This window comes from Burkholderia sp. BCC1985, from assembly GCF_905339915.1.
GTDB lineage: Bacteria > Pseudomonadota > Gammaproteobacteria > Burkholderiales > Burkholderiaceae > Burkholderia.
In genome coordinates this window covers 1-83,747 of the sequence record NZ_CAJPGY010000029.1, presented here as the reverse complement: position 1 = coordinate 83,747, position 83,747 = coordinate 1, and the positions used below count along the sequence as shown (strand labels likewise).

71 protein-coding genes and 1 riboswitch are annotated in these 83,747 nt (G+C 68.7%); of the genes, 43 read left to right on the top strand and 28 right to left on the bottom strand.

Features of this window, described 5'->3' with window-relative positions; all coding sequences use genetic code 11:
• The coding region (gene ccsA / locus U4Z31_RS25980) for a cytochrome c biogenesis protein CcsA (protein ID WP_321811766.1) at window positions 1-298 on the top strand (298 nt) is incomplete at its 5' end.
• A gap of 135 nt (window positions 299-433) precedes the next feature.
• A complete protein-coding gene (locus tag U4Z31_RS25975) occupies window positions 434-943 on the top strand; it encodes a DUF1269 domain-containing protein (RefSeq protein ID WP_257776040.1) in 510 nt (169 codons plus the stop codon).
• Between the two features lie 155 nt (window positions 944-1,098).
• On the opposite strand, the gene U4Z31_RS25970 is transcribed toward U4Z31_RS25975, so the two are convergent.
• Entirely contained in the window at window positions 1,099-1,737 is a 639-nt protein-coding gene (locus U4Z31_RS25970; protein ID WP_321811765.1) for a lytic transglycosylase domain-containing protein, read from the bottom strand.
• Window positions 1,738-2,270: 533 nt separating this feature from the next.
• Between U4Z31_RS25970 and U4Z31_RS25965 the strand changes: the two genes are divergently transcribed.
• Window positions 2,271-3,050 (top strand): response regulator, encoded by a 780-nt coding sequence (locus tag U4Z31_RS25965; protein WP_044849151.1) that lies wholly within the window; start codon window positions 2,271-2,273, stop codon window positions 3,048-3,050.
• 13 nt (window positions 3,051-3,063) lie between these two features.
• On the opposite strand, the gene U4Z31_RS25960 is transcribed toward U4Z31_RS25965, so the two are convergent.
• Window positions 3,064-4,182, bottom strand: a complete 1,119-nt coding sequence (locus U4Z31_RS25960; RefSeq protein ID WP_321811764.1) for an ATP-binding protein — start codon at window positions 4,180-4,182, stop codon at window positions 3,064-3,066.
• A 721-nt stretch (window positions 4,183-4,903) separates the two neighbouring features.
• Here U4Z31_RS25960 and U4Z31_RS25955 point away from each other — a divergent pair.
• The 13 genes from U4Z31_RS25955 to U4Z31_RS25895 all read left to right on the top strand — a co-directional run bounded on the left by U4Z31_RS25955 (window position 4,904) and on the right by U4Z31_RS25895 (window position 16,399).
• Window positions 4,904-5,554, top strand: coding sequence for an SCO family protein (locus tag U4Z31_RS25955; protein ID WP_409364478.1), 651 nt, complete (start codon window positions 4,904-4,906; stop codon window positions 5,552-5,554).
• A 29-nt stretch (window positions 5,555-5,583) separates the two neighbouring features.
• A complete protein-coding gene (locus U4Z31_RS25950; protein WP_321811763.1) occupies window positions 5,584-6,258 on the top strand; it encodes a response regulator transcription factor in 675 nt (224 codons plus the stop codon).
• A 216-nt stretch (window positions 6,259-6,474) separates the two neighbouring features.
• Complete coding sequence (gspG, locus tag U4Z31_RS25945) at window positions 6,475-6,891, top strand: type II secretion system major pseudopilin GspG (protein WP_257776050.1); 417 nt, start codon at window positions 6,475-6,477, stop codon at window positions 6,889-6,891.
• A gap of 56 nt (window positions 6,892-6,947) precedes the next feature.
• A complete protein-coding gene (locus tag U4Z31_RS25940) occupies window positions 6,948-8,150 on the top strand; it encodes a type II secretion system F family protein (protein WP_124487507.1) in 1,203 nt (400 codons plus the stop codon).
• 17 nt (window positions 8,151-8,167) lie between these two features.
• Complete coding sequence (locus tag U4Z31_RS25935; RefSeq protein WP_124894398.1) at window positions 8,168-9,886, top strand: GspE/PulE family protein; 1,719 nt, start codon at window positions 8,168-8,170, stop codon at window positions 9,884-9,886.
• Window positions 9,867-10,742: a hypothetical protein gene (locus tag U4Z31_RS25930; RefSeq protein WP_321811762.1), complete on the top strand. Its 876-nt coding sequence runs from the start codon at window positions 9,867-9,869 to the stop codon at window positions 10,740-10,742. Before U4Z31_RS25935 ends, U4Z31_RS25930 begins: the two co-directional genes overlap by 20 nt.
• Complete coding sequence (locus U4Z31_RS25925; RefSeq protein WP_044849141.1) at window positions 10,739-11,269, top strand: membrane protein; 531 nt, start codon at window positions 10,739-10,741, stop codon at window positions 11,267-11,269. The genes U4Z31_RS25930 and U4Z31_RS25925 overlap by 4 nt, the downstream gene beginning before the upstream one ends.
• Window positions 11,266-11,832, top strand: a complete 567-nt coding sequence (locus tag U4Z31_RS25920; RefSeq protein WP_124487511.1) for a hypothetical protein — start codon at window positions 11,266-11,268, stop codon at window positions 11,830-11,832. Before U4Z31_RS25925 ends, U4Z31_RS25920 begins: the two co-directional genes overlap by 4 nt.
• Window positions 11,829-12,464 carry a hypothetical protein gene (locus U4Z31_RS25915; protein WP_124894395.1) on the top strand — a complete coding sequence of 212 codons (636 nt, stop codon included), beginning with the start codon at window positions 11,829-11,831 and terminating at the stop codon, window positions 12,462-12,464. The genes U4Z31_RS25920 and U4Z31_RS25915 overlap by 4 nt, the downstream gene beginning before the upstream one ends.
• On the top strand, window positions 12,465-14,807 hold the full coding sequence (locus tag U4Z31_RS25910) for a type IV pilus secretin PilQ (RefSeq protein ID WP_321811761.1): 2,343 nt from the start codon (window positions 12,465-12,467) through the stop codon (window positions 14,805-14,807).
• A 3-nt stretch (window positions 14,808-14,810) separates the two neighbouring features.
• The gene (locus U4Z31_RS25905; RefSeq protein WP_044848032.1) at window positions 14,811-15,344 is read left to right on the top strand and encodes a type II secretion system protein; all 534 of its coding nucleotides are present in this window, start codon (window positions 14,811-14,813) and stop codon (window positions 15,342-15,344) included.
• A 9-nt stretch (window positions 15,345-15,353) separates the two neighbouring features.
• A complete protein-coding gene (locus U4Z31_RS25900; RefSeq protein WP_321811760.1) occupies window positions 15,354-15,788 on the top strand; it encodes a type II secretion system protein in 435 nt (144 codons plus the stop codon).
• Window positions 15,785-16,399 carry a type II secretion system protein gene (locus U4Z31_RS25895; RefSeq protein ID WP_321811759.1) on the top strand — a complete coding sequence of 205 codons (615 nt, stop codon included), beginning with the start codon at window positions 15,785-15,787 and terminating at the stop codon, window positions 16,397-16,399. Before U4Z31_RS25900 ends, U4Z31_RS25895 begins: the two co-directional genes overlap by 4 nt.
• 159 nt (window positions 16,400-16,558) lie before the next feature.
• On the opposite strand, the gene U4Z31_RS25890 is transcribed toward U4Z31_RS25895, so the two are convergent.
• Window positions 16,559-18,517, bottom strand: coding sequence for a PhoX family protein (locus tag U4Z31_RS25890; protein WP_321811758.1), 1,959 nt, complete (start codon window positions 18,515-18,517; stop codon window positions 16,559-16,561).
• 191 nt (window positions 18,518-18,708) lie between these two features.
• Entirely contained in the window at window positions 18,709-19,902 is a 1,194-nt protein-coding gene (locus U4Z31_RS25885) for an ammonium transporter (protein WP_321811757.1), read from the bottom strand.
• A 782-nt stretch (window positions 19,903-20,684) separates the two neighbouring features.
• Here U4Z31_RS25885 and U4Z31_RS25880 point away from each other — a divergent pair.
• From U4Z31_RS25880 to U4Z31_RS25865, 4 genes are all read left to right on the top strand, one after another.
• On the top strand, window positions 20,685-21,113 hold the full coding sequence (locus tag U4Z31_RS25880; protein ID WP_321811756.1) for a hypothetical protein: 429 nt from the start codon (window positions 20,685-20,687) through the stop codon (window positions 21,111-21,113).
• A 90-nt stretch (window positions 21,114-21,203) separates the two neighbouring features.
• Window positions 21,204-21,659, top strand: a complete 456-nt coding sequence (locus tag U4Z31_RS25875) for an Rrf2 family transcriptional regulator (RefSeq protein WP_044848026.1) — start codon at window positions 21,204-21,206, stop codon at window positions 21,657-21,659.
• A gap of 139 nt (window positions 21,660-21,798) precedes the next feature.
• A complete protein-coding gene (locus tag U4Z31_RS25870) occupies window positions 21,799-22,440 on the top strand; it encodes an NAD(P)-dependent oxidoreductase (RefSeq protein WP_321811755.1) in 642 nt (213 codons plus the stop codon).
• 289 nt (window positions 22,441-22,729) lie between these two features.
• A complete protein-coding gene (locus tag U4Z31_RS25865) occupies window positions 22,730-23,200 on the top strand; it encodes an Lrp/AsnC family transcriptional regulator (RefSeq protein WP_321811754.1) in 471 nt (156 codons plus the stop codon).
• An 88-nt stretch (window positions 23,201-23,288) separates the two neighbouring features.
• Here the strand turns inward: U4Z31_RS25865 and U4Z31_RS25860 are convergent, their stop codons facing one another.
• Genes U4Z31_RS25860 through U4Z31_RS25850 form a run of 3 tightly spaced genes read right to left on the bottom strand, consistent with a single transcriptional unit; the run spans window position 23,289 to window position 26,773 of the window.
• Window positions 23,289-24,062: an ABC transporter ATP-binding protein gene (locus U4Z31_RS25860; protein ID WP_321811753.1), complete on the bottom strand. Its 774-nt coding sequence runs from the start codon at window positions 24,060-24,062 to the stop codon at window positions 23,289-23,291.
• Window positions 24,063-24,066: 4 nt separating this feature from the next.
• Complete coding sequence (locus U4Z31_RS25855; RefSeq protein ID WP_321811752.1) at window positions 24,067-25,743, bottom strand: iron ABC transporter permease; 1,677 nt, start codon at window positions 25,741-25,743, stop codon at window positions 24,067-24,069.
• On the bottom strand, window positions 25,733-26,773 hold the full coding sequence (locus U4Z31_RS25850) for a Fe(3+) ABC transporter substrate-binding protein (RefSeq protein WP_321801323.1): 1,041 nt from the start codon (window positions 26,771-26,773) through the stop codon (window positions 25,733-25,735). Before U4Z31_RS25850 ends, U4Z31_RS25855 begins: the two co-directional genes overlap by 11 nt.
• A 243-nt stretch (window positions 26,774-27,016) precedes the next feature.
• Here U4Z31_RS25850 and U4Z31_RS25845 point away from each other — a divergent pair, with 243 nt between their 5' ends.
• Complete coding sequence (locus tag U4Z31_RS25845) at window positions 27,017-27,178, top strand: hypothetical protein (RefSeq protein ID WP_124487525.1); 162 nt, start codon at window positions 27,017-27,019, stop codon at window positions 27,176-27,178.
• A gap of 242 nt (window positions 27,179-27,420) precedes the next feature.
• On the opposite strand, the gene U4Z31_RS25840 is transcribed toward U4Z31_RS25845, so the two are convergent.
• On the bottom strand, window positions 27,421-28,788 hold the full coding sequence (locus U4Z31_RS25840; RefSeq protein WP_321811751.1) for an amino acid permease: 1,368 nt from the start codon (window positions 28,786-28,788) through the stop codon (window positions 27,421-27,423).
• A 308-nt stretch (window positions 28,789-29,096) separates the two neighbouring features.
• Window positions 29,097-31,388: an FUSC family protein gene (locus U4Z31_RS25835; protein WP_321811750.1), complete on the bottom strand. Its 2,292-nt coding sequence runs from the start codon at window positions 31,386-31,388 to the stop codon at window positions 29,097-29,099.
• A 181-nt stretch (window positions 31,389-31,569) separates the two neighbouring features.
• Between U4Z31_RS25835 and recC the strand changes: the two genes are divergently transcribed.
• From recC to arfB, 4 genes are read left to right on the top strand one after another with little or no spacing between them, the layout of a single operon-like run.
• Window positions 31,570-34,908: an exodeoxyribonuclease V subunit gamma gene (recC, locus tag U4Z31_RS25830; RefSeq protein WP_321811749.1), complete on the top strand. Its 3,339-nt coding sequence runs from the start codon at window positions 31,570-31,572 to the stop codon at window positions 34,906-34,908.
• Window positions 34,905-38,609, top strand: coding sequence for an exodeoxyribonuclease V subunit beta (gene recB, locus U4Z31_RS25825; protein ID WP_321811748.1), 3,705 nt, complete (start codon window positions 34,905-34,907; stop codon window positions 38,607-38,609). Before recC ends, recB begins: the two co-directional genes overlap by 4 nt.
• A complete protein-coding gene (locus tag U4Z31_RS25820) occupies window positions 38,606-40,912 on the top strand; it encodes an AAA family ATPase (protein ID WP_321811747.1) in 2,307 nt (768 codons plus the stop codon). The genes recB and U4Z31_RS25820 overlap by 4 nt, the downstream gene beginning before the upstream one ends.
• Window positions 40,909-41,313, top strand: coding sequence for an alternative ribosome rescue aminoacyl-tRNA hydrolase ArfB (arfB, locus tag U4Z31_RS25815; protein ID WP_044848015.1), 405 nt, complete (start codon window positions 40,909-40,911; stop codon window positions 41,311-41,313). Before U4Z31_RS25820 ends, arfB begins: the two co-directional genes overlap by 4 nt.
• Before the next feature lie 42 nt (window positions 41,314-41,355).
• On the opposite strand, the gene U4Z31_RS25810 is transcribed toward arfB, so the two are convergent.
• The 5 genes from U4Z31_RS25810 to thiC all read right to left on the bottom strand — a co-directional run bounded on the left by U4Z31_RS25810 (window position 41,356) and on the right by thiC (window position 47,052).
• Window positions 41,356-42,636: an EAL domain-containing protein gene (locus U4Z31_RS25810; RefSeq protein ID WP_044848014.1), complete on the bottom strand. Its 1,281-nt coding sequence runs from the start codon at window positions 42,634-42,636 to the stop codon at window positions 41,356-41,358.
• A gap of 458 nt (window positions 42,637-43,094) precedes the next feature.
• Window positions 43,095-44,021, bottom strand: a complete 927-nt coding sequence (locus U4Z31_RS25805; protein WP_321811746.1) for a DMT family transporter — start codon at window positions 44,019-44,021, stop codon at window positions 43,095-43,097.
• A gap of 160 nt (window positions 44,022-44,181) precedes the next feature.
• Window positions 44,182-44,442: a hypothetical protein gene (locus U4Z31_RS25800; protein WP_044848012.1), complete on the bottom strand. Its 261-nt coding sequence runs from the start codon at window positions 44,440-44,442 to the stop codon at window positions 44,182-44,184.
• 209 nt (window positions 44,443-44,651) lie between these two features.
• Complete coding sequence (locus tag U4Z31_RS25795) at window positions 44,652-44,867, bottom strand: glycine zipper 2TM domain-containing protein (protein WP_044848011.1); 216 nt, start codon at window positions 44,865-44,867, stop codon at window positions 44,652-44,654.
• A gap of 253 nt (window positions 44,868-45,120) precedes the next feature.
• Window positions 45,121-47,052 carry a phosphomethylpyrimidine synthase ThiC gene (gene thiC, locus U4Z31_RS25790; RefSeq protein ID WP_321811745.1) on the bottom strand — a complete coding sequence of 644 codons (1,932 nt, stop codon included), beginning with the start codon at window positions 47,050-47,052 and terminating at the stop codon, window positions 45,121-45,123.
• Window positions 47,053-47,176: 124 nt separating this feature from the next.
• Window positions 47,177-47,293: riboswitch (TPP riboswitch) on the bottom strand.
• Between the two features lie 270 nt (window positions 47,294-47,563).
• Here thiC and U4Z31_RS25785 point away from each other — a divergent pair.
• From U4Z31_RS25785 to U4Z31_RS25775, 3 genes are all read left to right on the top strand, one after another.
• Window positions 47,564-47,830 (top strand): pentapeptide MXKDX repeat protein, encoded by a 267-nt coding sequence (locus tag U4Z31_RS25785; RefSeq protein ID WP_044848009.1) that lies wholly within the window; start codon window positions 47,564-47,566, stop codon window positions 47,828-47,830.
• Window positions 47,831-47,939: 109 nt separating this feature from the next.
• Entirely contained in the window at window positions 47,940-48,572 is a 633-nt protein-coding gene (locus tag U4Z31_RS25780; RefSeq protein WP_321801342.1) for a cytochrome b/b6 domain-containing protein, read from the top strand.
• Between the two features lie 29 nt (window positions 48,573-48,601).
• The gene (locus U4Z31_RS25775) at window positions 48,602-49,390 is read left to right on the top strand and encodes a molybdopterin-dependent oxidoreductase (RefSeq protein ID WP_124487535.1); all 789 of its coding nucleotides are present in this window, start codon (window positions 48,602-48,604) and stop codon (window positions 49,388-49,390) included.
• Window positions 49,391-49,432: 42 nt separating this feature from the next.
• Here U4Z31_RS25775 and U4Z31_RS25770 read toward each other — a convergent pair whose 3' ends face one another.
• Together U4Z31_RS25770 and U4Z31_RS25765 are read right to left on the bottom strand one after the other, a co-directional pair.
• The gene (locus U4Z31_RS25770; protein WP_124487536.1) at window positions 49,433-49,714 is read right to left on the bottom strand and encodes a helix-turn-helix domain-containing protein; all 282 of its coding nucleotides are present in this window, start codon (window positions 49,712-49,714) and stop codon (window positions 49,433-49,435) included.
• Entirely contained in the window at window positions 49,711-50,064 is a 354-nt protein-coding gene (locus U4Z31_RS25765) for a type II toxin-antitoxin system RelE/ParE family toxin (protein WP_321811744.1), read from the bottom strand. Before U4Z31_RS25765 ends, U4Z31_RS25770 begins: the two co-directional genes overlap by 4 nt.
• 503 nt (window positions 50,065-50,567) lie before the next feature.
• Here U4Z31_RS25765 and U4Z31_RS25760 point away from each other — a divergent pair.
• Entirely contained in the window at window positions 50,568-51,767 is a 1,200-nt protein-coding gene (locus U4Z31_RS25760) for an EamA family transporter (protein ID WP_044848005.1), read from the top strand.
• Window positions 51,768-51,788: 21 nt separating this feature from the next.
• Here the strand turns inward: U4Z31_RS25760 and U4Z31_RS25755 are convergent, their stop codons facing one another.
• The 7 genes from U4Z31_RS25755 to U4Z31_RS25725 form a co-directional block, all read right to left on the bottom strand.
• Window positions 51,789-52,988: an MFS transporter gene (locus tag U4Z31_RS25755; protein WP_321811743.1), complete on the bottom strand. Its 1,200-nt coding sequence runs from the start codon at window positions 52,986-52,988 to the stop codon at window positions 51,789-51,791.
• A 361-nt stretch (window positions 52,989-53,349) separates the two neighbouring features.
• Window positions 53,350-54,174, bottom strand: a complete 825-nt coding sequence (locus U4Z31_RS25750; protein WP_321811742.1) for a phosphodiesterase — start codon at window positions 54,172-54,174, stop codon at window positions 53,350-53,352.
• Between the two features lie 47 nt (window positions 54,175-54,221).
• Complete coding sequence (locus U4Z31_RS25745) at window positions 54,222-55,253, bottom strand: ABC transporter ATP-binding protein (RefSeq protein WP_124487540.1); 1,032 nt, start codon at window positions 55,251-55,253, stop codon at window positions 54,222-54,224.
• A 24-nt stretch (window positions 55,254-55,277) separates the two neighbouring features.
• On the bottom strand, window positions 55,278-56,174 hold the full coding sequence (locus U4Z31_RS25740) for an ABC transporter permease (protein ID WP_321801349.1): 897 nt from the start codon (window positions 56,172-56,174) through the stop codon (window positions 55,278-55,280).
• A gap of 10 nt (window positions 56,175-56,184) precedes the next feature.
• Window positions 56,185-57,009 carry an ABC transporter permease gene (locus U4Z31_RS25735; RefSeq protein ID WP_321811741.1) on the bottom strand — a complete coding sequence of 275 codons (825 nt, stop codon included), beginning with the start codon at window positions 57,007-57,009 and terminating at the stop codon, window positions 56,185-56,187.
• A 15-nt stretch (window positions 57,010-57,024) separates the two neighbouring features.
• Window positions 57,025-58,053, bottom strand: coding sequence for an ABC transporter substrate-binding protein (locus U4Z31_RS25730; protein WP_321811740.1), 1,029 nt, complete (start codon window positions 58,051-58,053; stop codon window positions 57,025-57,027).
• A 65-nt stretch (window positions 58,054-58,118) separates the two neighbouring features.
• Window positions 58,119-59,144, bottom strand: a complete 1,026-nt coding sequence (locus U4Z31_RS25725; protein WP_044844945.1) for a substrate-binding domain-containing protein — start codon at window positions 59,142-59,144, stop codon at window positions 58,119-58,121.
• Between the two features lie 1,070 nt (window positions 59,145-60,214).
• Here U4Z31_RS25725 and U4Z31_RS25720 point away from each other — a divergent pair.
• From U4Z31_RS25720 to U4Z31_RS25680, 9 genes are all read left to right on the top strand, one after another.
• Window positions 60,215-61,363: a porin gene (locus U4Z31_RS25720; RefSeq protein ID WP_321811739.1), complete on the top strand. Its 1,149-nt coding sequence runs from the start codon at window positions 60,215-60,217 to the stop codon at window positions 61,361-61,363.
• A gap of 227 nt (window positions 61,364-61,590) precedes the next feature.
• Window positions 61,591-62,217: a flavin reductase family protein gene (locus U4Z31_RS25715; RefSeq protein ID WP_321811738.1), complete on the top strand. Its 627-nt coding sequence runs from the start codon at window positions 61,591-61,593 to the stop codon at window positions 62,215-62,217.
• 435 nt (window positions 62,218-62,652) lie between these two features.
• A complete protein-coding gene (locus U4Z31_RS25710) occupies window positions 62,653-63,885 on the top strand; it encodes a 3-methyl-2-oxobutanoate dehydrogenase (2-methylpropanoyl-transferring) subunit alpha (protein WP_257775381.1) in 1,233 nt (410 codons plus the stop codon).
• 2 nt (window positions 63,886-63,887) lie between these two features.
• Window positions 63,888-64,931 (top strand): alpha-ketoacid dehydrogenase subunit beta, encoded by a 1,044-nt coding sequence (locus tag U4Z31_RS25705; protein ID WP_321811737.1) that lies wholly within the window; start codon window positions 63,888-63,890, stop codon window positions 64,929-64,931.
• Window position 64,932: 1 nt separating this feature from the next.
• Window positions 64,933-66,270: a dihydrolipoamide acetyltransferase family protein gene (locus U4Z31_RS25700; protein WP_321811736.1), complete on the top strand. Its 1,338-nt coding sequence runs from the start codon at window positions 64,933-64,935 to the stop codon at window positions 66,268-66,270.
• 5 nt (window positions 66,271-66,275) lie between these two features.
• Entirely contained in the window at window positions 66,276-67,667 is a 1,392-nt protein-coding gene (lpdA, locus tag U4Z31_RS25695; RefSeq protein ID WP_321811735.1) for a dihydrolipoyl dehydrogenase, read from the top strand.
• A 404-nt stretch (window positions 67,668-68,071) separates the two neighbouring features.
• Complete coding sequence (locus U4Z31_RS25690) at window positions 68,072-68,749, top strand: SOS response-associated peptidase family protein (RefSeq protein WP_321811768.1); 678 nt, start codon at window positions 68,072-68,074, stop codon at window positions 68,747-68,749.
• A gap of 316 nt (window positions 68,750-69,065) precedes the next feature.
• A complete protein-coding gene (locus U4Z31_RS25685; RefSeq protein WP_044844935.1) occupies window positions 69,066-70,496 on the top strand; it encodes a purine-cytosine permease family protein in 1,431 nt (476 codons plus the stop codon).
• A 177-nt stretch (window positions 70,497-70,673) separates the two neighbouring features.
• Window positions 70,674-71,732 carry a porin gene (locus tag U4Z31_RS25680; RefSeq protein WP_321811734.1) on the top strand — a complete coding sequence of 353 codons (1,059 nt, stop codon included), beginning with the start codon at window positions 70,674-70,676 and terminating at the stop codon, window positions 71,730-71,732.
• A 111-nt stretch (window positions 71,733-71,843) separates the two neighbouring features.
• Here the strand turns inward: U4Z31_RS25680 and U4Z31_RS25675 are convergent, their stop codons facing one another.
• On the bottom strand, window positions 71,844-72,800 hold the full coding sequence (locus tag U4Z31_RS25675) for a LysR family transcriptional regulator (protein ID WP_124487628.1): 957 nt from the start codon (window positions 72,798-72,800) through the stop codon (window positions 71,844-71,846).
• A gap of 166 nt (window positions 72,801-72,966) precedes the next feature.
• Between U4Z31_RS25675 and U4Z31_RS25670 the strand changes: the two genes are divergently transcribed.
• From U4Z31_RS25670 to U4Z31_RS25660, 3 genes are read left to right on the top strand one after another with little or no spacing between them, the layout of a single operon-like run.
• Window positions 72,967-74,277 carry an MFS transporter gene (locus tag U4Z31_RS25670; protein WP_321811733.1) on the top strand — a complete coding sequence of 437 codons (1,311 nt, stop codon included), beginning with the start codon at window positions 72,967-72,969 and terminating at the stop codon, window positions 74,275-74,277.
• A gap of 30 nt (window positions 74,278-74,307) precedes the next feature.
• Window positions 74,308-75,573, top strand: a complete 1,266-nt coding sequence (locus U4Z31_RS25665) for a Zn-dependent hydrolase (protein WP_321811732.1) — start codon at window positions 74,308-74,310, stop codon at window positions 75,571-75,573.
• A gap of 25 nt (window positions 75,574-75,598) precedes the next feature.
• Window positions 75,599-76,621, top strand: coding sequence for a histone deacetylase family protein (locus U4Z31_RS25660; protein WP_044844930.1), 1,023 nt, complete (start codon window positions 75,599-75,601; stop codon window positions 76,619-76,621).
• Between the two features lie 209 nt (window positions 76,622-76,830).
• Here the strand turns inward: U4Z31_RS25660 and U4Z31_RS25655 are convergent, their stop codons facing one another.
• Together U4Z31_RS25655 and U4Z31_RS25650 are read right to left on the bottom strand one after the other, a co-directional pair.
• On the bottom strand, window positions 76,831-78,036 hold the full coding sequence (locus tag U4Z31_RS25655; protein ID WP_321811731.1) for an MFS transporter: 1,206 nt from the start codon (window positions 78,034-78,036) through the stop codon (window positions 76,831-76,833).
• Between the two features lie 803 nt (window positions 78,037-78,839).
• Window positions 78,840-79,751 (bottom strand): LysR family transcriptional regulator, encoded by a 912-nt coding sequence (locus tag U4Z31_RS25650; protein ID WP_321811730.1) that lies wholly within the window; start codon window positions 79,749-79,751, stop codon window positions 78,840-78,842.
• A 177-nt stretch (window positions 79,752-79,928) separates the two neighbouring features.
• On the opposite strand from U4Z31_RS25650, the gene U4Z31_RS25645 reads away from it, so the two are divergent.
• On the top strand, window positions 79,929-80,849 hold the full coding sequence (locus U4Z31_RS25645) for a pyridoxal-phosphate dependent enzyme (protein WP_321811767.1): 921 nt from the start codon (window positions 79,929-79,931) through the stop codon (window positions 80,847-80,849).
• Window positions 80,850-81,130: 281 nt separating this feature from the next.
• On the opposite strand, the gene U4Z31_RS25640 is transcribed toward U4Z31_RS25645, so the two are convergent.
• Both U4Z31_RS25640 and U4Z31_RS25635 read right to left on the bottom strand, forming a co-directional pair.
• Window positions 81,131-82,345: a DUF2242 domain-containing protein gene (locus U4Z31_RS25640; RefSeq protein ID WP_321811729.1), complete on the bottom strand. Its 1,215-nt coding sequence runs from the start codon at window positions 82,343-82,345 to the stop codon at window positions 81,131-81,133.
• A 138-nt stretch (window positions 82,346-82,483) separates the two neighbouring features.
• On the bottom strand, window positions 82,484-83,377 hold the full coding sequence (locus U4Z31_RS25635; protein ID WP_321811728.1) for a LysR family transcriptional regulator: 894 nt from the start codon (window positions 83,375-83,377) through the stop codon (window positions 82,484-82,486).
• Between the two features lie 108 nt (window positions 83,378-83,485).
• On the opposite strand from U4Z31_RS25635, the gene U4Z31_RS25630 reads away from it, so the two are divergent.
• A partial coding sequence (locus U4Z31_RS25630) for a TerC family protein (RefSeq protein WP_415750301.1) occupies window positions 83,486-83,747 on the top strand: 262 nt, incomplete at its 3' end.

Below are 83,747 nucleotides of genomic sequence, written 5' to 3'. Positions count from 1 at the left end.
CGACGACGTGATGTACAAGTCGATCGCTGTCGGCTTCGCGTTCTTCACGATCGCGACGATTCTCGGTGCGCTGTGGGCCGCCGAAGCATGGGGAGGCTACTGGAGCTGGGACCCGAAGGAAACCTGGGCGCTGATCGTGTGGCTCAACTACGCGGCCTGGCTGCACATGCGCCTGATGAAGGGCCTGCGCGGCGCGGTTGCCGCCTGGTGGGCGCTCACCGGCCTGCTCGTGACGACGTTCGCGTTCCTCGGCGTCAACATGTTCCTGTCGGGGCTGCACAGCTACGGGCAACTCTGAAGCATGCTGGGCGTTTCCTACCATGTTCTACCCATGCACTTCGGCGAGCATTACCCCTACCCGCCGCCGGCGTGCCGGACCAGAATGTCCGAACGAGCATCGCCGCATTCCGGATGCGACGCAGGAGGAACTGCCATGAGACGCGTCTATTTTCTGTTGCCGACGGCGCAATGCGCGCGGTCGATCGTCGGCGAGCTGCTGTCGCTGCGAATCGAGTGGCGACATATCCATTGCCTCGCGAATCACGATGTCTGGCGCGACGACTTGCCGGAAGCCACGCTGGTGCAACGCAGCGACCTGCTGCCGTCGCTCGCGCGCGGCACCGCGGTCGGCTCCGCGACCGGCATGCTGATGGGGCTGATCCTGCTGCTGGTCCAGCCCGCGGGTTTGCCGATCGGCGGCGGGATCGTCGTGGCGATCACGCTGTTCGGCGCGGCCTTCGGCGCATGGGTGGCGACGATGATCGGCATCGACATGCCGAGCACGCGCCTGAAGCGTTTCGAGGAGGGCATCGAGCATGGCGAGCTGCTGATGATGATCGACGTGCCGACCGACCGTGTTCACGAGATCGAAGACGCGATCAGGCTTCACCATACGGATGCGCATCTGCAGGGAGAGGATCCGACTGTCCCGGCATTTCCATGAGCGACGGGGCCGGCCGAACGCCGGCCGCGACAGCGCTACACGTTGCCGGGAGCCATCGCTTCATGGCGCCGGGCAACGTGCCGTGCGCGCGATGCCGGCAGCGTTGCCGCGCAGGCTGCCGCGGGTCGCGCGTGTTGCGCGTTTTTCAGCGTTTTTCAATTCGCGGCGAGCAGCCGCTTGTAGCGCGCGAGCACGCGCGGCACGTACTCGCGCGTCTGCGGCATCGCCGGGATGCGATACCCGGCCCGAATCACGGCATTCTCTCCGGCGTTGTACGCAGCGAGCGTGAGTTCGACGTTTTCCTTGAACAGGTCGAGCAGGAAGCGCAGATACCGTGCGCCGGTCAGCACGTTGGCGCGCGGATCGAACATGTCGCCGCCCGAGAAGCGCCGGGCCGTTTCCGGCATCAGTTGCATGAGCCCGAGCGCGCCTTTGTCCGATACCGCCTTCGGGTTGTATCCCGATTCGACGTCGATCACGGCGCGAAGGAGTTCGGGCGGAACATTGAACGACCGGCTCGCCTCGGCGATCACGTCCTCGAACGACGACGCGACGACGTGTTTCGGCGCGACACGCTTCGTCGTGGATGCGGCCGGCCTGGCGGCCGGCCTCGCGGCCGCGACGATCACTTTCAGATTGACCGTGGTGGGCACGTTGGTCAGGACGATGACCCCGTTCTTCGCCACCATGCCGAATATCTGCGCGTGAGCGGCGCACGACCATGCCGAGCCGATTCCCGCGCATGCGGCGACGATGATGGTCTTTCGTAATCCGGACGAAGGTTGGCTGTGCATCTTTCAGGCCTCCTGCATCTGCATTTTCGTGGTCGGTTGATCGCATCGACAATGGGGCATCCTCCTACAATTCGATGCCGGCGGAGACGCTGCCGAGGTGGCGGTGCAAAACTGTTACACAAGGAATCGCCGGTAAGATTCGGTAATCCGGCGAAGTTGACGATCCTTACGCGCAACAGTTGTTTTCTGCTCGATGCAACCGTGGTTGCAGAAGAAATCATTTCTCGCGCGGCGAAAGCGATCGGATAGTCCCGCCATCCGTAGTCTTACTGATGCGACGCACCACCCCGAAACGATTCACGCCTGAAACATTCCCGTCGTCGCACGACGTTTCCGCAGATGCATGCCCGGCGCGGGCGCTCGCGCGCGGCGCGGTGGCGCGATCCTTGCTCGGACGAGGAGCGTGGCCAATCGCTCGCGAGGCGGGCCACCAGACCGGACCGAGGAAATCATCAGAAAGGGCGTCCGGCACCGTGCAACCGAGGCATCGATGTCCAACGGGGGTGTAAGCGCGGGAACACTTGGGGGAAGTCGTGAATACTAAATATCGCGTGATAATTGCAGAAGATCACGATCTGCTGAGAAACGGGCTCCGGTCGATGCTTTGCGCACAAGGCGATTACGAAGTCGTCGGCGAAGCGCGGGACGGCAAGGAGGCATGCCATCAGGCAATGACGCTCGCGCCGGACCTGATCCTGATGGATCTGTCGATGCGCGGGATGAACGGCATCGATGCGAGCGCGACGATCAAGCGCCGAACGCCGTCCGTCCGGATCGTCGCGCTCACGGTGCACCAGAGCGAAGAGTATGTGCGCGAGGCGCTGCGCGCGGGTGTCGACGGCTACGTGCTCAAGGACGTTTCGTTTGACGAATTGCTGCTCGCGATGCGCATGGTCATGCAGGGGAAGAAGCACCTGAGTGCCGACGTGTACGGCTACATGGTCGACTCGTTCGTCAGCGGTCGCGAAATGCCCGCGCCGAAAAAGGCGTGGGACATCCTGACCGCACGCGAACGCAGCGTGCTGAAACTGATCGCGGAAGGACGCACCAACCGGCAGGTCGGTCAGTACCTGAACCTGAGCCCGAAGACGATCGAGAAGTACCGGGCGAGCATGATGCACAAGCTCCATCTCGCGAATCTGACGGAGCTGGTGCTCGTCGCGATGAACATGGGTCTGTTGACGACACTCGCGGCGAAATGCGCGGAGCCGAACGTGGACGAGGTGTCGACGCACGCAGTCGCCGACGGCGTGCAGGCGGCAGGCGCCGTCGCGCGGCTGGACGACTATCCGGCGGGCGGCGTGAAGGGCTGAGCGCGGCTGCGCGTCAGAGCGGCCAGGTTGCCGACACGCGCGTACCCGTCGCGGCGGACGACTGGATCGCAAACGTGCCGCCGTGCGCCTCGATGCGGTGCTGCATGCCGATCAGGCCGAGCCCGGCCGTGCGCGCGTCGTCCGTCGAAAGCGGGCGACGTTCGTAGCCGACGCCGTCGTCGTCGATCGTCAGCATCAGGCTGCCGGCATCGTGTTGCAGGCTGAGCACGATCTCGGTGGCCTGTGCATGCTTGACGATGTTGTGGAGTGCCTCCTGCGCGACTCTGAACGCGTCGGCCTTCAGATGATCCGGTATGTCGTCGTCGTCGACGTCGCAATTGAACTCCACCGACAGCGGGTCCGCGTCGCGCTCGATGCGCCGGCACAGCGAAGCGAGCGCGGCCGGCAGTCCGAGCTTGTCGAGTATCGGCGGCCTCAGTTCGCCGCAGATCTGGCGGACTTCGCCGATCGTCTCGCGAATGCGCAGCACGGCGTCGTCGAGCAGCGTCGTCGCGTCGGCGATCTCGCCGCGGCGAATGCGCATGAGCGCGTCCTCGTTCATCAGCTTGATGAGCGTCAGCGCCTGGCCGAGCCCGTCGTGCAATTCCGCGGCAAGCCGATGCCGTTCCTTCTGCTGGCCCATCAGGAGATAGGTGTTGCAGGCGTGCACGCCCGCATCGTTCGCCGCGGCGCCGCGCCGTTCGGGCTCGGGCGTCGACGGTTCCTCGAACAGCGTCAGCGACAGGTGCGTGTCGGGAAGGGCCTGCTGATGTACGACGAATCGCGCGGGATGGCCGCTTCGCCCGCTGAGCATCGCAGTGAACGAATGATGCTGAAGGGCGACGCTCGTGGACAGCTCGCTCGCCAGCTCGGCGTGGGCGTCGTCGGGCGCCAGGTCGGACAGATGCCGGCCGACGAGTTCGGCGGCCGTGTAGCCGAACAGCGCCGCGGCACTGCGATTGACCGATACGAAGGTGCCGTCGTCGGCGAGAATGGCGAGCGCCGCTCCACGCGCATCGGTGACGACAGCACTGCGGCGATCATCGGGACGCACCGCGCTGCGCAGCTTGCGCATCGCATCGATCAGATCGAGCAGCCTGATTCGTGGTCCTTCCGGCTGGCGTTCAGTCATGGTATCTCCCGAAGCGCAGTTTTCAGGAAACCGTAAGGTTTCGGTCATTCTAGGACGTGACCGACTCGGCCCGCAACATGGGGATTTCGCGCGTACGTCTTGGGGAAATACCTTCCGTATGCAACGGGAAATCCCGCCAAGCGGGCATGTCCTACCGGCCTTTGGGGGGCGTCATCCCATGACGCTCGCGACCGGATTCATGACACTTCAGTGGCGGGGCACGGAATTGTCCGCTGCCTGGGCGCGTCTCAGGGAGGCTGGTATGAACAGGATCGGAAGATCGACGATGGGCGCACTCGTGGTCGCGGGCGTCGCGCTTGCCGCGACGCCCGCGTGGTGTGCGCCCGATGGCAGCGCGATCGAGAACGCCGGCAGTGCGGCCGCGGAAAACGCCGCCGCGAGCACGAGCGTCACGGAGAATGGTGCGCCGGATGCCGTCGAGAGCATGACGGGAATGACCATGCAGAACGGTGGCGAAGATCCTGCCGGAAACGCCGCCGACAGCGCGGCGACGCACGCCGCGGAGCACGCGATGGAGCCCGCTGCGGAACACGCGATGGAACCCGCCACCGAGCCCGCGATGCAGCCCGCTGCGGAGCACGCGATGGAGCCCGCCACCGAACCCGCAATGCAGCCCGCCGCAGGGCACGCGATGGAGCCCGCAACCGAACCCGCGATGCAGCCCGCCGCGGAGCAGGCGACGGAGCCCGCTACCGAGCCCATGACGCAGCCCGCCGCGGCGCCCGCCAACGATAGCCCCGCGGCGCCCGCGCCGGCCGCACCCGCCGCAAAACCGGCGGACAAGGCCGCCTCGCAGATGACCGACGGCGCGACCGAAGCCGCCGGCATGCACATGCATCATCACGCCGTGATGCCGGGCACCGTGCACACGATGGTCCAGTATGCCGAGCCGTCGGTCCAGCTCGTGCGCGACGACGGCCGGACCGTCTCGCTGGTCAAGGAACTGGACGACGGCCGGCCGGTGATCCTGACATTCATCTACACCAGTTGCACGACCATCTGCCCGATGATCAGCCAGACGCTCGAGCAGCTGCAGGGCGAACTCGGCGCCGATCGCGACAAGGTGCACATCATGTCGATCTCGATCGATCCCGAGGCGGACACGCCCGAGCGGCTCAGGACCTACGCGGCACGCTTCGAAGCCGGCCCCGAATGGCAGCACTACACCGGTACCGTCGATGCGAGCGTCGCCGCGCAACGCGCGTTCAACGTGTATCGCGGCGACAAGATGAACCACACGCCGGTGACGTTCGTGCGGGCCGCGCCGGGCCAGCCGTGGCTGCGTATCGACGGCTTCGCGACGCCGACCGAGCTGCTCGCGGCCTATCGCGATGTCGTTGCGTCCAACTAGGTATCGCGTCTCTGAAAGGAGCGTCGAAATTGGACAACAAGCACCGTGTGCTGATCGTCGAGGATCAGCATCTGTTGCGGGTCGGCCTGAGTCACCTGGTTTCCGAGCTGGCCGACTACTGCATCGTCGGCGCGGCGAGCGGCGGGGTCGAGGCCTGCCGTCTCGCCGAGAAGACGCGGCCCGACCTGATCCTGATGGATCTGTCCATGCCGGGCGGCAGCGGCTTCGAGGCGATCGCGACGATCAAGCGCGACGTGCCGCATGCGCGGATCATCGTCCTCACGGTTCATCGCAGCGAAGACAACGTCAGGGAAGCGTTTGCCGCCGGCGCGGACGGCTACGTGGTCAAGGATTCGCCGTTCGCCGACCTGGTGCGCGAGATGCGCTTCGTGATGCAGGGCAAGTGCGTGGTCAGCCTCGACGCCTATCGCGCCCGCGCCGGCCTGCACGGGCTGCGCGACGCGAACGCGCACCGGGCGCGATTGTGGAATGCGCTGACGAATCGCGAGCGCACGGTGTTGCGTCTCGTCGTCGAGGGGCACACGAGCCGGCAGGTCGGCGAGTGCCTGAAGGTCAGCCCGAAAACGGTGGACAAGCACCGCGCCAATCTCATGCGCAAGCTCGGCGTCGTGAACCTGACCGGCCTCGTTCACTTCGCGATCGACGTCGGTGTGCTCGCGCTGAACGACGACGACCGTGTGTAAATCCCCTCCATTCGGGCAGGGCCCAACAGGGGGGGATTTACCCATGGGGATGGACGGCACTCCCTACTTCTGACCCGTACCGGCGTGAACAAGAATGCAATCAACGGCATCGGCGGCGCCGGTGCCGCGGGTCGATACAGGGAGGCAGCCGTGAGCCACGAATCGTTCTCGATCCCGGCCGGCGGGCCGGGCCGGCGGCAGCGTGACGAACGACGCGTGTGCCGCGCGTGTGCGAGTCGCGGCTTCACGCTGCTCGAGCTGCTCGTCGTGATGGTCATCATCGGGTTGCTGGCAGGGCTCGTGGCGCCACGGTATTTCGAACAGGTCGGCAAGTCCAACGTCAAGATCGCGCGTGCGCAGATCGTGTCGCTCGGCCAGGCGCTGGATCAATACCGGCTCGACGTCGGTACCTATCCGACGACCGAGGAGGGGCTGGATGCGCTCGTGAACAAGCCGCAAAGCGCATCGCGGTGGAGCGGTCCCTATCTGCAGAAGGCCGTCCCGGTGGATCCGTGGGACCGGCCCTATCAGTATCGTTCACCGGGCGAGCACGGCGACTACGACCTGTTCTCGCTCGGCAAGGACGGACGCGGCGGCGGTACCGGCGAGAACGTGACGATCTCGTCGTGGTAGGGGCGCATGGCCGCGGTCGCGGCGCGCGTCGTGAGCAGCTCGCAAGGAGGCTCGACGTGAAATTCGTGCTGCATGTATTCGATACGAGCGGCTCGGTGCAGACGCTTCGCATCGACAGCGATTCGCCGGCGAACGCGGCCTCGCTCGCGCGTGCGCGCGGCCTTCGCGTCGTATCGGTCAGCACGGACGCCGGGCGGCAGCGGCGCGGCGCGAACCGGCTCGGCATGCCGCGTGCGCGGTTCGACGTCGACATGTTCGCGCGCGAGCTGGCGGCGCTGCTCGATGCGGGTGTCGGCCTCGTCGACGCGCTGCGCACGCTCGGCGGCAACGCGCGGCGCGAAGCGTCCGCACAGGTGTGCCGCGACCTGCTGCGGCAGCTCGAGGAAGGGCAGTCGCTGTCGGCGGCGCTCGAGCATGCGAGCCCGATCTTTCCGCCGGTGCTGGTGGCGTGCGTGAAGGCGAGCGAGCAGACCGGCGGCCTGGCCGACAGCCTGACGCGCTATTCGCACAACAGCGCGACGCTGCGCGAGTTGCGCGCGCGGGTCGTGTCGGCGGCGATCTACCCGACGGTGCTGCTGTTCGTCGGTGCGGCCGTCGTGCTGTTCCTGCTCGGCTTCGTGGTGCCGCGCTTCGCGACGCTGCTCGAACACAGCGGCCGCGAGCTGCCGCTGATGTCGCGGCTGCTGATGGCGTGGGGCGGCATGGTGCACGCGCACGGCACCGAGCTGGCCGGCGGTCTCGCGGTGCTGGCGGTGGCCGCCGGTGTCGCGCTGCGGCGGCCGGCGCTGCGCATCTGGCTCGCGGATCGGCTGCTGGCGCTGCCCGGCATCGGGCAACACTTCCGCGTGTTTCGCCAGTCGCAGTTCTATCGCACGACGGCGATGCTGGTCGACGGCGGCATTCCCGCCATTCGCGCGTTCGATCTCGCACGCGGCCTCGTCGGCCGCGCGGACCAGGCCGCGCTGGCGCGCGCGCTGCAGCAGGTCCGCAACGGCGCGAAGATGTCCGACGCGTTCCAGCAGGCCGGTCTCGCGAATGCGATCGGCTACCGCCTGCTGACGGTGGCCGAGAAGACCGGCGGGCTCGGGCCCGTCCTCGACCGGATCGCCGCGTTTCAGGAAGCGCAGGTGTCGCGCACGATCGACCTGATTTCGCGGCTGATCGAACCCATGATGATGATCGTGATCGGCGTGGTGATCGGCGGCATCGTCGTGTTGATGTACATGCCGATCTTCGAGATCGCGTCGAGCATTCAGTAGCCACCCCGGAGACGCGCGTGGACACCCTCACATCCTCCCCCGACAACCCGCCCGACGCGGACGCCGAACTGCGCGACCTGCTGCGCACGCTCGGCGAACGGCACGGTTCGGGCCTGCGCGCGCTCGAGGCATTGACGGCGCAGACGGCGCTGGGTGCGGACGAGATGCGCGAGCGGCTCGCGTCGCAATTCCGGATGAAGCCGATCGGCATGCGCGAACTGAATCGCCTGGAGCCGGATTTCGAGCTGGTGCCGTTCGTCGAGGCAACGGCGCGCCTTTGCGTGTGCCTGCGCGATCCCGACTGCGGCGCGCTGCTGTTCGCGATCGCCGATCCGCTCGATGCCCGCACGCGCGGCTGGATCGAGCACCGGATGCGTGCGCACCCGGCGCTGCCGTACGGATGGGCGCTCGCGAGCGCGGGCGACCTGGGCGCCTATCTCGCCGTGCGGGAGAAGGACATCCGCGCGATGGATTCGCTCGCGTTCGACGATCCGATCCAGAGTGCGCCCGATCCGGCGTCGCTCGCGTTGACGCTGCAGGGCATCAGCAGCGACGACAGCCCGGTGGTGCGTCTGCTCAATTCGACGATCTACGACGCGCTCAAGATGCTGGCGAGCGACATCCACCTCGAATGCCGGGCGAACGGCTTGATGATCAAGTGCCGGGTCGATGGCGTGCTGACGGTGGTGGGGCGCGTCGAGGGCCGCGACGTCGCGGACCAGGTGCTGTCGCGCGTGAAGGTGATCTCCGAGCTCGATATCGCGGAGCGCCGCATTCCGCAGGACGGGCGCTTCAAGGCGATGTACGCCGGACGCGAGATCGATTTTCGCGTATCGATCATGCCGAACCAGTTCGGCGAGGACGCGGTGTTGCGGATTCTCGACCGCTACCAGCTGTCCCAGGCGTCGGGCGGCCTGACGCTCGAGGCGCTGGGGTTCCAGCCCGCCGACACGCGCTTCATGCGGTCGGTCGCGTCGATGCCGTACGGGATGCTGCTCGTCACGGGCCCCACCGGCAGCGGCAAGACCACGACGCTTTATGCAATCCTCACCGAAATCAACAACGGGCTCGAGAAGATCGTGACGATCGAGGATCCGGTCGAATACCAGCTCGGCGAGATCCTGCAGATACCGGTCAACGAGGCGAAGGGCCTGACGTTCGCGCGCGGCTTGCGGTCGATCCTGCGGCACGATCCGGACAAGATCATGGTCGGCGAAATCCGCGATCCGGAAACCGCGCAGATCGCCGTGCAGGCCGCGCTGACCGGCCACCAGGTGTTCACCACCGTGCATGCGAACAACGTGTTCGACGTGATCGGCCGTTTCACGAACATGGAGGTCGATCCGTACAGCTTCGTATCGGCGCTGAACGGCGTGATCGCGCAGCGGCTGCTGCGCCAGTGCTGTCCGGACTGCCTGGACGAGGACACGGTCGACGCGGATGCGCTCGCCCGCTCGGGCATCGACCCGGACACGGCCGGCAGCTACCTGTTTCGCCGCGGTACCGGGTGCGCGATGTGCCGCGGCAGCGGCTATCGCGGCCGCCGCGCGATCGCGGAAGCGCTGCGCATGAACGACGAACTGCGGCAACTGCTGTCGGAGCGCGCGCCGCTCGGGCACATCAAGGCGGCGGCGCTGCGCTACGGCATGACGACGTTGCGCGCATCGGCGATCGACCTGGTGAGGCGCGGCGAAACGACGCTCGAGGAGATCAATCGTGTCACCATGGTCGAATGATCGGCTCGCGATCGGCGTCGGCACGCGCGAGATCGTCGTCGGCATCCGCCCGCGCGCACTGTGGCGGCCGGGCCGGCGCGGGTTCGCCGCCGATCCGCTCAGCGTCGTCATCCCCGACGAACGGTTCGGGAGCGAGACGGGGGTGCTCGACGCGCTGGCTGCCGCGCTGGCCGCGACGGCCACGACAGCCGGCAGCGACGGCAACGCGAAGCGGCCGCCCGTGCGCGGCGCGCACATCGTGCTCGACGATTTCTGGTGTTGCCATGCGATCCTGCGCGGCGACTTCCGCGCGCTGCATGCGCGCGAGCTCGAGGACATCGCGCTCGCGCATTTCTCCGACACCTACGGGGTCGCCGCCGAGTCGCTGGTCACGCGCTTCGACGTGCGGCGCGGCGGCCGTGTGCTCTTTGCCAGCGCGCTGCCGCGCACGCTGTACGACGGCATCCTCGGGACGGGCGCCGCCGGCGACGTCCGCATCCGCTGCCTGCGCGCGGGGCTTCCGGAGACGCTCGATCGGGTCGCGGTGAAGCCGGACGGCGACGCGATGCTGCTCGTCGTCGGCGAGGCGTTGCTGCAGGCGGTCATGATCGAGCGCGGCGAGTGGACCGCGTACGACGCGCAGCGCCTCTTTCCGGGCGAGTCCGGCGATGCGGCGAGGCTTGCCGAACTCGCCGAGCAGCTGTTCGAGCGCTCGGCGACGCGCACGGGCCTGACGCGCGACGACTGCAAGGTCTATCTGTCCGGCGTCGACACGGATGCCGCGCCGTTCGAGGCGCGTTTTGCCGCGGCCGTGCTGCCGGGCCGCGCGGCGCTCGACGGTTCGCCTGCGCGCCGGTTGCTGGAGTACGCATCATGAGCCGCACGCTCGACATCGATTTTTGCCGGCGCCGCGCCCGTATCGGCGTGAGCGGCGCGATCCTGCTCGGCGTCGCCGCGCTGCTGTGGGGCGCGTGCGCCGTCCGGCTCTGGCACGCGTATGCGGAGAACGATCGCATCCGGGACGCGCTGGCGCTCGTTCAGCATCGCACGTTCGCGCAGCAGCACGTCGTGAAGCCGCCGCCGACCGCGGCCGCCCGGCTCGCGGAAAAGCAGAGCCAGGCCGTGCTGCGCGAACTGACCGTGCCGTGGCAGACGCTCTTCTCGATCGTCGAAGACTATCCGGGCCATGACGTCGCACTGATCGGCATCGACCAGAACCCGGCACAGGGCCAGATTCGCATCACGGCCGAAGCGAAGGACCCGGACGCGATGATCGCGTACCTGAAGTACTTGCAGACGAGCGACGTGCTGCGCGAGGCGACGCTCAACGGCCACCTCGTCGAGGAGAACGTGGCGGGAAAGCCGGTGCGTTTCCAGATCACGGCCGTCTGGAGGAAATCATGAAAGCCGATCGTTTCGCGGACCGCCTGCTCACGCTTCGGTTCGCGTGGCGGCGTGCATTCGGCCTGCCGGGGCTCGCCGGGATCCTGATGCTCGGTGCCGCGGGCATCACGTATGCGGCGCTCGCCGGCGTGGAGGCCGACACGCGCGCGATGCAGGCGCCGGCGGGCGTCGTGCGCGCCGCACGCGGCCATCGTCCGGCCGACGTGCGCGGCACGGCGGCGGACGCGACGACGCTCGACACGTTGCCGGCGCTCTTTCCGCGCTTTTCGCAAAGCGCGGACGACATCGCGTCGATCTTCGAGCAGGCGCGCGACAGCCATCTGGCGCTCGGCTCCGCCGAGTACCAGATGACGACCGAGTCGGGGGCGCGCTTCACGCGCTACCAGGTGCTGCTGCCCGTGAAGGATCAGTACGGCGCGATCCGGCATTTTCTCGCGTCGGTGCTGAACCACGTGCCGAACGCGGCGCTGCAGGAAATCCACGTCGAGCGTCCGGCGGTGGGCAGCAGCATTCTCGACGCGCGGGTTCGTTTCGAACTCGTCTATCGGAGTGCCCAGCCATGATCTCCGCCGTCATGAAACCCGCGTCGCGCAATCGACTCGTGCTCGTACTGGGCTGCCTCGTCGTCGCCGGTACCGGATATCGCGTGTTGGTGGCGGCGATGCAGCAGCCGGCACCGGCCGCTGCAAGCGGCATCGTCCATCGCGACGGTGCGCGCGTGGCGCCCGCGCCGGCACGCGCACGCGCAGGCCTTGCGGCGGCCTCGCATGCCGCGGCGCCTGCGCCCGCGTCGTTGCCCGCGGCGCATGACGTACCCGCGCCGCATGACGCGGCGGCGACCGCGCGGGAACAGCTCGCCGCATTGCGTGCGCCCGTGTCCGTCGAAGCTGCGCACGATCCCTTCACGGCGTCGTCATGGCTGCCGCCGCCGCCCGTCGAGCCGCCGCCGCCCGAAACGCGTCCGGCGCCGCCGACCGCGCCGCCGGTGCCGTTCATCTATCTCGGCCAGCAGGATGCCAAGTCGGCGAAGCCGCAAGTGTTTCTCGGCAACGGAGACCAGTTGCTGATCGTTTCGCCGGGCGATGTGATCGACAGCCAGTATCGCGTCGAGTCGGTGTCCGAGTCGAACGTGGTGCTCACCTATCTGCCGCTGAACCAGATCCAGATGGTGCCCATTTCAGTGGAAGGAAAGTAAATGGAAACCGTACTGACACGGGATGTGCGCCGCAACGGGGACGGCGGCCCGTCGACACGCCTTTGCTCCGTCACCCCGGCCGGTGCGCGACCCGCACCGGCGCCCCGCTGCGCGACGCAACGCGCGCTGGCGATCGCCGTGGCGCTGCTCGCGTGCGGCGGTTGCGCGCATGTGCCGAACCTCCAGGACGATCCGACCAATGCGCAGGTGAAGATCGACGCCTTGCACGAGCGCAACGACGCGGTCGGCCAGCTGCTCGACAACGCGGACGCGTTTCGTCAGCAGAACGAATTCGACGACGCGGCGCGCTCCGTCTACATGGCGAAGCAGCTCGATCCGACCAGCGAGCGCGCGCGCCGGATCGGCGCGATGATCGACCAGGACCGCAAGCATCTCGCGATCCTGCAGGAAGCGGACCGCATGATGAAGCGCGGTTCGTACACGCAGGCCGCCGAACGCGTGCATCGCGTGCTGGTCGAGGATCCGGCCAATGCGATGGCGATGCGGATGCAGGCGGAACTCGACGAAAAGCGCCGCCAGCAACACGCGGACCGCGACGACAAGCTCGCGGCGTCGTCGATCATGCGCACGCCGGTGTCGCTGCAGTTCCGCGACGCGAACGTGCGGATGGTGTTCGAGGCCTTGTCGCGGACGTCCGGGCTGAACGTCATTTTCGATCGCGACGTGCGCGCCGACCTGAAGACGACGATCTTCGTGCAGAACGCGTCGCTGCAGGACACGGTCGACATGATCCTGTTGCAGAACCAGCTCGACAAGAAGCAGATGAATGCGAACACGCTGTTCATCTACCCGGCGACGCCGGCCAAGGAGCTCGAATACCAGGAGCTCAAGGTGCGCACGTTCCAGCTGTCGAACGTCGATGCGAAGCAGATCCAGTCGCTGCTGAAGAGCCTGCTGAAGGTGAAGGAGGCCGTGATCGACGAGCGCGCGAACTCGGTGACGATCCGCGGCACGCCGGACACGATCAAGGTCGCCGAGGAAATGATCACCGCCCAGGACTTGCCGGAGCCGGAGGTGATGCTCGAGGTCGAGGTGCTGGAGGTATCGCACGACCGGATATCGCAACTCGGCATCAACTGGCCGAACTCGTTTACGGTGTCGACGCCGAGCTCGGCCGATACCTGGGGCGTGCTGCATCATCTGCCGATCAATGCGCTGAACGTGAGCGGCCTGTCGGCCACCGCGGACTTCAAGCTGACCGACACCGACGCGAACCTGCTCGCGAGCCCGCGCATCCGCGCGCGCAACAAGGAGAAGGCGCGCATCATGATCGGCGACAAGGTGCCGGTGATTTCGAGCTCGAGCACGCCGAGCACCAGCGGCCCGTCGTTTACGCAGATGATCCAGTACCTCGACGTGGGCATCAAGCTCGAGGTCGAGCCGCAGGTTTATCGCGACGGCGACGTCGGCATCAAGCTGAATCTCGAAGTCAGCAACATCACCAACACGATCTCGAGCGGCAACTCGCAGGGGCTGAGTTCGCTCGCGTATCAGATCGGCACGCGCAGTGCGTCCACCAGCCTGCGGCTTCGGGACGGCGAAACGCAGATCATGGGCGGCCTGATTTCGGACGAGGACCGCCGCAACGCGAACAAGGTGCCGGGTCTCGGCCAGTTGCCGGTGCTCGGCCGCCTGTTCTCGGATCACGGCGGCGATCACAAGAAGACCGAGATCGTGCTGCAGATCACGCCGCATATCGTCCGTCCGCAGGTTGCGGCGGATGCGGACACGCAGGAAGTGTGGTCGGGCACCGACGTCAACGTGCATGCCGACCAGTTGCGACTCGACCCGGTGGCGCTGAATGCGGAGGCGCCCGCGGCGACGGACGCGAAGGCGCCGGCGGCGCCAGAGGCGAAGGCACCCGCGGCGCCGGAGGCGAAGGTCGTTCCGGGCAGCGTGGGCGGCGGCACGTCGGGCGGCGCGGCGCCGTCGCCGCTGGAGGCCGCGGCGAACCGTGCGCAGCCATCGCCGCAGAGCGGCGCGTTCGGGCAGCTGCCGGCCGCACCGCGCACGACGCCGCCGCCCGACCCGTACGGCGGGCGGTTTTCGAGGTCTCAGCCGGGATTGCCCGCGCCGGCCCCCGGGGCCGCCGCGGCGGAGCAGCCGGCTGGCGGCGCGGCGCAGGCGGCCGCGCCGGCGGGCAATGAAGCGGCGCCCGCGCCGGGCACCACCGTGACGCCGGTTGCGTCGCCGGCACCGGCCGAGCAGGCGGCCGCGGCGGCCAATGCGCCGGCCGCCGCGCCGGCGTCGCCCGCTCCGACGCTGCAGATGCCGGCGGGCGATATCCCGAACGAAAACCCGCTTCGCCCGATCGGGAAGTGAGCCGTGAACGCCCGCCGCGCAGCGCCTCGCATTGGCCGCGTCGGCCGGCGCGGCTTCACGTTGATCGAGATGGTCATCACGCTCGCGCTCGTGTCGATTCTCGCGCTCGCGATCATGCCGTTCTCCGAACTGATCGTGCAGCGTCAGAAGGAGCAGGAACTGAGTGCCGCGTTGCGCGAGATTCGCACGGCGCTCGATGCGTACAAGGATGCGAGCGATGCGGGGCAGATCGAAAAGGAGGCGGAAGCGTCCGGCTATCCGCCGTCGCTGGCCGTGCTCGTGACGGGCGTGAAGAACGTCCGCGACCCGAAGGGCGGCATGATGACGTTCCTGCGCCGCGTGCCGCGCGATCCGTTCTTCGCCGGCGATCCCGATACGCCGGCCGAGGACACCTGGGATGTGCGCGCGTACGGCACGCCGCCGGACCCGTCGGCCGACGCGGCTCCTGCCGGCATGGAGCCCGGCAAGGACGTGTTCGACGTGACCTCGAAATCCGCTCGTGTCGGCATCAACGGCATTCCGTACAAACAATGGTGACGGTTCATCATGAAACCCGCTCGCATGCGCAGGATCCGCGGCTTTACGCTGATCGAAATCGTGGTCGTGATGGCCATCATCGGGCTGCTTCTGACCTTGGCCGTGCCGCGCTACATGCACAGCATCGAGCGCGGGAAGGAACAGGTGCGGCGGCAGAACCTCGCGGTGATGCGCAATGCGATCGACCAGTATTACGGTGACAACGGGCAATACCCCGACACGCTCGACGAACTGGTCGCGAAGCACTACTTGCGCGCGGTTCCGGTCGATCCGGTGAACGGCGACGACAAATGGGCGACGATCGCATCGCCGGACGACACCAAGCCGGGCGTCTACGATGTGGGGCCCGCGAGCGGTGTGCAAGGCGCGCCGCCGGGCGTGGCGGGAACGGCGGCAACGGCGGGAACGGCGGGAACGGCGGGCGTGGCCGGGGCGGTGAAATGAGCCGGTCCGGCCGGGCCGCGCGCGCGCGTGCGATGCATGCGCGCCTGCGCAGCGGGCGGCAGCGCGGGCTCGTGCTGCTCGCGCTGCTGATCGCGCTGATGCTGATGTCGATCGCGCTGGCCGGCGCGCTGGATGTCTGGTCGCTGCAGCGGCGCCGCGAACAGGAGCGGCAACTGCTGTTCGTCGGCGATCAGTACCGCAGGGCCATCGTCGCGTACTACCGTGTCGGGCGCGTATATCCGCAAACGGTCGACGACCTGCTGGACGATACGCGCTTTGCCACGCCCATGCATCATCTGCGCCGCGCATATCCGGATCCGGTCAGCGGCAAGAACGACTGGTCGTTCCTGTGGCGGGCCGACCGGTTCTACGGCGTATCCAGCAGCTCGGATGGCGCGCCGATCAAGCGCGCGGGATTTCCGGATCGATACAGGGACTTCGAGGGCCTCGAAACCTATCGGCAATGGAAGTTTCTTTACCTCGCACCGGGTATGGCCGCATCGGCTGACGAAGCGTCGCCGGCGGCGCCGGCGCGGCCGGCCAGTGCGCCGAGCCTGTCCGGTTTTCCGGGCGGCTCGCTGCCCGGACAGGTGCCGACGGGCTTGCGTTGACGCGGATTCGGTACCACTCGATACAGGCCGCACGCAAAAAAGCGCGACGCCCGCAACGGGCATCGCGCGTAAAACGGCGTGGAGCGCCGACGAATGAAACGTGATGAAGAAAGGGGCGCCCGGCTAGGGGCGCCCGGTTAAGGACGCCCGGCCAGAGGCTCAGGCCTTCGCGAGCTTGATGCTGGTCGGCTCGGCTGTCAGGTAGCCGACGCTCGCGCCGAAGCGGTCCTTGTAGTTCGCGCGCACCAGCGGGTCGAGCGTCGCCTTGACCTTGTCGTGCAGCGGCGTCTCCCAGTCGCCCACGTGCTGGAAGTTGCTCATCACGTAGGTCCAGCCGTTGATCTCGTCGACCGCGTGCAGGCCCGTCGATTCGGCGCCGGCCGGGCACGACAGCACGCGCGCGAGCGATTTCGTGTCGACGTTGTACGCCCACAGGAAGTTGTTCACGTGCATGCCCGAGTCTTCGCCGATGAACAGCGTGCGCAGCTTTTCGGAGAACTTCAGGTTGTCGGGGTTCGCGATCTTGTCCGGGTTCGCGAGGTTGCCGAGCGCATCGGCCGCGGCGAGGTCCTCGCCGACGAGCGCGGCCGGCGCGCTCATGTCGACCGGCACCCACTCGCTGTCGATCGCGCTGCCCGACTTGTCGCGCTGGCCGGCCTTCAGGTTCAGCGCATAGACGGCGCCCGCGGCGATCTTCTTGTCCACCGCGACGTCGCGCGACACCGCATTGCCCCGGACCATCGACGTCTCGATCCGCGACATCGCCGTGTAGACGATCTTGTCCTTCGCGTTGACCGTCGTGCCTTCGAGCTTCGTGAACGCCATGCTGCCGCCGATCAGCGCCGCGTAGCGGTGCGTCTCGAGGAACGCGGCCGCCTTTTCCATCCCGGGCTTCACGCGCATCCAGTTGAACTTGCCGCCGAAGTGGATCTTCGTGTAGCTCGCGTCGTTCGGGTCGGTCGTCGTCAGGTCCATGATGTCCGACGCCTTCAGCGTGTTCGCGAGCGTCTCGATCTCGCTGCTCGTCGCGTGGCCGATTTTGATCCACGTGAGCGTCGCGCTGCCCGCGCCGGCGGACGACGTCTGCGTCCACTTCGCGACGTACAGCGTGCCGGCCGACAGGTCGGCCGCCTTGTCGGCGACGAACATGAACAGGCCGCCGTTGGTGGCGTCGTCACCCATCATCACGGTGCGCTGGTCCGGCATCACCTGGATCAGCTCGTGCGAGATGCGGCCGAGACAGTAGTGCTTCTTCACCGTGCCGGTGCCGTCCGGATTCACCGTGATCTCGGGCAGGTGGCCGTAGTGGTAGGGGTTCGCCTTCGTCTCGTCGCCGAACGTGTTGCGGCTGAATGCCTTGAACTGGGCGTCGGTCGCGGCCTTCGTCGCATCCGGCTCGTATTCCTCGCTCGACAGGTGCGTGCCCCACGGCGACAGGCTCGCGCCGCACGTGATCCACAGGCCGTGCGCCTTCGACGTGTCGACGTTGTGATACTTGACGACCTTCAGCGCGCCGCTGGACGGATCCTGGTCGAGCGTGATCACCGCGATCGGCGACGGCAGCTGGCCGTACTGTGACGCGCTTGCCTGGTCGCGCGTCGTGTATTCGAACTGCACGACCGCGAACACCGTGTTGCCCTTCACGCCGGCAACGCTCGCGTTCTTCAGCGTCAGCAGCGAGCTGCCGTCCGGGCAGTCCGAGTAGAACTGGCGCTCCTTGCCCGCCACCGAGCGGTCGATGATCGGCTGGTTGTTGATGTCGTAATAGCCGCCCGCGAGGGTCGTGCCGCCCTTGCCGTCCGGCACCATGTCGCCGGTCACGAAGAACGGCCGGTACGCGAGCTTGAAGTTGCGCGACGAGCCGTCCGAGAACGACACCGACAGCGTCGAGCCGACCGTCGTCGTGGCCATTGCGGCCGCGTTGTCGAGCGTGGGCGCGGCCATCGCCGAGAACGTCGCCGACGTGTACGCGGCGGCCGGCGTCGCCGCCACCGGATTGTCGTCGCCGCCGCAGCCGGTCAGCAGGGCCGGCAGCGCGAGGCCGGAGAGGGGCAGCATGGGCGCGCCGGCGAGGATCTTCAGGGCCTGACGACGGGAAGCATTGGGCAACGCGGGCATGTGGAGTCCAGTTTCAGATATTGGAAGAATGGCCTTCTGCGAAGCAGGCGATCAGCAAGCAAGGCGAAGGCAAGTTGAAAACTGGACCGAAGTGTAGGGACGCTAGATGAAAGTTTTTTGAATAGAAAACGTAATGATGTGTCGGGCGTCCGTCAGGCGGGCTGCCGGACGCCGGTCGCAAGCGTTTGCGCTCAGTCGCGCTCGGGCGTCGCCGAGATGCGGTGGATCGACAGGTCGGCACCGTCGAATTCGGCTTCGCGATCGAGGCGCAGCCCGACGGTCGCCTTCAGCGCGCCGTACACGAGCGTGCCGCCCGCGCTGGCGATCGCGATGCCGCCGAGCGTGCCGATCAGCTGCGACACGAACGACACGCCGCCGAGGCCGCCGAACGCGGGTTGCCCGAACACGCCGGCCGCGAGGCCGCCGAGCGCGCCGCACATCCCGTGCAGCGGCCACACGCCGAGCACGTCGTCGATGCGCCACTTGTTCTGCACGCAGGTGAACATCGCGACGAACAGTGCGCCGGCCGCGGCACCCGTGACGAGCGCGCCGATCGGGTGCATCACGTCGGAGCCCGCGCAGACGGCGACGAGGCCCGCGAGCGGGCCGTTGTACGTGAAGCCCGGATCGTTGCGGCCGGCCATCCACGCGGCGAGCGTGCCGCCGACCATCGCCATCAGCGAGTTCACGGCGACGAGGCCGCTGATCTTGTCGAGCGTCTGCGCGCTCATCACGTTGAAGCCGAACCAGCCGACCGCGAGCACCCACGCGCCGAGCGCGAGGAACGGGATGTTCGACGGCGGATGCGCGGCGATCCGGCCGTCCTTCGCATAGCGGCCGTGGCGGGCGCCGAGCAGCAGCACGGCCGGCAGCGCGACCCAGCCGCCGAACGCGTGCACGACGACCGAGCCCGCGAAATCGTGGAATGGTGCGCCGAATGCGTGCGTGAGCCAGGCTTGCACGCCGAAGCGCTCGTTCCATGCGATCCCTTCGAAGAACGGATAGATGAAGCCGACGATGATCAGCGTCGCGACGAGCTGCGGATTGAATTTCGCGCGCTCCGCGATGCCGCCGGACACGATCGCGGGGATCGCCGCCGCGAACGTCAGCAGGAAGAAGAAGCGCACGAGCGCGTAGCCGTTGTGCTGCGACAGCGTGCCGATGTCGTCGAAGAACTCGACGCCGTACGCGATCGTATAGCCGATGAGGAAGTACGCGAGCGTCGACACCGAGAAGTCGACCAGGATCTTCACGAGCGCGTTGACCTGGTTCTTCTTGCGGACCGTGCCGAGCTCGAGAAATGCGAAGCCCGCGTGCATCGCGAGCACCATGACGGCGCCGATCAACAGGAACAGTGTATCGACGCCGGATTTCAGACCATCCATGCCGTGGCTTCCTTGCGCAAAAAACGGGCGAGGAATGCAAGTATCGGGCCAACTTGGTGAACGGCTGCGTGCAATTGGTGCAGAGGGCCGTTTGGTGCGGCATTCCGGTGATGCCTGCACGATGGCGGGGCAGGCCGCATGCGCCGCGGCTGCCATAACGAATGCACGTGCGTGGTGCGATGCGTGCGCAACTGGTGCGTTCGATGCGCGCCGCGGTGCGGCGTGGTGCGCCGCGATGCACCGGTGTGGCGCGTCAGCGGCGCATGAACAGCGCGCGCGGGCGCCGCAGCGCCACGCGCTGGCGCACCAGTAGACGGCGACGCTCGAGAGCCCGAGCGCCGCGAACGACAGCGCGGCGAGGCCCGCGCGCGACGGGTCGTCGCCGTCGGCGCCGAGGATGCCTTGCTGGACGATCAGCGCGGCCGTCCAGAAGCCGATCACCGCCTGCGCGAGCAGCCGGGCGCACGCGACGCGGCGCCTGTGCCCGGCATCACGCAGGCGTGTCGCGGAGGGGGCGCGAAGACACAGGAACAGGGTGGCGGCGAGCACGGCGGCCAGCGTGATGAACCAGTCGATGAGGAAAGCCATGAAGGAAGCGGAAAGCGCGTAGAGCGGATTGGAGCCTGCCCAATTCAGTGTCGGCGCGCGTGCGATTGAATCAGACAATTCCGAAATTGAAAGGCATTCTTAATCGGGAGTCGGCGTTGGCCCCGTTGCGGAGGCGGTATCATCGACACCGGTCCAACCCTGCAGGCCGTGCGGCGCACGGCCGGAGATTGCTGATGAAGATGAAGACTTCGCGGGCGCGTCGCACGCCCGGGTCCCTGCTGGCGGCCGCGGCCGTCGGCGCGCTGTTGTTGCTCGCAGGCTGCGAGAAGTCCGGCACGCCGGCCACGCAACCCGATACGGCCGCGAGCGCGGCCGCCGACGCCGCGAACAACGCGGCCAAGGCGCTCGACCAGGTGGCGAGCACCGTCAACCAGCAGATCAATGCCGCGAAGGCCGGCATCGCGAGCGCGGCATCGGCGGTGCCGCCGCTGTCGGCGAGCGGCCTCGCGTCCGCCGCGCAGGCGCAGATCGATGCGGCCGCTTCCGCGGTCGTCGCGCACGCGGCATCGGAAGCCGGCGCGAAGATCGCGGAGGCCGGCAAGAAGCTCCAGCAGTGGAGCCAGCAGAACGCATCGGGTGCGAAGCCGGCCAGCGGCGAGTAGCGGGCCTTGCGCAATCCGAGAAATGTAATTATAGTGGTTACACATTGTCGCCGGCTGCGGTTCGGGCCGGCGTCGCCGAGTGAGTGAGGAATGAATACCAGCAGCCGGTTCGCGTTTGCCGTTCACGTGCTCGCCTTGCTGTCGATGCAGGAAGGCGCGCCGCTGTCGTCCGACATCATCGCGGGCAGCGTGAACACGAATCCGGCGCTGATTCGCCGTCTGTTGTCGATGCTGGCGGCCGCGGGGCTGACCACGTCGCAGCTCGGCGCGGGCGGCGGGGCGCTGCTGGCGCGCGAGCCGGGCGAGATCACGCTGCTCGACGTGTATCGCGCGGTCGACGACGCGCAGCTGTTCGCGCTGCACCGCGAGGCGCCGAATCCCGCGTGTCTCGTCGGGCGGCACATCCAGGGCGTGCTGATCGACTATATCGGCGACGCGCAGCGCGCGATGGAAGCATCGCTTGCCACGCGCACGCTGGCGGACGTCACGGCCGACGTGCTCGCATCGGAGCAGCGCGGCCGGCCGGCGGGGAGCGCGAGCGGCTGAGCGCAGGCAGCGGATGAGGCAGGGCAGGAGGCCGGATGGCGCGCATTGCGCGGCGCCCGGCGCGACGGAGTGCGGCTCCGTTTTTTTTCGGTCTTATATGTAATTGCTGTAGTTACTTATTTATTTCTGGAGAATCGACATGACGCAACGTTCCTTGAACATCGCACTGTTTGGCGCCACCGGGATGATCGGTTCGCGCATTGCCGCGGAAGCCGCGCGCCGCGGCCATCGCGTGACCGCGCTGTCGCGCCATCCGGGGGCGGCGGCCGACGGCATCACCGCGAAGGCGGCCGACCTGTTCGATGCGGCCAGCATCGTGGCCGCGCTGCCGGGCCACGACGTCGTCGCCAGCGCGTACAGCCCGAAACAGGACGATCCCGCCAAGGTCGTCGCCGCGGCGAAGGCGCTGGTGGAAAGCACGCGCCAGGCGGGCCTGAAGCGGCTCGTGGTGGTGGGTGGCGCCGGGTCGCTCGAGGTCGCGCCGGGCAAGCAGCTGGTCGACACCGAAGGTTTCCCGGACGCGTACAAGGCGGTCGCGCTCGCGCACCGCGATGCGCTCGACTATCTGAAGACGGTCGGCGATCTCGACTGGACGTTCTTCGCGCCGGCCGCGCTGATCGCACCGGGCGAGCGCACGGGCACGTTCCGCACGGGCGTCGGCAAGCTGATCGTGGACGCGCAGGGCAACAGCAAGATCTCGGCGGAAGACTATGCGGTCGCGTTCGTCGATGCGCTCGAGCAAGACAGCTTCGTGCGCGAGATCGCGACCGTCGCGTATTGAGCGGCATCGTGGCGAGGCGGCACGCAAGTGCCGCATTCGCCGTGAGCGGCGCGCGGCGGGCAGCGCAGTCGCAGTGACCACGGGCGATTCCATCTCGACGGGTGGAATCGCCCGTTTTCGTATGGGCGCCGATGATTCATGGACCGACGTGCACGCGATCCGTGCGCGACGCGGATCCTTCCCCGCCTGATTGGTATTTATCCCGGTCGACGCCGCGCAGCGGTTTCCATATTGTTCCCCGTCATGCGGGATGTATAGAAAAAATTTCTATCTACGAGGGACTGGGTAAATGGATGCCATCGATCGCAAGCTGCTGGAGCTGTTGCAGGCAGATGCCACATTGCCGATCGCGGAACTCGCGCAGCGCGTGAACCTGTCGCAGACGCCCTGCTGGAAGCGCGTGCAGCGGCTCAAGGAAGCCGGCGCGATCCGCGCGCAGGTCGCGCTGTGCGATCCGCGCAAGCTCGGGGTCGGCACGACCGTGTTCGTCGCGATCCGCACGAACCAGCACACCGAGGAGTGGGCGCAGCGTTTCACGCAGGTCGTGTGCGACATGCCGGAAGTCGTCGAGGTCTACCGGATGAGCGGCGAGACCGACTATCTGCTGCGGGTGGTGGTGGCCGGCATCGACGATTTCGATCGCGTGTACAAGCAACTGATCCGCGCGGTGCCGCTGTTCGACGTGAGCTCGTCGTTCGCGATGGAGCAGATCAAGTATTCGACCGCGCTGCCGGTGCGCGATCTGGCCGAGCCGGCGTAGCGCGCGGAACGGCAATGCATCGCGTCGGTACGGGAGGGTGGATTGCGTGTTCTTGCCGCCGAGGCTCGCCGTCGTCGTAATGGCCCGCTCAGCGGCCGCGCGACATGGCGCGTGCACGTTCGTCCGCCAGCGCGTCGCGGCGCACGAACTCCGCGACGAACGGGCTGGCCGGATGGTGATGCAGCGCGTACGGCGTGTCCCATTGCGTGAGCCGGCCGTCGTTCATCACGCCGATCCGGTCGGCGATCGCGAACGCTTCAGCCTGGTTGTGCGTGACGAGGATTGCGGTGTGACCCGTGCGCTTGAGGATGTCGCGGAGCTCGAATGCGAGCCGCTCGCGCGTATCGACGTCGAGATTCGAGAACGGCTCGTCGAGCAGCAGCAGCTCAGGCGACGGCGCGAGCGCGCGGGCGAGGGCGACGCGCTGCTGCTGGCCGCCCGACAGTTCGTGCGGATACGCGCTGCCTGACGCGGCGAGGCCGACGAGTTCGAGCAGGTCCGCGACGCGGGCGCGCCGCTCGGCCTTCGGCATGCGCCGCAGGCCGAACGCGACGTTGTCGGCCGCGCTCAGGTGCGGGAACAGCGCATAGTCCTGGAACATCATGCCGATGCGCCGCCGCTCGGGCGGCACGTCGAGCGACGGTGCGGAGACGAGCGTGCCGTCCAGCACGATGCGCCCCATGCGCACGGGCTCGAAGCCCGCGATCGCGCGCAGCACGGTGGTCTTGCCGCAGCCCGATGCACCGAGCAGGCAGCCGATGTCGCCGCGCGGCAGCGCGAGGCTCAGCCCGTCGACCACCGAGCGGCGGCCGTGCGGCGTATCGTAGGCGACGCAGAGGTCGTCGAGTTCGAGCAGGTTCACGGTGTCAGGCTCCGATCTTGTGACGGGTGCGCGCGAGCAGGATCACGGGCACGAGCCCGGCCAGCACGATCGCGAGCGCGGCGACCGCGCCTTCCTCGTAGGTGCCGCGCGCGGCTTCCGCATACAGCCAGGTCGCGAGCGTGTCGAAATTCAGCGGACGCAGCAGCAGCGTCGCCGGCAGCTCCTTCATCGCATCGACGAAGACGAGCAGCGCGCTCGTCGTGAGCGCGGGCCGCAGCAGCGGCAGGTGCACGCGGCGCAGCGTGCCGCCGGCCGTCTCGCCGAGCGAGCGCGCGGCCTGTTCGAGCGACGGCGGAATGCGCGCGAGGCCGGCTTCGATGCTGCCGGCCGAGATCGCGAGAAAGCGCACGGTGTACGCGATCACGAGCGCGGCCGCCGACCCCGTCAGCAGCAGCCCGTCGCGGCCGAGCGCGGCACCCAGCAGCCGGTCGGCGGCCGCGAACGGGATCAGCAGGCCGATCGCGAGCACGGTGCCCGGCACCGCGTAGCCGAGGCTCGCGATTCGCGCGCACACGCGGGCCGGGCCCGCGCGCGCGCTGTCGCGCTGCGCGCGCGCCGCCCACGCGACGACCAGCCCGCATGCGAGCGTCGTGACTGTTGCGGCGGCGGCGATCGTCAGCGTATTCGCAAGCCCGGTCAGCAACTGCGCGGATACGCCGCCGACGAGATGCAGCCGCTTGCCGGTCTCGACCGCGAGGTACGCGGCCGGCGCGCCGAAGCCGAGCAGCACCGGCAGCCAGCCGAGCGCGGCGGCGCTCCACGCGGCCGCGCCCGTCAGCTTGCGCGGTGCGAGCGGACGCATGCGGCGGCCGTGCGCGTAGCGCTGGCGGCGGCGTCCGTGGCGTTCGAGCACGATCATGCCGACCACGATCGCGAGCATCGCGAGCGCCACCTGCGCGGCGCCCGCGAGATCGGAGCGCGTGATCCACGTGGTGTAGACCGATACGGTCAGCGTCTGCACGCCGAGGAATTCCGATGCGCCGATGTCGTTCAGCGTTTCGAGCAGTGCGAGGCTCACGCCGACCGCGATCGCGGGCCGCGCGAGCGGGACGACGACGCGCCAGAACGTCGCGATGCGTCCGGCGCCGAGCGTGCGCGCGGCTTCGAGCAGGCTCGCGGACTGCGTGACGAACATCGCGCGCGTGCTCAGGTACACATACGGATACAGCACGAAGCCGAGCACGAAGATCGCGCCGGGTAGCGAGCGCAGGTCGGGCAGGCGGAACTGGCGCGGGCTGTCGAAGCCGAGCAGCCAGCGGATCGCGCCCTGCACGGGGCCGATCGGGTGGAGCAGGTCGAGATACGCGAACGCGACGATGTAGGTGGGCACCGCGAGCGGCAGCAGCAGCGCCCAGGTCAGCATCCGGCGGCCCGGAAAATCGTACGCGGTGACGAGCCACGCGCAGCCGGTGCCGACTATCGTGACAATCGCGCCGACGCCCGCGAGCAGCAGCAGCGTATTGGCGAGCGCCTGCGGCAGCACGAATTCGGCGAGGTGCTGCCAGTGCGCGAGATCGGCGCCGAGCGCGGCGGCGACCAGCACCGCGAGCGGCGCGGCGACCACCGCGGCGATCGCGACGGCCGCGCCCAGCCAGAGGCTCCCCGCGCGCGAACCGAGCGGCCGGCGGCGCGCGCGCACGAACGCTGCATCAGTTGTCAAAGCCGACCTTGTCGACGAGCTGGCTGGCCGCCTTGCGGTGCTTCGCGATGTCGGCCAGCGGCAGCGGGTCGACCTTCAGCGTGCCGAAGCTCGCGATCACCGGGTCGAGCTTCACGTTCGCGCGCACCGGGTATTCGTAGTTCGCCTGCGCATACAGCGCCTGCGCTTCCGGCGACACGAGGTACTCGAGCAGCTTCACCGCGTTGGCCTTGTGCGGCGCGTGCTTCGCGACCGTCGCGCCGCTGATGTTGACGTGCGTGCCGCCGCTCTTCGCGTTCGCGAACGTCGGCCGCACGACCTTGATCGCGTCGCCCCACTTGCGCGCGTCGCTGCCGGCTTCTGCGTTCTTCATGTGACCGACGTAGTACGCGTTCGCGAGGCCGACGTCGCAGATGCCGCCGAGAATGTCGCGCGCGACGTCGCGGTCGCCGCCCGTCGCCTTGCGCGCGAGGTTCGCCTTCACGCCGCGCAGCCACTTTTCGGTCGCGGCTTCGCCGTCGTGCGCGATCATCGCCGCGACGAGTGCCGTGTTGTACGGATGCTGCCCCGAGCGGATGCAGACCTTGCCCTTCCATTTCGGATCGGCGAGATCCTCGTAGCGGAACGCGTCGACCTTCAGGTCCTTCTCCACGTACAGCACGCGATCGCGCAGCGACAGCGCGTACCAGTCGCCCTGCGCGCCGCGCAGGTTCGCGGGGATCGCGTCGTCGAGCACCTTCGAGCGCACCGGCTGCGCGAGCCCGCCGTCGACGAGATCGAGCAGGTTGCCGATGTCGACCGTCATCAGCACGTCCGCCGGCGACTGCGCGCCTTCCGCCTTCACGCGCTCGAGCAGGCCGTCCTTCACGAACACCGTATTGACCTTGACGCCGCTCTGTTTCGTGAACGCGTCGATCAGCGGCTGGATCAGCTTCGGTTCGCGGGTGGTGTACAGGCTCACTTCCTCGGCCGCGTGGGCCAGCGGCGCGAACGCGGCGGCAAGGGCGAGGGCGCCGGCGAGCGGCAGCAGGCGGGTGCGCGGATTCGACATGGAGACTCCGATGAGGCAGGCGGACGAGGAAGCGTTCCGGGGCGTGCCTGCCGCCCGAGCGACCCGAAACATTACAAAGCGAAAGATTTCGGATTCTAGATCGAAATGGGAATGATTATCAAATGAAAGGTGGTGGAAAGTGATGCGGAAGGAACGGGGAGGGACACGGAGACGGGGCGTCGCGGCACGGGCGCAAGCGCGTAGAATGCCCGCTTCAACGAATTCGACGGAGCCGCACCGACCATGAACGATCAGCGCAAGAAGAACCCTGTCCGCAACGTGAGCATCCTGATCGTCGTGGTCGTGCTGTTCGTGATCGGGACGATCCTGTACAACGCGATCTCGCAGAAGCGTGCGTACGACGAGGCCCATCCGGCCGAGGCCGCGAGCGCAGCGTCGCACTGACGCTGATGCTGGCGCTGGCGCTGGCGCTGGCGCTGACGCCGACGCGGATGCGGATGCGGATGCCGACGCGGATGCCGACGCGGATGCGCATGACCGCTGCGTGGCCCGGTCGGGCAGCCGGCGATGCGCGGAAACGGCGGGAAGGGTAGAAGCAGCGGCGGCCGATGCGCGAGGCGCCGCGCCGCGCCGGGAGAGACGCGGGCGCCGAAGCCGGCGCGCCGCATGCAAGGATCAGGCGTGCGTCATCGTGACGCAGGCGCAAACTTCGGGCGGATCCGTGCGTAGAACACGGCCGCGAGCAGCGCGAGCCAGGCCGCGCCGACGTAGAGCGCGACACGCGTATCCTCGAACCAGCCGAGCATCACGATCACGAAGCCCATGAACGCGATCGTCAGCGCGGGCGCGACGGGCCACAGCGGCACCTTGAACTTCAGCGCCGCGACTTCCGCGCTCGACAGGCGACGGCGCATCGCGACCTGCGACAGCAGGATCATCAGCCACACCCACACGGTCGCGAACGTCGCGATCGCCGCGACCACCAGGAACACGTCCTTCGGCATCAGGTAGTTGAGCAGCACGCCGATGAGCAGCGCGCCGGCCATCACGAGCACCGTGACCCACGGCACGCCGTGCCGCGACGTCGTCATCAGCACGCGCGGCGCCTGGCCCTGCCGCGCCATCCCGAACATCATCCGGCCCGCGCCGAAGATGTCGCTGTTGATCGCCGAGATCGCCGCGCTGATCACCACGAGGTTGAGGATCGTCGCGGCCGACTTCACGCCGAGCGCCGAGAAGATCTGCACGAACGGGCTGCCGTCGCCGCCGACGCCGGTCCACGGGCTGATCGACATCAGCACGACCATCGTCAGCACGTAGAACAGCAGGATGCGCGCGGGCACCGCGTTGATCGCGCGCGGAATCACGCGCTCCGGGTCCTTCGCCTCGCCGGCGCTCATCCCGATCACCTCGATGCCGCCGTACGCGAAGATCACGACCGACAGCGACGCGACCAACCCGCCGATCCCGTTCGGGAAGAAGCCGCCATGGTTCCACAGGTTCGCGAACGTCGGCACGTCGGCCGAATGGCCGAAATGCATGCCGCTCAGCAGGATCGCGACGCCGCCGCCGATCATCGCGACGATCGCGCCGACCTTGATGATCGACAGCCAGAATTCGAGCTCGCCGAACACCTTCACGTGGCACAGGTTCAGCCCGCAGATGACCGCGACGACGCCGAGCACCCAGATCCATTGCGGGACGTCCGGAAACCAGAAGCCCATGTAGATGCCGAACGCGGTGATGTCGGCGATCGCGACGATCACCATTTCGAGCGTGTAGGTCCAGCCGGTGACGAAGCCCGCGAACGGCCCGAGGTTTTCCGTCGCGTAGTGGCCGAACGAGCCCGCGACGGGCTCGCGCACGGCCATCTCGCCGAGCGCGCGCATCACCATGTAGACGGCCGCGCCGCCCAGGATATAGGCCAGGATCACCGCCGGGCCCGCGAGCTGGATCGCGGACGCCGAGCCGTAGAACAGGCCGGTGCCGATCGCCGAGCCCAGCGCGAGAAAGCGGATGTGCCGCGCGCTCAGGTGGCGCTGCAAGTTTTTCATCGAGTCTCCGATATCGTTTTATGCGACGGACCGGGCAAGCGGGGCCGGTCCCGATGGCTCAAGTTGTCTATACAACTTAAATGTGAACGAATGATAACAAGCCGGGCCATGTGACCGGAATCGGGTATTCCCTGACTGGCGCAGCCGGCGGAATCGGGCGTGGGGCCATCGCGCGGCGGGCGCGCGGGCCCTGTGGGGCGTGCGGGGCGGGCGGGGCATGCGTCGGAAGGGGATTGCGGGAGCGGGGCGCGCCGCCGGCCGGCCCGCTTGCATGCGCGGGCGGCCGGCGGCGGGACAACTTCATGCCGTCATGCGGGCAGGCGAATGACGCTTGCGTCCTTGCGGATCAGCAGCGACGACGCGAGCATCTGCTTGCACTGGTGCGCGAGCACCTTCAGGTCGTGCGTGAGCTCGGCGCCCACCGCGTCGGATTTTTCCGCGGACACGACCATCGCGTCGAGCTCGCGCGTGATCTGCTTCGTCGCGTCGAGCTGGTCGGCCGGCGGCGGCTCGCCGGCTTCCGCCTTCTCGAGATTCTCGAGCACGGCGGACAGGCCGCGGCGCAGCGCATCGTCGTGGACGAGGTGCGCGTCGGCCGCGCATGCGCTTCGGATCAGCGGTGCGGCGGCGGTGATCTGCGCGCCGAGCACGTGCGTCTGCACGAGCAGGTCGTTCAGTTCGGGCACGAAGCGCTGGTGCGCCTTCGGCTCGATCATCATCCGCTGGAACGCCTGGCCGAGGTTCGCGAACGCGATGTGCACGTCCTTGCGCGCGAGGCGGTAGCGGTAGTCGTCGTCGAGGGTGGCGGCCGGCGTCTCGATCGCCGCGGCGACGACCGGCACGACCGCCGCGCCGTCGGCGGCCGGCACCGGCGGCGGCGATGCGCCGCGCCCGGCGCGCCAGACGGCCTCGAAATACTTGCGGGTCGACGTCAGCATGTCGGTGACGAGCTTGCCCATCAGCCGGTATTCCCAGTACGGGAACAGGCGGCTCGCGGCGATCGCGATCATGCAGCCGACCACCGTGTCGATCGCGCGCTCGCCGATGATCCGCATGCTGCCCGGCGCGAGCAGGTGGAACATCAGCAGTACATAAGACGACGTGAACACGACGCTCGCCGCGTAGTTGAACAGCAGCAGGCTGTAGCTCATCACCATCGACCCGAACATGATCGCGATCAGCAGGTGCGGCTCCTTCACCGTGTAGATCAGCGCGATGCTCGCCGCGCAGCCGATCAGCGTGCCGACGATACGCTGCGCGTTGCGCTGCTTGGTGAGCGAGTAGCCGGGCTTCAGGATGATGATGGTCGTCATCACGATCCAGTATGCGTTCGTGAGCGGCAGCAGCCGGCCGAGCCAGAAGCCGACCGCGACCGCGATCGTCACGCGCAGCGCGTGGCGGAAGCTCGGCGAGCGCATGTTCAGGTTCGAGAAGATCAGCAGCGGCGACATCCGGCGCCGCTGCAGGAAGCGCGTGAGCGCCTTGTCGATCTTCAGTTCGGTCTGCTGCGGGTCGGCATGGCCCGACAGGTTGCGGCGCATCCGGTCGATCAGGCGCGTCGCGCTCCAGATGCGCCGGAACGTCGCGAGCACGGCCGCGTAGGCTTCCGCGTTGGTGGCCGGGAAGCTCTTCTTGCGCATCAGCTCGATCTCGTACTCGATCGCGCGCAGTTCGGCCTTCACGCTGATGCGCGAATGCGGCGCGCGGTTCTCGAGCACCGCGAGACCGATCTCCTCGAGATCGGCGGCCGCCTTGCAGATCAGGTCGCGATAGAAAATGATCAGGTCGGAGCCGCCGAACGTGTTGCGTATGAGCGGGTAGTCGGTGTGTGCGCCAACGAACAGTTCGTGCAGGTCGACGCTGTTGATGAACAGGTTGTACATCGTCGCGCGGCCGGGATCGAGCTTGCCGCGGCGCAGCTTCGGCAGGTTGCGCAACACGATGTCGCGCGCGGTTTCCTGCGTTTCGACCGCGGTGATCTGCTTCGCGACGAGATTGCGGTAGCACTCGTCGAGATCGGCGTCGAGATCGTAGAACCGCGCGCGCGCGAGCAGGTAGTCGGCGCACGCGAACAGGCTTTCGGCGAGCGCCTGCTGCTCGATCCGGCGCGCCTGCCATTGCGACACGAGCGTCGCCCAGTACGTGTACCAGAGGCCGCCCGCGAGAATCCAGCCGGCATTGATGAACGCCTGCAGCGGCGTGAACTTCTCCTCGAGCGTCATCACCATCATGAACAGCGTCGCGAAGCTGATCTGCGGCCAGCGGTTGCCGTAGACGACGATCAGCGACAGCACGAACGTGAGCGGCACGATCGTCAGCCACAGCGCGAAGATGTTCGGCGTGGCGAGGCCGGTCGCGAGCGCGGCCAGGAAGCCGATCACGCTGCACGCGAGCATTTCGTTGTGCTTGTACTTCAGCGGGCCCGGCATGTCGACGACGCACGCGCCGAGCGCGCCGGTCGAGATCGTGAAGCCGAGCTCCCGGTTGTGAAACACGATCAGGCACAGCACGGCCGGCAGCGATACGCCGACCGCGATCCGCAAGCCGCCGAAAAAGTACTGGCTGTAGAAAAACTTTCTGATTTCGACCGAATAGCGCATCGATGGGCTGAATGACAGACGAAGACGCCCGGGGCGGCGTATTGACTGGCGACGAGTCTATCGTATTTCGCGGTCCGCAAAACCTGGCCGTTCGGACGACGTTCATCGCAACGGCCCTTTTGCTATCCTTGGTGCTCCCGTTCGCCCGGCCCGTCCGGCGCGAGGCTCCGACACCCGCTTCATGCTCCATCTCTTCTATTCGAACCGTCACGAGACGCTGGCCGACGCGCTGCTCGACGACCTGGCCGCGTTCCCGGCCCGCAACGGCCCGTGGGCGCCGCAGCAGGTCATCGTGCCGAGCGCGGCGCTGCGCCGCCGTCTGGAACTCGACATCGCCGCGCGCCACGGCGTGTGCGCGAACGTCGAGTTCACGTATCTCGCGCAATGGCTGTGGGCGCAGATCGGCCGCGTGCTGACGGTGCCGGCACGCTCGCCGTTCGCACCCGATCGCCTCGTGTGGCGCTGCTACCGGCTGTTCGCGCAGGGCGCGGGCGGCGCGCCGTGGCTCGCGTCGCCGCGGCTGGCCGCGTATCTGTCCGCGTCCGACGATGCAATGCGCTACGAGCTCGCGCAGCGCGTCGCGGCCGTGCTCGATCATTACCTGACTTACCGGCCCGAATGGCTGGCCGCATGGCAGGCCGGCGAATCGGTGCTCGCGGGCGACGCCGCGCCGCGCGGGATCAGCGACGCCGCACGCGACGACGAGCGCTGGCAGGCCGCACTGTGGCGCGCGCTGCTCGCGGAGCTGAGCGACAGCGGCACGCCGCCCGCGCATCGCTTCCTCGTGGAGGCGCGCAACCTCGATCCGGAAACCGTCCCGCGTGCCGACTGGCCTGAATCGGTCAGCGTGTTCGCGCTGCCGACGATGCCGCCGCTGCACGTCGCGCTGCTGCGCGAGCTGTCGCGCTGGATCGACGTGCGCGTCTATGCGCTCAACCCGTGCCGCGAATTCTGGTTCGACATCGTCACCGCCGCGCATGCCGAGGCGCTCGACGCGGCCGGCCGGCTCGACTACCAGGAAGTCGGCCATCCGCTGCTCGCCGAGTGGGGCCGGCAGACGCAGGCGCAGCTGCACATGTTGCACGAACTGACTGAAAGCGCCGCGTCGGGCGATGCGTCGCGTTTCGTCGGGAATCCCGCGCCGACCTGGCTTGCGCGCGTACAGAACGCGATCCTCGACCTGCAGCCGGAGGCCGCGCTCGGCGAAGCGCCGGTCGAGCGCGGGATCGAGGTGCACGTGTGCCACAGCCTCGCGCGCCAGCTCGAGGTGCTGCACGACCGCCTGCTCGCGTGGTTCGATGCGGACGCGACGCTGCAGCCGTCCGATGTGCTGGTGGCGGTCGCCGATCTAGCCGCGGCCGGGCCGCTGATCGATGCCGTGTTCGGCACGGCGGGCGCCGGCGGCGCGCGCGTGCCTTACCGGATCACCGGCCTGCCGCCATCGCAGGCGAACCCGGTCGCGCGCGTGCTGCTCGAATGGCTCGCGTTGCCGGAACGGCAGGTCGGCGCGCCGGAGCTGGTCGAATGGCTGCGCGTCGACGCGGTGGCGGCCCGTTACGGCATCGACGCGGCCGCGCTCGAGACGGTGCAGACCTGGCTCGCGGCCGCCGGCGCGCGGCGCGGGCTGTCGCCGACGGCGAGCGACGATGCGGCGGTGCCTGCGCCGCGCCATACGTTTTCCGATGCGCTCGCGCGGCTGTTCCTCGGCTATGCGATGCCCGAAGGCGCGGCACCGGTCGGCGCGTGGCTGCCGATCGAGGCGGCCACCGGCAGCGAGGCCGAACTGCTCGGCCGGCTCGCGCGCTTCACGGACGATCTCGACGGCTTCTCGCGACGGCTTGCCGACGCACACACGCCGCGCGCATGGAGCGAACTGTTCGCCGACACGCTCGCACGGTTCTTCGACTCAGGCGCCGCGTATGCCGATGCGCTCTCGGGCGTGCGCGACGCGCTCGACGCGATGCTCGCCGCGATGACGGAAGGCGCGCCCGACGAGGCGTTGCCCGCGGCCGTCGTGCGCGCGGGGCTGGCCGCCGCGCTCGACGATCCGGCGCGCGGCGGGGTGCCGTGGGGCGGCGTCACGTTCTCGTCGCTGACGAGCTTGCGCGGGCTGCCGTACCGCGTCGTGTGCCTGCTCGGGATGGACGACGGCGTGCTGCCGAGCCTCGCCCGCGCGGACGAGTTCGACCTGATGGCCGTGTTGCCGAAGCTCGGCGACCGGCAGCGCCGCGACGACGAGCGCAACCTGTTCCTCGACCTGCTGCTCGCCGCGCGCGACCGGCTGCTGATTGCCTATACGGGGCGCAGCATTCGCGACAACGCGCCGTTGCCGCCCGCGGCGCTCGTCGATGAACTGCTCGACCATCTCGCGCTCGTCACGGCCGGCGAGGACGCCGCGCCGGACGCGGTCGATGCCGCGCGGCGCGCGTTCATCGTCGAACATCCGCTGCAACCGTTCGCGGCCGAGTATTTCCGGCCCGGCAGCGAACTGGCTTCGTACGACGCCGAGCGCGCGACACTCGCGTCGCTGCTGGCAGCCGAAGCCGCGCGCGACGCGACGCGCGAGCAGCCGTTTTTCGCGCAGCCGCTGCCGGCCGAGCCGGTCGAGCCCGTCGCGTTCAGCGAATTCGAACGTTTCTGGCGGCATCCGGCCCGCGCGCTGCTGCGTGCGCGGCTCGGCATCGTGCTGTCCGACGCGCAGGCCGAACTGCTCGATACCGAACCGTTCGCGCTCGACTTCGCGGGCAGCGACGCGCTCGCCGAGCGCGTGCTGCCGCTTTTGATCGAATCGGACGAAGGCGGCGTGCACGATCATGCGCTGCGCATCGCGGACGCCAGCCCGGAACTGCCGGGCGGCGCGACGGGCGCGGTGTGGCGCGACCAGGCGCTCGGCTCGATGACGCAGCTCGCGTCGAACGTGCGGCGTGCGCTGGCCGACGGCATGGAACGGCGGCCGTTCACGCTCGCGATCGCGCCCGCGTGGCCCGACACCGACCACGCGCTGTTCGGCGCCGACGACGCGATGCTGTCGCGCGATGCGGTGAGTGCGCCGCTCGAGCTGCACGGCACGCTGAACCGGCTGACGCCGGCCGGCCAGATCATCTATCGCTATGCACGGCCGAGCGCGCGCGACTACCTGTCCGCGTGGCTCGCGCATCTCGTCTATTGCGCGGTGGAGCCCGGCGGTCCGCGCCGCACGCTGTGGTTCGGCAGCGGCGGCGCCTTCGAGCTGACGCCGGTCGCGGCGCCGCTCGAGCGCCTCGCGCCGCTGGCCGCGCTGTTTCGCGCGGGGCGGCGCATGCCGCTGCGCTTCTTCCCGCGCAGCGCATGGGCGTGCGTGTCCGACGGCGAGGCGAAGGCCGCGAGCGTATGGATCAACGAGCGCGTGGTGAGCGAAGCCGACGATCCGGCCATCGCGATCGCATGGCGCGGCGCGCATCCGTCGCTCGACGAGCCGTTCGGCACGCTCGCGCGGCTCGTGTTCGAGCCGATGCTGGAACACCTGAAGGAGGTCGCATGAGCGCCGCATCCCAGCCGCAGGCGGCGCTCGAACTCGACGTGTTCGCGTGCCCGCTCGACGGCGTCAACCAGATCGAGGCGTCGGCCGGTACCGGCAAGACCTGGAACATTTGCGCGCTTTACGTGCGCCTGTTGCTGGAGAAGGATCTCGGCGCGGACGAAATCCTCGTCGTGACCTTCACGAAGGCGGCGACGGCCGAATTGCACGAACGGATCCGCGGCCGGCTGGCGCAGCTCGCCCATGCGCTCGATACCGGGGACGACGGCGGCGATCCGTTCGTCGCGCGCCTGCTCGAGACGACGCTCGGCGCAGCCGGCGCGCTCGACCCCGAGACTGCCGCGAAGCGGATCCGGCGTGCGCTGCGCGCATTCGACCAGGCGGCGATCCACACGATCCACGCGTTTTGCCAGCGTGCGCTGCAGGAAGCGCCGTTCGCGGCCGCGATGCCGTTCGCGTTCGACATGCAGGCCGACGATGCGGCGCTGCGCTTCGAGCTTGCGGCCGACTTCTGGCGCACGCGCGTCGAACCGCTGGCCGCACGCTGGCCGGGCTTCGCGACGTGGCTCGTCGATTCGGGCGCGGGGCCTGCCGCGCTCGACGCGCAACTGGCGCGCCGGCTGAAGAAGCCGCTCGCCGCGCTGCGCTGGGACGGCGTCGTCGAACCGGACGAATCGGCCGAGGCCGCTGCCGCCGAGTGCTTTGCGGAGGCCGCACGGATGTGGGCCGCCGAGCGCGATGCGATCGATGCGTTGCTGCGCACCGCGCAGCCCGCGCTCAACCAGCGTTCGCACAAGCCCGACGCGCTCGCCGATGCGCTCGCAGCATGGTCTGCGCATTTCGCGCAGGGCAATGCCGCGGCCGCGCTGCCGAAGGCGGCGCTCAAGCTCACGCGCACCGCGCTCGTGAAAGCGACGAAAAAGGGCGGCGCAACGCCCGAGCATGCGTTCTTCGATGTCGCCGATGCGCTCGAAGCGGCGGTGGCCGCGGCCGAGGCCGCGCAGCGCGCGCGCTGGCTCGCGCTGATCGCCGACTGGCTCGACACTGCACCGGGCGCGCTGGCCGAACGCAAGCGCACGCGCCGCGTCGTGTCGTTCGACGACCTGCTCGCGAACCTGTATCACGCGCTGCATGCGCATCCGTGGCTCGCCGAGACGCTGCGCGCGCGCTATCCGGCCGCGCTGATCGACGAATTCCAGGATACCGACCCGCTGCAGTTCGCGATCTTCGACCGGATCTTCGCGCCGGGCGGCCCGCTCTTTCTCGTCGGCGATCCGAAGCAGGCCATCTACAGCTTCCGTGCGGCGGATCTGCACACGTATCTCGCCGCGCGAGCCAGCGCGAGCGCGTGCTACACGCTCGCGGTCAACCAGCGCTCGACGCCGGCGATCGTCGATGCGTGCAACCGCTTCTTCATGTCGAACCCGCGCGCGTTCGTGCTCGACGGGCTCGACTATTACGCGGTGCGAGCCGGCACGCGCGTGCGCGCACCGTTCGTCGACGGCACCGATCCGGGACCGGCCGGCGATTTCCGGATCTGGGCGCTGCCGGGCGGCGACGGCACGCTGCTCAAGCGCGACGCGCAGGCACAGGCCGCGCAGGCGTGCGCGGCCGAGATTGCCCGGCTGATGCGCGGCGCGCGCGAAGGGCATGTGCGGCTCGGGCGTACGCCGCTGTCGCCGGGCGACATCGCGGTGCTGGTGCAGACGCACCGGCAGGGCAGCCTCGTGAAGCGCGTGCTCGCGACGTGGGGCATCGGCAGCGTCGAGCTCGCGCAGGCGTCGGTGTTTTCGACCGGCGACGCGGAGCAGCTCGAGCGCGTGCTGGCGGCGATCGATGCGCCGGGCGACCTGCGGCGCCTGCGCGCGGCCCTGGCGGCCGACTGGTTCGGCCTCGATGCGGGTGCGCTGTGGCGAATGGAGCAGGGCGACGGCGACGCGTCGCGCGAAGCTGACGACAGTGCGGACGCGATGAGCTGGGTCGAGCGCTTCTCGCGTTATCGGCTGCTGTGGCGCGAACGCGGCTTCGCGGTGATGTGGCGCACGTTCACGCGCGAGTTGCGGATCGCCGAGCGGCTGATGGCCGGCGCGGACGGCGAACGCCGCGTGACCGACATCAACCATCTGGCCGAGCTGACGCAGGCGCGCGCGTCCGCGCAGCCGGGCATCGCGCCGACGCTGCGCTGGCTCGCCGCGCAACGGCTCGACGGCGGCGGCGAGGAAGCCCAGTTGCGTCTCGAATCCGATCGCAACCTCGTGCAGATCGTGACCGTGCACAAGTCGAAGGGCCTCGAATACGCGGTCGTGTTCTGTCCGTTCCTGAACGACGGCGGGCTGCGCGAGCCGCCCGCGTCGGCGCTGCCAGACGCCCGCGAGTATCACGACGACGCGGGCGACGCCGTGCTGCATTACGGGTGCGACGACGAAGCCGCCGAGCATGCCGCGCGCCAGGCGCTGCGCGAACAGGCGGCCGAACGCGCGCGGCTCGTCTACGTGGCGCTCACGCGCGCGGTCTATCGGTGCTATCTCGTCGCCGGGCCTTATCTGTCGTCGCGCTCGACCCGCGAGGCGCGGCGCAGCGTGCTGAACTGGCTCGTGGCCGGCGCCGGCCAGTCGTTCGACGCGTGGCTCGACGAGCCGCCCGACGAAGCGGCGCTCGACGCGGCGTGGCAAGCACTCGCGAGCGGGCCCGTGAGCGTTGCACCGTTGCCGGTGCCGGCGCGCCGTGAGCGGCTCGTGGCCGGGCACGATGCATCGCAGACGCTCGCGGCACGTCATGCGACGCGCGTGTTGCGCGACGCGTGGCGGATGGCGAGCTTCAGTTCGCTGACCGCGTCGATGGCACGCGAGGAAGCAGGCGTCGCGCTCGTGCCGGACGACGAGCTGCGGCCCGATCACGATGCGCTTGCCGCCGTGGCGCCGGACGGCGCGTTCGTCGTGGCCGACACCCCGGCGGTCGAGCCGCCGGACGACGACATCCTCGTGTTTCCGCGCGGTGCGGCAGCGGGTGAATGCCTGCACCGCCTGTTCGAACTCAGCCGGTTCACCGAGCCCGATTCGTGGCACCGGGCGGCGCTCGGCGCGCTGCACGACCGGCCGGTCGAGGCCGAGCCCGAACTCGCGACGCGCCTGCCGGCGATGATGGCGCGGCTCGTCGGCGATGTCGTGCGCACGGAGCTCGTGCCGGGCATGCGGCTTGCGGATCTCGATCCCGCCAGGCGGCTCGACGAAATGGGTTTCCTATTTCCGGCGCCGTCGCTCGAGCTGGGCGCGCTGCGCCGGTTGCTGGTCGCGCACGGCTATCCGGACGTTGCGCTGGACGCGGGCATGCTCGCCGGTTTCATCAAGGGTTTCATCGACATGATCGTCGAACACGACGGCCGCTTCTGGATCGTCGACTGGAAGTCGAACCACCTCGGCAATACGCCGGATGCCTATGGTCCGCGCGCGCTCGACGTCGCGATGGCCGATCACGCGTATCACCTGCAGGCACTGCTCTATACGGTCGCGCTGCATCGCTATCTGCGCGGGCGGCTGCCCGACTATGACTACGACACGCACATGGCGGGCTACCTGTACCTGTTCGTGCGCGGCGTGCGGCCCGGCTGGCGCAGCGGCGGCGAACCGGCCGGCGTGCATGCGCGGCGGCCCGCGCGCGAACTCGTCGACGCGCTCGACCGGATGATGGAAGGGGGCCGCGCATGAACATCACCGACGATACGCTCGAATTCACCGGTGGCCTCGTCGCGCGCCTGCCCGAGCCCGCGGATTTCGGCATCGCGCTCGCGGAAGGGTTCGCGCGGCGCATCGGCGACCTGTCGCGCCGCGCGGGTGCGCCGGCCGCGGCCGCGCGCTGGGCGGCGCGCGCCGCGTTCGCGACGAGCCGGGCGACCGCGGGCGGTCACGTGTGCGTGTCGCTCGGCGCGCTCGCGCAACGCTACGAGGAACCGGTCGACGACGTGCGCGCGGCGCTTGCCGCGAGCGGCGTGGTGGCGTTCGGCACGCTCGCGCGCGGCGACGAGCGGCCGCTGATTGTCGACCGGCTCGACCATCTGTATCTGTCGCGCTATTTCGACTACGAACGTCGGCTCGCCGATGCGCTCGTCGCGCAGGCCGGCGTCGCCGCGCCGGGCGACGCGCTGTCGCCGGACCGGTTGCGCGACAGTCTCGCGCGTTACTTCGGGCCCGCGACGGGCGACGTGGACTGGCAGCGCGTCGCGGCGATCGTCGCGCTGACGGGACGCGTGACGATTGTCAGCGGCGGCCCCGGCACCGGCAAGACGACGACCGTCGTCGGCGTGCTGGCGTGCCTGCTCGACGCGCATCCGGGCTTGCGCATCGCGCTGGCGGCACCGACCGGCAAGGCCGCGCAGCGGATGCAGGAAGCGCTCCACGCGCGGGCGGGCGACCTGCCGCCGGAACTTGCCGCGCGCCTGCCGGACACGTCGTACACGCTGCACCGCCTGCTGGGCGGCGGCGGCGCGGCGGGCTTCCGCCATCATCGCGACAATCCGTTGCCGTACGACCTGATCGTGGTCGACGAGGCGTCGATGATCGACGTCGCGCTCGCCGCGCATCTGCTCGATGCGCTCGCGCCCGGCGCTCGGCTCGTGTTGCTCGGCGACAAGGACCAGCTTGCCGCGGTCGAGGCCGGCGCCGTGTTCGCCGAACTCAGCGCCCGGCCGACGTTTACCGCCACGGCGCGCACGCGCATCGCGGACGCGCTCGGGATCGACGAAGCGGCTTTCGTCGCGGCGTTGCCGGTGCCGGACGGCGAGGCGGCGGGGGCTGCCGGGGCGGTTGCCGCGCCAATTCCAGCGCCAGCATCCGTTCCGTTACCGGCTGCTCCCGCGCGCAAGGCGTCGGCGCGGCGGAACGTGGATACGCGCCAGGCGTCGCTGTTCGACGACGAGCCGCAGGCTGAAGCGGTTTCGCCGGCCGATGCCGCGCCACCCGCGGCTTCGTTGCCGCCTGCGGCGCTTGCACCGACCGACACCGATCGCACCTCGGCGGCCACCGATCCTGCATGGATCGAGGCCGGCGAACTCGCGTGGCTCGACGCGGTCGAGCTCACGCCGTTCGATCCGGCCGCTGCGGGCGATTCGGCATGGGCGTCGACCGTTGCAACGCGCGCCGCCGAAGGCGTTGCCGCCGCGTTCCCCGCACCCGCACCGCTCGCGGACTGCGTCGTGTGGCTCGAACGCAATTACCGCTTCGGTCTCGATTCGGCGATCGGCCGCCTGTCGCTCGCGATCCGCCGCGGCGACGTGCAGGGCGCGCTCGACGCGTTGCCGACGGACGAGGCCGCGGCCGCGTCGTTTCATGACGATGCGGGCGACACGCTTGCGGCGTCGACGGTCGAGCGGCTCGCGCGCCGGTTCGGCGCCTACCTCGATGCGTTGCGCGCCGCGTTGTCCGCGCCGGTGCCCGACCCGTTGCCGTTGTTCGATGCGCTCAACCGCTTCCGGATCCTGTGCGCGACGCGCACGGGCTCGCGCGGCGCCGAGCACGTCAATGCGCTGGTGGCCACGCATGTGCGACATGCCGCGCGCGTGCCGCTCGCGGTCGGCGCACACTGGTTTACCGGGCGGCCGATCATGGTGACGCGCAACGACTATGCGCTCGGGCTGTTCAACGGTGACATCGGCATCGCGCTGCCGGACGCGCACGGCGTGCTGCGCGTGTGGTTCCGCCGCGCGGACGGCTCCGCGCGCGCCGTGTCGCCTGCAGCGCTGCCGCCGCACGAAACGGCGTTCGCGCTGACCGTCCACAAATCGCAAGGCTCCGAATTCGACGAGGCCGCGCTCGTGCTGCCGGCGTCGTTCAGCCGCGTGCTCACGCGCGAACTCGTCTATACGGCCGTCACGCGCGCGCGTACGCGCGTGCAGGTGATCGGCCCGCGGCGTGTGCTGGCGCAGGCGGTCGCGACGCGCACGCAACGCGATTCGGGCCTCGCGGCCCGCGTCGACGAGGCACTCGCGCGGCGCCGCAAGGAGACGACGCGATGATGATCCGCTACACGCTCGATCCGGCCGAAGTCGAATGGACCGCCGTGCGCGCGCAGGGCGCGGGCGGCCAGAACGTCAACAAGGTATCGAGCGCGATTCACCTGCGCTTCGACATCCGCGCGTCGTCGCTGCCGCCCGTCATCAAGGAGCGGCTGCTCGCGCTGTCCGACCAGCGCATCACGCGCGACGGCATCGTCGTGATCAAGTCGCAGGAATACCGCACCCAGGAGAAAAACCGCGAGGCAGCGCTCGCGCGGCTCGATGCGTTGATCGGCAGCGTCGCGTTCACGCCGCGCGCGCGTGTGGCGACACGGCCGACGCGCGCATCGAAGGAGCGGCGGCTCGAACACAAGTCGCGCCGCAGCGTGGTGAAATCCGGAAGAGGGAAGGTGATCGACTGACGGAAGATCGAACCGCCGGCATGGCGGGCGCCGCCGCGCCCGTCAGCGCATCACGGTGCCCGCGCTGTCGAGCACGAAGTCGACGCAGAACACGACGAGGCGGCTTTGCGCACGAATCGCGACGGCCGCCGTGTAGCAGTCGCGGCCTTCGGTCAGCGAGAAGTGCGGGCCCATCAGCGCGACGCGCCCCGGCGCCGCGATCGCGCGCTGGAAGTACGGGCGCCGCGACCAGTTGCTGTGCGTCTCCGGGAACAGCGGTGCGAGCCGCGTGCCGCTCGCCTGGCCATCCTCGGGGCGCGCGCCGATCGACGGCAGGAACTGTTCGCCGATCTCGTCCGTGACGAACACGCGGCGCGCGGCCGGCACCGCGAATACGCGCTGCGCGGCGTCCTGCAGGTTGCCGCTCGCGGAAAAGGCAGCCGCGCCGGTGAGCACGAGCCGCTCGATCGCATCGAAGCCCGGCTGCTCGGCGATCGCCGGTGTATGCCGGCGCGCGATGAAGCGTTGCCACGCGGCATCGAGCATCGCGGGCGCCGCGGCGCTCGCGTGCGCGATCGACGCATCGGGCTGGCCGAACTGGAAGCCCTGGACGAAATCGATATCGGCTTCCATCAGCGTCTGCAGCGCGTCGTCGCTTTCGACACCCTCCGCGAGCACCATCGCGCCGGCCTGGTGGAGCATCGATACCAGGTGATGCATGATGCGGCGATCGTCGGCCGACGCGTTCGCGCGCTCGACGAGCGAGCGATCGAGCTTGACGATATCGGGTCGCGCGCGCCACACGCGGTCGAAATTCGAGAATCCGGTGCCGAAATCGTCGATCGCGATCAGGAAGTCGCGATGCTGGATCATGTCGATCGTGCGGGCGAGCGCGGCTTCGTCGCGCGACGGCTGCTCGACGACTTCCAGCACGATGCGGTTCGGCGGCAGCGCGAAATGACGGCACAGCGCCTCGACGAATTCGCGCTGCACGAGGCCCGAATCGAGCACGCGTGGCGTCACGTTCAGGAACAACCAACCGTCGCCGATGCCCTGCGCGACGAAGTTGGCCGTATGCAGGCAGCGGGCGAGCCGGTCGAGCAGCAGCGCGTCGGCAGCGGCGCGCGTCTTGTCGAACAGCGCGACCGGCGAAGCCAGCGTACCGTTCTCGTCCACGACGCGCAGCAGCGCTTCATAGCCGACCACGCGCTTGTGCGTGATCGACAGCACGGGTTGGAACACGCTGCGCAGCGTCGTGTCGCGATACGTGGCGATCCAGCCGCTGGGCGTCGGTGTCAGGCGTTCGAGCAGGGAATCGAGCGAGATGTCGCGGGCGGCCTTCATGTCAACGACGCCCTGGGGCGATCGGGGGACGGTATCGTGCGCGCCACGCAGAAGCCGTCGCACGCGCAGGTGGACGCGAAAGAACGTGGTGCATCGTGACCGCCTTCTGCGGATGAGTGTTACGAGTGTAACGGGAATGGCGCGGCGCGCGTATCAGGGTAACTCCAGACGCAAACGCTACACCGCCGCGTGGACCGGGCTGTCCGCCCGCAAGCGCGACACGCAAGGGCCGCCGGTCGTGCACGCGGCGACAGCGCCGCGTGTGCCGCGTGCATTGCGTGCGAAGAAGACCGGCGGATCGGGAAAACGGAAAAACGGGCAAGCCATGCGGCTGCATCGGCATCAGATGCAAAACGACCTGCGCCGTCGCGCTCCGGTCCATGCGCGGCGCTCGGCGAACGGTGGCCGGCGCGTCGCGGGAAACCGGCAACCGGCAGGGTGCGGGCCCAGCGCGTCGCTCAGGTCGCTTCGCCGCCGCGCGGGCCCAATCCGGGAATCCGCTTGATCACGCCGGTCGCAAGCGCGGTGCCGACGAGCACGATCGCGCAGCCTTCGATCATCACGACCGACACATGTTCGCCGAGGAACAGCGCGCCCCACAGCAGGCCGAACACCGGGATCACGAACGTCACCGTAATCGCGCGCGCCGGGCCGACATGCGCGATCAGATAGAAGAAGATGAAATACGCGATGCCCGTGCAGGCGATGCCGAGCGCGAGCACGGCGCCCCACGCATGCGCGCCGACGGCAGCCGCGGGCCAGGTCGCGATCGCGAACGGCAGCAGCAGCACGGTCGAGCCGATCATGCTGCCGGTCGCGTTGACGAGCGGGTCGACGCCGCTGAGCGTGCGCTTCGTGTAGTTGGCCGCGATGCCGTACAGCAGCGTCGCGCCGAGCGCGGCGGCGGCAGCCAGCGCGGTGGCGCTGGCGCCGGTGCTGCCGCTTGCGTTGGCGACCTGGTCCCACACGAGCGTGAGCACGCCGGCAAAGCCGATCACGAGGCCGAGCGCGCGCGGCAGCGACAGCTTGTCCTTCAGCCAGAGGTAGGCGACGAGCGCGCCCCACAGCGGCGTCGTCGCGTTGATCACCGACGTCACGCCGGCCGACAGCGTCAGTTCGGCGAACGCGAACAGGCAGAACGGGATGCCCGAGTTCAGCGCGCCGACGACGAACAACGGCCATGCGCGACGGCGCAGCTGCGCACCGAGCTCGGTGGGCTTGAAGCGCGTCAGCGCGAAGCCGGTGAGAAACAGCGCGCCGATACCCACGCGCAGCGCCATCAGCGGCGCGACACCGAAGTCGGCGACGCCGACCCGGATGAACAGGAACGACGCGCCCCACAGGGCGGCGAGGACGGTCAGCAGAAAGGCGTTCTTGGGTGACATCGAGCGTGGCGGGCGAGGGGACGGGATGCAAAGGATCTTACACCGCGTTACCGCGCCGTCGTTTCACGATCGGATGAAACGACAAGAAACGGGAACGTCGCCGGTCACCGGCTCGGGGCGACCGGCGGCGGATGGAGTGGCTGTGGATGGGCCGGCGCGCTCAGTGATGGTGGTGCCAGCCGCCGCGTCCGCCGAAGCCGAAATTGAGCGACAGCGCGGGTCCCCAATAACCGCCCCATGCCGGCGCATACGCAGGCGCCGGGTAGTAGTAGGCGGGGCCCGGATCGACGTACACGGGCGCCGGCTGTACCGGTGCGGCCGCGTAATAGCCGCCGGGATAATAGCCGTACGGGTAGTAGCAGCCGGCGAGCGTCGTGCACGCGAGCGCCGCGGCGGCGAGTGCGACGAGGGTCCTGTTCATGATGTCTCTCCGGCGGAGCCGGCAATCGGCAGATGCTTAAGCTTAGGCCGCGCGGCGATGACAAGATGCGCAAAACGGTAACGGATCATTTCCGCGCCGCTGCGTCGTGTTGCGGCGCCGCATACGAAAAACGGCGCTTCCGCTGCGCGGAAACGCCGTCAGGCCGGAGCTTGCCGCGCGTCGCGCGGCAGCCGGGTAAGCCGGCCGGCTTATTTGCCGACCTGGTTGCCGATGATGCCGCCGGCGGCTGCGCCGCCCAGCGTCGACAATGCGTTGCCGCCGATCGCCGCGCCCGCGACGCCGCCGACACCCGCACCGATTGCCGTATCGCGCTGGCGCCGCGTCATCGAATCGCAGGCCGACAGGCTGGCCACCGTCGTGACGAGCAGCGCGCATACCCCAAAACGCCGAATCGAAGCATTCATGATGGTTGTCCTCGCGATAGTGAACGGAAGGTCGCACGAGCGCATCGCGGCCGCGCATGAAACCAATCTACCTGCCGTCCCACCGGGCTGCTGTAAGGACTTGTTAAGGCTCGGGCGGTTTCGTAATCAATTGTTTCCCTTGCGCCGGCAGGCACGACGCATGCGCGGGCACGCAAAAAAGCCCGCTCGAAAGCGGGCTTGGTGCAGTGCGCCACGCTGCGGTCCGTGCGGACCGCCGCGTTCGCTGGCCGGCTTACTGACGGTGATAGATCTCGGCGCCGGTCTTCACGAACTCGACCGCCTTGACTTCCATCCCCTTCTTCAGCGCTTCGCTTTCCGATACGCCCTGTTGCGCCGCGAACTCGCGCACGTCCTGCGTGATCTTCATCGAGCAGAAGTGCGGGCCGCACATCGAGCAGAAGTGCGCGACCTTCGCGGAATCCTTCGGCAGCGTCTCGTCGTGGAATTCGCGCGCCTTGTCCGGGTCGAGGCCGATGTTGAACTGGTCTTCCCAGCGGAACTCGAAGCGCGCCTTCGACAGCGCGTTGTCGCGGACCTGCGCGCCGGGGTGACCCTTGGCGAGGTCGGCCGCGTGCGCGGCGAGCTTGTACGTGATGATCCCTTCCTTCACGTCGTCCTTGTTCGGCAGCCCGAGGTGTTCCTTCGGCGTCACGTAGCACAGCATCGCGGTGCCGAACCAGCCGATCATCGCGGCGCCGATCCCCGACGTGATGTGGTCGTAGCCCGGCGCGATGTCGGTGGTCAGCGGCCCGAGCGTGTAGAACGGCGCTTCCTTGCACCAGTCGAGCTGGAGATCCATGTTCTCCTTGATCAGCTGCATCGGCACGTGGCCGGGGCCTTCGATCATCACCTGCACGTCGTGCTTCCACGCGATCTGCGTGAGCTCGCCGAGCGTCTTCAGCTCGCCGAGCTGCGCTTCGTCGTTTGCGTCGTAGATCGAGCCGGGGCGCAGGCCGTCGCCGAGCGAGAAGCTCACGTCGTACGCCTTCATGATCTCGCAGATCTCTTCGAAGCGTTCGTACAGGAAGCTTTCCTTGTGATGCGCGAGGCACCACTTCGCCATGATCGAGCCGCCGCGCGACACGATGCCCGTCATCCGGTTCGCGGTGAGCGGCACGTATTGCAGGCGCACGCCCGCGTGGATCGTGAAGTAGTCGACGCCTTGCTCGGCCTGCTCGATCAGCGTGTCGCGGAAGATTTCCCAGGTCAGGTCCTCGGCCTTGCCGTTGACCTTCTCGAGCGCCTGGTAGATCGGCACCGTGCCGATCGGCACCGGGCTGTTGCGGATGATCCACTCGCGCGTTTCATGGATGTGCTTGCCGGTCGACAGGTCCATCACCGTGTCGCCGCCCCAGCGGATCGCCCACGTCATCTTGTCGACTTCCTCGCCGATCGACGACGTGACGGCCGAGTTGCCGATGTTCGCGTTGATCTTCACGAGGAAGTTGCGGCCGATGATCATCGGCTCGGATTCCGGGTGGTTGATGTTCGCGGGGATGATCGCGCGGCCGCGCGCGACTTCGTCGCGCACGAACTCGGGGGTGATCTCGGCCAGCGCGTTCGCGCCGAAGGCCGCGGCGCCGAACGCCTGGCCCGGATGCTGGCGGCCCATCATCGCGGCGAGCTTCGCGCCGTTCGGGCCGCTCGACTTCAGGCTCTCGATGTATTCGGCGCGGCGCTGGTTCTCGCGGATCGCGATGTATTCCATTTCCGGCGTGATGATGCCCTGCCGCGCGTAGTGCATCTGCGTGACGTTCTTGCCGGCCTGCGCGCGGCGCGGGTTGCGGTGCAGGCCCGGGAAACGCAGGTCGGCGGTAGCCGGGTCGGCCGCGCGCTCGAGGCCGTACTGGCTCGACAGGCCGTCGAGCACTTCGGTGTCGCCGCGTGCCTCGATCCAGCGCTGGCGCAGCGCGGGCAGGCCCGCGCGGATGTCGATCTTCGCGTCCGGATCGGTGTAGGGGCCCGACGTGTCGTACACGTAGATCGGCGGGTTCTTTTCGCCGCCGAAGCCGGTCGGCGTGTCGGCCTGCGTGATTTCACGCATCGGCACGCGGATGTCGGGCTGCGAGCCGGTTACATACACCTTTCGTGAATTGGGCAGCGGCGCGACGGCAGCAGCGTCGACGTGGGCGTCGGCAGACAGAAACTTCGGATTGGCGTTCATGCAATCTCCTGTGTGAGCGCCGGGCAGGCGCTTCGGCGCTTGCCCGGAGCCCTTGACGAATGTGGGGCTCGAGCTAAGCAGGAGACGAGGCTTGGTGAGGCGGCGGATTTCGTCAGAAGGATGGCGGTGAAATCCGTACGCTTCCCTGCGCTGGCATTATCCAGATCAGGTTCAAAGGGTATTTCTCACCCGCAATGCCGGTTGTTTGACCGAACGCATTGCAGGACCCCCGCGTTAGCAGCGCACACGATACACTGGCTTGGCGGCGGTTTCAACCGGGACGGGATCGGCCGTCCCGGTGCGGCCGCAGCATGGCGGGCGGTGTGATGGCCCGTCGAAATGACAGCGCGCGTCGCCGCCGCGCGGCCCCACGGCTCGGCCGGCCGCGGCGAAGCGGTGCAACATGGCGCGCCTTCGCGCAACCTCACAAAAAAAATTTCGCAGCGGCTGTCATTTCCCGCGACGTCGTCCGTCTATTCGGCTCCTTAAACCCATGTTTTGGAGAGATGTCATGAAAAACGTACTGATCGCCACCTGTGTCGCTGCTTTCGCCACGCTTGCAACGGGCGCGTATGCGCAGAACGACGCGATGTCGCAAAACGGCTCGTCGATGTCGAAGGACGCGATGGGGCACGACGCGATGGCGAAGGACGGCGCAATGAAGAAGGACGCCATGAAGAAGCATGCGATGAAGAAGGACGCGATGAAGAAAGACGCGATGTCGCACGACGAGATGGGCAAGGCGAAGTCGGACGACAAGATGGCGCCGTCGAACTGACGGAGCCGGACAGGGCGTGCGGCCGGCGCATGTGCTCGACGACGGCCGCCCGCGTCTCGTTTTGTCTCGACTCGACTCGTCTCGTCGACGCGTTCCGGGAGTCTTCATCATGCAAACCGTTCCCGCCACCGGGCGCGCGGCCGTCACGCCGCCCGCCCGCAAGATTCATCCCCTGTGGGTGCGCGTGAGCCACTGGCTCAACGCGCTCGCGGCGATCCTGATGGCGCTGTCCGGCTGGCGCATCTACGATGCGTCGCCGATCTATCCGCCGTTCGTGTTTCCGCACGGCATCACGCTCGGCGGCTGGCTCGGCGGCGCGCTGCAATGGCATTTCGCGGCGATGTGGCTGCTGGTCGGCAACGGGCTGTTCTACCTGACGATGTCGATCGCGACCGGACGCCTCGCGCGCAAGATGCTGCCCGTCACGCCGGCGTCCGTGTGGCGCGACGTGCGCGCCGCGCTGCGCGGCCGGCTCGCGCACGACGATCTGAGCGTCTACAACGCGGTGCAGCGTGCCGCGTACCTGGTCGCGATCGTCGATCTGATCGTGCTGGTGCTGTCCGGGCTGACGATCTGGAAGTCGGTGCAGTTTCCGCTGCTGCGCGAACTGTTCGGCGGTTACGACAACGCGCGCGTCGTGCATTTCTGGGCGATGTCGCTGCTCGTCGCGTTCTTCTTCGTGCACGTCGCGATGGCGCTGCTGGTGCCGCGCTCGCTGCTCGCGATGCTGCGCGGGCGCTGACCCGTCAACTCCGGGTGAAGGAAATCATCATGTCCGATTCCGAATACAGGCGCGCCGATTCGCGCTGGACGCTCGACCGCAAGTCGCTCGAACTCGACGTGCGCCGCGAGCTGGAGATGCCGTCGCGGCGGCTGTTCAATCGCCGCATCCTGACGCTCGGCGGCCTGACGATGCTGACCGGCTGCACGCTGAAGGACGACGCGTCGGTCAACACGTTCCTCGAGAAGGTGTCGCGCATGAACGACCGCGTGCAGGCGTGGCTCTTCAGCGGCGAGCGGCTCGCGCCGACCTACACCGAGGCCGACATCACGCGGCCGTTCCCGTTCAACGCGTATTACGGCATCGACGACGTGCCGCACGTCGACGCATCGACGTACCGGCTCGTGCTGTCGGGCCGCGTGACGGGCAAGCGCGTGTGGACGCTCGACGAGCTGTATGCGCTGCCGCACGCGGAGCAGATCACGCGGCACATCTGCGTGGAAGGGTGGAGCGCGATCGGCCGCTGGGGCGGCACGCCGTTCGGCGCGTTTCTGGCGCGTGCCGGCGCCGATACGCACGCGAAATACGTCGGCTTCAAATGCGCGGACGACTACTACGAAAGCATCGACATGCCGACCGCGCTGCATCCGCAGACGCTGCTCGCATTCGACTACGACGGCCACCGCCTGCCGCCGGAATTCGGTTTCCCGATGAAGCTGCGGATGCCGACCAAGCTCGGCTACAAGAATCCGAAGCACATCATGGAAATCTTCGTGACCGATACCTTCCCGGGCGGCTACTGGGTCGATCAGGGGTACAACTGGTTCGGCGGATCGTGAAGCGGCGGCGCGCGAACGCGTGCTGCCGTGCGTCGCGGCGTGTCACACGGATTCGCGCACCTGCAGGTCGACGCGCAGGCCGACCGCCGCCGCCATGTTCACGAGCGCGTCGAGCCCGAACAGGTTGATCTTGCCGCGCAGCAGATCGGACACGCGCGGCTGCGTGACGCCCAGCCGTTGCGCGGCCTGCGCCTGGCTGAGTTCGAGCTGCGCGATGCGCTGCTTGAGCGCGATCATCAGCTCGGAGCGCAGCTTCATGTTCTCGGCTTCGGCCGGCCGGCCTTCGAGTGCGTCCCAGACGCTCGCATGACGTTCGTTGCTCATCGTTTCCTCTCCATCATCAGCGCCCGGTAGCGTCGGGCCGCCAGGTCGATATCGGTCTTGCAGGCGCGTGCCGACTGCTTGCGGAAGCAATGCAGCACGTAGATCGCGTCGGCGAAGGTCGCGACGTAGACGATCCGGAACGCACCGCTCGCGTCGCGCAGGCGAATTTCCCGCACGCCCGGGCCGACGGTGCGCATCGGCTTCCAGTCGTCGGGCGCGAGGCCGCGCTGCACCTGGTCGATCTGGTGGCCGGCTTCGCGGCGCGCGAGAAGCGGAAAGCCGCGCAGGTCGTCGAGTGCGGTGCCGACGAACACGACCGGCTTCGGCGGAAGAATGGTGGAATTATACAAAATTTTGTATGGGTCGTGTGCGGGTCGAAAGGGCGAATGTCGGCGGCCGGACGCGCCTGCCGACCGTCGCCGATCATCACCATAAGCGCGAAGCGACCGCTGAAGCGCATGACTGGCCATCAGGCCGATGGAGCGATCGCAACGGGCGGGACCGGATGCCGGGCGGCCCGCGCGACGCCCGCGCCGCGCGTATTCGGCCCCCGATCCGGTTGGTCCGGATACCGAAAAATGTCGCGCCGAAACGTCAGTCGATAAGCTTTCAGACTGGTCTGATGATGCTTTCGAATCCTTGATGCCATAATGCCGAGCGTGCGCAGCCGAAGCGGCTCGCGCCCGCTTTTCGACCCTCTGCCGCCGCTTGCCGGTTCTTATTCGTCGCCGTTCGCACTGCCATGTCGTTCCGCACGTCCGTCTCCGCCTTCCCGGTCCAGTCAGGGCCGTTTGCCGGTCTCTCCGGCGTCTTTCAGCGGAGCACGCGACACGTCGTGCGGGCGGGCTGAACGATGACCCCGCTCGACCGCCTCCTCGATTTCCTCGCCCGCCTGCCGATCCGGATCCGCCTGCCGCAAAGCCGCGGCGGCCGCGTCGCGCTCGCCCTCGTCTTCATCTATTTCGTCTGGGGTTCGACCTACAGCGGCCTGCATTTCGCGCTGCAGTCGTTCCCGCCGCTGCTGCTGTCGGGGCTGCGCAACCTGCTCGGCGGGATCGGCCTGTTCATCTTCGCGCTGCGGCGCAAGCCCGAATGGCCGACGCTGCTCGAAATCCGCAACTCGGCGATCGTCGGCACGATGCTGGTCGCGCTGTCGTCGGGCACGATCGCGCTCGGGATGCGCACGGTCAGCAGCGGCTCGGCCGCGGTGATGGTCGCGACGGTGCCGCTGTTCGCGACCGTGATCGCGGCGGTCGCCGGACGCGCGGTGACGAAGGGCGAGTGGGCGGCCGTCGCGCTCGGGATGGTCGGCATCGTCGTGCTGAATTCGGGCGGCGCGGCCGCCGCGAACTCGGCGCTCGGCACGATCTGCGTGCTGGCCGGCGCGCTGTTCTGGGCGGGCGGCGCGCATCTCGCGACGCGGCTCAAGCTGCCGTCCGACCTGTTCCTGTCGACGTCGCTGCAGATCGGCCTGGGCGGGTTGATGTCCACGATCGGAGCGTGGCTGATGGGCGAGCGCATCGAGCAGGTCGCGGTCGCGCCGGTGTTCGCGTTCGTGTACCTGATGGTGTTCTGCACGATGGCCGCGTACGTCGCGTACGGCTACCTGATTCGCCACACGAGCCCGATCATCGCGAGCAGCTGCATGTATGTGAACCCGATCGTCGCGGTCGCGCTCGGCGCGCTGATGCTCGGCGAGCCCGTGACGACGGCAACCGTGGTCGCCACCGTCGCGATCCTCGGCAGCGTCGGGCTGTCGTTCCTGTTCGATCCCGCGCGCCGGCCCGCGGCGCGCGCGGCGGCCGATGCGGCGCCGGGCGTGGTGACCGTGGCGACCGCGGCAACCGTCGCCGCCGAATCGACGGCGGATGCGGCGTCAGTACCGGCTCAGGCGGCGATGCCGGAGCCGGCACCGATCCTCGCGCCTTCCGCGGTACCGCTTGCGGTGCCCGCACCGGCCGCCGTCGTGGACCCGGCCGCGGTCATGGATCCCGCGCAGGCATTCACGCCGCCGCCGGCCGTCAATCCGGCCGCGTCGCGGGCCGACGCATGACGCCGGTGCGCGACGCGGCGTTCAGTCGCGACGTGCGCCGCGATGGTGGGACCAGCCGGCGAGTGCGGTAAACAGCAGGCCGGCCGCGCACATGCCGATCCAGCCAAAGGCGTGCCACGCGGCGACGCCGGCCGACGAGCCGAGCGCGCCGCCGATGAAGTAGCACACCATGTACACGGTGTTCACGCGGCTGCGCGCCTCGGGCTTCAGCGCGTAGATGCGCGACTGGTTCGAGATCTGCGCGGCCTGCACGCCGACATCCAGCACGATCACGCCGATCACGAGCCCGACTAGGCTCGTCCCCGACAGCGCAAAAATCACGAACGACGCCGCGAGCAGCGCGATCGCGAGCGAGATGATCGCGCGCGGGCCGCGCGTGTCCGCGAAACGGCCCGCGTACGGTGCAGCCAGCGCACCGGCCGCGCCGACGATCCCGAACAGCCCTGCGGCCTGCGGGCCGAGATGGAACGGCGCGCCGGCGAGCAGCAGTGTAAGCACCGGCCAGAACGCGCTGAACGCGGCGAACAGCGCGGCGCCCGTCAGCGACGCCTCGCGCAGCCCGCGCAGTTCGACCGCCAGGTGCCACATCGAGCCGAGCAGCTTGCCGTACGGCAGCGTCGACGTCGGCGAGCTGCGCGGCAGCCGCAGCACGATCACCGCGACCAGCGCGACGAGCGCCGCGACCGACGCGCCGAACACCGCCCGCCAGCCGAAATATTCGGCGACGAAGCCGGCCGCCGTGCGCGCCAGCAGGATGCCGAGCAGCAGGCCGCTCATCACGGTGCCGACCGCATGCCCGCGCTCGGCCGGCGGCGCGATCTCGGCCGCGAACGGCACGGCCTGCTGCGCGATCGTCGCGAGCACGCCGATCGCAAGGCTCGCCACGGCCAGCACTGCCAGCGACGGCGCGGCCGCGGCGACGATCAGCGCGATCGACAGTCCCGCGATCTGCATCAGGATCAGCCCGCGGCGATCGAAGCGGTCGCCGAGCGGCGCGAGCAGGAACATCCCGGCTGCATAGCCGAGCTGCGTCGCGGTCGGCACCGCGCCGATCCATGACGCGCCGTCCGGGAAGGCCGAGCGGAAGCTGTCGAGCAGCGGCTGGTTGTAGTAGATGTTCGCGACCGACACGCCCGCGATCGTCGCGAGCAGCAACAGCAGGCTGCGCGAGTAGTGGGGCGAGGCGGCGTCGGTCGGACGGTCGGTGGAGGCGGCGGACATGGCGGCAACGGAACGGAGTTGGGCGGCGTGGCGCGCGGCGCGGCGTCGGTGGCGCAGGCGGCCGGGCGCCGATCGAGCGTGCCGATCATACCGGAGCACCGGGAATCGTGCCGGCGGTGCTGCGGCGCTGCGGCGCTGCGGCCAGAAGCCCAGAAGCCCAGAAGCCCAGAAGCCCAGAAGCCCATAGGCCCGGAAGCCCGGAAGCCCGGAAGCACGGAAGCACGGAAGCACGGAAGTGCAGAAGCGCAGAGGCTGCGCTGCTGGCGCGATCGCAGCATGGCCGGCCGCGCTCAACCGCAATCATTCGACGCGGCCCCGACCAGCCGCAACCGCTCGTCATGCATCCGCGATTGCGTACGGTTCAGTCGACCAGTTCCCCGCTCGGCTCATAGAACGGATACGGCCCGTCGCCTTCGTCCACGTACACGTGATGGGACGTCATCCCCATGTCCGGCGTATGGACGTGCACCGCGAACGCGGGCGGCTCGAGCCGGAACGCGGACGGCGCGTCCGCGCGCAGGTCGAACGCGACCTGGTGCGCGGGCGCCGGCACGGCCGACGCGAGCGTGCCGCCGAAGCGCGTGAACATCGTCCGGTGCACGTGGCCGCACAGCACGCGCTCGACGTTCGGATAGCGGCGCAGCAGCGCGTCGAGTTTCGTGGCGGCGGCGGGCACGAGGCGCAGCGCGTCCATATGTCCGATCCCGGACACGAACGGCGGGTGATGCAGCGCGACGATCACCGGCCGGTCGCGCGCAGCGTCGAGTTGCGCGGTGAGCCACGCGAGCCGCGCATCGCACAGGTCGCCGTGGCTCGTGCCGGGCACCTGCGAATCGAGTGCGAGCACGCGCACGGCGCCGACGTCGAGCGCGTACTGCACGAACTCGCCGTCCTGCAATTCGGGACGATCGGCGAACGCGCGGCGCAACCCCGCACGATCGTCGTGATTGCCGACCATCAGGTAATACGGGATCTCGAGCGGCGCGAGCAGGTCGCGCAGGTGGCGGTATTCGTCGTCGTGGCCGAAGTCGGTCAGGTCGCCGGTGACGAGCACCGCGTCGGGGCGCGGCACCAGCGCGTTCAGCTTCGCGATGCAGCGCGCGAGCGCGGCGGCCGTGTCGACGCGCCGGTACGCGAGCTGGCCCGGGCGCTTGATGTGGAGATCGCTGATTTGAGCAAGCAGCATCGTCGTTCCTCGGAATGTGTGGTTATCGTGGTTATGGTGGGGCGGTGTTACGCGGCGAGTGCGATCAGGCCTTCCGGCGCGATCGTGAGGCCGACCGCCGTGCCGCGCGCGAGCTCGATGCGGCCCGGCACGTCGATCACGAGCGCGTCGGGTGCCGCATGCTCGATCGTGAGCCGCGTGCGTTCGCCGAGGAACGCGCACGCGCCGATCGCGCCGCGCAGCGGCGCATGCGCGGGATCGGCGAGCTGCGCATCCTCCGGACGGAAGAACCACTCGTCGGCGGCGTGCGGCGTGACGATCGCGCCCCCCGTCGTCACGAGCGCGCCGTCCTGCCATTGTCCTGCAAGCCGGTTCAGCGTGCCGATGAACTGCGCGACCGTACGGTTCGCCGGGCGGTAGTAGATGTCGCGCGGCGTGCCGATCTGCTCGATGCGGCCCGCGCCCATCACGACGATCCGGTCGCCGAGCTCCATCGCCTCGGCCTGGTCGTGCGTGACGTAGACGGTCGTCACGCCGAGCTCGCGCAACAGCGCATTCATCTCGCGGCGCAGCACGTCGCGCAGCTTCGCGTCGAGCGCGGTCAGCGGCTCGTCGAGCAGCAGCACGCGAGGGCGCACCGCGAGCGCACGCGCCAGCGCGACCCGCTGGCGCTGGCCGCCGGACAGCTGATCGACGGGTTTGTCCGCATGCGCGTCGAGCCGCATCATCGCGAGCAGCTCGTCGACGCGTTCGCGCAGCGCGCGCGGCTCGGTCTTGCGGATCTTCAGTCCGTAGCCGACGTTGCCGCGCACCGTGAGGTTCGGGAACAGCGCGTAGTTCTGGAACACCATGCCGACCTGGCGGCGCTCGATCGGCAGCGCGGTCACGTCGTCGCCGCCGAACCGGATCGTGCCGCCGGCATCCGGCGTGTCGAGGCCCGCGATCAGGCGCAGCGTCGTCGTCTTGCCGCAGCCCGACGGGCCGAGCAGCACGAGCGTCTCGCCCGCGCCGATCGACAGGTCGAGCGGTTCGAGCACGCGCGTGCCGCGGAACGTCTTCGCGCAGCGGGTCAGGGTGATGGGGGTGGAATCGAGTTTCATGGGAAGGGTAAGGTCAGCGCAGGGTCAGCGCGGGCGACGCTTCGGTGCGCGCGTGCCGGACGGATCGACGCCGAGCCACTGCATCGCGACGAGGAGCGGCAGCGTCATCAGCAGGAACACGATCGTGTACGCGCTGCCGACTTCGAGGCGCAGCGACGCATAGGTATCGGCGAGCCCGACGGGCAGCGTCTTCGTGTCGGGCGTGTGCAGCATCCAGGTCAGGTTGAATTCGCCGATCGACAGCGTGAGCACCGCGAGCGCGCCCGCGACGATGCCGGGGCGCAGGTTCGGCAGCACGATCGTGACGAAGCGCGTGACGAACGACGCGCCGAGGCTCGCCGCGCCTTCCTCGAGCGTGCGCAGGTCGGCGCCGGCGGCGACCGCCGCGACCGCGCGCACCATGAACGGCAGCGTGAACACGACGTGGCCGACGACGATGAACCACAGGCTCATCCGGAACGCGGTGAAGCCGCCGTACACGACCAGCAGCGCGAGCGCCGACGCGAGGCCCGGCAGCGCGACCGGCAGCACGAGCGCTTCCTCGATCACGCGGGCGACGCGGCTCTTGCTGCGCGCGAGCGCATAGCCGGCCGGCACGCCGACGGCGAGCACGATCGCGAGCGTCGCGAACGCGACGCCGAGCGACAGCGCGACCGAGCCCTGGTACTGCTGCCACACCTGTTCGAGCCAGCGCAGCGTGAGGCCGCTCGACAGCCCGCGGAAATAGTTGACGGTGAGGCCCGCGAGCACCGACATCACGACGGGCACGATCAGGAACGCGCACAGCAGCAGCGTGACGCCCCATTGCAGCGCGGCGATCGCGCGCGCGCCCGACACGCGCGGCGCGCGTCGGGCGGCGCCGTTCGCGTGCGACGGAGCGGGCGCCGGCGACGGCGCGGACGAACCGGAAAGCGATTGCATGAAGGAATCCTCAGGCCGCGGCGGCGGCGGTGTGGCCGGTGAACCGGCGCGCGAGCGCGAGCACGGCCCACGTGACGATGCCGAGCACGATCGACAGGCCGGCGGCCGTCGCGATGTTCGCGTTCAGCGTGAACTCGGTGTAGATCGTCATCGGCAGCACGTTCAGGTCGGTGGCGAGCGTGAAGGCGGTGCCGAACGCGCCCATCGCGGTCGCGAAGCAGATCGCGCCGGCCGCGACCAGGCCCGGCGCGAGCGCCGGCAGCACGATGTCGACGAAGATGCGCCACGGCGACGCGCCGAGCGAGCGCGCGGCTTCCTCGAGCGACGCGTCGAGCTTCGACGCGGCCGCGATCACGGTGACGATCACGCGCGGGATCGAGAAGTACAGGTAGCCGACGAACAGCCCGGCAACCGAATACGCGAACACCCACTTGTCGCCGGTCAGCTTCGCGGACAGCATGCCGATCAGCCCTTGCCGGCCGGCGAGCATGATCACCATGAAGCCGACCACGACGCCCGGGAACGCGAGCGGAAAGGTGAGCAGCGCGAGCAGCACGCGCTTGCCGGAGAATTCGCGGCGCGCGAGCAGCAGGCCCGAGATCGTCGACAGCGCCAGCGTCGCGAGCGTGACGCCGGCCGACAACGCGATCGTTTCGCCGAGGCTCGTCATGTAACGCGCGTTGCCGAGCAGCGCCGCGTATTGCGTGAAGAACGCGCCGTCGGCGGACACCCGCACGAGCGCCGCCATCGGCAGCAGCCAGAACGCGGCGAACACCGCGAGCGCCGGCGCGACGAGGGCGACGCGCCAGCGCAGCGGGAAAGTCAGGTCGAGCATGGCGTGGTCCGGCGCTTACTGCATCACTTGCAGGTATTGCTGGCCGAACGCCTGCTGGCCGGCCGCCATCTTGCCGAAGTCGACCGATTTCGCCCGGGCGTATTCGCTCGCCGGCAGGAACTTCGCGGCGACGTCGGCGCCGAGCGTCTGCGCGCGCACCGGACGCAGGTACGCATTGGCCCACAGCTTCTGGCCTTCGTCGGACAGCACGAAGTCGAGCACCTTCCTGCCGTTCGCGTCGTGCGGCGCACCCTTCACGAGGCTCATCACGTACGGCACCGCGATCGTGCCTTCCTTCGGAATCACGAACTCGACGTTCGCGTGATCCTTGTACTTCGCGCGATACGCGTCGAAGTCGTAGTCGAGCAGGATCGGAATCTCGCCGGACAGCACGCGCGCATACGCGGTCTGCTTCGGCACGATCGGCGCGTTCGCCTTCAGCTTGCGGAACCAGTCGAGCCCCGGCTTGAAGTCGTCGAGGCTGCCGCCGAGCGCCTGGTTGACGGCCACCGCGCCTGCATAGCCGACGAACGCGCTCGACGGATCGAGGTAGCCGACCATGCCCTTGTATTCCGGCTTCAGCAGGTCGGCCCACGAGCGCGGGACCGGCTTGCCGTCGAGCGCGTCCTTGTTCACGAAGAAGCCGAGCGTGCCCGAGTGGATCGCGAACCAGTAGCCCTGCGGGTCCTTCAGGTTCGCGGGGATGTCGTTCCAGTGCGCGGGCTTGTACGGCGCGATCACGCCCTTGTCCTTCGCCTGGAACGCCGACGACACGCCGAGATAGACGACGTCGGCGACCGGGCTCTTCTGCTCGGCGATCAGCTGCGCGATCGCCTGGCCCGAGTTCTTGTTGTCGAACGGCACGCGGATGCCGGTCTTCTGCTTGATCGCCGCGATCTGCGCGGCCCAGTCGGCCCATTCGGGCGGGCAGTTGTAGCAGATCGCGGATTCGTCGGCATGGGACGCGGGTGCGAACGCGACGAGCGCGGCGCAGGCGACGGGGGCTGCGAGCACGCGCAGCAGCGAGGTCAGGCGAAAGGACACGGTGGATCTCCGGGCGGGGTCGGGGTAGCTTGCGCGCGCCGCGCACGATGGCGTGGCGCGCGTGTTCAGGCTTGGTGCAACTGCAGGTCGGCGGCCGGCGGCGCGACCGTCGCGCCGTCGCGCACCGTATGCGGCAGGATCAGCGACGTGCGCTCGATCGTCGCGCCGCCGATGCATTCGACGAGGCGCTGCCATGCATGACGGCCGATGTCCTGGTTCGGCGTCGCGACGCTCGCGAGCGGCGGCGCGAGCAGCTCGCCGATCGCGATGCCGTCGAAGCCGAGCACCGACAGGTCGTCGGGAATCGAGAAGCCCGCGCGGCGCAGGCCGCGCATCACGACCATCGCGAGCAGGTCGTTGCTGCAGAAGAGGGCGGTCGGGCGCGTGGCTCGCGCGGTGAGGTGCGCGAGCACCGCGTCGGGCAGCTCGGCCGCGTTGAAGTCGACCTCGACCGGTGGCAGCGTCGCGACGCCGGCCTCCTCGAGCGCCTGCGCGTAGCCGAGATGGCGCTGGCGAGCGCGATCCGACGCGGCGAGCGAACCGGCCAGCATCAGCACGCGGCGATGACCGCGTGCCGTCAGCATGCGCACGCCGTCGTAGGCGGCGCTGCGGTTGTCGACCGACACCGACGGTCGGCGTTGCGTGTCGTTGTGCATCAGCACGTAGTGCGGGCCGTCGCGGTCGAGCATGTCGAGCAGCGGATGCGTGTCCGCATCGGCGACGGTCAGGATCAGCCCCTCGACGCGCTGCTCGCGCAGCGTCTCGATCGCGTGGCGCTCGCGCGCCGCGTCGTATTCGGTCGTCATCAGGATCAGCTTGAAGCCGGCCGCGGTCGCGAGTTCGTCGATGCCCTGCAGGCAGTCGGCGAATACCGGGTTCGACAGCGTCGGCAGGACGACGCCGACGAGCCGCGTGCGCTCGCCGCGCAACTGCCGGCCGAGCGGGCTCGGGCGGAACTGCAGCGTGTCGATGGCGGTGCGGATGGTCGCCAGCGTGGCGGGGCTGACGGTATGCGGCGCGTTGATCGCACGCGAGACGGTGGCGATCGAGAAGCCGGCGAGCGCGGCGACGTCCTTGATGGTCGGGGGCATGAAGTTACGCGATGTAAACGTTTTCGGCGGGAGAATTATCGAAAACGTTTGTGACTTCGCGATGACTCACGAGACGTCTGTTTCGTAAAAAGTGCGACACAAACATCAGACGGTTGGCGCCCGGCGAGCGGGGCGGATTCGATTGTATCGGCGGATGCTGCGGCGCGGGAGGAAATCGGCGACGGTGTCGCGCCGACGTCGGTTGCGGTGCTCGGGTTCGGGTGTGGACAGGGCAGGCCGACATGCTGCATCGCGATGCAATGCACGCGAATCAGCTAATGCATGTGCAAGCAATGGTAGAATCGCGTCCGCCCTTTTGCCGGGGTGATGAAATTGGTAAACATAGCGGACTTAAACGATTGAGTGCCCGGCCGGAAACGACCGGTGCAGAACCCTTCAAATTCGGTGAAACCCCTGACGCGCGCCTGCGTCGAGGCAACGCCGAGCCAAGCCTCGCGGTACGAGTGCAGCGAGGAAGGTGTAGAGACTAGACGGGGGGCGCCTAAGGCGCACGGGCGGCAACACCGCCCGCGCGCGACGGCGAAGGCATAGTCCAGCGCACGAACGGCTTCGTTTCGACGACGCCGGCTTTGAAAAAAGCAGTGTGACGAAAATCCGCCGCCTTAACTGGCTTGCCGGTTCGAGTCCGGTCCCCGGCACCAAGATCGCTTCCGTGCGATTCCATGAAGTTCCGAAAACCCGCGAGAAACCAGCCGCTCGCGGGTTTTTTGTTTTTCAGGTCGTGCTTCGATGGCGGCGGCCGGTTCCTGTTGCTCCCCCGCGCCGGCCAAACGCAAACGTACCGGCGATTGAAATATCGATTCCCCGCAATTTGCTTCAGGCGTCCGCTCGTCGCCCGAATGAAGCGCGCTTCAACACCCGGCTATCCGCTTTCCGCGCCGAAAAACAGCCGGCGTTCTGGAGAGCACCTTTCCGCCGCAGGCCGCTAACAGCAGAAAAACGGCTCATTACACTGCGCCCGTCGCATCGCCGGGAAACATCGACGCGACGCACCTTCGCAGCACGCAACCGTTGCGACCAGCAAACGAAAGACCTGGGGGTAAATCGTCATGAACATGCGTTGGGGGATCATCGCACCCGCCGCGTTGCTTGCTGCCGCGGCGCATGCACAAAGCAGCGTGACGCTGTACGGCAAGATCGAGGACGGTATCAACTACACGAGCAACGCGCGCGGCCACGGAACCGTGCAATTGCAAAGCGGCTACGACTACGGCAGCCGCTGGGGTATCAAGGGCACCGAAGACCTCGGCGCAGGCTACCAGGCGATTTTCACGCTCGAGAGCGGCTTCGACGTCAACAACGGGAAAATGAGCCAGGGCGGCCGGGAATTCGGCCGTCAGGCTTTCGTCGGCATCGCGTCGGATCGTTACGGCACCCTGACGTTCGGTCGCCAGTACGATCCGAGCGTCGACGTCTTCTCGCCGCTCACCGCAAACGGCAACTGGACCGGCTACCTGTTCTCGCATCCGTACGACAACGACAACACCGACTACTCGTTCCGCGTGAACAACGCGGTCAAGTACGTGTCGCCCGCGTGGCACGGTGTTACCGCGGAGGCGATGTATGGATTCAGCAATCAGGCGGGCGGCTTCGCGAACAACCGTCTCTATGGCGCCGCGCTGCAATACCAGCAGGGCGGGCTGACGGTCGGCGCGTCGTATCTGAAGATCAACAACGCACGCAATGCCGATTCGACCGGGGCGATCACCGGCGACAACACGTTCGATGCGTCGTCGCAGCAGAACATCGGCATCGGCGTGAATTACGCGTTCTCGAATGCGCTCGTGGGATTCACGTATTCGCACGTCGACGTCTACGATCCGACTTCGAACGCGTATTTCACCGGTACGACGCAGCCGGCGGGCGGTGCGTGGCAGTCGTGGAAATTCGACAACTTCGAGGTGAACGGCCTCTATCACTTCACGACCGCGTTCTACGTCGGCGCGGCATACACGTACACCCAGGCCCGCGTGGCGTCGACGGTCGGCTCGTTCAATCCGAAGTGGCATCAACTGAGCGCGAAGCTGAACTACGACTTGTCGAAACGCACGTCGGTGTTCGTCGAAGGTGTCTATCAGCATGCGCTGAACGCGCACACTGGAACCGACTTCGACTACGCGTACATTCCGGGCGCCGCCGATATCTCGTCAGGCCCGAATCAATACGTCGCGCGTGTCGCGCTGCTGCATCATTTCTGACGCTGCTCTCCGGGCGGTTATCGGTCATGTGTGGGTAAAAAAGTCCTGAATTTCGGGCTTGAAGGGAAATGTCGGCTCGCCAGGCCACGGCGGGCCACTTCGCTGCGACGAAAGCGCCGCCGTGTGATACTTGGCACCTACGTCGCACAGGCCGTCGCCACCATCGTCGCGCACGTGACGCGGCCGATGGAATCAAACGACGTTTCCCTCCCGCAAGACCACCCGCCATGACCGATTCGAACTACCACTATTACGAACCGTCGCAAGGCCACGGGCTGCCGCACGATCCGTTGAACGCGATCGTGGGCCCGCGCCCGATCGGCTGGATTTCCTCCCGCGGCAACGACGGCACGCTCAACCTCGCGCCGTACAGCTTCTTCAACGCATTCAACTATCGTCCGCCGATCATCGGCTTTTCGAGCACGGCCGCGAAGGACAGCCTGCGCAACGTGCAGGAAACCGGCGAGTTCGTCTGGAACCTCGCGACGCGCGACCTTGCCGACCGGATGAACCAGACCTGTGCCGCCGTGCCGTACGGCGTGAACGAATTCGAACTCGGCGGCCTGACCGCGATTCCGTCGCGCCTCGTCAGCGTGCCGCGCGTGGCGGAAAGTGGCGTCAACTTCGAATGCAAGGTGACCGACGTGATCCGGCTGCGCGACCACCGCGGCGTCGAGACGCCGGCCACGCTGGTGCTGGGCGAGGTCGTCGCCGTGCATATCCGTCACGACCTGCTGAAGGACGGCCTCTTCGACACGTTCGGCGCCGGCATCATTCTGCGCGCGGGCGGCCCGTCCGCCTACGTGCACGTGACGCCCGACAGCCGCTTCGACATCGCGCGCCCCGACGCGTGACGCATCGCATCATCGACGCATCGCGCCTTCGCGCCTTCGCGCGCCGGAACGATCCGGCGCGTGAGCGCTGAAGCACGCGGACGCGCACCGACAAAGACAAAGACCCCGCCGAAATCCAGGATTTCGCGGGGTCTTTCGCTTCGTACCCTCCGACACGCGTGACAGACGCGCATCGATTCCGCGCTCGCCGACGCGTTGACGCATCGCAGCACACGCAACCGTCCTTCAAACCCACCGGCAACGCCGCTCGCCCATCGTCGCCGCCATGGCAAATCTGCTCACCCCGAACGAGCGGGTTGGGCATCGACGTCCGGCACGGCAAGGCATACATTCCCAAGGTTGGCGTGCTTATCCGCGCGCCAGCCTGCGCGTGAGCCGGCAACCGGCCGCGCGCCTTTATCAGCGTGAGACACAATCGAGCGTGGAGACGACACGATGAGCCTGTCAGAGCCATTGCGTCTGCATGTGCCGGAGCCCACCGGGCGCCCGGGCTGCAAGACGGATTTTTCCTATCTGCATCTATCGCCGGCCGGCGCGGTTCGCCGCCCGCCGATCGACGTAGCGCCGGCGGACACCGCCCATCTCGCCCGCAGCCTGGTGCGCGTGCTCGACGATCACGGCGAAGCCCTCGGACCGTGGGCGCCGGATCTCGACGATGCGCGCCTGATCGCCGGGATGCGCGCGATGCTGAAGACCCGCATCTTCGACGCGCGGATGATGATCGCGCAGCGTCAGAAGAAAATCTCCTTCTACATGTTGAGCCTCGGCGAAGAGGCGATCGGCGCCGCGCATGCGATGGCGCTGCGTCACGGCGACATGTGCTTCCCGACCTACCGCCAGCAAAGCATCCTGATCGCGCGCGACGTGCCGCTCGAACGGATGATCTGCCAGCTGATGTCGAACGAAGGCGACCCGCTGAAGGGGCGCCAGCTTCCGGTGATGTACTCGGACCGCGAAGCCGGCTTCTTCTCGATCTCCGGCAATCTCGCGACGCAGTTCATCCAGGCGGTCGGCTGGGCGATGGCGTCGGCGATCAAGGGCGACACGAAGATCTCGTCCGCGTGGATCGGCGACGGCGCGACCGCGGAAGCCGACTTCCACACTGCACTGACGTTCGCGCACGTGTATCGCGCGCCGGTCGTGCTGAACGTCGTCAACAACCAGTGGGCGATCTCGACGTTCCAGGCGATCGCGGGCGGCGAGGGGACGACCTTCGCCGGGCGCGGCGTCGGCTGCGGCATCGCTTCGCTGCGCGTCGACGGCAACGACTTCCTCGCGATCTACGCGGCGTCGACCTGGGCCGCCGAACGCGCGCGCCGTAATCTAGGCCCGACCTTGATCGAGTGGGTCACCTATCGCGCCGGCGCGCATTCGACGTCGGACGATCCGACGAAATACCGGCCGGCCGACGACTGGGCCCATTTCCCGCTCGGCGATCCGATCGCCCGCTTCAAGCAGCACCTGATCGCGAAGGGCATCTGGTCGGACAGCGCGCACGACGCGCTCACGGCCGAACTGGAAGCCGAGGTGATCGCCGCGCAGAAGGAAGCGGAGAAGTTCGGGACGCTGGCCGACGACCGGATTCCGTCGCCCGCGTCGATGTTCGACGACGTGTACAAGGAGCTGCCCGCGCATCTGCGCCGTCAGCGCCAGGAACTGGGAGCGTGATCATGGCGCAACATGAAACAACGACGGCGTCGGCCCAGCCGATGACGATGATCCAGGCGCTGCGCTCCGCGATGGACGTGATGCTCGGCCGCGACGACGACGTGGTCGTGTTCGGGCAGGACGTCGGCTACTTCGGCGGCGTGTTCCGCTGCACCGAGGGGCTGCAGGCCAAGTACGGCAAGTCGCGCGTGTTCGACGCGCCGATCTCGGAAGGCGGGATCGTGGGCGCTGCGGTCGGGATGGGCGCGTATGGCTTGCGGCCGGTCTGCGAGATCCAGTTCGCGGACTACTTCTATCCGGCGTCCGACCAGATCGTGTCGGAAGGCGCGCGGCTGCGCTATCGCTCGGCGGGCCAGTTCACCGCGCCGCTGACGATCCGGATGCCGTGCGGCGGCGGCATCTACGGCGGCCAGACGCACAGCCAGAGCCCGGAGGCGATGTTCACGCAGGTCTGCGGACTGCGCACGGTGATGCCGTCGAATCCGTACGACGCGAAAGGACTGCTGATCGCGTCGATCGAGAACGACGATCCGGTGATCTTCCTCGAGCCGAAACGCCTGTACAACGGGCCGTTCGACGGCCATCACGAGCGTCCGGTCACGTCGTGGCTCAAGCATCCGGGCAGTGAGGTGCCGGACGGCTATTACACGGTGCCGCTCGACACGGCCGCCGTCGTGCGGCCCGGCAACGACGTGACGGTGCTGACGTACGGCACGACCGTCCACGTGTCGCTGGCGGCTGCCGAGGAGACCGGCATCGATGCGGAAGTGATCGACCTGCGCACGCTGTGGCCGGTCGATCTCGACACGATCGTCGCGTCGGTGCGCAAGACCGGTCGCTGCGTGGTCGTGCACGAGGCGACGCGCACCTGCGGCTACGGCGCGGAGCTGGTGTCGCTCGTCCAGGAGCACTGCTTCTACCATCTGGAGGCGCCGGTCGAGCGGACGACGGGCTGGGACACGCCGTATCCGCACGCGCAGGAATGGGCGTATTTCCCCGGGCCGGCCCGGGTCGGCGAAGCGTTGCGACGCGTGATGGAGGCCTGAGATGGGGATTCATGTCATCAAGATGCCGGATATCGGCGAAGGGATCGCCGAGGTCGAGCTGGTGGCCTGGCACGTTCAACCGGGGCAGACGATCGCCGAAGACCAGCCGCTCGCCGATGTGATGACCGACAAGGCGGCGGTGGAGATTCCGTCGCCGGTGGCGGGCAAGGTGCTGGAGCTCGGCGGCAGGATCGGCGAGATGATGGCGGTCGGCAGCGAGCTGATTCGTCTCGAAGTCGAAGGCGACGGCAACCTGAAATCGGGCGCGAAAGCACACGATGCAGGCCCGGATGCGACGCGGCGAGCGGCGGCGGTCGACGTGCCTGCCGAGTCGTCTTCCATCGCTGAGGGATCCGAAACACATGCGTCGTCGAAGGCGGCGACGCATGCCGCGTCCCGCGCGCCGGCCGAGCCGCGCCGCGCGGAACATGCGGCGCCGCCGCGCGCGGCGCTCGCGCCGGGCGAACGGCCGCTCGCGTCGCCGGCGGTGCGCCAGCGCGCGTGGGACATGGGCATCGAGCTGCGCTACGTGCGCGGCACCGGCGAGGCCGGGCGGATCCTGCATGCGGACCTCGACGCGTATGCGCGCACGGGCGGCGGCGCCGCGCGCGGATCGCAAGCGTGCGGCTACGCCGAGCGCAACGACGCAACCGAAGTGCCGGTGATCGGCCTGCGGCGCGCGATCGCGCGCAAGATGCAGGAAGCGAAGCGCCGCATTCCGCACTTCAGCTACGTCGAGGAGATCGACGTCACCGAACTCGAAGCGCTGCGCGCCGAGCTGAACCGACGCCACGGCGACACACGCGGCCGGCTCACGCCGCTGCCGCTGCTGATCCGCGCGATGGTGATCGCGCTGCGCGACTTCCCGCAGATCAACGCGCGCTACGACGACGAAGCCGGTGTCGTCACGCGATACGGCGCGGTGCACATGGGCGTCGCGACGCAGACGGACGGCGGCCTCACGGTGCCGGTGCTGCGTCATGCGGAAGCGCGCGACGTGTGGTCGATCTCGGCGGAAATCGCGCGGCTCGCCGACGCGGTGCGCGCGAACCGCGCGCAGCGCGACGAGCTGACCGGCTCGACGATCACGATCTCGAGCCTCGGCGCGCTCGGCGGCATCGTGTCGACGCCGGTCATCAACCATCCCGAGGTCGGCATCGTCGGCGTGAACCGGATCGTCGAGCGGCCGATGATCCGCGACGGCGCGATCGTCGCGCGCAAGATGATGAACCTGTCGTCGTCGTTCGACCATCGCGTCGTCGACGGCGCGGACGCGGCCGAATTCATCCAGGCCGTGCGCGAGGTGCTCGAGCGCCCGGCGCTGCTGTTCGTGGAGTGAGCCCGATGAAGAACGAACACACCACGCTGCTCGTGATCGGCGGCGGGCCGGGCGGTTACGTCGCCGCGATTCGCGCGGGGCAGCTCGGCATTCCGACGGTGCTCGTCGAGCGCGACCGGCTCGGCGGCACGTGCCTGAACATCGGCTGCATTCCGTCGAAGGCGCTGATCCACGTCGCCGACGCGTTCGAGCAGGCGCGCGGGCAGGCCGTCGAGGGGATGCTCGGGATTCGCGTGCGCGCGCCGGAGATCGACATCGCGAAAAGCGTCGCATGGAAGGACGGCATCGTCGAGCGGCTCACGCGCGGCGTCGGCGCGCTGCTGAAGAAGCACGGCGTGCGCGTGCTGCACGGCGACGCGCGCGTCGTCGACGGCAAGACGGTCGACGTCGTCGCCGGCGACCACACGACGCGGATCGCCTGCGAGCACCTGTTGCTCGCGACGGGTTCGGAGCCGGTCGAACTGCCGTCGATGCCGTTCGGCGCGCACGTCGTCTCGTCGACCGAGGCGCTGTCGCCCGCGTCGTTGCCGAAGCGGCTGGTCGTCGTCGGTGCCGGCTACATCGGGCTCGAACTCGGATTCGTCTATCGCAAGCTCGGCGTCGACGTGAGCATCGTCGAGGCGGCCGGGCGCGTGCTGCCCGCATACGACGCGGAACTCGCGAAGCCGGTCGCCGATTCGCTCGCGCGGCTCGGCGTCGGGCTATGGACGGGCAACAAGGTGCTGGGCCTCGCGAGCGACGGCGCCGTGCGCGTGCAGGCGCCCGACGGCGCGGAGAAAACCCTGCCGGCCGATCGGGTGCTGGTCGCGGTGGGTCGCCGGCCGCGCGTCGACGGCTTCGGGCTCGAATCGATGCCGCTCGATCGCAACGGTCGCGCGCTGCGCATCGATGACGAATGCCGGACGTCGATGCGCAACGTATGGGCGATCGGCGACGTCGCCGGCGAGCCGATGCTCGCGCATCGCGCGATGGCGCAAGGCGAGATGGTGGCCGAGCTGATCGCGGGACGGCGCCGCAAGTTCACGCCGGCCTCGATCCCGGCCGTGTGCTTCACCGATCCCGAGGTCGTCACGTCCGGCTGGTCGCCCGACGACGCGAAGGCGGCCGGTGTCGACTGCATCAGCGCGTCGTTCCCGTTCGCGGCGAACGGCCGCGCGATGACGCTGCAGGCGACCGACGGTTTCGTGCGCGTCGTCGCGCGGCGCGACACGCACCTGATCGTCGGCTGGCAGGCTGTGGGGCGCGGCGTGTCGGAACTGGCCGCCGCGTTTTCGCAATCGCTCGAGATGGGCGCGCGGCTCGAGGACATCGGCGGCACGATCCACGCGCATCCGACACTCGGCGAAGCGATGCAGGAGGCGGCGTTGCGCGCGCTGGGACATGCGCTGCACGTGTGAGCATGTGCCGACCCGTGCGGCTGATCGAAGCCCCGCCACGGCGGGGCTTCTTGTTTGTGTCGATCGCGTGCGTCGGCTTCGTGTCTCCCGCGCCGGATTCGACACGACGGTTCGTGCTTCGAATATCCGGATTGCCGACGATCGGTCAAGGCCGACGCCGCGCTCGACGCGCGCCCGGGCGTGCAGGTGATCGGATCGGAACGGTTGGCCTGAACCGCAACCGGCGACGACGTGCCGCCGGCGGCACGGCTGAACGAACGGACGGCCTGCGCCGGCGGTTCGCGCACGACGCCGTCAAGCAGGCCGACCCGTTGCAAGACTGTTTCGTCACACCAGGCAATAGCGGACATGTCGCGTGCAGGCTGACCTACGATGAAGACATCGCGTCCATCGTCTGCCCAACCATGTGCACCCACTACCGCGCCCCCGATGAAGACCCGGGCATCAGCGAGCTGAGGATCGGCATCGGCGATCTGTTCCGCCGCGATCCGTGGGAACCCGACGTATATCCGGACTATGCGGCGCCCATCGCACGTGCCGACGGCGACGGTCTCGCGGTCGTCAGCGCGGTGTTCGGCTTCTGGCCGAAGTTCATGCAGCCCGAGCGTCTCGATGAGCACGGCCGCAAGCGAAGGAAGCTCGATACGGTGAACGCGCGCGCGGAGACGGTCGGTGAGTCGCGACTCTACGGCAACGCCTGGCGCAATGGCCAGCGCTGCCTGATTCCGGCGCGCTGGATCTTCGAGCCGTGCTACGAGACGGGCCGCAACGTGTGGCACCGGATCGGCGTCGACGGCTGGCGACCGTGCTGCGTCGCCGGCCTCTGGCGGCGCTACGAAGCGGCCGACGGCCACGAGCGGATCGGCATGACGATGCTCACGGTCAATGCGGACGATCATCCGGTGTTCGCGCGCATGCATCGGCCCGGCGACGAGAAGCGGGGCGTCGTGATCCTGCGTCGCGACGACTACGACGAGTGGTTGCATGCACGCGACGTCGAAGCCGTGCGGCGCATGCTGACACTCCTTCCTGCCGGCGACATGGTCGCCGCACCCGATCCCGTGTCGCCCGCCGACGGCTGAGCTTTCGTTTTCCATACAATTTTCATGCGCACAACCGACTGCTCCGCAGGTCGGACGTATCCCGTTTTCTCAGACGATTTCCAAAATTCCCGGATTCCGGGTAATCACCGATATCAGCCAAGTTGTATATACAAGATCATCCGCTGGCAATGTCGGCACACGTCGTGCCCGTTGCGCGCCAGCGTGCTGACCGTGCGTGCGTGGCGCATGCCGGCGATCCACGGCGCCCCGCACCCGACGAGCCGAAAGGGCGGCTCGGCACGTTTTCCGTCTCGTCCCAACCATTTGTGATCCTCAGTATCTTGGAGATTTACCCGTGTCAACGAATCCCAGTGGAAAAGCCGGCGGTCTGATCGAGGTACGCTCGATCGATTTCATTCCCGACGCCGAACGCCACGGCGGACTGCTGAGCCAGTTCACGCTGTGGCTGTCCGCGAACATGCAGATCACGGCCATCGTCACGGGCGCGCTGGCGGTCGTGCTCGGCGGCGACGTGTTCTGGTCGCTGGTCGCGCTGCTGCTCGGCCAGTTCATCGGCGGTGCGGTGATGGCGCTGCACGGCGCGCAGGGGCCGCAGCTCGGGTTGCCGCAGATGATCTCGAGCCGCGTGCAGTTCGGCGTCTACGGCGCGATGATCCCGATCGTGCTCGTGTGCCTGATGTACATCGGTTTTTCCGCCAGTGGCTCGGTGCTCGCCGGGCAGGCCGTCGCGCAACTGCTGCACGTCGACGACGCGGCCGGCATCCTGCTGTTCGCGGCCGTGATCGTCGTGCTGACGGTGTTCGGCTATCGCGCGATCCACTTCGTCGGCCGGATCGCGAGCGTGATCGGCATCGTCGCGTTCGTCTACATGTTCACGCAGCTGTTCGCGAACCACGACGTCGGCGCGCTGCTCGCGAACAGGCACTTCTCGCTCGCGAGCTTCCTGCTGTCGATGTCGCTGTCCGCGTCGTGGCAGATCGCGTTCGGCCCGTACGTCGCCGACTACTCGCGCTACCTGCCGCGCTCGACGTCGTCGGTCGCCACGTTCCTCGCGGTCGGCCTCGGCTCGGTGATCGGCGCGCAGGCGGCGATGGTGTTCGGCGTGTTCGCGGCCGCGCTGGCCGGCAGCCAGTTCGCGCACCACGAGGTGTCGTATATCGTCGGCCTCGGCTCGACGGGCGCCGTGGCCGCGCTGCTGTACTTCAGCATCGCGTTCGGCAAGGTGACGGTGACCGCGCTCAACGCGTACGGCAGCTTCATGTCGATGGCGACGATCGTCAGCGGTTTCCGCGGCAAGGGCGCGGTGTCGTCGAAGAGCCGTCTCGTGTACATCTTCGGGATGATCTGCGTGTCGACGCTGATCGCGCTCGCCGGCCGCCATTCGTTCCTGAAGGAATTCACCGCGTTCATCCTGTTCCTGCTCGCGTTCTTCACGCCGTGGAGCGCGATCAACCTGGTCGACTACTACTGCTTCACGCGCTCGCGCTACGACGTGCCCGCGCTGTCCGATCCGGATGGCCGCTATGGCCGCTGGAACGTGATGGCGATCACGATCTACGTGGTCGGCATCCTGGTGCAGCTGCCGTTCATGTCGACGCACATCTACACAGGCCCGCTCGTCGACGCGCTCGGCGGCACCGACATCTCGTGGATCCTCGGCCTCATCGTGCCGGCCGTGCTGTACTACGTCGGCGCGCGTGCGTCGCGGCGCAGCATCCCCGAGCGCCTGATCCTGCCGCTCGAACGCGGCGAGGTTCATCACTGACGCATCGCGTCGTCCGTCGGGCCGGCCTGCAGCCGGCCTGAGCGGCCCGCCGCGCCGAACCGGGCGCGACCGGCAGCCGCGCTGCACCTCACCTTCGTTATCCGCGATGCCGGCATGGCAGACCACCGTGCCCGGCATCGTTCCATTCTCCTTTCATTGAATAGTAGGACTAAGCAGATGAACGCACGAGACAATCGTTCCCGGGCGCGATCGGCGCATGCCGGTCTTCGCATGGCCGTTACGGCCGCATGCCTGGGTGGGTCGGGCGCCGCGCTCGCGCAGGACGGCGTCACGCTGTACGGCGTGATCGACGAATTCGCGCAGTACGTGAATACCGGCAACGGCTACACGGCGGCGATCGGCTCGGGCGGCCAGTGGGGCAGCCGCTTCGGGCTGAAGGGCGGCGAGGACATCGGCGGCGGCCAGAAGATCGAGTTCGCGCTCGAGAACGGCTTCAACCCGAACGACGGTTCGCTGGCAAGCTCGGGCAGCATGTTCAACCGGCAGGCGTGGGTCGGCATCGCGGGGCAGTGGGGCAAGGTGCGTGCGGGCCGCCAGAATTCGCCGCTGTTCAACGACCAGGGCGGGCAGGACGCGTTCGGCGGCGTCACGCAGGCGTCCGGCATGGACAACCTGACCGTGTTCGCGTTCCGCACCAGCAATACGCTGTCGTACCAGAGTCCCGAGATCGCCGGCTTCCAGGCCGGGCTGTATTTCGGATTCGGCGACGCGGGCGGCGTGCGCTCGGCTGGCTCGAGCCAGCAGTTCGACGTGACCTACGAGCACGGGCCGTTCGCGGCATTCGTCGCGGGCCAGTGGCTGAAGAACAAGACCGCGACCACGACCGATCGCACGATCATGGCCGGCGCGTCGTACGCAATCGGCAAGGCGACGGTGTACGGAGGCTTCTCCGCGGTGAAGTGGGCCGACCTCGGGATCGATTCGCGCGTGTACGGGCTGTCGGTCAAGTACCAGCTCAATCCGGCGAACTACGTCGCGCTCGGCTATGCGTACCTGCACGACCAGACGTCGCAGGGCGACAACGCGGACCAGTTCGGGCTGATGTACGAATACGACCTGTCGAAGCGCACGAGCTTCTATGGCGCGCTGTCGTACCTGCGCAACCGCAACCAGGCTAGCTACACGCTCGCCGGCGCGGCGAACCCGGGCCTGCCGCTCGCGTATCCGGGCGCGAATGCGCGCGGCGTGCAGCTCGGCATCGTGCATCGCTTCTGACGGTGCATCGGGCGCCGGGCCGCGCGGGTCGGCGCCTGTTTCCCGTCACGGGTGCGCGCAATCGCGCGCCGGCATGCGTGCGCCCGCATTCGCGCGCCAACATCCGCGCGCTCACATCCCCAGCCGTTCCGCGAGCGAATGACGCTGCATGCAGCGCTCCATCGCGTCGAGGAACGCCTGCTCGGCCGCGTTCATCTTGCGGTCGCGATGCCACAGCAGGAACACGTCGACGTCGACGAGCCCATCGTCCGGCGGCAGGCGCCACAGGCGTTGCTGCGCGATGTCGTCGCGCACGATGTGCTCCGGCAGGCAACCGATGCCGTAACCGGCGAAGATCAGCCGCCGCACTTCCTCGAGGCTCGGCGACGACGCGACGATGCGTCCGGTGAAGCCCTTCTGGTCGCGGAACACGGTGAGCGGCGACAGGCTGTCGCCGATCTGGTCGCTCGTAAACGACACGAAGTTTTCCGCGAGCAGGTCGTCCATCCGCAATTGGGTCTGCCCGAACAGCCGGTGATGGCGGCCGCAGTAGATCGCGTAGCGCTGCCGCAGGAAGCAGCGCATCTCCAGCTTGTCGTGCGGCGTGCGGCACAGGCCGAGCCCGGCGGTGGCTGTCTTCTGCAGCAGCGACGACAGGATGTCCGACGAGCGCATCACCTCGATCTGCAGGTCGATGCGCGGATACGCGCGATGGAAGTCGGCGAGGAATTCGTCGTAGACCGGCGACTCGATGCGGCTCACCGTCAGCAGCCGGATCGAGCCGGTCAGGTCGGCCGTGCTGTCGTCGAGTTCCGTTTCGAGCCGCGACACGCCGCCGTAGATGTCGCTCGCGATCCGGTACACGGCTTCGCCGGCCGGCGTCGGCGCGAAGTGCGCGCCGCGCCGCTCGATCAGCTTGCGCTCGAGGGCCTCCTCGAGCCGCCGCAGCGCCTGGCTCACGGCCGGCTGCGTCACGTGCAGGCGCGCGGCCGCACGGCTCACGCTGCGCTCCTGCATGATCACCAGGTAGGTGCGCAGCAGGTTCCAGTCGAGGCGGTCGTTGAGGAAGGGGGCGAGGTCGGCGCGCATCGGGTCAGTCATTAGCTGAATTTATACGCGAAATAATAACTTGAAATTTGACTAATGATGTGCGGTCGCCGATAAAGGAGGGGCGCCGCACCGTGCGGCGCGAGGCCGCGACAGACGGCCGGCCATCACGATATCGCGCGTGCCGCGGCGCGCGCCAGGAGCCCGCATGACCCAGTCCCTTCCTTCCGCCCGCCAGCCGGCGCGTGCCGCGACGGCCGCGTTCATCGGCACGATGATCGAGTGGTACGACTTCTACATCTACGCGACCGCCGCCGCGCTCGTGTTCGGCGAACTCTATTTCCCGTCGCATGACCGCTTCGTCAGCACGATGGCGTCGTTCGCGACGTTCGCGGTCGGCTTCTTCGCGCGCCCGCTCGGCGGCATCGTGTTCGGCCACCTCGGCGATCGCATTGGCCGCAAGAAGGCGCTGATGACGACGCTGATGATGATGGGCGTCGCGACCGTCTGCGTCGGGCTGCTGCCCGACTATTCGAAGGTCGGCATGCTCGCGCCGGTGCTGCTGGTCGCGCTGCGCGTCGTGCAGGGGATCGCGGTCGGCGGCGAGTGGGGCGGCGCGGTGCTGATGGCGGGCGAACACGCGCCGCAGGGCCGCCGCACCTTCTTCGCGTCGTTCGCGCAGCTCGGCAGCCCGGCCGGGCTGATCCTGTCGCTGGTCGCGTTCCGCGCGGTCACGTCGATGGACAAGGCCGACTTCCTCGCGTGGGGCTGGCGCCTGCCGTTTCTCGCGAGCTCGGTGCTGCTCGTGGTCGGCATCCTGATCCGGCTCGGCGTGAACGAGTCGCCGGAGTTCGCGCGCGTGAAGGAGGCGAACCGTACCGTGAAGCTGCCGGTCGCCGAAGTGTTCCGCTCCGCATCGGGGCTCGTGCTGCTCTGCATCGGCGCGAACACGATCGGGATCGCGGGCGTCTATTTCACGAACACGTTCATGATCGCGTACACGACGCAGTACGTCGGCGTGTCGCGCGCGCTGATCCTCGACAGCCTGTTCGCGGTCGCGATCATCCAGTTCATCGTACAGCCGATCGCCGCGTGGATCGCCGAGCGCATCGGCGGCGCGCGTTTCCTGAAGATCGCCGCGCTGCTCGCGATGCTGTCGCCGTACCCGATGTTCATGCTCGTGCAGGGCGGTACGTCCGCGTCGCTCGTCGCGGGCATCGCGCTCGCGGTCGTCTGCATGGCCGGTTTCTATTCGGTGATCGCCGGCTTCGTGAGCGGCGTGTTTCCCGCGCACGTGCGCTATTCGGCGATCTCGCTCGTTTATCAGATCTGCGGCGCGCTCGCGGGCGGCCTGACGCCGCTCGTCGGCACCTGGCTCGCGCATCGCTTCGCGGGCCAGTGGTGGCCGCTCGCGGTGTTCTACACGGGTCTCGCCGGCGTCTCGCTGCTTTGCATCGTCGCGCTCGACGCGCGCCGCGCGGCCCGGCCGGCCGCCGCCGAAGCGCTCGGCTCGCGCTGAAACTCAACGAACGAATTCATCGGAGTGCAAATGAAAGACCTGCTGGAAATCGACGGTGCCCGCCTGTGGCGCAGCCTGGCCGACATGGCACGCATCGGCGCGACGCCGCGCGGCGGTGTGCGGCGCCTTGCGCTGACCGACGACGATCGGCGCGGGCGCGACCTGTTCGCTCAGTGGTGCCGCGACGCGGGAATGACGGTGAGCGTCGATGCGGTCGGCAACCTGTTCGCGCGGCGCGCCGGCACCGATGCGCAGGCCGCGCCGGTGCTGATCGGCAGCCATCTCGACACGCAGCCCGAAGGCGGGCGCTTCGACGGCGTGTACGGCGTGCTCGCCGCGCTGGAGCTCGTGCGCACGCTGAACGATGCGGGCATCGCGACCGACAAGCCGCTCGAGATCGTGTCGTGGACCAACGAGGAAGGCGCGCGTTTCGCCCCGGCGATGCTCGGCTCGGCGGTGTTCACGGGTGCGTTGCCGCTCGACGACGCGCTCGCGAAGCAGGATGCCGACGGTGTCACGCTCGGCGCCGCGCTGGACGCATGCGGCTACCGCGGCACGCGCGCGCCGGGCGGCGCGCTCGACGCGTATTTCGAAGCGCATATCGAACAGGGCCCGGTGCTCGAGGCGAACGGCACGACGATCGGCGTCGTCACGGGCGGGCAGGCGATCCGCTGGCTCGACGTGAGCGTGACGGGCGTGGCCGCGCATGCGGGCACGACGCCGATGCCGTATCGCAAGGACGCGTATTTCGCGAGTGCGCAGATCGCACTCGAACTGGAACGGATCGTCGCGGGCTACGCGCCGCGCGGGCTCGCGACGATCGGGCAGGTCGGCATCCGCAACGCGTCGCGCAACACGATCGCAGGCGACGTGACGTTCACGGTCGACCTGCGCCATCACGACGATGCGCAGGTCGATGCGATGGAGCGCGACCTGCGCGATGCCTGCGCGCGCGTGGCCGCCGCGCGCGGCGTTCAGGTGTCGATCGAGACCTGCTGGCGCAGCCCGGCGACGCCGTTCGACCGCGCCTGCGTCGAACTGGTCGCGCAGGCGGCGGACGCATTCGGCTACACGAACGAGCGGATCGTCAGCGGCGCCGGTCACGACGCGATCCTGCTCGCGCGCCGCGTGCCGACCGCGATGGTGTTCATCCCGTGCGTCGACGGGCTGTCGCACAACGAGGCCGAAGACGCGTTGCCCGACGACGTGACGCGCGGCACGAACGTGCTGCTCAACGCGGTGCTCGCGCGAGCGGGCGTCGCGACGCGCGTGGCCGCGGCCGCGCACGACGCATGACACGGCGAATCGACGAGGACCCACGATGAAAACCTATTTCCACCCCGAACAGTTGCTGCACCATCCGCGCACCTACCTGTCGCGCGGCAGGATGCGCGAGCCGCAGGAGGTGCCCGAGCGCGCGGCGCGGCTGGTCGCGGCGGTGCATGCGCTCGACTTCGACGTGCGCGAGCCGGCCGACCGCGGCACCGCGCCGATCGCGGCCGTGCACGACATGAACTACCTGCGTTTTCTCGAGGAAGCGCATCGCGACTGGAAGCGGATGCCCGACGACTGGGGCGACGAAGTGATGTCGAACGTGTTCGTGCGCGACCCGAACCCGCTGCGCGGCGTGCTCGCGAAGGCCGCGCGCTATCTCGCCGACGGCAGTTGCCCGGTCGGCGCGAACACGTGGCGCGCCGCGTACTGGTCCGCGCAGAGCGCGCTCGCGGCCGCGTCGGACGTGAACGACGGCGCGCGCGATGCGTACGCACTGTGCCGGCCGCCCGGCCATCACGCGCGCCGCGATGCGGCCGGCGGCTTCTGCTACCTGAACAATGCGGCGATCGCCGCGCAGGCGCTGCTCGGCCGCCATCGCCGGGTCGCGATCCTCGACACCGACATGCATCACGGGCAGGGCGTGCAGGAGATCTTCTACGGCCGCGACGACGTGCTGTACGTATCGATCCATGGCGACCCGACCAATTTCTATCCGGTCGTCGCCGGTTACGAGGACGAGACGGGCGCGGGCGCCGGCGACGGCTACAACCTGAACCTGCCGATGCCGCACGGCGCGCCCGAGTCGGCGTTCTTCGAGCGGCTCGACGACGCGCTGCGCGCGCTCGCGCGGTTCCAGCCCGACGCGCTCGTGCTCGCGCTCGGCTTCGACATCTACAAGGACGACCCGCAATCGCAGGTGGCCGTCACGACCGACGGGTTCGGCCGGCTCGGCGGCGCGATCGGTGCGCTCGGCTTGCCGACGGTGATCGTGCAGGAAGGCGGCTATCACCTCGAGAGCCTCGACGTGAATGCGCGCGCGTTCTTCGGCGGGTTCGCCGGCGCGCGCTGAGGCGCTGAGGCGCTGAGACGTCGATACGTCGATACGTCGATACGTCGGTACGTCGATGCGTCGATGCGTCGGTACGTCGAAACGTCGAAACGTCGAAGCGGCGGCGCGCGATGCGCAGGCCTTCAACGAAAATGCCCGCACCGGAATCTCGGCGCGGGCATTTCTCAATCGCGGTGCCGCGTATCGGCACCACGCGGATCACCGGGCGCTCACGAATTCGCGGCGACCGGCGCGCGGCGGCGCTGGATCATCTGCAGCGCGACGAGCGCGAGCCCCGCCGCCGCGATCAGCCCGCCGACGAGCGGCACCGCCGCGTAGCCGAAGCCGGCCGAGATCGCCGCGCCGCCCGCTGCCGCGCCGACTGCGTTGCCGAGGTTGAACGCGCCGATGTTGACGGCCGAAGCGAGGCCCGGGGCTTCGTGTGCGGCACGCATCACGCGCATCTGCAGCGGCGGGACCACCGCGAACGTCGCGACACCCCAGACCAGCAGCGTGACCGCGGCGCCGGCATGGGTGCGCGCGAGCAGCGGGAACGCGGCCATCGTCACGATCAGCAGCACCAGGAAGCCGATCAGCGTGCCGTCGAGCGAGCGGTCGGCGAGGCGGCCGCCGGCGATGTTGCCGATCGAGAAGCCGACGCCGATCAGCACGAGCATCGCGGTGACGAAGCCGGGCGTCGCGCCGGTCAGGTGTTCGAGCGTCGGGGCAACATACGTGTACAGCGTGAACATCGCGCCGGCGCCGAGCACCGTGGTCCCGAGCGCGCCGAGCACGACCGGGCGCGTCAGCACCGACAGTTCGGCACGCAGGTTGGGCATCCTGCCGGCTGCGCCCTTCGGCAGCGCGGCGAACAGGCCGGCGATCGCGATCAGGCCGAGCACGGCGGTCGCCGCGAACGACATGCGCCAGCCGATCATCTGGCCGAGCCAGGTCGCGGCCGGCACGCCGCCGACGTTCGCGATCGTGAGGCCCATGAACATCGTCGCGACCGCGCTGGCCTGCCTTTCGCGCGGCACGAGGCTGGCCGCGACCACCGAGCCGAGCCCGAAGAACGCGCCGTGGTTCAGGCTCGTGACGAGTCGCGCGAGCAGCAGCGTCGTGTAGTCCGGCGCGATGGCCGACAGCAGGTTGCCGATCGTGAAGATCGACATCAGCGCGATCAGCGCCGAGCGGCGCGACCAGCGCGCGAGCAGCAGCGTCATCAGCGGCGCGCCGACCATCACGCCGATCGCATACGCGCTGATCAGCATGCCGGCCTGCGGAATCGACACGTGCACGCCGTCGGCGATCACGGGCAAGAGGCCCATCGGCGAGAACTCGGTCGTGCCGATGCCGAATGCACCGGCGGCGAGCGCCAGCAGCGGCAGCGCGGCGCTGCCGCCCGGGCGGGAAGGGGAAGAAGTCGTGGTGTTCACGCGATGCGCTCCGGTAAGCATGGGGCAACGGCACCGGGCCGTTGTGGACAGGGTGAAGTGTGCCTGCGTTACTTTTGCGGAAAAAGCCGTGCTCGGGCGAAATTATCTTGATTTCATGTCAACAATGCGCGATTGGGGCTGCACGCGCGTACGGCCCGCCGCGCGGGGCTTCCCGCGATGCGACGGCCGGCCGCCGGCCGTGCGGACGATCGAACCGTATCCGGAGCAAGGTTTTCGTCGTTGGACGGAACGCGGTGTCCGGGCGGATGCGCGATCCGCTTGAGCGTCGCGCTCGATACGCGGCGGGTGTTCGACGTGATGCGGGCGGCAGGCGGGGCTGGCGGGGGCGGGCCGGCGCGCGGCGTCGTCAGGCCGGTCGGGCGACGGGCCGCACAGCCGGCGGGCACGGCGCGAGCGCGTCATCCTTCCCGCCAACCCACCCTTTGCCGGCGCGGCTTGCCGCCCAAAAAAATCCCCGGTCACAGGGGGACCGTGACCGGGGCGGAAAGGCATCCTCTCTTTGGCACGAGGGTGGATGCGGGCGCAGTATATTTCGGTGCATAACGTTTCGAAGTGACGTTAAACGGCCCTTTTTGGCGTCAATTTGAAAATTCCGGCGTGATGGCGTCGATCGTCACCCATTCGAAAGAGTTGTCGTGCACTCGGACGGACGTTCCGGGTGGGCGATGACGCTAATACCGGCCGTCGTCCGAAGCGACTGCGCGCAGACGCCCGAATCCGCTGCCGCGCGCCGAGGCGAAATCCGTCGGCGTCGCGCGGGTCGCGCATGCTAGGCCGGTCGGTCAGTCCGCCCGTCCGGCCGCGTCGCGCACCGCCTCGAGAAACCGCGCGACGACGGGCGAAGCCGGCGCCGCCGCACCGTCGAACACGAACTCGATGTCGAAGCGGCTCGCGAGTTCGTCGAGTGCGACAAGCCGGACCGTGCGCGGGCACGTCGGCGACGCGCTTTCCGGCACGAATGCGCAGCCCATGCCGGCCGCGACGAGACCGATCAGCGTCGGGATGTCGCTGCCGACCTGCGCGATGCGCGGCGTGAAACCGGCCCGGTCGCACTGGGCCATCAGGAAGCGGTGGTGCGCGGCGGAGCGCTGCGCGTCGAACCAGACGAACGGTTCGTGCGCGACGTCGGCGAGCGTGCGCGGCGCGTGGAAGCGGCCGCCGGGCGGCGCGGGCATCGCGAGCACGAAGCGGTCGCTCAGCAGCCGCACGCCCGACAGATGCGGCGCCTCGTCGCGGCGCCACGCCATGATGCCGCCGTCGAGCTGGCCGCGCATCAGCGCCGCCGCCTGTTCGGCCGACAGCATCGGCGCGATCGACAGCTTCACGTCCGGACACGCGTCGCGAAACGCCTTCAGCACGTTCGCGACGACCGGCAGCGGCAGACAGTTCGGCAGCGCGCCGAGGCGCAGTTCGCCGAGCTGGCCGGCCGCGCTGCGCAACGCGCGTTCGCGGCTGTCCTGCAATGTCGCGAGCAGGCCGGTGGCATCCTGCAGGAAACTCGCGCCGGCCGCCGTGAGCGTGACGCCCGTCGCGCGGCGGATCAGCAGCGGCGTGCCGATCGCATCCTCGAGCTCGCGGATCTGCCGCGACAGCGCAGGCTGGACGATGCCGGCCGCGCGCGCGCCGGCCATCACGCTGCCGGCTTGCGCGACGGCCACGAAGTAACGCAGGTGACGCAGTTCGATCTGGCGCATGCGGTGTCGGCTCCGGTGTTCGGTCTCGATTCGGTGGATATGCCTGTCAAGCATAGCAAGTGCCATCCGATGGTATTGGAAAGCATGGCGGGCGTGCCGTACGATGGTCGTCGTTGCCGGGCCGGTTCACTGGCCCGTGCGTTCTCCTTGCCCCGATTCCCGACCGTGTCCCGCACCATGCCGCTTCATATCCAGACCCCCTATATCCGCTCGCAAATCGCGTCGCGCCGTCTCGGCAAGAACATCCGGCTGAAGCTCGACGCGCTGCAGCCGTCCGGCTCGTTCAAATTGCGCGGCATCGGCGCGGCGTGCGAAGCGCGGCATGCGGCCGGCGCGCACCGGTTCGTGTCGTCGTCGGGTGGCAATGCGGGCATCGCGGTCGCGTATTGCGGCCGCGAACTCGGTGTGCCGGTGCTCGTCGTCGTGCCGGAAACCGCGTCGGCCCGCGCGCGCGAGCTGATCCGCGTCGAGGGGGCGGAGGTGGTCGTGCACGGTGCGAGCTGGGCCGAGGCGAATGCGTTCGCGCTGTCGACCGTCGGTACGCAGGACGCGTTCGTGCATCCGTTCGACGACCCGGTGCTGTGGCAAGGGCACGCGACGATGATCGACGAGATGGCGGCGGTCGGCCCGAAGCCCGACGTGGTCGTGCTGGCGGTCGGCGGCGGCGGGCTGCTGTGCGGCGTGCTCGAGGGGCTCGCGCGCAACGGCTGGCACGACGTGCCGGTCGTCGCGGTCGGGACGGAAGGCGCCGACAGCTACGCGCGTTCGGTCGCGCACGGACACCCGGTCGAATTGCCGGCGATCACGAGCATCGCGACGTCGCTCGGCGCGAAGCGGCCGTGCGACGCGGCGCTCGAATGGGCGAAGCGGCACGCGATCCATCCGGTCGTCGTGTCGGATGCGCAGGCGGTGGCTGCGTCGCTGCGGTTCCTGGACGAGCACCGGATCGTCGTCGAGCCGGCGTGCGGTGCTGCGCTGGCCGCGCTCGAAGAACCGGTGCCGGTGCTGGCTTCGGCGTCGGAGATCGCGGTGATCGTGTGCGGCGGTGTGACGGCGACGGCCGAGCAGATGCGGACGCTGAACGCGACGCTGCGGTAACGCGCTCGGGCATGTGACGCAGCGCAGCCGGATCGTGATGCGGACGAAGACGTCGCGGTGAAGTGACGGCGAAGTGACGGCGGGGCGGGACCGATCGCGGGCATCCGCGGAATCGGGGGCGTGTCGTCTGTCGCGACGGGCTGTTTCCGCTCGCGGGTTACGTCACGCCGGGCGCGCGCAGCCAGTGGCCGGGGGCAAGATCTTCTCGCCGGAGGGTGACGGGCCGGGGATCGGCCGGCGCACCGCGCACACGGTGCACGGCGCGGCGAGGGCGCGCGCGGTCAGTTCGCGGACGGCGCGCTGGCGCCGGTCGGCGCGGACGACGCGACGGGGTCGGCAGCAGCGGGTGCGGACGTCTTGCCTGCCGGCGTCAGAGCAGCGTTCGAGGGCGTCGGCGCGGACGCCGCCGGCACAGGCACGGACGATGCCGCCGTGGTAGCGGCAGACGTCGACGTGGCCGGCGTCGAAGCGGACGTAGGCGCCGAAGCGGAAGTGGGCGTCGAAGCTGAAGCGGCTGCGGAGGCTGACGCGGGCGTCGAAGCCGAGGTGGGCGCCGAGGTCTTAGCAGGTACCGCAGCCGAAGCAGGCGCCGAAGCCCGCGCCGAGGCCGAAGCTTGTGCCGAACCCGAACCCGAACCCGAACCCGAACCCGAACCCGAACCCGGCGCGGCACCCGCCGCAGCCCCCGAACCCACTCCGGCTCCCAACCCCGACCCGACGGCCCGCATCGTCCCCGGCGCGACCACGGCCGATGCCGCAGCAGGCACGCCCGGCACGACCGACGTGCCCGACGTCGGCGCGACACTCGGAACGGACAGCGGCACCGGCGCCGCCGGCGGCGTCGGCACGACCGGCGTCGTCATCTTCATCGGCTCGCCCTGCGGCGTCGGCGCAGGCTCGGGCAGCGGCGTCACGGGCTCCTTCTCGGCCGCCTTCACGGTCGCGCGATCGCGGCGGGCCGGATCGATCTTCAGGAAATGCTCGACGAGATTGAAGAAGCGCTCGTAGAACACGCCGGCGGGAATCGTCTCGCTCGCGGTCTTCACGAGCGCGTCGTCACTCGACCCGATCGGCAGCGACAGCGAACCGAACACGCTGAGCCCGACGCTCGCCGACGTATTCGACTTCTTCAGCGTGTAGCGGTCCTGCACCGCGTTCACGTACGCGATGCTCGACGAGCCGTCGGCAGTCGCGTCCGCGCACACGACGTGAAACTCGATCACGACGTGCATGTCGTTGCTCGGCTGGAAATTCTTGCTGCCGTCGACCGCGTCGTTGCGCGACGACGACACGACATAACCCTGGCTCAGCAGCGCGCGCCGCGCGGCCTCGCAGGACGCGTCGGATTTCGAGTGGAACGTGTGCGCATACGGGCTGCTCGTCGCGTCGAACTGCTCCTGCTGGTAGATCGGCTTGGGTGGCGACGAGCACGCCGCCAGCACGGTCGCGGCCGCGAGCGCGCACGAAACGGAAAACAGGCGAAATCGGTTGTGCATGGCGTCTTTCAATAGGCTCGGCGAGATGCCGCGCGGGGCTGCGGGCGCAACGCACGCGGCGGCGGGGCCGGTGCGATGCGCGTGGCAATCTCGTATGGCCGGGGCGTCATTATAGTTTCGTTTGATGTCGCGCTCGCTTCAGCCGGCCGGCGCCGGCCGCGCGGCGGCGAGCAAGCGCGACGCCAGCGGGTGGTGTTCGCCGCGCCGCGAGCGGATCGCATGGATCTCCTCGGTCACGTCGCCCGCGCGGCCGAGCCGGCGCAGCCCGCGCAGCAGCGATGCGTCGGTCGCGCCGAGTTCGCTGAGCGGAAACACGCCGAGGCCGCGCGCCGCGAACACGGCCATCAGCGCGCTGTCCTCGAATTCGCCAGCGATGCGGGGCACGATCCGTTCCCGCTCCAGCCACAGGTCGAGGCGCGCGCGCAGCGCCGAGTGGGCGGTCGGCAGCAGCACCGGCAGCTCGGCGAGGCACGCCGGAAAGCGCTGTCGCGCGGCCGGCGTGACGAGCTCTGCGGGCCCGTACCAGTCGACCGGCGACGCGACGAGCCGCTCGCTCGTCACGCGCAGGTTCGACCCCGACGGCGCGCCCTGGCCGGCCAGCACGAGGTCGAGGTGATGGAGCGCGAGTTCCGCGAGCAGCGCGTCGTGCTCGCCCTCGTGGCACAGCAGCCGCAGCGTGGGCGTGTCGAGCACCGGCGCGAGGAGCGCATGCGCGGCGAGCTTCGAGATCCCGTCCGCGAGGCCGACCGCGAGCCGCACGGTCGGCTGGCTGGCCGCCGCGCGCACTTCGTCGGGAATCAGCCGGCCCATCTCGAAGATGGCCTCCGCACGCGCATACGCGGCCTGGCCCGCGTCGGTCATCGCGACACCGCGCCCGGCCGGGCGCAGCAACTGGTGGCCGAGCGACTTTTCCAGCTCGCGGACCTGCGCGCTGATCGTCTGCACGGCCATGTCGAGCCGCTCGGCGGCCCGCGCGAAGCCGCCTTCCTTCACGACGACCCAGAAATAGTACAGATGGCGGAAATTCAGCATCGGATCGTTATTTCGTAAAAACCGAACCAAAGATCAGATTCTCTCTGATTTTTACGAAATCGTGCGCCACCTATCATCGGGCTTTCCACCTTCGAATCGGCCCTTTTCATGGACTCCCTGCTGACGCTTGCCGCCGACCCCGCCGTCTGGGCCGCGCTCCTGACGCTCGTCGTGATGGAAGTCGTGCTCGGCATCGACAACCTGATCTTCATCTCGATCCTCAGCAACAAGCTGCCCGAAGCGCAGCGCGCCCGCACGCAGCGCCTCGGCATCGCGCTCGCGCTCGTGATGCGCCTCGCGCTGCTCGGCAGCGTCGCGTGGATCGCGAGCCTGACCGAACCTGTGTTCACGCTGTTCGATCACGCGTTCT

Coding starts and splice junctions, on each gene's coding strand:
- U4Z31_RS25975 (WP_257776040.1), top strand. CDS start 434: ATGAGACGCGTCTATTTTCTGTTGCCGACGGCGCAATGCGCGCGGTCG.
- U4Z31_RS25970 (WP_321811765.1), bottom strand. CDS start 1,737: ATGCACAGCCAACCTTCGTCCGGATTACGAAAGACCATCATCGTCGCC.
- U4Z31_RS25960 (WP_321811764.1), bottom strand. CDS start 4,182: ATGACTGAACGCCAGCCGGAAGGACCACGAATCAGGCTGCTCGATCTG.
- U4Z31_RS25955 (WP_409364478.1), top strand. CDS start 4,904: ATGACGCAGCCCGCCGCGGCGCCCGCCAACGATAGCCCCGCGGCGCCC.
- U4Z31_RS25925 (WP_044849141.1), top strand. CDS start 10,739: ATGAGCCGCACGCTCGACATCGATTTTTGCCGGCGCCGCGCCCGTATC.
- U4Z31_RS25920 (WP_124487511.1), top strand. CDS start 11,266: ATGAAAGCCGATCGTTTCGCGGACCGCCTGCTCACGCTTCGGTTCGCG.
- U4Z31_RS25915 (WP_124894395.1), top strand. CDS start 11,829: ATGATCTCCGCCGTCATGAAACCCGCGTCGCGCAATCGACTCGTGCTC.
- U4Z31_RS25910 (WP_321811761.1), top strand. CDS start 12,465: ATGGAAACCGTACTGACACGGGATGTGCGCCGCAACGGGGACGGCGGC.
- U4Z31_RS25900 (WP_321811760.1), top strand. CDS start 15,354: ATGAAACCCGCTCGCATGCGCAGGATCCGCGGCTTTACGCTGATCGAA.
- U4Z31_RS25895 (WP_321811759.1), top strand. CDS start 15,785: ATGAGCCGGTCCGGCCGGGCCGCGCGCGCGCGTGCGATGCATGCGCGC.
- U4Z31_RS25890 (WP_321811758.1), bottom strand. CDS start 18,517: ATGCCCGCGTTGCCCAATGCTTCCCGTCGTCAGGCCCTGAAGATCCTC.
- U4Z31_RS25885 (WP_321811757.1), bottom strand. CDS start 19,902: ATGGATGGTCTGAAATCCGGCGTCGATACACTGTTCCTGTTGATCGGC.
- U4Z31_RS25880 (WP_321811756.1), top strand. CDS start 20,685: ATGAAGATGAAGACTTCGCGGGCGCGTCGCACGCCCGGGTCCCTGCTG.
- U4Z31_RS25875 (WP_044848026.1), top strand. CDS start 21,204: ATGAATACCAGCAGCCGGTTCGCGTTTGCCGTTCACGTGCTCGCCTTG.
- U4Z31_RS25870 (WP_321811755.1), top strand. CDS start 21,799: ATGACGCAACGTTCCTTGAACATCGCACTGTTTGGCGCCACCGGGATG.
- U4Z31_RS25865 (WP_321811754.1), top strand. CDS start 22,730: ATGGATGCCATCGATCGCAAGCTGCTGGAGCTGTTGCAGGCAGATGCC.
- U4Z31_RS25850 (WP_321801323.1), bottom strand. CDS start 26,773: ATGTCGAATCCGCGCACCCGCCTGCTGCCGCTCGCCGGCGCCCTCGCC.
- U4Z31_RS25845 (WP_124487525.1), top strand. CDS start 27,017: ATGAACGATCAGCGCAAGAAGAACCCTGTCCGCAACGTGAGCATCCTG.
- U4Z31_RS25840 (WP_321811751.1), bottom strand. CDS start 28,788: ATGAAAAACTTGCAGCGCCACCTGAGCGCGCGGCACATCCGCTTTCTC.
- U4Z31_RS25835 (WP_321811750.1), bottom strand. CDS start 31,388: ATGCGCTATTCGGTCGAAATCAGAAAGTTTTTCTACAGCCAGTACTTT.
- recC (WP_321811749.1), top strand. CDS start 31,570: ATGCTCCATCTCTTCTATTCGAACCGTCACGAGACGCTGGCCGACGCG.
- recB (WP_321811748.1), top strand. CDS start 34,905: ATGAGCGCCGCATCCCAGCCGCAGGCGGCGCTCGAACTCGACGTGTTC.
- U4Z31_RS25820 (WP_321811747.1), top strand. CDS start 38,606: ATGAACATCACCGACGATACGCTCGAATTCACCGGTGGCCTCGTCGCG.
- arfB (WP_044848015.1), top strand. CDS start 40,909: ATGATGATCCGCTACACGCTCGATCCGGCCGAAGTCGAATGGACCGCC.
- U4Z31_RS25810 (WP_044848014.1), bottom strand. CDS start 42,636: ATGAAGGCCGCCCGCGACATCTCGCTCGATTCCCTGCTCGAACGCCTG.
- U4Z31_RS25805 (WP_321811746.1), bottom strand. CDS start 44,021: ATGTCACCCAAGAACGCCTTTCTGCTGACCGTCCTCGCCGCCCTGTGG.
- U4Z31_RS25800 (WP_044848012.1), bottom strand. CDS start 44,442: ATGAACAGGACCCTCGTCGCACTCGCCGCCGCGGCGCTCGCGTGCACG.
- U4Z31_RS25795 (WP_044848011.1), bottom strand. CDS start 44,867: ATGAATGCTTCGATTCGGCGTTTTGGGGTATGCGCGCTGCTCGTCACG.
- thiC (WP_321811745.1), bottom strand. CDS start 47,052: ATGAACGCCAATCCGAAGTTTCTGTCTGCCGACGCCCACGTCGACGCT.
- U4Z31_RS25785 (WP_044848009.1), top strand. CDS start 47,564: ATGAAAAACGTACTGATCGCCACCTGTGTCGCTGCTTTCGCCACGCTT.
- U4Z31_RS25780 (WP_321801342.1), top strand. CDS start 47,940: ATGCAAACCGTTCCCGCCACCGGGCGCGCGGCCGTCACGCCGCCCGCC.
- U4Z31_RS25775 (WP_124487535.1), top strand. CDS start 48,602: ATGTCCGATTCCGAATACAGGCGCGCCGATTCGCGCTGGACGCTCGAC.
- U4Z31_RS25770 (WP_124487536.1), bottom strand. CDS start 49,714: ATGAGCAACGAACGTCATGCGAGCGTCTGGGACGCACTCGAAGGCCGG.
- U4Z31_RS25760 (WP_044848005.1), top strand. CDS start 50,568: ATGACCCCGCTCGACCGCCTCCTCGATTTCCTCGCCCGCCTGCCGATC.
- U4Z31_RS25755 (WP_321811743.1), bottom strand. CDS start 52,988: ATGTCCGCCGCCTCCACCGACCGTCCGACCGACGCCGCCTCGCCCCAC.
- U4Z31_RS25750 (WP_321811742.1), bottom strand. CDS start 54,174: ATGCTGCTTGCTCAAATCAGCGATCTCCACATCAAGCGCCCGGGCCAG.
- U4Z31_RS25745 (WP_124487540.1), bottom strand. CDS start 55,253: ATGAAACTCGATTCCACCCCCATCACCCTGACCCGCTGCGCGAAGACG.
- U4Z31_RS25740 (WP_321801349.1), bottom strand. CDS start 56,174: ATGCAATCGCTTTCCGGTTCGTCCGCGCCGTCGCCGGCGCCCGCTCCG.
- U4Z31_RS25735 (WP_321811741.1), bottom strand. CDS start 57,009: ATGCTCGACCTGACTTTCCCGCTGCGCTGGCGCGTCGCCCTCGTCGCG.
- U4Z31_RS25725 (WP_044844945.1), bottom strand. CDS start 59,144: ATGCCCCCGACCATCAAGGACGTCGCCGCGCTCGCCGGCTTCTCGATC.
- U4Z31_RS25720 (WP_321811739.1), top strand. CDS start 60,215: ATGAACATGCGTTGGGGGATCATCGCACCCGCCGCGTTGCTTGCTGCC.
- U4Z31_RS25715 (WP_321811738.1), top strand. CDS start 61,591: ATGACCGATTCGAACTACCACTATTACGAACCGTCGCAAGGCCACGGG.
- U4Z31_RS25710 (WP_257775381.1), top strand. CDS start 62,653: ATGAGCCTGTCAGAGCCATTGCGTCTGCATGTGCCGGAGCCCACCGGG.
- U4Z31_RS25705 (WP_321811737.1), top strand. CDS start 63,888: ATGGCGCAACATGAAACAACGACGGCGTCGGCCCAGCCGATGACGATG.
- U4Z31_RS25700 (WP_321811736.1), top strand. CDS start 64,933: ATGGGGATTCATGTCATCAAGATGCCGGATATCGGCGAAGGGATCGCC.
- lpdA (WP_321811735.1), top strand. CDS start 66,276: ATGAAGAACGAACACACCACGCTGCTCGTGATCGGCGGCGGGCCGGGC.
- U4Z31_RS25690 (WP_321811768.1), top strand. CDS start 68,072: ATGTGCACCCACTACCGCGCCCCCGATGAAGACCCGGGCATCAGCGAG.
- U4Z31_RS25680 (WP_321811734.1), top strand. CDS start 70,674: ATGAACGCACGAGACAATCGTTCCCGGGCGCGATCGGCGCATGCCGGT.
- U4Z31_RS25675 (WP_124487628.1), bottom strand. CDS start 72,800: ATGCGCGCCGACCTCGCCCCCTTCCTCAACGACCGCCTCGACTGGAAC.
- U4Z31_RS25670 (WP_321811733.1), top strand. CDS start 72,967: ATGACCCAGTCCCTTCCTTCCGCCCGCCAGCCGGCGCGTGCCGCGACG.
- U4Z31_RS25665 (WP_321811732.1), top strand. CDS start 74,308: ATGAAAGACCTGCTGGAAATCGACGGTGCCCGCCTGTGGCGCAGCCTG.
- U4Z31_RS25660 (WP_044844930.1), top strand. CDS start 75,599: ATGAAAACCTATTTCCACCCCGAACAGTTGCTGCACCATCCGCGCACC.
- U4Z31_RS25650 (WP_321811730.1), bottom strand. CDS start 79,751: ATGCGCCAGATCGAACTGCGTCACCTGCGTTACTTCGTGGCCGTCGCG.
- U4Z31_RS25645 (WP_321811767.1), top strand. CDS start 79,929: ATGCCGCTTCATATCCAGACCCCCTATATCCGCTCGCAAATCGCGTCG.
- U4Z31_RS25640 (WP_321811729.1), bottom strand. CDS start 82,345: ATGCACAACCGATTTCGCCTGTTTTCCGTTTCGTGCGCGCTCGCGGCC.
- U4Z31_RS25635 (WP_321811728.1), bottom strand. CDS start 83,377: ATGCTGAATTTCCGCCATCTGTACTATTTCTGGGTCGTCGTGAAGGAA.